The 80,765-nt window shown below is 39.1% G+C and carries 106 protein-coding genes, 1 tRNA gene, 1 rRNA gene, 1 other RNA gene and 2 pseudogenes; 18 read left to right on the top strand and 93 right to left on the bottom strand.

Annotation, left to right across the window (positions count from 1 at the left end; translation table 11 throughout):
* A 16S ribosomal RNA gene (locus ACEQ1T_RS25280) occupies nucleotides 1–64 on the bottom strand; the annotation flags it as partial.
* A 676-nt stretch (nucleotides 65–740) separates the two neighbouring features.
* Here ACEQ1T_RS25280 and ACEQ1T_RS25275 point away from each other — a divergent pair.
* Nucleotides 741–920, top strand: coding sequence for a hypothetical protein (locus ACEQ1T_RS25275; protein ID WP_206846148.1), 180 nt, complete (start codon nucleotides 741–743; stop codon nucleotides 918–920).
* Nucleotides 921–985: 65 nt separating this feature from the next.
* Here the strand turns inward: ACEQ1T_RS25275 and ACEQ1T_RS25270 are convergent, their stop codons facing one another.
* Nucleotides 986–1,900 (bottom strand): DMT family transporter, encoded by a 915-nt coding sequence (locus tag ACEQ1T_RS25270; RefSeq protein ID WP_370225316.1) that lies wholly within the window; start codon nucleotides 1,898–1,900, stop codon nucleotides 986–988.
* Between the two features lie 147 nt (nucleotides 1,901–2,047).
* On the opposite strand from ACEQ1T_RS25270, the gene ACEQ1T_RS25265 reads away from it, so the two are divergent.
* Together ACEQ1T_RS25265 and ACEQ1T_RS25260 are read left to right on the top strand one after the other, a co-directional pair.
* Nucleotides 2,048–2,746 carry an MgtC/SapB family protein gene (locus ACEQ1T_RS25265; RefSeq protein ID WP_206846152.1) on the top strand — a complete coding sequence of 233 codons (699 nt, stop codon included), beginning with the start codon at nucleotides 2,048–2,050 and terminating at the stop codon, nucleotides 2,744–2,746.
* A gap of 67 nt (nucleotides 2,747–2,813) precedes the next feature.
* Nucleotides 2,814–2,886 (top strand) — tRNA-Ala (locus ACEQ1T_RS25260).
* 109 nt (nucleotides 2,887–2,995) lie between these two features.
* Here ACEQ1T_RS25260 and ACEQ1T_RS25255 read toward each other — a convergent pair.
* From ACEQ1T_RS25255 to ACEQ1T_RS25245, 3 genes are read right to left on the bottom strand one after another with little or no spacing between them, the layout of a single operon-like run.
* Complete coding sequence (locus ACEQ1T_RS25255; protein WP_370225315.1) at nucleotides 2,996–3,487, bottom strand: hypothetical protein; 492 nt, start codon at nucleotides 3,485–3,487, stop codon at nucleotides 2,996–2,998.
* A complete protein-coding gene (locus ACEQ1T_RS25250; protein ID WP_370225314.1) occupies nucleotides 3,484–4,020 on the bottom strand; it encodes a replication-relaxation family protein in 537 nt (178 codons plus the stop codon). Before ACEQ1T_RS25250 ends, ACEQ1T_RS25255 begins: the two co-directional genes overlap by 4 nt.
* Complete coding sequence (locus tag ACEQ1T_RS25245; RefSeq protein ID WP_370225313.1) at nucleotides 4,001–5,299, bottom strand: FtsK/SpoIIIE domain-containing protein; 1,299 nt, start codon at nucleotides 5,297–5,299, stop codon at nucleotides 4,001–4,003. The genes ACEQ1T_RS25250 and ACEQ1T_RS25245 overlap by 20 nt, the downstream gene beginning before the upstream one ends.
* Nucleotides 5,300–5,564: 265 nt before the next feature.
* Between ACEQ1T_RS25245 and ACEQ1T_RS25240 the strand changes: the two genes are divergently transcribed.
* Complete coding sequence (locus ACEQ1T_RS25240) at nucleotides 5,565–5,762, top strand: helix-turn-helix transcriptional regulator (RefSeq protein ID WP_071158461.1); 198 nt, start codon at nucleotides 5,565–5,567, stop codon at nucleotides 5,760–5,762.
* Nucleotides 5,763–5,796: 34 nt separating this feature from the next.
* Here ACEQ1T_RS25240 and ACEQ1T_RS25235 read toward each other — a convergent pair whose 3' ends face one another.
* Nucleotides 5,797–6,036 carry a YolD-like family protein gene (locus ACEQ1T_RS25235; protein WP_370225312.1) on the bottom strand — a complete coding sequence of 80 codons (240 nt, stop codon included), beginning with the start codon at nucleotides 6,034–6,036 and terminating at the stop codon, nucleotides 5,797–5,799.
* Nucleotides 6,037–6,363: 327 nt separating this feature from the next.
* Between ACEQ1T_RS25235 and ACEQ1T_RS25230 the strand changes: the two genes are divergently transcribed.
* The 4 genes from ACEQ1T_RS25230 (at nucleotide 6,364) to ACEQ1T_RS25215 (ending at nucleotide 8,697) form a co-directional block, all read left to right on the top strand.
* The gene (locus ACEQ1T_RS25230; protein WP_370225311.1) at nucleotides 6,364–6,630 is read left to right on the top strand and encodes a hypothetical protein; all 267 of its coding nucleotides are present in this window, start codon (nucleotides 6,364–6,366) and stop codon (nucleotides 6,628–6,630) included.
* 73 nt (nucleotides 6,631–6,703) lie between these two features.
* On the top strand, nucleotides 6,704–7,804 hold the full coding sequence (locus ACEQ1T_RS25225; RefSeq protein ID WP_370225310.1) for a hypothetical protein: 1,101 nt from the start codon (nucleotides 6,704–6,706) through the stop codon (nucleotides 7,802–7,804).
* Nucleotides 7,805–7,849: 45 nt separating this feature from the next.
* Complete coding sequence (locus ACEQ1T_RS25220; protein WP_370225309.1) at nucleotides 7,850–8,275, top strand: hypothetical protein; 426 nt, start codon at nucleotides 7,850–7,852, stop codon at nucleotides 8,273–8,275.
* Between the two features lie 98 nt (nucleotides 8,276–8,373).
* A complete protein-coding gene (locus ACEQ1T_RS25215; protein ID WP_370225308.1) occupies nucleotides 8,374–8,697 on the top strand; it encodes a hypothetical protein in 324 nt (107 codons plus the stop codon).
* 37 nt (nucleotides 8,698–8,734) lie between these two features.
* Here ACEQ1T_RS25215 and ACEQ1T_RS25210 read toward each other — a convergent pair whose 3' ends face one another.
* The 41 genes from ACEQ1T_RS25210 to ACEQ1T_RS25010 all read right to left on the bottom strand — a co-directional run bounded on the left by ACEQ1T_RS25210 (nucleotide 8,735) and on the right by ACEQ1T_RS25010 (nucleotide 32,296).
* Nucleotides 8,735–9,424 carry an N-acetylmuramoyl-L-alanine amidase gene (locus tag ACEQ1T_RS25210; protein ID WP_071158448.1) on the bottom strand — a complete coding sequence of 230 codons (690 nt, stop codon included), beginning with the start codon at nucleotides 9,422–9,424 and terminating at the stop codon, nucleotides 8,735–8,737.
* A 123-nt stretch (nucleotides 9,425–9,547) separates the two neighbouring features.
* A complete protein-coding gene (locus tag ACEQ1T_RS25205) occupies nucleotides 9,548–9,799 on the bottom strand; it encodes a phage holin (RefSeq protein WP_370225306.1) in 252 nt (83 codons plus the stop codon).
* A 1-nt stretch (nucleotide 9,800) separates the two neighbouring features.
* Nucleotides 9,801–10,061, bottom strand: a complete 261-nt coding sequence (locus ACEQ1T_RS25200) for a hemolysin XhlA family protein (protein WP_157380291.1) — start codon at nucleotides 10,059–10,061, stop codon at nucleotides 9,801–9,803.
* A 149-nt stretch (nucleotides 10,062–10,210) separates the two neighbouring features.
* The gene (locus tag ACEQ1T_RS25195; protein ID WP_370225305.1) at nucleotides 10,211–10,516 is read right to left on the bottom strand and encodes a hypothetical protein; all 306 of its coding nucleotides are present in this window, start codon (nucleotides 10,514–10,516) and stop codon (nucleotides 10,211–10,213) included.
* 67 nt (nucleotides 10,517–10,583) lie between these two features.
* Entirely contained in the window at nucleotides 10,584–10,724 is a 141-nt protein-coding gene (locus ACEQ1T_RS25190; protein ID WP_370225304.1) for an XkdX family protein, read from the bottom strand.
* Between the two features lie 6 nt (nucleotides 10,725–10,730).
* Nucleotides 10,731–11,000, bottom strand: a complete 270-nt coding sequence (locus ACEQ1T_RS25185; protein ID WP_370225303.1) for a hypothetical protein — start codon at nucleotides 10,998–11,000, stop codon at nucleotides 10,731–10,733.
* A gap of 10 nt (nucleotides 11,001–11,010) precedes the next feature.
* Nucleotides 11,011–11,589, bottom strand: a complete 579-nt coding sequence (locus tag ACEQ1T_RS25180) for a hypothetical protein (protein ID WP_370225302.1) — start codon at nucleotides 11,587–11,589, stop codon at nucleotides 11,011–11,013.
* On the bottom strand, nucleotides 11,589–11,924 hold the full coding sequence (locus tag ACEQ1T_RS25175; protein WP_370225301.1) for a hypothetical protein: 336 nt from the start codon (nucleotides 11,922–11,924) through the stop codon (nucleotides 11,589–11,591). Before ACEQ1T_RS25175 ends, ACEQ1T_RS25180 begins: the two co-directional genes overlap by 1 nt.
* 11 nt (nucleotides 11,925–11,935) lie before the next feature.
* Entirely contained in the window at nucleotides 11,936–12,577 is a 642-nt protein-coding gene (locus tag ACEQ1T_RS25170; protein WP_370225300.1) for a hypothetical protein, read from the bottom strand.
* Complete coding sequence (locus ACEQ1T_RS25165) at nucleotides 12,570–13,751, bottom strand: baseplate J/gp47 family protein (RefSeq protein WP_370225299.1); 1,182 nt, start codon at nucleotides 13,749–13,751, stop codon at nucleotides 12,570–12,572. The genes ACEQ1T_RS25170 and ACEQ1T_RS25165 overlap by 8 nt, the downstream gene beginning before the upstream one ends.
* Nucleotides 13,744–14,097 carry a DUF2634 domain-containing protein gene (locus tag ACEQ1T_RS25160; RefSeq protein WP_370225297.1) on the bottom strand — a complete coding sequence of 118 codons (354 nt, stop codon included), beginning with the start codon at nucleotides 14,095–14,097 and terminating at the stop codon, nucleotides 13,744–13,746. Before ACEQ1T_RS25160 ends, ACEQ1T_RS25165 begins: the two co-directional genes overlap by 8 nt.
* Nucleotides 14,094–14,474, bottom strand: coding sequence for a Gp138 family membrane-puncturing spike protein (locus ACEQ1T_RS25155; RefSeq protein ID WP_370225296.1), 381 nt, complete (start codon nucleotides 14,472–14,474; stop codon nucleotides 14,094–14,096). The genes ACEQ1T_RS25160 and ACEQ1T_RS25155 overlap by 4 nt, the downstream gene beginning before the upstream one ends.
* Complete coding sequence (locus ACEQ1T_RS25150; RefSeq protein ID WP_370225294.1) at nucleotides 14,471–15,271, bottom strand: hypothetical protein; 801 nt, start codon at nucleotides 15,269–15,271, stop codon at nucleotides 14,471–14,473. The genes ACEQ1T_RS25155 and ACEQ1T_RS25150 overlap by 4 nt, the downstream gene beginning before the upstream one ends.
* The gene (locus ACEQ1T_RS25145) at nucleotides 15,268–15,582 is read right to left on the bottom strand and encodes a hypothetical protein (protein WP_370225292.1); all 315 of its coding nucleotides are present in this window, start codon (nucleotides 15,580–15,582) and stop codon (nucleotides 15,268–15,270) included. Before ACEQ1T_RS25145 ends, ACEQ1T_RS25150 begins: the two co-directional genes overlap by 4 nt.
* Nucleotides 15,583–15,586: 4 nt before the next feature.
* Entirely contained in the window at nucleotides 15,587–16,180 is a 594-nt protein-coding gene (locus ACEQ1T_RS25140; protein ID WP_370225290.1) for a phage baseplate protein, read from the bottom strand.
* Nucleotides 16,181–16,182: 2 nt separating this feature from the next.
* Nucleotides 16,183–18,225 carry a hypothetical protein gene (locus ACEQ1T_RS25135; protein WP_370225289.1) on the bottom strand — a complete coding sequence of 681 codons (2,043 nt, stop codon included), beginning with the start codon at nucleotides 18,223–18,225 and terminating at the stop codon, nucleotides 16,183–16,185.
* A gap of 178 nt (nucleotides 18,226–18,403) precedes the next feature.
* The gene (locus ACEQ1T_RS25130; RefSeq protein ID WP_370225287.1) at nucleotides 18,404–18,676 is read right to left on the bottom strand and encodes a hypothetical protein; all 273 of its coding nucleotides are present in this window, start codon (nucleotides 18,674–18,676) and stop codon (nucleotides 18,404–18,406) included.
* Between the two features lie 96 nt (nucleotides 18,677–18,772).
* Nucleotides 18,773–19,174: a hypothetical protein gene (locus ACEQ1T_RS25125; protein ID WP_009336245.1), complete on the bottom strand. Its 402-nt coding sequence runs from the start codon at nucleotides 19,172–19,174 to the stop codon at nucleotides 18,773–18,775.
* A 16-nt stretch (nucleotides 19,175–19,190) separates the two neighbouring features.
* The gene (locus tag ACEQ1T_RS25120; RefSeq protein ID WP_370225286.1) at nucleotides 19,191–20,201 is read right to left on the bottom strand and encodes a DUF3383 family protein; all 1,011 of its coding nucleotides are present in this window, start codon (nucleotides 20,199–20,201) and stop codon (nucleotides 19,191–19,193) included.
* 11 nt (nucleotides 20,202–20,212) lie between these two features.
* Nucleotides 20,213–20,683 (bottom strand): hypothetical protein, encoded by a 471-nt coding sequence (locus ACEQ1T_RS25115; RefSeq protein WP_370225285.1) that lies wholly within the window; start codon nucleotides 20,681–20,683, stop codon nucleotides 20,213–20,215.
* A complete protein-coding gene (locus ACEQ1T_RS25110) occupies nucleotides 20,676–21,023 on the bottom strand; it encodes a hypothetical protein (RefSeq protein ID WP_071159583.1) in 348 nt (115 codons plus the stop codon). The genes ACEQ1T_RS25115 and ACEQ1T_RS25110 overlap by 8 nt, the downstream gene beginning before the upstream one ends.
* On the bottom strand, nucleotides 21,020–21,523 hold the full coding sequence (locus ACEQ1T_RS25105; protein WP_370225284.1) for a hypothetical protein: 504 nt from the start codon (nucleotides 21,521–21,523) through the stop codon (nucleotides 21,020–21,022). The genes ACEQ1T_RS25110 and ACEQ1T_RS25105 overlap by 4 nt, the downstream gene beginning before the upstream one ends.
* A 4-nt stretch (nucleotides 21,524–21,527) precedes the next feature.
* The gene (locus ACEQ1T_RS25100; protein ID WP_370225282.1) at nucleotides 21,528–21,803 is read right to left on the bottom strand and encodes a hypothetical protein; all 276 of its coding nucleotides are present in this window, start codon (nucleotides 21,801–21,803) and stop codon (nucleotides 21,528–21,530) included.
* Between the two features lie 49 nt (nucleotides 21,804–21,852).
* Nucleotides 21,853–22,005 carry a hypothetical protein gene (locus tag ACEQ1T_RS25095; protein WP_370225281.1) on the bottom strand — a complete coding sequence of 51 codons (153 nt, stop codon included), beginning with the start codon at nucleotides 22,003–22,005 and terminating at the stop codon, nucleotides 21,853–21,855.
* A gap of 45 nt (nucleotides 22,006–22,050) precedes the next feature.
* Nucleotides 22,051–23,001, bottom strand: coding sequence for a phage major capsid protein (locus ACEQ1T_RS25090; RefSeq protein WP_370225280.1), 951 nt, complete (start codon nucleotides 22,999–23,001; stop codon nucleotides 22,051–22,053).
* Between the two features lie 13 nt (nucleotides 23,002–23,014).
* Nucleotides 23,015–23,647, bottom strand: coding sequence for a DUF4355 domain-containing protein (locus ACEQ1T_RS25085; protein WP_370225279.1), 633 nt, complete (start codon nucleotides 23,645–23,647; stop codon nucleotides 23,015–23,017).
* Between the two features lie 73 nt (nucleotides 23,648–23,720).
* Entirely contained in the window at nucleotides 23,721–23,909 is a 189-nt protein-coding gene (locus tag ACEQ1T_RS25080) for a ribosomal-processing cysteine protease Prp (RefSeq protein ID WP_370225278.1), read from the bottom strand.
* A 112-nt stretch (nucleotides 23,910–24,021) separates the two neighbouring features.
* Nucleotides 24,022–24,933, bottom strand: a complete 912-nt coding sequence (locus tag ACEQ1T_RS25075; RefSeq protein ID WP_370225276.1) for a phage minor head protein — start codon at nucleotides 24,931–24,933, stop codon at nucleotides 24,022–24,024.
* Complete coding sequence (locus ACEQ1T_RS25070; protein WP_370225275.1) at nucleotides 24,923–26,293, bottom strand: phage portal protein; 1,371 nt, start codon at nucleotides 26,291–26,293, stop codon at nucleotides 24,923–24,925. The genes ACEQ1T_RS25075 and ACEQ1T_RS25070 overlap by 11 nt, the downstream gene beginning before the upstream one ends.
* 4 nt (nucleotides 26,294–26,297) lie before the next feature.
* Nucleotides 26,298–27,500 carry a PBSX family phage terminase large subunit gene (locus ACEQ1T_RS25065; protein ID WP_370225274.1) on the bottom strand — a complete coding sequence of 401 codons (1,203 nt, stop codon included), beginning with the start codon at nucleotides 27,498–27,500 and terminating at the stop codon, nucleotides 26,298–26,300.
* Nucleotides 27,500–28,309 carry a terminase small subunit gene (locus ACEQ1T_RS25060; RefSeq protein ID WP_370225272.1) on the bottom strand — a complete coding sequence of 270 codons (810 nt, stop codon included), beginning with the start codon at nucleotides 28,307–28,309 and terminating at the stop codon, nucleotides 27,500–27,502. The genes ACEQ1T_RS25065 and ACEQ1T_RS25060 overlap by 1 nt, the downstream gene beginning before the upstream one ends.
* Before the next feature lie 69 nt (nucleotides 28,310–28,378).
* Nucleotides 28,379–28,687 (bottom strand): hypothetical protein, encoded by a 309-nt coding sequence (locus ACEQ1T_RS25055; RefSeq protein WP_370225271.1) that lies wholly within the window; start codon nucleotides 28,685–28,687, stop codon nucleotides 28,379–28,381.
* A gap of 133 nt (nucleotides 28,688–28,820) precedes the next feature.
* Entirely contained in the window at nucleotides 28,821–29,285 is a 465-nt protein-coding gene (locus ACEQ1T_RS25050) for a DNA-binding response regulator (protein WP_197205748.1), read from the bottom strand.
* Nucleotides 29,286–29,342: 57 nt separating this feature from the next.
* Nucleotides 29,343–29,519 (bottom strand): hypothetical protein, encoded by a 177-nt coding sequence (locus ACEQ1T_RS25045; protein WP_370225270.1) that lies wholly within the window; start codon nucleotides 29,517–29,519, stop codon nucleotides 29,343–29,345.
* A 24-nt stretch (nucleotides 29,520–29,543) separates the two neighbouring features.
* Nucleotides 29,544–30,065 (bottom strand): tyrosine-type recombinase/integrase, encoded by a 522-nt coding sequence (locus ACEQ1T_RS25040; RefSeq protein WP_370225319.1) that lies wholly within the window; start codon nucleotides 30,063–30,065, stop codon nucleotides 29,544–29,546.
* Nucleotides 30,066–30,347: 282 nt separating this feature from the next.
* Nucleotides 30,348–30,578 (bottom strand): hypothetical protein, encoded by a 231-nt coding sequence (locus ACEQ1T_RS25035; protein ID WP_370225269.1) that lies wholly within the window; start codon nucleotides 30,576–30,578, stop codon nucleotides 30,348–30,350.
* Between the two features lie 16 nt (nucleotides 30,579–30,594).
* On the bottom strand, nucleotides 30,595–30,816 hold the full coding sequence (locus ACEQ1T_RS25030; protein ID WP_370225267.1) for a hypothetical protein: 222 nt from the start codon (nucleotides 30,814–30,816) through the stop codon (nucleotides 30,595–30,597).
* A gap of 58 nt (nucleotides 30,817–30,874) precedes the next feature.
* Entirely contained in the window at nucleotides 30,875–31,153 is a 279-nt protein-coding gene (locus ACEQ1T_RS25025) for a hypothetical protein (protein ID WP_370225266.1), read from the bottom strand.
* Between the two features lie 365 nt (nucleotides 31,154–31,518).
* Complete coding sequence (locus tag ACEQ1T_RS25020; RefSeq protein WP_370225265.1) at nucleotides 31,519–31,671, bottom strand: hypothetical protein; 153 nt, start codon at nucleotides 31,669–31,671, stop codon at nucleotides 31,519–31,521.
* Between the two features lie 144 nt (nucleotides 31,672–31,815).
* Complete coding sequence (locus ACEQ1T_RS25015; protein ID WP_370225264.1) at nucleotides 31,816–32,001, bottom strand: hypothetical protein; 186 nt, start codon at nucleotides 31,999–32,001, stop codon at nucleotides 31,816–31,818.
* Between the two features lie 25 nt (nucleotides 32,002–32,026).
* On the bottom strand, nucleotides 32,027–32,296 hold the full coding sequence (locus tag ACEQ1T_RS25010; RefSeq protein WP_370225263.1) for a hypothetical protein: 270 nt from the start codon (nucleotides 32,294–32,296) through the stop codon (nucleotides 32,027–32,029).
* A gap of 101 nt (nucleotides 32,297–32,397) precedes the next feature.
* Between ACEQ1T_RS25010 and ACEQ1T_RS25005 the strand changes: the two genes are divergently transcribed.
* Nucleotides 32,398–32,667, top strand: coding sequence for a CRISPR-associated protein Cas2 (locus ACEQ1T_RS25005; RefSeq protein WP_370225261.1), 270 nt, complete (start codon nucleotides 32,398–32,400; stop codon nucleotides 32,665–32,667).
* Between the two features lie 69 nt (nucleotides 32,668–32,736).
* Here the strand turns inward: ACEQ1T_RS25005 and ACEQ1T_RS25000 are convergent, their stop codons facing one another.
* The 18 genes and pseudogenes from ACEQ1T_RS25000 to ACEQ1T_RS24915 all read right to left on the bottom strand — a co-directional run bounded on the left by ACEQ1T_RS25000 (nucleotide 32,737) and on the right by ACEQ1T_RS24915 (nucleotide 40,630).
* Nucleotides 32,737–33,216: a hypothetical protein gene (locus ACEQ1T_RS25000; RefSeq protein ID WP_370225260.1), complete on the bottom strand. Its 480-nt coding sequence runs from the start codon at nucleotides 33,214–33,216 to the stop codon at nucleotides 32,737–32,739.
* Nucleotides 33,217–33,361: 145 nt separating this feature from the next.
* Nucleotides 33,362–33,814, bottom strand: a complete 453-nt coding sequence (locus tag ACEQ1T_RS24995) for a DUF1064 domain-containing protein (protein WP_370225259.1) — start codon at nucleotides 33,812–33,814, stop codon at nucleotides 33,362–33,364.
* Entirely contained in the window at nucleotides 33,811–33,975 is a 165-nt protein-coding gene (locus ACEQ1T_RS24990; RefSeq protein ID WP_370225317.1) for a DUF6011 domain-containing protein, read from the bottom strand. Before ACEQ1T_RS24990 ends, ACEQ1T_RS24995 begins: the two co-directional genes overlap by 4 nt.
* Before the next feature lie 338 nt (nucleotides 33,976–34,313).
* Entirely contained in the window at nucleotides 34,314–34,526 is a 213-nt protein-coding gene (locus tag ACEQ1T_RS24985) for a hypothetical protein (protein ID WP_370225258.1), read from the bottom strand.
* 4 nt (nucleotides 34,527–34,530) lie between these two features.
* Entirely contained in the window at nucleotides 34,531–35,484 is a 954-nt protein-coding gene (locus ACEQ1T_RS24980; protein ID WP_252245396.1) for an HTH domain-containing protein, read from the bottom strand.
* An 8-nt stretch (nucleotides 35,485–35,492) separates the two neighbouring features.
* On the bottom strand, nucleotides 35,493–35,654 hold the full coding sequence (locus tag ACEQ1T_RS24975; RefSeq protein ID WP_370225256.1) for a hypothetical protein: 162 nt from the start codon (nucleotides 35,652–35,654) through the stop codon (nucleotides 35,493–35,495).
* A pseudogene (locus tag ACEQ1T_RS24970) lies at nucleotides 35,647–36,342 on the bottom strand (PD-(D/E)XK nuclease-like domain-containing protein); the annotation flags it as partial. The gene ACEQ1T_RS24975 and the pseudogene ACEQ1T_RS24970, both read right to left, overlap by 8 nt.
* A gap of 55 nt (nucleotides 36,343–36,397) precedes the next feature.
* Nucleotides 36,398–37,327 carry a hypothetical protein gene (locus ACEQ1T_RS24965; RefSeq protein WP_370225255.1) on the bottom strand — a complete coding sequence of 310 codons (930 nt, stop codon included), beginning with the start codon at nucleotides 37,325–37,327 and terminating at the stop codon, nucleotides 36,398–36,400.
* Nucleotides 37,302–37,499: a hypothetical protein gene (locus tag ACEQ1T_RS24960; protein WP_370225254.1), complete on the bottom strand. Its 198-nt coding sequence runs from the start codon at nucleotides 37,497–37,499 to the stop codon at nucleotides 37,302–37,304. Before ACEQ1T_RS24960 ends, ACEQ1T_RS24965 begins: the two co-directional genes overlap by 26 nt.
* Before the next feature lie 97 nt (nucleotides 37,500–37,596).
* Nucleotides 37,597–37,800 carry a hypothetical protein gene (locus ACEQ1T_RS24955; protein WP_197199321.1) on the bottom strand — a complete coding sequence of 68 codons (204 nt, stop codon included), beginning with the start codon at nucleotides 37,798–37,800 and terminating at the stop codon, nucleotides 37,597–37,599.
* A gap of 24 nt (nucleotides 37,801–37,824) precedes the next feature.
* Nucleotides 37,825–37,888, bottom strand: an RNA gene (locus tag ACEQ1T_RS24950) — hammerhead ribozyme type II.
* Complete coding sequence (locus ACEQ1T_RS24945; protein ID WP_370225253.1) at nucleotides 37,888–38,352, bottom strand: HNH endonuclease; 465 nt, start codon at nucleotides 38,350–38,352, stop codon at nucleotides 37,888–37,890. The genes ACEQ1T_RS24950 and ACEQ1T_RS24945 overlap by 1 nt, the downstream gene beginning before the upstream one ends.
* Nucleotides 38,353–38,518: 166 nt before the next feature.
* A complete protein-coding gene (locus tag ACEQ1T_RS24940) occupies nucleotides 38,519–38,686 on the bottom strand; it encodes a hypothetical protein (protein ID WP_197199322.1) in 168 nt (55 codons plus the stop codon).
* A gap of 204 nt (nucleotides 38,687–38,890) precedes the next feature.
* The gene (locus ACEQ1T_RS24935; RefSeq protein ID WP_370225251.1) at nucleotides 38,891–39,154 is read right to left on the bottom strand and encodes a helix-turn-helix domain-containing protein; all 264 of its coding nucleotides are present in this window, start codon (nucleotides 39,152–39,154) and stop codon (nucleotides 38,891–38,893) included.
* 142 nt (nucleotides 39,155–39,296) lie between these two features.
* Nucleotides 39,297–39,998 carry an ORF6N domain-containing protein gene (locus ACEQ1T_RS24930; RefSeq protein WP_370225250.1) on the bottom strand — a complete coding sequence of 234 codons (702 nt, stop codon included), beginning with the start codon at nucleotides 39,996–39,998 and terminating at the stop codon, nucleotides 39,297–39,299.
* Complete coding sequence (locus ACEQ1T_RS24925; protein ID WP_026041684.1) at nucleotides 39,999–40,187, bottom strand: helix-turn-helix domain-containing protein; 189 nt, start codon at nucleotides 40,185–40,187, stop codon at nucleotides 39,999–40,001.
* 20 nt (nucleotides 40,188–40,207) lie between these two features.
* Nucleotides 40,208–40,384 carry a hypothetical protein gene (locus tag ACEQ1T_RS24920; protein WP_370225249.1) on the bottom strand — a complete coding sequence of 59 codons (177 nt, stop codon included), beginning with the start codon at nucleotides 40,382–40,384 and terminating at the stop codon, nucleotides 40,208–40,210.
* A 12-nt stretch (nucleotides 40,385–40,396) separates the two neighbouring features.
* A complete protein-coding gene (locus tag ACEQ1T_RS24915) occupies nucleotides 40,397–40,630 on the bottom strand; it encodes a helix-turn-helix domain-containing protein (RefSeq protein WP_370225248.1) in 234 nt (77 codons plus the stop codon).
* A 169-nt stretch (nucleotides 40,631–40,799) separates the two neighbouring features.
* Here ACEQ1T_RS24915 and ACEQ1T_RS24910 point away from each other — a divergent pair, with 169 nt between their 5' ends.
* From ACEQ1T_RS24910 to xerC, 5 genes are all read left to right on the top strand, one after another.
* On the top strand, nucleotides 40,800–41,222 hold the full coding sequence (locus ACEQ1T_RS24910; RefSeq protein ID WP_370225247.1) for a helix-turn-helix domain-containing protein: 423 nt from the start codon (nucleotides 40,800–40,802) through the stop codon (nucleotides 41,220–41,222).
* Nucleotides 41,223–41,247: 25 nt separating this feature from the next.
* Nucleotides 41,248–41,670 (top strand): ImmA/IrrE family metallo-endopeptidase, encoded by a 423-nt coding sequence (locus tag ACEQ1T_RS24905; protein ID WP_370225245.1) that lies wholly within the window; start codon nucleotides 41,248–41,250, stop codon nucleotides 41,668–41,670.
* A 108-nt stretch (nucleotides 41,671–41,778) separates the two neighbouring features.
* Nucleotides 41,779–42,363 (top strand): DUF4352 domain-containing protein, encoded by a 585-nt coding sequence (locus ACEQ1T_RS24900; RefSeq protein WP_370225244.1) that lies wholly within the window; start codon nucleotides 41,779–41,781, stop codon nucleotides 42,361–42,363.
* Nucleotides 42,364–42,472: 109 nt separating this feature from the next.
* Nucleotides 42,473–42,742, top strand: coding sequence for a hypothetical protein (locus ACEQ1T_RS24895; protein ID WP_370225243.1), 270 nt, complete (start codon nucleotides 42,473–42,475; stop codon nucleotides 42,740–42,742).
* Nucleotides 42,743–42,815: 73 nt separating this feature from the next.
* Complete coding sequence (gene xerC / locus ACEQ1T_RS24890) at nucleotides 42,816–44,018, top strand: tyrosine recombinase XerC (RefSeq protein WP_370225241.1); 1,203 nt, start codon at nucleotides 42,816–42,818, stop codon at nucleotides 44,016–44,018.
* 237 nt (nucleotides 44,019–44,255) lie between these two features.
* On the opposite strand, the gene ACEQ1T_RS24885 is transcribed toward xerC, so the two are convergent.
* From ACEQ1T_RS24885 to ACEQ1T_RS24770, 24 genes and pseudogenes are all read right to left on the bottom strand, one after another.
* Nucleotides 44,256–44,717 (bottom strand): IS3 family transposase, encoded by a 462-nt coding sequence (locus ACEQ1T_RS24885; RefSeq protein WP_370225240.1) that lies wholly within the window; start codon nucleotides 44,715–44,717, stop codon nucleotides 44,256–44,258.
* A gap of 102 nt (nucleotides 44,718–44,819) precedes the next feature.
* Nucleotides 44,820–45,113, bottom strand: a pseudogene (locus ACEQ1T_RS24880) (hypothetical protein); the annotation flags it as partial.
* Nucleotides 45,114–45,472: 359 nt separating this feature from the next.
* Complete coding sequence (locus tag ACEQ1T_RS24875; RefSeq protein ID WP_370225239.1) at nucleotides 45,473–46,555, bottom strand: NAD/NADP octopine/nopaline dehydrogenase family protein; 1,083 nt, start codon at nucleotides 46,553–46,555, stop codon at nucleotides 45,473–45,475.
* 4 nt (nucleotides 46,556–46,559) lie between these two features.
* Complete coding sequence (locus ACEQ1T_RS24870; RefSeq protein ID WP_370225238.1) at nucleotides 46,560–48,509, bottom strand: TRAP transporter permease; 1,950 nt, start codon at nucleotides 48,507–48,509, stop codon at nucleotides 46,560–46,562.
* A 193-nt stretch (nucleotides 48,510–48,702) separates the two neighbouring features.
* Nucleotides 48,703–49,728 (bottom strand): TAXI family TRAP transporter solute-binding subunit, encoded by a 1,026-nt coding sequence (locus ACEQ1T_RS24865; RefSeq protein WP_370225237.1) that lies wholly within the window; start codon nucleotides 49,726–49,728, stop codon nucleotides 48,703–48,705.
* A 102-nt stretch (nucleotides 49,729–49,830) separates the two neighbouring features.
* Nucleotides 49,831–51,303 (bottom strand): argininosuccinate lyase, encoded by a 1,473-nt coding sequence (gene argH / locus ACEQ1T_RS24860; protein ID WP_370225235.1) that lies wholly within the window; start codon nucleotides 51,301–51,303, stop codon nucleotides 49,831–49,833.
* A 45-nt stretch (nucleotides 51,304–51,348) separates the two neighbouring features.
* Nucleotides 51,349–52,068 (bottom strand): GntR family transcriptional regulator, encoded by a 720-nt coding sequence (locus ACEQ1T_RS24855; RefSeq protein WP_370225234.1) that lies wholly within the window; start codon nucleotides 52,066–52,068, stop codon nucleotides 51,349–51,351.
* Between the two features lie 782 nt (nucleotides 52,069–52,850).
* Nucleotides 52,851–53,738, bottom strand: coding sequence for a UTP--glucose-1-phosphate uridylyltransferase GalU (gene galU, locus ACEQ1T_RS24850; RefSeq protein ID WP_370225233.1), 888 nt, complete (start codon nucleotides 53,736–53,738; stop codon nucleotides 52,851–52,853).
* Between the two features lie 196 nt (nucleotides 53,739–53,934).
* Nucleotides 53,935–54,792, bottom strand: coding sequence for a hypothetical protein (locus ACEQ1T_RS24845; protein ID WP_370225232.1), 858 nt, complete (start codon nucleotides 54,790–54,792; stop codon nucleotides 53,935–53,937).
* Between the two features lie 199 nt (nucleotides 54,793–54,991).
* Nucleotides 54,992–55,765, bottom strand: coding sequence for a glycosyltransferase family 2 protein (locus ACEQ1T_RS24840; RefSeq protein ID WP_370225230.1), 774 nt, complete (start codon nucleotides 55,763–55,765; stop codon nucleotides 54,992–54,994).
* Nucleotides 55,766–55,837: 72 nt separating this feature from the next.
* Nucleotides 55,838–57,193, bottom strand: a complete 1,356-nt coding sequence (locus ACEQ1T_RS24835) for a sugar transferase (RefSeq protein ID WP_370225229.1) — start codon at nucleotides 57,191–57,193, stop codon at nucleotides 55,838–55,840.
* Nucleotides 57,194–57,290: 97 nt separating this feature from the next.
* Nucleotides 57,291–58,343 (bottom strand): glycosyltransferase family 4 protein, encoded by a 1,053-nt coding sequence (locus tag ACEQ1T_RS24830; RefSeq protein ID WP_370225228.1) that lies wholly within the window; start codon nucleotides 58,341–58,343, stop codon nucleotides 57,291–57,293.
* Between the two features lie 24 nt (nucleotides 58,344–58,367).
* Nucleotides 58,368–59,615 carry an O-antigen ligase family protein gene (locus ACEQ1T_RS24825; RefSeq protein ID WP_370225227.1) on the bottom strand — a complete coding sequence of 416 codons (1,248 nt, stop codon included), beginning with the start codon at nucleotides 59,613–59,615 and terminating at the stop codon, nucleotides 58,368–58,370.
* 1 nt (nucleotide 59,616) lies between these two features.
* Nucleotides 59,617–61,068: an oligosaccharide flippase family protein gene (locus ACEQ1T_RS24820; protein ID WP_370225226.1), complete on the bottom strand. Its 1,452-nt coding sequence runs from the start codon at nucleotides 61,066–61,068 to the stop codon at nucleotides 59,617–59,619.
* A gap of 31 nt (nucleotides 61,069–61,099) precedes the next feature.
* On the bottom strand, nucleotides 61,100–61,741 hold the full coding sequence (locus ACEQ1T_RS24815; protein WP_370225225.1) for a CpsD/CapB family tyrosine-protein kinase: 642 nt from the start codon (nucleotides 61,739–61,741) through the stop codon (nucleotides 61,100–61,102).
* Nucleotides 61,734–62,477 carry a YveK family protein gene (locus tag ACEQ1T_RS24810; RefSeq protein WP_370225224.1) on the bottom strand — a complete coding sequence of 248 codons (744 nt, stop codon included), beginning with the start codon at nucleotides 62,475–62,477 and terminating at the stop codon, nucleotides 61,734–61,736. Before ACEQ1T_RS24810 ends, ACEQ1T_RS24815 begins: the two co-directional genes overlap by 8 nt.
* A 17-nt stretch (nucleotides 62,478–62,494) precedes the next feature.
* Complete coding sequence (locus tag ACEQ1T_RS24805; RefSeq protein ID WP_370225223.1) at nucleotides 62,495–63,418, bottom strand: NAD-dependent epimerase/dehydratase family protein; 924 nt, start codon at nucleotides 63,416–63,418, stop codon at nucleotides 62,495–62,497.
* Nucleotides 63,419–64,011: 593 nt separating this feature from the next.
* Nucleotides 64,012–64,113, bottom strand: a complete 102-nt coding sequence (locus ACEQ1T_RS24800; protein WP_372530258.1) for a hypothetical protein — start codon at nucleotides 64,111–64,113, stop codon at nucleotides 64,012–64,014.
* A 12-nt stretch (nucleotides 64,114–64,125) separates the two neighbouring features.
* Nucleotides 64,126–65,151, bottom strand: a complete 1,026-nt coding sequence (locus ACEQ1T_RS24795) for a cytochrome d ubiquinol oxidase subunit II (protein WP_370225221.1) — start codon at nucleotides 65,149–65,151, stop codon at nucleotides 64,126–64,128.
* Nucleotides 65,148–66,494: a cytochrome ubiquinol oxidase subunit I gene (locus ACEQ1T_RS24790; RefSeq protein WP_206846163.1), complete on the bottom strand. Its 1,347-nt coding sequence runs from the start codon at nucleotides 66,492–66,494 to the stop codon at nucleotides 65,148–65,150. Before ACEQ1T_RS24790 ends, ACEQ1T_RS24795 begins: the two co-directional genes overlap by 4 nt.
* Before the next feature lie 490 nt (nucleotides 66,495–66,984).
* A complete protein-coding gene (locus ACEQ1T_RS24785; RefSeq protein ID WP_370225219.1) occupies nucleotides 66,985–67,629 on the bottom strand; it encodes an SDR family oxidoreductase in 645 nt (214 codons plus the stop codon).
* Nucleotides 67,630–67,701: 72 nt separating this feature from the next.
* Nucleotides 67,702–68,316 carry a protein kinase family protein gene (locus ACEQ1T_RS24780; RefSeq protein WP_370225218.1) on the bottom strand — a complete coding sequence of 205 codons (615 nt, stop codon included), beginning with the start codon at nucleotides 68,314–68,316 and terminating at the stop codon, nucleotides 67,702–67,704.
* Between the two features lie 295 nt (nucleotides 68,317–68,611).
* Entirely contained in the window at nucleotides 68,612–70,987 is a 2,376-nt protein-coding gene (locus ACEQ1T_RS24775; RefSeq protein WP_370225217.1) for a M14 family zinc carboxypeptidase, read from the bottom strand.
* A 144-nt stretch (nucleotides 70,988–71,131) separates the two neighbouring features.
* Entirely contained in the window at nucleotides 71,132–72,949 is a 1,818-nt protein-coding gene (locus tag ACEQ1T_RS24770; RefSeq protein ID WP_370225216.1) for a Xaa-Pro dipeptidyl-peptidase, read from the bottom strand.
* Nucleotides 72,950–73,278: 329 nt separating this feature from the next.
* Here ACEQ1T_RS24770 and ACEQ1T_RS24765 point away from each other — a divergent pair, with 329 nt between their 5' ends.
* The 3 genes from ACEQ1T_RS24765 (at nucleotide 73,279) to ACEQ1T_RS24755 (ending at nucleotide 76,130) form a co-directional block, all read left to right on the top strand.
* Entirely contained in the window at nucleotides 73,279–74,637 is a 1,359-nt protein-coding gene (locus ACEQ1T_RS24765; RefSeq protein ID WP_370225214.1) for a DUF4910 domain-containing protein, read from the top strand.
* 254 nt (nucleotides 74,638–74,891) lie between these two features.
* Nucleotides 74,892–75,041 (top strand): hypothetical protein, encoded by a 150-nt coding sequence (locus ACEQ1T_RS24760; RefSeq protein ID WP_206846168.1) that lies wholly within the window; start codon nucleotides 74,892–74,894, stop codon nucleotides 75,039–75,041.
* Nucleotides 75,042–75,137: 96 nt separating this feature from the next.
* The gene (locus ACEQ1T_RS24755) at nucleotides 75,138–76,130 is read left to right on the top strand and encodes a TrkA family potassium uptake protein (RefSeq protein ID WP_206846169.1); all 993 of its coding nucleotides are present in this window, start codon (nucleotides 75,138–75,140) and stop codon (nucleotides 76,128–76,130) included.
* On the opposite strand, the gene ACEQ1T_RS24750 is transcribed toward ACEQ1T_RS24755, so the two are convergent.
* From ACEQ1T_RS24750 to ACEQ1T_RS24740, 3 genes are all read right to left on the bottom strand, one after another.
* Nucleotides 76,127–76,534, bottom strand: coding sequence for a YugN-like family protein (locus tag ACEQ1T_RS24750; protein WP_370225213.1), 408 nt, complete (start codon nucleotides 76,532–76,534; stop codon nucleotides 76,127–76,129). The two genes, ACEQ1T_RS24755 and ACEQ1T_RS24750, sit on opposite strands and share 4 nt — an antisense overlap.
* A 128-nt stretch (nucleotides 76,535–76,662) precedes the next feature.
* On the bottom strand, nucleotides 76,663–78,012 hold the full coding sequence (locus tag ACEQ1T_RS24745) for a glucose-6-phosphate isomerase (protein WP_370225212.1): 1,350 nt from the start codon (nucleotides 78,010–78,012) through the stop codon (nucleotides 76,663–76,665).
* A 214-nt stretch (nucleotides 78,013–78,226) separates the two neighbouring features.
* A complete protein-coding gene (locus ACEQ1T_RS24740; protein ID WP_370225211.1) occupies nucleotides 78,227–79,390 on the bottom strand; it encodes an iron-containing alcohol dehydrogenase in 1,164 nt (387 codons plus the stop codon).
* A gap of 198 nt (nucleotides 79,391–79,588) precedes the next feature.
* Here ACEQ1T_RS24740 and ACEQ1T_RS24735 point away from each other — a divergent pair, with 198 nt between their 5' ends.
* A complete protein-coding gene (locus ACEQ1T_RS24735) occupies nucleotides 79,589–79,822 on the top strand; it encodes a DUF378 domain-containing protein (RefSeq protein WP_009331627.1) in 234 nt (77 codons plus the stop codon).
* A 76-nt stretch (nucleotides 79,823–79,898) separates the two neighbouring features.
* Here the strand turns inward: ACEQ1T_RS24735 and ACEQ1T_RS24730 are convergent.
* Nucleotides 79,899–80,765: Glu/Leu/Phe/Val dehydrogenase (locus ACEQ1T_RS24730; RefSeq protein WP_372530257.1), on the bottom strand; the 867-nt coding region annotated here is incomplete at its 5' end.

The raw sequence follows: 80,765 nt of genomic DNA, 5'->3' as shown, positions 1-80,765 counted from the left end.
CGACTTGCATGTATTAGGCACGCCGCCAGCGTTCGTCCTGAGCCAGGATCAAACTCTCCATATAAGAGTTGATTAAGCTCATAAGTTGTCTTTTCAAAAAAGACTAAAGAATTAACGTTGACGTTTTTGTTCGTTCAGTTTTCAAAGATCAATTTCTTTTTGTTATATTTTACCTTATCGCTCAGAAGCGACTTTATCAATATAACATGTTATCCCTTAGCAAGTCAACATTTTTTTAAAATCTTTTTTCTTTGTTTAACATGCCTTGTTGAGGACAAGAATTAATATACCATGACTTATTAAATGTTTGCAATATAATTTTTAAAAATGTTTAAGACGGTACCTTTACGAAAACTTTATTCATTGTAGCCAGATCTCATAAAATGTGCATTTTCTTAACATCAAATTTATACGCATTTCACCTGAACTCTAGAAAATTCATTATATCATTAACATATTTTTCGAAACCTTCATTTCATATACCCACAAACTTATCCACCACTAAACACTTATTAATTCAGTTGTCAACAAAGTTATCCACATCATGTGAATAACTTTGTTCAGTTTTCCACACTTTTATAAGCTTCTTTTAACAATAATTAAATTTATACCATAATTTATTGATTAGCCGTCACGGGAGTGAGAAAACAAGTTTTAAATAATAACAATATAAAGATATAGTAATAGTTTTGGTTATTTTTCATAAAATCTATTAACGCTACTTTAAACGGAAGGTGTGAATGACACTGGAAACCGCTGCCCTATATCTATCTGTAATCATGGCCATATTTTTGTTTGCCTATGCCTATGCAGAGGGGATTAAAATTGCAAATTCAGATGAAGAGGTCTATGGAGGCACCTTCATCTTTTCTGTTACAGCTGCATTTATTTTTTCTGCTCTGACCTATGTATTTAGATAAAAAAAATCTCCCCATTCCCAGGGAGATTTTTCTCTTATATACTTCAAAATATATTACTCATCTATTTATCCGGAAGCCGTTGTTTTTTTCTTTAATTCTTTCATTCGAATCCTTCTCTCATCTAATAAGAAGAGAGTTATTCCTCCAATTACAATTGTTCCCCCAAGAACTTGCGTCCATAAAATAGACTCATGAAGTAAATAATATGCTAAAACAGCAGCACCAACTGGCTCAAATAAGATGGCCATAGAAATGGTTGAAGTGCTTAGCCACTTTATTGACCAATTGAATAATGTATGTCCGAGCAGAGTGGGAACAAGAGCAAGCAAGATAAAATATACCCAATCACTGGTTCCATATGGGAGTAAAGGTTCTTCGACGATTAACACGTAAAAAAACAATGTAATAGTGCTTATACTATAAACAACAAAGGTGTAAGTAACGAGCGATAGTCTTTTTCTGACTGTTTGGCCAAACATTAAGTAAGCCGTTACCAGGGCGCAGGCAATGATTGCAAGTATATCCCCGAACAAAGCAGTCCCGCTGATTTGAAAATCTCCCCAGCTGATAATAACACTGCCCGCAATTGCCAGAAACCCGCTTAAAATGGCTTTCCAGGTAAACTTTTCTTTAAAAAAGAGATATGTGCCTGCAAATGCAAACAAGGGCTGGAGAGTCACAAGGACTGTGGAACTGGCTACAGAGGTGTAGTTAAGTGACTCAAACCAGAGAATAAAATGGAATGCAAGAAACACACCGGCAATGATGGAATAGATCCAATCCCGCCGTGTAATAAGACGAAGTTCCGGAACATACTTTATAAGAAATACAGGCAGCATGAAAAGAACAGAAAATAATAATCTGTAAAAAGCAATGACTCCCGATGGGGCGCTGGATACCTTCACCAATATGGCTGATGTAGAGACAGAAATGACGCCAATTGCCAGGACAACATAGGGGTTTATTTTTTTATCTGACATTTTTTTATACTCCTTGTTTCTGTTTCCTAATAATTAGGGTATATTTCATTTTACAACGTTTAGTCAAACTTTTACTACGGTTTTATTTTAGCAGGATTTTAAAGATCATATTTTGGATATATAATACTTAAAAAAGCGGGAGATATTATGAGCAGTTTAGAGATAGAAATATTAATGAAGCTGGGTATTTCAGCAGTCCTGGGTCTTGTAATCGGCCTGGAGAGAGAATTAAAAAGAAAGCCTGTCGGCCTAAAGACCAGTTTAGTTATTTCCATAGTAAGCTGCCTGCTGACTATTGTGTCTATAGAATCGGCTTATATGTTTCCCGGTAATGATGACATCAACATAACGATGGATCCTCTCCGTTTAGCTGCCCAGATTGTATCAGGAATCGGCTTTTTGGGTGCAGGCGTTATTTTAAGGCGGGGAAATGACAGTATTTCGGGTCTTACAACAGCAGCTTTAATTTGGGGGGCAGCAGGAATTGGAATTGCTGTAGGAGCAGGCTTTTATATTGAAGCAATGGCAGGAGTGGCGCTGCTTATTATTTCAGTAGAGGTAATTCCTCTTATCATGGGCATAATTGGCCCCAAACGCTTAAGAGAAAAAGAAATCAATCTGCAGCTGAAAGTAAGGGATAAAGAAAATATCGCTGACATCATCCCAGCGGTAAAAGACCTTGATATCTCTATAAAACATATTCGCATAAAAGATTTAGAAGATGAACATCTGCATCTTGTACAGCTGATTGTTGCCGTCGACTATAAAAGAAGAACTACTGATGTTTATTACAGCGTTTCAAGTATCCCTGGAGTGCAGTGCATGGAAATCGATAGCATGCAGTAAAATTTTTTAATAATTCCTCTTGCAAGATAACTCCGATGTGGTTATAATTTTTCTTGTACCACTTCTCGGGGGATTAGCTCAGCTGGGAGAGCGCAACGCTGGCAGCGTTGAGGTCAGGGGTTCGAGCCCCCTATTCTCCATAGAAAAAAGCCTTGTATATCAAGGCTTTTTTTATTTTCTCCTATTTAGTTTCTCTCCTAATTTCTTAATTGTCGCCGAACTGTCGCCGGAATTTATTTTTTGCTGTTTTTAAACCGCATTTCCGACTTGTTTTAGTACATTTAATATTAATGGAGATACCTGAATCAAAACATATCCTAACCCTGCATTTTGAATCATGGTCCATCCCCTTTCAGAGTTACCCATCATAAACAAGAAACAGGCTCCTACTATAATAACAGATGCCACTGGAAAGCTAAGTGCAACCAGAATATCCACAACTGGATCTAGGACATGTGCCAGGGCTGACAATGTTTGTTCCCCCATCCATTCTTTTGCTGTAGCTGGTACAGCGACTGATGTAGCACTAGGAACGGTTGTGGAGGCAAATGCTTTTGACGCTCCCAATACTGCTCCGATGGGTGAACCAAGAGCAAGTGGGATGGATAACCCTGCTGCAACACGAGCAATTCTCTCCATTGATTGTTGTGATTTCTTTATTTTTTCATTTCTTTGTTTCTTTTCCTTTACTTTATAATCCCCAACCATAAACTCACGTATGGACATAGTTTGAGTTTTCATCTCAGTTCCTCCCATAAGTAGACTTTCACCTTAAGCCCTTCACACAACTTTTCGATTTTCTTCTTCCTAAAAGGCGTCGTGGTTACCCAGACTAATTTAAACTGTGGATTAATTGTTGATAACTTTTTGTATTTTTCAATTTTTTGAGAGTTCTTTGCCATGGATTGTTTGTAATCAATCTCGACAAAATGATGAAGTTTATTAGAGGTATAGGATGCGTCTGCTATGAGGGATATGTTGTTTAAAGCAATTTTCACTTCATTCTCCCAGCTGACCGGTCTTCCTAAGGAAATGAACAAATCATTTCTCATTAAATAATGATTAACTTGAGGAGTTTTCTTTCTGATCTTGGTTGCCTGCACCATTTCCCTGCCAGCTGCGTTTAAATAGTAAATTTTCTTTCTGCCTTCCTGAAAATATGACATATATTCCGATAAATCATAAAGGACCCTTTGTGCATTGCGCTCCTTCCCTAAACGATGCATTCTCTGCAGCTGTTCTCTCGATAAATAATCACATCGGCGTAAGCTCAAAAGAATTGTCTCCGTCCTTTTTAACCTCTTCAACGGTAGGATCCTCCTTCCGAGATTTAATAACGATATGTGGTCTAATTAGCTCTTCAATTTGGTCATTATTAATAAATGGAGTCTGTACCTGCTGCACTCCATCTGGCGTTTTATATATAGCCCTGCCGGCCAAGGCGAGTTTCTCTGCGCCAGATTCATCCAGAACTACACGAGAGGCAACAGCATCCCTTAATTTGTACGTAATAACCGTATCGCAGTTTTGCTTAATCTGCTTATTCATCACGTCTGCTGTTGGATATTGGCTGCAGTAGATGAGCCGGTAACCTAACCCAGCACCAATCCTCGCTATTTCCGAGAGCGCTTCTTCGCACTTACGGGCTTTTTCCCTCTCTTCTTTCCCCGTGAGGATTTGCGGCGAGATTTGTGCTGCTTCATCAACAATGATGAAATGTCTAGTATCAATTCCAGCTTCTTTAATGTCTTCGCATCCATTCTTATCAAACCACCCTTTCACTTGTTCCATTTCTTTTTTTACAGACTGTAAGGCCATCAGAGATTCATCCAAATTCGTTGCTACTGTTTCAACTTGCTTTGCATTTTTAAACCTGGTGAAGGCAAGGCCACCCTTTAGATCGATTAAGGTTAATTTGGCATTATCAGGCTGATTATTGATTAAGGCGGTGATAATAAGTTTGATTAACACTGTTTTTCCCTTTCTTGTTGCTCCAGCTATCGTAATATGTCCGCGCTCCATATCATGATGGATAAAACCGTACCTTGATTCACCCAATGGGATTTCCCAATCGATGCACTTCCCGAGCATGCTTTTCTCAAAATCAACATTGGCTGGCATTTCCCTCTCAAGTACTTTGATATGCAGGGTCCCATCATAGCTCATATCAATTTCTTTCTCCGATACAAAACGTTTTTGTAGGATTTCTTTGATCTGTGAAATGAAATTGCTTCTAAAGTCGATCTTCGTAAAGGCCATTAAATCAACGCCCCCTTTTCTATTATTCAATCCATCTCTTAAATTGTCCGTTTTCTTCTCAATATCACTAAATGACAATCCTAATGGGATCCGAAAAACATATTCTGTCCCCCACTCATACCCCGCCTTGCGAAGCAGCTGCATGCTTTTGACTTCCTTCCCCTCCTTTACATATAGTCCACAGTTCAATGCGATTTTTTTAATCTTTTCACCATCATCCATTTCAGAACGTTTCCAATAACTCAAACCAACCAGAGAGACAGCAGCAGAAACTGAGATAATTTCAAACAGCATTTCTTCACCCCAAATTTATTATTTAGTAATAAATAGTTGCACTGAAACCGCAGGGATAAAAGAGACTGGAAACCATTGATACACCTAAGTTTTGAAATGTCGGATTCATATGCAGGTACCGCATTTTAAAACGAATATACAGCCGAATACTAATGCGAAGGATTTGCTGAATGGTAAAGGATATGTGGGTCAATGTTTGTCCTATAACATAGAAATTAACAGGACAAACAGAATTTTTATCGAATATTAACACTGGGTGATAATAATGGAGACAAAATTGCAAAGGATTATTAAAGAACGAGGATTAAAACAAAGTTTTATAGCAGAAAAAGCCGAGATAACCCCTGGTACACTTAGTAAGATAGTTAGAGGAGAATCAATACCTACTTTAATAGTTGGAATCAAGATAGCCAGAGTAGTTAATGAAACAGTGGAGGATTTATGGGGAGATTTAGTGAAATGAAAAAGCTCTTCTCAAAAGAGAGGAGCTTCAAGCGTTAATGTATAGAAACTTTCATGATATCCATAAATGGAACTTTAGTAATCACAGTGTTCTTTTCAACGTGAATCAATCTAGTCCGGCTATCCATCTTTACTATATTCCCTTGAACAGGTTCTCTTTCCCAGACAATCAGATTCACTTCTGATTTTTCATCATAGGCTTCTACAAGAGTATTACCAATCTCCTCTAACTCAAACTCGTCCCTTGTTGGTCTTTTTCGCTTAACTTTAGCCATTATTATGCTCCTCTCCCCATCTTTCGTGCTGGTCCGACCGATAAAATGTTTCTTATTAAAAAGTTCCTCTGCTGTCTCCTGGAATAACAATACCCGCGAAATGATTCATCATTCACGCTCAATACCTTTACTCTTCGTTGGCTTATGTTACCTTTGTTGTCTTGATAAATCATTTCGAGCAGTTCTCCATTTGATGAAGCTCTTAAGAATATACCTTTCATCGATCGAACCTCCTTTTTAATTATTTTATGCGAACTATTGTTCGATTTCAAGTTGAAAACAGAACTTTTGTTCGTGTATAATTGACACAAAAAAGAAGGTGCGAAAATGAGAGTAGTAATCCAAACAATCCTTAATTTTGAAGGAAACAGAGGATTTAGAAACGGTGAATTCCATGTGAGGGATAGCGAATTTAAAAAGGACCCTAACTTTGCAGTCGCAGTTGTTGCGTATGAATGGATCCAGCAGCAGAAACGGGAATCTGGGTATAGAGAGACAATTATTGAGAAAGTAACCTGGAACGAACAAAACGATATAACGCAGATAGTCAGAGAAATCGAGCCGGTATTGCCGGAAGATGATTTACCATTTTGAAAAATAAGGAATTCATTACAAATATACCTATTTTTGTGTTAAGTTATTTTTATAGAACAAAGGGGGTATATTTATGCACGAAATTGGAGATATTGTCTTTCTAAATGATATTAGCAAACTCCCTAAGGAGACCTTGCAAGACATTTGTACTGACTTGACAATTGATACAAGTGGTACAAGTGCGGATTTGGCCAATAGAGTTTGGGAATATGTTCAAAAAAACAGAAGGAAACAAGATAGCCCTATTAAGGCATCTTTTAACAAACTCCTAGCTGGCAAAACATCTGTTTCATGGTTCGAACTTGAAAACGAAACCTCTTTGGTTGGTTTAAAGGATAAGATTATTAAAGGCAGCAAATTTAATCCATTTACTGAGATCAAATTACCTCAAACACATGAACTTACTACTGAACCTGTGTTATTTGCTGCAGCAAATGGGGAAAAAGAGAACCAATACTTTTTAAGATACGCTTATAGAAATGGGGTAAGACGGCATACGGACTTTACTGAAGTAAACTTTGTCCCTAGAAGTGATGTAGCCACAGTCTATATTGATGAAGAATCCGGACTGATTGAAGTTAGGACTGACTCAAAGAACTCTCAAAAAGTTGCATCGAGTCTAGCAAAGTTAGTCCAACAGCAAATTACTCTTGAGCAAAAAAAAGTTTTAGCGCCATTCGGAAATAAGGTTGGCCTAATTGCTGACCGTCTTAAAGGTGAGATGATTGATACAACTTCAACACCGGAACTAATCTTTGATGACTTAGAAGAAGAACATACAAAGTCTATAATAGAAATACTAAATGCGCTAAACACTTTTTTTGATGAAGATGATGAGACTGAATTAGTAAATCGTTTAAGACAAGCCAGTGATATCTTCGGTGAGCATCTTTTAACGGTTCCATTCACTGCATTAATCCTTTGTGGTATGGAAAAAGTGGGCATGAGGACAACTGTGGGAGATCTAAGAAATCAACCACTCTATGTAAACCTGGCACCTCATTTACAAAATCAAGGCGGCTTTATTAAATTTGACTTTCCAATTTCAGGGGTTGAAAGAAGCTTTACAATTAGGGTAGGCAAGACTACAAATAGTGTTTCTTTTACCACACCTGCAACAGAAGAGGTAATTAAATTTGTCCGCGAACGGATTATTTTGAACCAAACATCATAAAATATGATATATTATAATTAATTTTTGGAAAAGGAGGTGCAGAGCATGGTAAGTGATTGGGCAGCAAAGAGAAAGGTAAATGAATTCGTTGATTTATTAGCCGTTACTCCTGTTAAACAATTTTACCCTACCTCTGTACCAAAATATTCCGAAAACCTTACTTTAGAATCTGCATTTGAACAGTTAATAGAGCTTTGTAAAACGGGTGAGATTCATCTTTTATGGGAAGTTAAATGCCCTGGTGAAAGTGATTTTTGTATTCGCACCTTAGATAAAGTAAGCGATTACCAGTCTATTATTGATCACAACTATCGATGTGATGTTTGCGGAAAAGAAACTTGTGTAACAAATGACGATGTTTTTCCACTATTTGAAATTGATGAAGGTTATCGTCACTTTATGAGGGAAGAATTTAAAAAAAAAACAAATCAAACAAGTCGCGTGAGGTTAAAGATAAAGTCAAGAGTATAATTGAAGTTACAAAAGAGGCAGAAGAAAAACCTGTCTCAGAGCTACCGCACCAAACTATTGTTTATTGTCAAAATTATATCGCTGGAGGTGCAGATTCTGTGTCTAGTCGTTCGATAAAAGGGAGCTTTAACAATTCAAATTTCGATGGTAATACAAATATCCAGTCTGATAATAATACCCAAATTCAAAATATTACAAAAGATGAATCTGAAAAGGCTTTTCAAGAACTATTTGCAGAAATAAAAGCTATTTCAAATGAAGATTCGAGAGAGCAAGCTGAAATGAACGCTGAGTCTTTACAGGAAGCCCTTGATACTGGGGATACTAAAAAAGGACAAAGGCTTATAAAATTGTTAAAAGGCACTATCGGTACCACAGCTTCGCTTGTTACTATAGCGAGATTTTTCGGAATTACAATATAAATAAAAAGCCCCTCTCATTGAGAAGGGCTTTTTATTATTATTTCACACGAAGTACTTGTCCCACATAAATAGTGTAGTTATCATCAAGGTTGTTCCAATCTTTGATTTGCTGCACAGTGCTTCCGTAAGTTCTGCTTAGTGAATAAACTGTATCTCCAGAGACAACGGTGTGATAGACAGCTGAGCTCTTTCTTGGAAGATTAAAGCTTTTCACAATTCCATTTACATGGCCACGGGCAAGATTTTCGATAAAGGTAGCTGATTTTAATTTAGCAGCATCATTAGCATTATCAATAAATCCATTTTCAGTTAACAACGCCGGCATTGCTGATTCACGCAGCATGTGGAAGTTAGCTTGTTTCTTTCCTCTATCATAGAAATCCACCAGCTTAATTACCTCAGCATGGATATTGTTTTGATAAGTGGTGGTAGGTGCCCCTACTCCCGGGTAAACATAATCTTCATATCCTGTACCTCCGCCTGCATTAATATGAACTGACAATAAGAAGTCAGCTCCCCAAGCATTAGCTGCATTTGTACGTTCTGATAAGGACACAGTTTGATCACCAGTCCGGCTCATCCGGATTAAAACATTATCATATTCAAGGGTCAAAATATCTTTAATACGTGTGGCAATTTGAAGTGTTAAATTCTTTTCCTGAAGTCCGTTTCCAACTGCACCTGGATCTGTTCCGCCGTGTCCTGGATCAATAAATACTTTTACCATGTTTAATCACCTCTAATATTATTTTTATTCCCATTTAAATGTAACGGCTTGTACTCTTGTCCTCCCCTTTTACATGACAATCACCCCTTTCAAGGCATAAGAAAAGCCACCCATTTGGGCAGCTTATTTTTTGATTAATCCTTGTGCCTGTAATGCTTTTTTCTGTAGTTGTGCTTTTTTACTGACATGTGTGTTCTTCCATACAGTCCAGGCATTAACTGCAATGAAGATAGTAAGCAAAGTAAAATTAGCAATGTCATCGGCAAAAGGAGTAATGTCTACATTAAATACCGCCTTCAATCCTAAAGCCAATAAAGAAAGCCACCCGCTTAAAAGGATGGCCCAATCTTTCCATGTTTTCGGTTGTTCGTACATTTTAGTTTCCTCCCATCTTAATTGCTGCATAAAAAATAGCTACAGCTCCACTGATTATCGCAACAATAAGTGCGTTGGTAATCGATCGCCGTAACCATTTGGTATCATCCTTTATTTCCCGGAGTGTTTCCTTGATATCCTTAATATCTCGTTCATGAAAATCTGTGATTTGCTTCAATTTTGTAATTTCCTCTTGTTGTTTTTCGTCATTTTTCTTTAATTCTTCTAAATCTCTTTGTATTGTTTGTTTCCAGATATCCACTGTTTCCGCCTCCTGTGTCACTCACAATCCCCCCTTGAAGGCAAAATAAAAAGAGCTTCAGAGAGCTCCATATCTGTGTCGATTTTTCTTCCGAATGTGACATAAAAAAGAGTCAACAATTTAATGTTGACCCTGTTTATATAAAAATCCTAAATAAACCATTCAAATGTAATAGATTGGTTTTCTTCGTCAATACGTTTAACGAAATACTTTCTAAATGATTCCACCATCGATGGTTCACTTGTTTTAATAGTGTAGTATGAAGTCGTGCTTGTGTTTTGATCTATCCTATACCACATTTTTATGGTTTCAAAGAAATCAGATTCTTTTCCACTTATGTTTTCAATCCATAGTTTTGTAGCTCTGGTAATATTAACGTGTTCACCTTCAAATATGTGTTCTGACTTCTCTTTTCCATTTTCCACAACAACGGTTATATCAAGTTTGTATTCCATATAGACCACCTCCATTTGTCTACTTATTTCGACAAACAGAAGGATAATCCTGCATAAAAAAATACCTTTACGCTGCGTAAGGTACTCCTGTAATTTCTGTATATTGATCAGACGTAATCATACTTGCCTTTACAAAAGTTTTTAGGCTTTCATCATTATACGATGGATGTCCATTATCATAATAACGTTTAATAGCTGAATACCACATTACGCATTACCTCCCATTTTTTAGAATTGCAATTTCTATAAGAAGATCGCCCTGAGTAGTTTCTAATTCGGAAATTTTAGCTTTGTCAGCTGCGCTTTCAAAAAGAACATTTCCTAAATCTTGCTCTAATATTGTTATCTTTTTCTGTGCTTCAAGTAATGGATTTGGAGGAAGTTCAATTACTTCTCCACTTGTATCTTGTGAAATCTTTGTTTTTACAATGGAACCGCTTGGATACTCTCTTATAATATAATTTCCTTCAATGCGTTCTAACATTTTAGCCCTCCTATTTCATTCTTAAATACCAACCAGCACTAAATGAACCTGTTGAAGTAGCAGATGTAATCTTTAGACGAACTACTAAACTCGATTTAAAATAAAACGGAAGGTCTATTCCTTCAATACTGAGTCCATAATCTGCGGAGTTCGGATTAATATATGGGAGAGCACTCTCTCCATAACCCTTAACACTTGTGGAATAGGTACTGGGACTATATTGAAGTTTATCAACTTGTAATCCACTTTTATAATATCCTGATGAATATCTGACAGGAGCCTCAAAAACAATAACTCCATCAATCTCAATCTGAACTAATCCTGACGCTTGAGAACTAGAGCGTCCATTACATTCGAGAATGGCTCCCTCGCCAGTGAATCTAGCTACTTCAACCCATGTATTGAATGGGTCAGTTCCATTAGTAACGGCAGCACCTCCTCGAATAATATTTGGGTAAGGGTCCAACGTATTGCCACCTGAAGGCTTTTCAAGTAGTGCCTCTATCTTATCTGTCTCTGGTTTTATAAGATCTAATTGGGTCTTTATTAAATCCTGCGTAGCCTTTGTAGGTAAATTAATTTCTGGCATTATAAGACCTCCTCATAAACAAAGACTAACCCATCTTTAGCAGTATTCGTTTTAAATCCATACCGATAGGTTTTTAAGTCTATGGCATCGGTAAATTTATGTGGCATACTTTCCGCCTGATGTTCAGCAACTAGTGCCTGAAGGGCAGCTAACTCTTGCTGGATTTCCTCTGTGCCACCATTTGTTTGAATTTCCTCGAGACATTTATAAATTCGATTAAAGAGCCAATTCATGTGCTGGGCCGAAGGCTTCATACCTGGTTGCCAGCCATCGGTTTTTAATACGGTAGGTGGCTCAACTCCAACCGCATCCCACTTTGGCAATTGTTCTGCCATTCAAATCCCTCCTAAATTGGCAATTCATTATCGGTACCTGGTGTATAAACTGCCCCCAGATAGCCTCCGATGTCTTCATCGTTAACATCACCCAGGCCTTTGGCATAATTAATTGAATTTGATAAATCACCAAATTCGAAGGTACCTGATAATTCAATGGCCCCGACTTTAACGCCAGCCGCCACGGTTTTTTGAACTATGCGAACGAAATTCAAAGGATCCAGACCAGCCTCATTAATCTTTTTTAATGGCAGTTCGATTAGTTTAATTGCTGCAGGTTCCGGTTCCAGTGGATCATCCCACTTTTCTTGAATCTTTATTTCTTTTTGTGGAACTGAAAGGGCCACCGAGAGGACACGGATAATTGTATTGATGCTCCCGTCAGACAAATTTCTGGCGATTTTAGACTTAAGCAAAATTCGATACACTTCATCAGTGGCAACACCACGAGGTTGATTAATATTTGTCCCGATATCATCGAGCGCTGAGCCTTCTGCGTTATCAATATCTCGCCAGTCTCCAACTCTATTAACTGTCTGATGAAGAGACTGCAGTTCATCGCTAAAAATGCGCATGAGCTTGCTTATATTGCTGTCTGGCTGCTTATTGAAGTAGTCGGAAAATCTACTAACAATGGACTTTAAATCAAACATTAATAACCACCTCAATATTACCAGCGCTAATCTGGGCCACCTCAAATACATCAATCAGCACGTTTTCTTCAAGAAAGACTTCCCCTCCATCAGTACTGAAAGAAAGTTCAACATCTGTAACTCCCTCCACTGACATAATGTGTGCCATGGCTTTTGCTAAAATCACTTTTTCTCCCATATTCAAGCCAGTAAATAATTGAGAGGTAGTATCTGATCCGCCGATATATCTCACAACGGCATTTTTCACTTTGTCCACTCCGTCATTAGTAAACCTGGAATCCTTGGAAATTACGGCCCGCGCATGTAAATTCACTTCCGATGCTCTTGTGAAACCAACAGATTGAAGATTTCCACTTAGGTCGGCCACGTCAATATAGGTAGTTCCATACGGTTGGATGCCTCCGGCCTTTGATTCTAAGATGGCATGTGCAATTTCTCCGTCATCTCCACCCAGCACAAAAGCCTGCAGGGCTCTTGAAGGAGTACCATAAGCATCTGTGACATCTGAATAGTTATCAATTACATGCGCTGCCCTTACATTTGGTAAATTCATTAAGGCCCGCCGTATAGCCGCAGGGGTGCCGGACCCCATGCCTTCGACAGTGATGTCAGCTCGGGCACGTGCCTCAGCATCAGTTTCCTTTTCTCTGCCGCCACTTGTCCTTTCCGGATTATTAACACTAATAACATTTGCATCTGGGTTAACGATCTGGGTAATACTATTTGCTTCAACATTTCCAATCGAACCGATTTCGGTACATACTATTTCCACAATGCCTACACCGTTTACATCTAAGGTGATGCCAGCAATAGTTTCGAAGGTGATATCGCTTTCTGTAGAAACTAAAAAACCACTTTCTACGGTATGGTTTGCTGTACCATTGATAGTGATTTTTCCATAGGCGTATTCTTCTAGAATCCTAGTTATCCCAGCGTAAGGAAGTAATTTATCGAGTTGCACGCCTTCAGCCGACTTTCGATATGCAGCATGGTAAACTTGTTCAATTGCCATCCAGGCAAGGGATAAGAACCATGCCATAATCCGAATCAAGATACCTAAAAATGCTTTTTCTGAGACATTAGCATCCGCTCCGAATAATTCTTTGGTTTTCGAAGACATATCATTTAGAAGGTCATCGTAAGTTTTTCTTTTAAAGCCATTTGCATCAAGCACCTAATATCACCTCATCACTAAGAGTGCTGCCGTCTATTAAGGTAACAGAATATCGAATTGTTCTTATCCTGTTGGTGAAATCATTAGAAATGATAAGGTTATCGATAGATGCCACTCTTTCTTCTTGTGACAGAACACGGAAAACCTCTGCTCTTGCCTCTTCATCATTAGATTTTCCCAAGATAAGTGTAAAATCGATACCGAAACGTTCATCCAAGAACCATTCTTTCAGGTTGGTTCCTAGTGGGATGTTCAAGCATTGAGCTATTTCGTCTTCTCCCTCAATCATCTTGAAATCACCATTTTCATAAACTAAATCACCATTGACCAGCTCTAGTGCTTTCAATTTAACACCCCCACAATGACAGCATCCTGAATGCTGAACATTCGTGATGTGCCTGGGAACACATTATGACCGCTTTGGGCATCGTCAATTGCTCTTTGGCAGAACACCACTAAAACCGTATCGCCAGGACTATAAACAGGCAAATACGTCTGAACCGCACCGCCATTTACACGATATTTCTGTTTAAGTGTAGGGACGTTCTCTATAGGTGGAAGTGACTGAGGCACCTGGCCGACTTCTTTAACCTTGAATAGTGGCTGAATCTTGGCTTTCCCAGATGATTCATCAAACGAAAGGATCTTTGCCGGCATAGAAGTATTGATGCTCGTAAATATCGTTCTTTTTAAATTGTCGAAAAAGACACCGGCATTGCTCAAAGAATCGCCTCCACTTCCGTATAGTAGCTGTCACCTTTAAAAATATGTTTTCCTTTTCTAATACGCACCTTGGCTTTAACCCCAACTGCATGAAGTTCAACAATAGATCCTGTATTCATTCGGTACTGGAGCAAAGACTTTATTTTGTATCCTTTAACTGTTACGCCATCCTTTTCTTCCTCAAAGTACTCAGGCGAACCAATTAATCCAGTCTTGCTACTTAGAACAAAACGATGGTCATCTCCTTGCTTCAAAGAACGAATATACAGTTTAGAACGGGAGATATAACAAGCAGCACCGCAGTCTTTTGATATATCTTGCATGGTTTTTACAATCTCTCCATCAACTGCATACCCTTTTGAATACACCTTGTTCTTTGGTAATTTCAAGACAGCTATTGATAATCCAAGAGATTTAGCTAAATCCCTTAAAATTTGCTCAGCTTTTATTCCTGGCTTAAATGATTTTTGGAGAGTCTTCTTCTTGTCGAGTGGCTGGCTATCCAAGACTTTGATTACGGTCTCCCTGTCGGCTCCCGCTAATTTTGAAGTTGTATTGTCAATGTATCCGGATAAAATCAATCCTTTGTCTTCGATGTATCCTGCGTTTATTGTCAACACCTTTCCTCTTTTTAGCTGGTTACGGGTGGTTGCTGAGAGATTATAGACAGAAACAACACTTAAATTTGGATCTAAATCATCGTCAAACGGTATTTCAAATTCAATGTCCAGGTCTGTATTGTTCATTTTCACATTGGTGGTAATGACCTCAACAACTCTCTTAAAAAGCTTACTCATTCATTTATCACCACCAGGAAGACGGTAACATTTAGATTTTCATATCCAACCCGGGTTTCTTGGCCGGATTCATCAATTGGAATGATGAGTGGCCCGGGGAAACGTGTATCGAATATCTCACTAAAAAGAGGTTCACCGTACACGATTTTTTCACCGTATACAAGAACCTCCCCATCCTTTATTAAATCGATAGTAAAATAATCTCCTATTTCGTTGTACCTTATTTCAAGCTCGAAAATTTCGGCCCCCAATTCGATTTCAAAGCGATAAGGGATAAGAGGCTTTTCTATATTAATATATTCTTTATCCATTGCCTCACCCCACTCTCAACTTTACACCAATTGGAATTTTACGAGGATCATATTTGTTCCATGTCTGTAGTTGCTGCCATCTTATATTATATTTTTTACCTAAGGCATAATAGGTATCACCTTTTTTTACAACATGGTATATCGGCGATTGTTTCTTGTTTTCAGTTTGTTTTCGGCCTGCTTGAGCAACTGGAGCAGTGACGGCTTTTCTTTTAGGAGGAACATAAGAGGATTCAGCAATCCGAACCTCTGTAAGTGTGCAGCTAAATCGATAACCATTAATCGTTTTAGAATCAGCCTGAATTGTTAGGCCGCTCATAAGCATGTTTTTGTAAATGCGCCTGCCTTCATAAGTGATAAGCTGTCCTTCGATTTCCATTTTCTCCAGATTAGCAACCATGATTTCTACACGTTCAGGGGTTGTCCTAATTATTAAGCCTGAAATCTTCACAATCACAGGCTTTCTTTCCACATGATCTGAAAGATTAATGCCCTTCTCTACTTTATGAGTAGGGATATCAACATCAATATCAGCATCTTCTTTTTCAACGTGAACTAAATAGCCATTGATTTTTGTTGTGCCGGCTAATTCCGCCAATGCTATCCCTCCCTTACCTGAGGAATGATGACATTCAAATCACTGAAAAACTCCTCCATTGCTTCCTTGATGTTAAATACAGTCTCATCGTTGGTATTGCCGCCTTGTACAAATATTTGAACAGGTGCATGCACTTTGGAAGTTGTAGTGCTTGTTGTAACTGTAGCAGCAGTGTTATATTTGCCTGCATTTCCAAAGTCTAAAGATGGGTTTGTTCCATCTCCCTTTAAAATACCTGCCGACCTTAACGCGTCTGCTTCTTCTGCTGGAAGAACCGCTTCATCCTTATGCAATAGTGCAGGCATTTCATCATAAGGAACCCGCCCAAGACCAACTTCAAAGCCCGGTAACAAGTTAGAAACGTTCGAAACCACTCCGCTAATCTTACTGCCGATATCCAACTTCTTGAGGGCCTTTCCTACAGCCCCAATCTTTTCAATTACCCATTCAACAGCATCAGCTATGGCATCAAAGGCAGACTTCATCCCATCCAAAATAGGTTTCATGACAATCCAGGCTATTTTTATCGTGGTTGTTGCCAGAGGTAGCAAAGGAACGATAATTTCCTCTACTAAAAATCGTATAACTCCGGATATACCAGAAAATAAACTGCTTACAATTCGTAGAATAGGAGAGATAACATTCATTGATGTCTCAATCACAGAACGCGCCACCGGGAACAGAGGAACGATAACCCCCTCTATTACACCTTGAACAATGCTTTTTAAAGTACTGAAAATATTTATTCCTGTGGAGACTACATTTGCAATTACTCCCATTGAATTGCCTATAAATTCTTGTGCTACCGGCATAAGTGGAATAATGACGTCATTCACAAATTGCATAATGACATCTTTACCATAGTTGAAACCGTCGGCGACCTTTTGAGCGAAACTAGCAATTCCATCTGCTATCTCAGGAGGAACACCTAAGTTCTGCCATATATCTGATATCTCTCCTGTATTGTAAACAAGAGACATAATCGTGTTATAGACTGCATCGATGATATCCTTAACTTTTGATAACTGATCAAATCCTGCAGATACAAACTCCATAAATGGTCCAGGATCAACATTTGAGATGACATCACTAAGCTTGGATAATACTCCAACGGCCTGTTCTAATATTGGCGCCCCGGCTTTCGCTAAAAAATCCTGCCACGCCTGTTTTAGGTTACCAAGTTGGTTTTCATAGGATTCCGATTCTCGAAGAGCTTGTCCAGTGGCACCGGCTGACTCCATCATCTTTTCAGCGAATGTTAGACGGGCCAGCTGCTTATCAGCTTCACCAAGGTTCTTCCAGTCCAATCCGAGTTCTTTTGTTGCAAATCCGGCCAATTGTGTTTCATTTGCGAAAAGACCAATTGCCTCCCCGCCCTCATAGTTCCCTTTGATAAATGAGTTAAGGGCACTGTTTGCATCTTCAAAGGATTTATCATAGAAGGCCGCAGCGTCCGCTACAGCTGACACAGCACGTTGTGAGGCATCCATTGCGTCGCCTGTTTCCAAGCCCAGACCTTTAAACAAGCTTGTCATTTGGGTATAGGCAGGCTTGATCCGATTAGGGAGCATTCCGAATGATTCACCCAGATTCTCGACAACTCCCTGCGCTTCCCCTGCATCTGCTCCAAAAACCTGGTCAAACTGGGCTTGTAAGGCTTGGGCACCCGCTGCGGCTTCGATGGCTCCCTGGGTGAACTCCTTTACGGCTGCACCAATGCCTAAAGCCATAAGTGCTGAACCGAGACCTATTACTGTCTTCTTGAAGATATTCATACTGCCATCAGTATTTTGAACTTCCCTGTCAAGATTGCTCAAGTTACTGTTGTCTAAATCCTCAACCTGATCTGCCGCATCTTCAATTGAGTTTTCTAAATCCTCGAATTCATCATTCAGATCCTCAACTTCATCAACAGCATTATCTATAGAATTAAGATTAAAGCCATTTATGGATCTAATCACATCATCAATTCGTCTATCTAATTCTGCGAGAGGGCCATCGTCGATGTCCATTCCAATTGCTACAAACACATCACGCAAGGACATTTAATTACCTCCTCTCGCATTTTTGACTCGCTCAATTTGGCTGTCTAATGCCGCATTGATGTACATGATTTCATCCAATGTCATTGTGCAAGCTTCGGTGTAGGAAATTTTCCCTTCCATGATCGGTCTCCAAAAATACCATTCAGAATCAACCTTCTCGCGATATTGGTGAAGTGGTTTAGCTTTCCTGAAAGGTAAACTTCACTGCAGCCGACATGACTTCAGTGAATCCACCAACTTCTTCAAAATGTTCGAATGTTACCTTGCTGCCATCTTCCTGGAAAATAACGTGCTCCATTAGGGATTCATATAATTTCTCCCCCTGCTGAACACCGTGCTCGTTTTTTGCAGTGTCTCGCATGCGAATAGCTTCACGAAGCCCAGGGTGCTGGAAAATGTACTTGTTACCGTTTTTAGTTCCGAATTTTTGTTGTTCACCTTTTTTAGCCATTTGTTTTCTCTCCCATTCTCTTCTTTTTAATTGATTGGTAATATGTCGTTTGTTCATAACAAATAAAAAGAGTGAGCCGAAGCCCACTCATCCTTTCTATTTCACTGTGTAATCAAAGACTTTTATGGTATAGACACGGCTCGCTACTGCTTTTCCATGTTCAATATCCGGTACCTTCGTAACCATCGCTTTTGTTCCGCCTGTAACCTCTTTAATTTCATTATTTGAGTTCACCCAAATCGGGAACATAGTCCGATCATTCGCTAATGTATTTAAATAAGGAATGGACGGAGATGTTTGGCTCAATGTGATCTCAATCGTGCCAAGAGAATCACCGTTAATGGAAACAACCGCATCTCCCTGGGCTGATGAACTTGCTTCGAAGTTATCGTTATCTTTCGAGCATTTAACCATGGTACCGTCAGCATATCCAGTGACGAATACACCATTTACTGTTGTTGTAACTTTTCGAGCATCATATGTTCCAACATGACCCATGCTCAAGACCTCCTTTTTACACTAAAATTTCACCTTTAATCTTCGCTTCATGAATGGCCCCAGCAAGTTCAAAGTCAAAATAGAGTCCGCTATACCTACGTTCTGCACGATCAGTTGCAGGGGATTCATTTCGTCCCTGGCTGGAAATGGTATATAAATACTTTCCTGAATCATCAACAGCGATAATGCCATTCTGGCCTGCCACTTCTAAGACTGTACGGACAGCTCCCTCGATTTGAGCGATTCCGCTATCGGTATAAGGGATTTTGGGATTTGATGCAAACAAAAGTTGCACTTGCTGTTCAATGTTAAGCTTCACCCAGTCCTTGCCGTGAATGACATCAATATATTCGCCACTCACAAGTTTGCCTTCACTTGTCTGGTCAATCCCGGCTTTCCTTACATATGCCATTCCTCCGTTTAAGTGGATTTCACTCAATTTTGGAGGAGTAAGGTCTTGAGGGGTAACGGACTTTAATGTTTTGAACTTCCATGTCACTGATCCAACTGGAAGAGAGCCGATCCGGCCAATTAATGCAGCATGTGGCAATTCATCTTTCTGATCATGCTGAAAGGCAAATGTGCGATCATAGTCCTCAACTTTTAATAAGGCCAAATCTTCTACACTATCAACAACATGAGCAGCCATCTTCAGCCCGTGACCTTCAACTACATCACTAATAGCTTTGTAATCATCCACAGTTCCTGAATCCAGCATGACAAAATACCAATCATTGTAGAAATATTCTTCAAGCACAGAAGCTGCTGTAACAGGTTCAACTGCAGTTGTATCATAAGTGGCAATAGCTATTTTTTCAGGACGAGTATCGCCTTGATCAAATACCTTCTTTGCTATTTCATAACCTTCAGACTGTTCACCAAAGGCTACTTTGATAGCCTCTAAGTCTCTGTATTCTTTATAAGGACTTCCTCCAGCCTTATTAACCAGGATTAACGGAGTTCCTAAGCCAATGAGCGCCGATGGGTTCTTTATGTCAATCGTGACAGTAACATCTTGTAATGGCATTTCACTCACTCCTACATCTCAATATTTTCAATAACTTCAGCATCAAACGACTCTTGGCCGCGCATCCGCAGCCGGACATCAAAGCCATATCTGCGTTCATATTCAATGTTTAAAAAAACATCACGATTCGTGATTGCTAATGCATCCACTACCGTGATGTTCTGATCGGATAACTCTATATGGCCTTTTCCTAGAAAGTATGAACGGGCCTTATAAGCCAAATCATGGGCTTCTTCGATATCTGCTGCATGGCAAGTAATTGATAGAATCATTTCCGTATCTTGCTCGATACTGGAAAGGCCCATTTCTACATCCATCTCCTCTGCGATTTGTCCGATTCCTTGCCCGGTTAGAGTAACCTTAAGGGTATAAAACGGATAGGCAGGCTGATTCCCTGTTGAATCTGCCATAATGACAGTATGGGTGGTATAACCTTTCAGACCTGCTATAACCGGGCGACGAACGTTTGCAAGATTAATCAAAAGAACTCACCCCTTTAGCAACATAGCGATAGAAATCAGCGAACGGGGTGAAATTAATCGATGTATCGATCTTGTACTTCATACCCTGATGCTCAATCTCATCTCCGTGTTTAAAAGGTGTAAGGGAATATATTTGACGGTCAGATTGAGTAACAGCTCCTCCTAATTGAGCAACCGTCTTCATATCAAATGGGATAACAGCACATTCCCTAACCTCCGGGACCACATCACCTGGTACGTATTCTCCATCTTCATTCCAACTGCCGTCACCTTTGCCGACAATTACGTTTACATTTGAACTGTACTTGCTTATTAAGCGACGGAAGGAGTATAAATTCATTCCACATCAACCTCCATCGAGCCAATAAGGCCACCGCTGTCCACCAAAGGATTCGAAGAGCCTTTCATTTCAACTGTGAATGGATGGTTGACCGGGTTATTTAGATCAATTGCAAATTCTTGAATTTTCCCTTTCAATTCAAGTCCCAGCATTTGAAAGAACAACTCAGGCGATACATTTCCCTCAATAACGTCAGTAATAAGCTCCTGGGCTTTATTTTCGATGGCCACTATGTTCTCATCGGTCCCAGTTCTAAGAAAAGAACGTTCAGGAATGACGATATGTGTAGTTGATTTCTTCAGGTGAAGCCCCTGTGATGCCAAGTATCTGCGCATTTTATCAGTAACCTGGATTCTTGCTCCAAACTCATGGACGCCTGCAATCATAGCCATTTGGCTGTTTTGGATATAACCCACTTTGGCCTTTTTGGCCTTAGCCCTTGATAGATCTGCCAAAACCTCAGGAATTCGGTTATTATCTGTGACTCTAATCCTTGCCATCTCATCACCCGCCAAATGATTTGAATCGGATTCTTCTTAGTCCAGCGCTAGTCAATTGAGCCAGCAATGCACTATCTCTTTCTTCACCAGATTCAAAAGTTTGTGACATACCTGCAATGGATTCACTCTTAATACCCGGATTGACAACCATTTCGTATGAGACATACAATGCAGCTACGCTTTTTGCCGCGGGTGGCAATTTCAGTTCTCCGTCAATCAAAAAGTCACGGTTGCAGGTGCGCTGAACGAAATCGATTGCATCTTCCAAGGCTAACTTCAAAAACTCATCCTGGGTATTATCCGATATTCTCAACCTGACCTTAAGTTCATCAAGATTCATCCTGAACAGCCTTTTTGGTTGTCCTTTTCGCTTTTTCATCTGATACAGGCTTGAATCCTAATCCTTGATAAACTACGTTAAAGGCCTTTTCAGTGACAATTAACTCTTTACCGTCTTTAGAAATCTTAATAGTTTTACCCATTGTATCCCTCCTAAAATAAAAAGCGACCCGGTTAGGCCGCCTTGATTATGGTGTGACTACCTCTGGCGTAAGTGCAGCAAAAGCATCATCTTTCAACGTCATAAACCCAATATGCATCGTTGCTCTCAGAGCGAACATATCTCGTTCAAATAAGTTAACTGGTCCGCCATCAGAGGTGATAGTTGTCAGGGTAGCATCTTCACTAATGGCATATTCAATACCTTGCAGAATACCGTATCGGGCATATCTCCAATCGCCAGTTAATAATTCAGCTTTTGTATAATCCCAAGCTTTACCGTCGACATATCCTACCGGCAACCCTAACACCTGATTAGGAGCTCCTGTGCTAGTCTCGTTAAAAATTGGTTTATTCTGAGCATCTACAGCACCACGTAATTTTTGACGGAATTTTCTTGTAGTCGTAAATCCGATTGGATCATTATCTCCATCTTCTACTAAAGAAAGTAGACCATTTAAATCTGAATAAAGATTCGCAGTAGATCCCCTTTCAATGGAATTACCACTTGCAGTGATTCGTTCCCACACAGAAGTTCCAGCAGTATAAGGGGACTCGTTACCAAACAATGCAGCTTGGTCAAATTTTGTATAAAATGCTTCTGAAATCATTGGTTTAACTTCATTAAAGAAATCTGAAACAGAAAACTTCAAGAATTCTTTTGAAACAGGAATAATTACCCCTAATTTTTTGGCTTCCATTGTAGCTTTTAACCATTCGGCCTTGCTCGTTTGGATACGTTCACCTTCCCCAACCCAGTATGCACCAGGACCGCCTGCTAGATAAGTGAACTCCTTTTTGGGTTTGGTCATTGCTTCATAGGTTGCTAGTTGTGCTATCACTGAGTTTTGCATAAACTCCTTTAATACTAACGTGCCTTGTTCTGTTGGTATTGTTCCTGTTTTTGCATCCTGTAATAATACGTTTGCAGGATTAAAATCAAATTGCTTTATGTTTACTTTTAATAGATTTGTTTTCATGAATAATTTCCTCCTAGTTTCGAATACTTGCTTCTCCAGCTAATTTGGCAATGTCGGTACCACCAGCATTATTTGTGTTCATGCCGTGATCAATTATTCTTCCGCTTTCCTTAAATTTCGTTGCAACAGCTGATTGCACAGCCTTGTTGTATTCCTCTTCAAACTTCGAAAGATTGGAAAGTGTATTTTCCTCATCTTCGGCAATAAAAAAGTCAATAATCCCATCAGGCAGGCTTTTCTCTTTCGCTACCTTTAGGGCTTTATTGACTAAAGATTCCCGATTCCGGGCTTTTTTCTCATCTTCAATTTCCTTCCGGAGCTTTTCGAGTTCCAATTGTTCCGGAGTTTTAGATGGGTTTCTCTTATTAACCTCTTCTTCGATAAGCTTTTCGAGATTGTTTTGCTTCCATGTTTCAAGCCCTTTGGTAAAGTGACTATCTAACCTTGGCTGCATCAGCTTCTTCCCCTCTTCGCTTTCCAAGAATCCTTTCACCTTATCAGCCGATACGGCAGAAAGTTCTCCTAGATAAGCTTTAACGCCTTCATCTTCCTTGTTATCTGCAAGAAACTTTTTTACAGCCTCTAAATTAATGGTCCCTTTATCAAACTGCTTAATATTTACCTTTAGGAAATCATACTTTTTCATTTGAATACCTCCTACGCCCTTATAGTGCGAGCCTACAAGTGCAAAATAAATAAGCCTTTTTAACGTCTATTGCTTAAAGACAAGGTTTATCCTTAACGATTACTTGCAAGGCTTCTGGATATTGTTCTGATAATTCTTGAAGGTAGCGAACAGACGATTGCAGAAGAGTTGAAACCGAGGCACATACAACACTTTCTGTGTGCCCTTCTGCTTTAATGCTCATATATCCGTCTTCCCCTAAAACAACCTCAATTTTTGTCATTGCCATCATCTCCCTTATGACCTAAGAAGGACTCTTCCCAATCGTCAATCTCATCTTCCTCTACATCAGTTCTTACCCGATCACTGAAAGGCTTTCGGATTCGCAATTAGAATCATCCTCCTATAGCTTTTTGGAAATCCTTAAAGGTTTGTTGTGAGAGGTCCTCATTTGATTTTCCCTCGATGCGATCAATTTCATAAACAAGTATGCAGCGACAATTTATATCGTGATGAGCGTAACCGGTATTACCTGGAGCAATGCCCTTTTCACCTCTTCCAAGGTCAAACATATCGTCAACTGGTATTTTCACATGCCCCATCTTTTCATGGTTTGCTTTTGATGTTCTGCGGACACGGCTATCTTTCATGTTCCGCCATTTTTTCATCATGATGACACCTTTAGAATTTGCATATCTTGCACTGTCCAATGTGCCTGCTTCACGAACACGATGGGTTTCAGTCCTTGCTACACGAATAGATTTGACGTAATCGCCTTCGAATGTGGTTGTCAGGGTACTTGCCATATCTTTGTAAGTAGAACCCCGCACAAGGCCTTGTGTGACCTCTCGCTGGATTGTGTAAATTATCTCTTTCCGGTTTTTTTCAAGAGTTTCCGATAATGTTAGGCCTGTAATTGGATTATTTAGAGCACGCTGGATCTGATCAGCTTTCAAAGATGTATATTTCAGGCTTTTTCTTGCCTCGTTTTCTATGGCCCAACCCATCCAGGCATAAGAATAGACATAAGCTTCAGCTAAATGAGTGGAAATGCTTTTCTGAGTCTCCAGAGACAATGTATCAACATGCTCGTTCAACGAATCTATGAATTTCTTAAGTCGATTGTACTTAATCATATTTTGATAAGTTAATTGACCATCTTCTTCAAAGTCAGAATAGATTTTCCCCAGTTCACCTAAAGCCAAGGTGACTAATTGACGGTAAAACCCACGGATGGAACGCTCGATTTTATCCAGCTGCTTATCTGACCATTCTTCAAGCTTCCTGGAGTATTCCTCAAGATCCATTATCGTCACCATCCTTTAAAGGAGGGATTTTATCCATCTCTCTTTCCCGCTGTTCGATTTCATAATCCACATCATCAACAATCGAAAGAGAAGCAAGTGCAGTCTTTTCAGAGGTAGTGGCTTTTAATGTTACTGCTGTTTGTGCTTCTTCCAGTAAGTTAACCGGGATATTCCTCTTGAAAGAAGTGAAGATCTTTAAATAGTCCTCTTTACTGCAAATCCCCTTTTTATCCCATGCGCTACAGAGGACCTTGTATTGATAACGCAAGGCAGCAGTCATCTTTCTTTCCATGGTGATGCATTTGTTTTCAAGGGCCATTAACTTATATTTCATGGCGACACCAGAAACATTGTTTCCGAAAGCCTCATCGCTAAAATTCACACTCTTTGCAAAGCGCAGGATATTTTGCTCCAGGCGATTCAAATGGTTTTCAATCATCGTGTCATTGATATCTTTTGTGAGATAGCTGACACTGTCGTCTTTCCCCATAAGCTCGAAAACGCCCGTTTTCTTTAACGTGTTAATATCATCATCATCCAGACCTAACCCACGCAACACCAAGTACGCCAGGCGATACTGCTCAATCTCATTATTGGCATCAGAAAGAGTCCGATCATAGGCATCGATTAGCTTGAAAACCTTTTCTGCATCGGCCATCAACTCTTCGTTGTTAGGCAACCCAAAAAGAGGACAATAATCAAAGGTATGAGGATTCTTTTCTTTCAACATCAATCCACTTGTTCCTGTTTCCAGAACATAAAAATGACTGCCGTCATAAAATTCAGCCTGTAGCTTATTGCCTTCCAGATCAAAGAACCTAATTGAAAACTCTGGTTCAGTAAAATCTGTGCCGGAAATGATGATTGTTTCCCACGGATCCACATTCACAATTCGTTCTTTGCCGTCTTTATCGATATAGCATAGTCTTGCTGCATACCCACAAATCGCGGCCTTTTTACCCCACTCTGAGTCTTTATCCTCTACATTATTCCGGATGATAAAGTTTTCAAGCTCGGCTTTCAACTTCACATTTTCGTTTTCCTCCTTACTATCAACATCATAAGAAATGGGGTGACCAAACATATAACCCACTTTGGTATCAACGATTTCAGCATCGAAAGCGTTATTAAGATGATTATTCACTTTGCTGTCGATTCGCATTACTTTCCCTGTCTCAAAATCTTCATAATCAACAGGCTGCCGAGTCAATATGGGTACACCTTGAACAGATGCTTTATAACGCTCATAAAAGGTTCTTCGCTTAGCCAAATCGCCTTTAAACTCTTCTATTGCTTCCTGTATAGTTTTTGGGTCAGCTCCTCTTTCACGAAAAAGACGGAGAAATTTGTAGGTGTTCATTTCTTCACCTCTTTCCTTTTAAGATTTGCTTCTGATAATGGGTATAAATCGCATAGCGAATTGCATCCAGAACATCGTCCCACTGCTTCACCGGCTCGCCTGTATTGGCATTCCAGACATATTGGAAAATCTCTTTCTTAAAGCGATCAACGTTCTCCTGGACTATAAAGAATTTATCTAACTTAAACAGCCGGGCAACTTCCTCGATGCCAGCAACAACTTTCTTTACTGCTTCAATAGCTCTTAACCCTTCTCTTCTAAAACGCTGAACATGTTCTGGGCGGGCGCTGTCACAATAGAAATTAATGTTGCCATAACGGCCTTTAATTTCTTTAGCAACACCGACCCAGTAATCGATTTCCATATGCTGCTTGGCATGCTCTTCAATTAAGAAAAGATCACCCATGTCATCCTCTGCAAGAACACAAATGGAGCCATGATGTTCATAGCCCCAGTCAACTCCAGCAAAATATTTAACTATGTTTTTCTTTTCGAATTTTGCACGAGAAATATAGTGTTTATCCCTGTTAAAGTCCTTATAGATGACTCCTTCAGCAGCTACCCACAGACCATTAATATCTCGATCTGTAAACATTCCGGTTGGCGTAGCCGCAACAATAGATTGCACATACTCTTCATCCAAAAAGATGTTGTCAAACAAGGTGAAATGAAATGCAACGATATTTAATCGGCCGTTATCAAGCCTCTGACCATCTTTATCGATGATATCTGTTTTAACCGGATGGGCAGGATTCTCGGGGTTCGTATCAAGTAAGATCTGCGCACCTGGATAGGAGCAACGGGAAATGACTTCCTTGACGAACATGTCATGTAAGGCTGTACCTTCATTCAAAAGCGCTCCTGCAGCTGTAAAACCCCTTGCCTTTTTCCAGGCATCAGCATTGGCGCCATCAAAGCAATAAACTTTATTGCCAAATACACTAATGGCATTTGTCTTATCAAGCTTCAGTTCTTTGCCCAGAATCGCTTCCATATCGTTTAAGATATTTCTTCGAATCGATGCCTGAGTTGAACCGCCAACTATAAACGACAATCCCTTGCCTTCAAATCGAGCGATGAGCATTAAAAAAAGCAGTATGAGGACAAACGTCTTTCCAGCACGTTTTGCTCCACTAGCTGCTAGGATTTTAGGCTTTTCTTTTATAAAACAATCCCATACTTCGCGCTGTTTCGGCGTTAAATCCATTACTCATCACCTGCCAACTTACGAAGCATTTTAGCCACCTGGCTTTCCTGTGACGTTTCTTCATTGTTTTGAAGTTTGCTGATTTCCATGCGAAGCTTCTCTTCCTGCAGGCGCTTCTTATCATTCTCAGAAAGGAGATCAGTGTACTTCGATAGGAACTCCAGGGCCTTCATCTTGTCAGCAAGCTTAACGGATACGCCATCTTTGCCTTTCTTGACCTCAGTGATCAGGGTGCCATCCACTTCATCATTGTTCTTAAGATTAACGAAACTGTATGAGTAAGTAATCTCATCTCCATTTTCATCAATCATCGGCTCACCATTATGATCAAGCTCTGGCATTTCCCTTTGACCGAAATCAACAAAGTCTGTAATGTCAGCAAAAGCAATATCGATGTACTTCTGGAGAACAGCTTGGGCATCTAGAAACAATCCATGTTGCTGTTCTGCTTTTAACCTTTCGATTTCCTTTTTTACGCAAGGTTTTGCAAGGGTCTTATATCCTTCCGCCTTGGCTGATAGATAGCTACATTCATAAGCCTTCTGATAAGCCTTTGTAGCATTGAAATACTTGATGTAATAAAGACAGAACATCTTTTGCTTATCAGTTAAATCATCGGATTCAATCACCGGTTCCAGGGTTGCAACCTTTTTCTTTTTGGTTGCATCCTTTTTCGTTGGATCCCTTGACCATCCTTCACGACTTTTTCTGCTTTTTAGAGTTCCGATTTTGACATCGTGTTTTTCAGCAAGTGCCTTTAATGTGATCTTGGAGGTCTCAAATTCCTTTCTTATTTCATCCCAGCTCATTACATGGCACCTACCTCCTGTCTAATTTTTTGCAATAGAAAAAGCACCCCTAAGGATGCCTTGCCTTGTTTATAACATTTGTTCTATTTTTTGTTTAACAAATTTCATATCTTCTTCAAACTGTTTGAGTTGAGCCAAATCGCGATCATATGTGTTAATTTCATCTCTTAAGAATTCGAGATCCTTGCCTAAATTTTGTCTCAATTTTGGATTAAGGGTGTCGTCTTGTAGCCATTCTTCAATACAGGCAATTTGAATCTTCTTTAATTCCATAAAATAATCACGTTTTTCTTCCTTCTTGGCTAGGTCTTTTTCGTTTTCTATTAAAGTCTTGTTAACACCACTTAGCCAGCCTTTTAGGTATTCTGTTTTTTCCATATTGCTCACTCCCTTCGCCTTAAAGTTTCGACAAAAGGAGATATTTTCCTGCAAATTATTCACCGCAAGGTGGATCATCAAACAAAAATAGAGGAAGCAGCTTGGTAACCGCCTCCCCGTCCTGCCTTTAAGTTTAGCAAGCTGATTTATGTTTTAGCAATTTTGTATCTTTTGTGCCATTTGTGCCATTTGTTTCCTGAGAAAGCTGATTTACTATTGATTCACGTATTCTCCTAATATGTGAAAAGGATAACCCCATATGGGCGCCAATCCATCGATAGCTCTTTCCTTCAAGTAACCAATGAAGAATTTCTATTTCTCTATCATCAGTTATAAGATGCATCCGATCCTGAATAACAGAAATCTTAGCCTCGTACTTATGAATAACCGAATATCTTCTTTCCCTGCGGACATTCTCTCTATATACAGGGTCACTTGTGGTGCCTTGTGCCTTTGGCATCCCAGCTGCATCTCCATATTGAGCTGTGAGCCCTTCCCCTGCATCTTTCATTGAGTCCCTGAGTATCTTTATAGAGTTCATCATCCAATGATAATCTTTAAGAATGGATTCTATTTGTTTGCTGGCAGCTTCTTTCATCCAGGACCCTCCCATGGTAAAATTAATTTGGGTAGGCCGGGAGAAATCCTGGCTTTTTTATTTTCCGTAACGAGCTTCTGTACCTTTCTTGCTCCTCCATCTATAATCCGTACCGAGGTTAGCGAAAGTCGTATCGGACTTCTTAACATTCTTTGCTGGCCGAATCGGATGCTTTTCGATATATGCTTGGCGCTCTTCTTCCGTCATGTACCAAACATCAACTTTTCCAATCATGACTTATCTCCTTCCGATTTAGAATTACATTACTAAATATTTCTTATGGGCATCTCTTTTCTTTTCTTCAGTTAATTGTGCATAAATTTGAGTAGTGGCCGGATCCTCATGTCCCAACAAAGCTTGTACAGCTGCAATATCAGCACCATTATTCAATGTGAGGGTGGCAAATGTATGCCGCATTGTATGTGGGCTGATTTTCTTATCGAGACCTGCCTGCTTTGCGATAATGCCAATCTCTCTTTGGATTCCCCTTTGAGACAGCCTGCGATATGGCTTCCTCTCTGTAACCATTAATGCTTCTGAATCATCAGTCCGGTTCATTAGATATTTCCGAAGATGATACATGGCTTTCGGGCTAAAATACACTTCCCTTTCCTTATTGCCTTTTCCGATAACCCGGCAACTGGCTGTGCGATAATTGATATCTAATTTATTAAGTGCATGCACTTCCGATAACCTGCAGCCAGTCGCATATAAAATTTCAAGAAAAGCTCTCTGGCGATTTGTTTTACATGACTCCCGGAGCAATTCCAGCTCTTCAATTGTCAGGGCTTTCGGGAGCCTTTTCTCTTTCTTAGGTGGCTTAATCTTGGTTGTTGGATCACGCTGCAGAAATTCTTCTGCCGTTAACCAGCCAAAGAAGCTTTTTAAGACAGATAGTTTCCTGGATACTGAACTTAACTTCAGATGTTCTTAACCTTCTCAATATTCACCGGTACCAACTCAGAAATGTATGCAGCAACATCGGACATCAATTGTTCTCCAGCATTCATTTTTGCTCCTCCTTCTGTGATAAGCTAATTAACTCCTCCTACCTTTTGTTTCTTAACCCCAATGCCCGTGAGACTTCATAATTGCTATAATTTCATTTGCATAAGGTTCATCTGTATTGATGACTAAATAGGTGTTTTCTTTCTTACCTTCTATTGCTCTTAATTGTTGAATAGCAGCAGTTGAAGCACTTAATTCAATCTTTGCCTTTTCATCTAAATATCGATTTATGTCATCGTTTTTCAAAACAGTAAACTTCATTTTCATTCCTTCTAAATTAGCCAACCTCTTACCCTCCTAATTAATTCAATTCTTTTATCTGCATCCCCCAACAACCGGCTATAAACTCAGCATCTTTCCATTCAAATTCATCAAATATATAGGCTTGTTCACGATCAGCAGTGAGCGAATAATGCCAACCTATATTTGAATCATTTGCAATATAGTTGTAAAAGATTTCGGGGAAGTCACCTTTGGTTTTCGATGCTTTCATATGACTGGAGCAAACAATATAGCGTGCCATGGTTCCCTCCTAATCAACTGAACTATCATTTTGTTTCGCTAAATGTTCGGAATGCGCATTAAACGGTTTCTAACTCAACTTCCACAAATTCAAAATGTTTCATTATGTTTGTGTAGCCGAAATTACAAATGGCATCCTTGCCATACCTTTCGTGAATCAACTGTTCATGTATCTTCAAATTTTCTATATGTGATTCTTTATTCTCAATTATTAAAGCTTTGCTTAAATCTTGAGTAAGCCAGTCAAGTTCCTCGCCATCTGCTTCAAGGTAGTAATCACCTTTCATATCTTCTTCCTTTGATTCTTCTCGCAATCTTAAAACCCATGCATCTTTCATAATTTTTCCCATCCTCCTATGTTTGGCACTTTGCATTTATAACCTAAGTTAATCCCATAATGTTGAATGTAATAAACTCCACATTTATCACATTCCCATAAGTTTGATTGTGTTGATTTATGTTGAGCGATAGTAACGTAATTATGTTTACAAAAATACTGCTTTAGCTTCAGCATTAACTACCTCCTATGTCGCTTTATGGTTTCGGAAATTGACATTACTTAATCCACTTATGACCACATCTAATACAGTTGAACTCGACACTATTCCATAACCAAGACTTTGATATATTAGACTTTTTATGCCCAAGCATTTTACATTTCCAATTCTTAAACATCATCTTTTCTCCTTCGGATTGTTCGCTACTACTTAGGCTTTTTAGCATAGAATTTATTAGGGTTATTCTTTAAAATTTCCTCCCAAATATAAACCCTAAAAACCTTTTGCCAACGCTTATTTTCGTTATCCCATAGTTTCATACCGCTATAAATATCATCGAATTTTACAGGTTTCATCATCTCAACCCCTTATTGCACTATATTTGTCGAGAATGCATAAGCCAATTCATCCTGGACAAACTACCTTCACGAGCAAGGTCAGTCCTCCACAAACCACATCCAACTAGATTAGGTCCTTGCTCGCAACACAATGCTTATCGTGTTTCATACTTTCTCTATATAAGCTTTAATTGCATTTAAAGCTTTTTCCATTTCTGGAATAGCCTTTTTAACACCATTAATGTAATTATCATTATCTAAATGAATTTCATTTCTACCTTCTCTGTCGCTTAAAGCATTTGAAAGATTTTGTAGTAAATCAGCTAATTCACTTTTTTGTTTAGTTATCATATTCAGTCCTCCTTAATTAACGTTTTTACTCTTTTGTTTCCCTCCAACCCCGGCCATCCAGCCACCGTTCAATACTTGCTACAAAGATATCTAATCCACCCGATATACCTTTTTTATCAATGTGAAGGGCATAACCAGAGAAGTCTGGCCCCTGATAATGACAAACGCCTTTGTGCTTGTTATGTTTCTGAATCAGCAGCCGTTCTTTTCCTCGGATAAACTCCATCTCCTCGCCCTGTTTTAAATCTATTATTTGATCTTCCAGGGCGAAGGAGAATAAATCTAATTGTTCCATGCTTGCCCCTTCCCTATCGATTTTTTGTTACATAATTACTATATTACTTGTAGGATTTTCCACCTTCTTGTCGAATGATGCTATATAAGGGGGTGGAAAAATTGAAATCATATCTTATTTCTTACGATTTAATAGGCCCTAATAGGGACTATGATTCCGTAACAGAAAAAATTAAATCTTATGGTACATGGGCTCGTCCCCTAGAATCAGTTTGGATAATTAAGACTGATGATACTGCCACAACAATTCGAGATAATATTGCTTCAGTAATGGATTCAAATGATAAATTAATTGTTGTTCAGTTATCTGGCACAGCAGCTTGGCGAAATTTATCTGATGAAATGGGTAAATGGTTAAAAGAAAATCTCTAGAATAATTTGAGAGTAGGAACTATTAGCAGTAGTTCCTCTTTCTTGGTAACATAATAAAAATAGTGATTTTTAATGGAAATCAACTGCTCCATTGTCCGCTGCCAATTCAAAGGCTTCTTGCCATTTTTTATATAATTTGAACCAATACCCAGCTTCCTCACCAAGCGTTAAGGCAAAAAATCTTGCCCTTTCAGCATTCTTATTAAAATCATTTGCTAATTTTCTAGAAACAGCAGGGCCAATCACACCCTCATTGTCCGCAAAGTTAATTAATTCTTGAAAGTCATCACCTTCAGCAAACTTTTCAAGGCTTGCTCTCCACCAGTTATAACCAGAATAGCTACCTGCACGAAACTCCAAACTGTCTTCCCATGTATAGACCTTTTGTGGATCAACACCTTCACCACGGCCAGGGAAGTGTTTCTCTGACCACTCCATACTTCCACCTGGCGTCCACTCTTCGGTCCAATTTACAAGGCCACCGTACTGATCAAATTGTGGATTCTCTACTATTTTTAATTTTCTATAAGCCGTAATATCTAAGCCCATGGTTACTCCTCCTAATTTAATAATCTATAAAAACTCCTACTTACGAATTTTAGGGATTTCGGAACCTCCGAACTTCTTGCAATCCGTTCCCATCCGGGAGGAGCATTTCCTGTATTGTTTACAGCGAGTAAAGCAAACCATTAATCTATCTTCTTGCCGTACCCAGGCTGGCCGATCGTCTGCGATTAGTACGCTTGGCACTTTTCTTCACAGCCTTTCTTTTCAGCTTTTTTAATTTATCCAGCTCGATGAATCCAAGATCTTCGTCATAGGCTATGACAGAAAGCCGGTAGAGATAAAGTCTGTCAAACCACTTTCGCTTTAAATTAAAGACCTCTGTCGCTACACCTTTTACATCGATCACCTCAATAGATCCATCCAAGTGCTTTACTTCAAAATCTGCCACGTATTCAACTTTCCTGATTGTCCTGCCGTTCTTTTTAAATCCTTCCTGGAGCAAGTATCTGGGCTGCAGTTTGAAGGATTTTATCTGTTTGGCATGCTTGAGCCATTTCAGCTGTTCGTAATATTTCGCCTCAGCCTGACTATCAAACTGATGGCCGTCACACATTGTTTTCTTGTTGCCATACTTGCTCATTTCTTTTCCTTCAACTCCATTTTCAGCTGGTCCTCATCCGGCTCATTTTCGAGTTTCTCGAGCTTTCTTTCACAAACGGGGCCTATCCCCTTCGCGATGCTCTTCTTGCTCCTCAATGGCCGATTGCAACCCGGACAAGTTATCATTTTCGGTTGGTTCATAGCTTCCAAGGGCTATCCTCCTTTTCAGTTCTCTATGGGCCGCGTCCCTATCCTCGAATCTCGCTATGTAAAGTAGTTGGCTCAAGGTTGCAGATTTAAGATTCATATAGCGTTGTGTTTTAGGGAATAGCATTTTACACATGGACCCTCCACGTAGTAATAATTAGGCTTTCCGCAATCCCTGCAGGTTTTAGAGTAAGTATTCCAGCGACGATTGCAGTCTCTACATTCAAGAATTAAGATGTCGTTGCGATGGCTTATCACCGTTCCCTTGGCCCGACATTTAGGGCAACGTGTAGCTGGTTTAACATTCGTGATGCTCATATTCATTTCTCCTTTCAGAACCATTTGTTGCTGTCATGATCGATATTGGTTTTCCTAAAATGAGCTAGAGTCAATTCCCTATTCAAAGCTTTATTGTCTAGTGAATAGATGGAGATGCCATCTCTCGATTCTGTGATGCCTAACTTTTCAAGTTTTTCGAGGTAATTTTTACACATCATTTGCTTAATAAGGCTTGGATTTTCCACAGAATCAAACAGGATCCCCATGGTTTCAGCTCCCCGATTTCAATTTTTTAAGTTTTTCCTGTAATTCAGCCTTTTTCTTAGCTTTGTCATCCTCGTTAATCTGCGGTGTTTGCTGTTTAGGCTGGTTAGATTCATCAAACCAATCTGGCAGCATTTCCGTACGTATCGGCTTTGAACGCCTACCTTTTGGCTGATAAGAATTGTTCGGTTTAAATGGCTTAACGTTTTTAGCTGCTTCCTTTGCCTGATCTCTGGCGATTAAGGCTTTGTATTGATCTGTAATGTATTTCTCACAATAACCAAAGGCTTTAATTGCTCCATCAGGCTGACGCTCCCTGTATTCTTCAAAACATTGTTCAAGCAATTTGATTGTTTGTGGCAACGGCATACCACGGGCGACAATCCGGGCGATTGCTTCATAGTCTTTAGTTGAAGGATAGGCAGTGCGTCCCTCTAGCATCGTTCGTAACTCTATGAATCTTTCAGCGATTATATCAACAGGGTCATTTTCTTTAGTAATAGTAATAGTAGTATTATTTATCTTTGTAATATCTTTATTAGAGTGGACACTTTTGTCCACATGACTGGACATTTCTGTCCACTCTGGACTGGACGTTTTTGTCCGGTCTCCCTCAGACTGGACATTTTTGTCCAGTCTCTCTTTGTTGTATTTTTTGGAGTTTTTCACAGTTAAAATGTAGCCATAAGGAGCTCGGGTAATCTTTATGTAACCATGAGCTTCCAGATCATCCAGCCACCTCTGTACAGTCCTTTCACTAACTCCAAATGGTTCGGCAAGCTCAGCACGTTTTAATGGCTTATTTCCTAACACGATGCCCCAGGTTACTCCATCACGTTCAATCTCTTTGGTTGTGGAGCTGACGCACCAGAGAAATAGCCACAATGCTGATCCTATCTTTTTGTAATGTTCCGGCTCTAATAATCCTGAATAAGTTGGAAATGGATAACTTTCGGGCACCGTATCACCTAATTTCTATTGCATCTTGCCATTCCGTTTTTTATCATTTTTACCGAATAATCCGGGTATCGTTTCATATAATCAAGTACAAGCTGCTTAAAATGTTCTTTGTTTTCTGCACGTTCGAATAATTTTTTGGGAAGAACGATCCATGTTTGGTTATCATTCATAAATTAAGGCACCTATTTCTATGGTATCCCTTAAAACTTTACTCCCTCTGCAGTAATTACACTTATTGCATCTGGCAGGTTCAAGCTTACCCGCCTTGACGTCTTTCATCCGTTCCACTTTCATTTCAACATACTCATATTCAAAATCGTATCGAGACTCATCAAGATGAAGAACTGCTTTATTAGGTGGAGTTTCCTTCGTAACTGCAACTATATATGGCGTATATGTCTGCCCTAAACTCTCCTGTAATACTCGGCGATATACAGCCATTTGAAGGACATAATCCCACGCTTCTACAAATGACACCCATCCGTTATATTTATCGCTCCAGTACCTTTTGTAGAGATCCTGTGTGGTCTTCAAATCACTGAAAGACTTTCTTTCGTGGTGGATACTATCCACTTTGATTTTCCATTCCACTCCCCAAAGATTAGCTGTATATATCTGCTCCTTTTCACCTTCTAAGGCAAACATGGCAAAAGGGTCAGATTTTACGGTTTCTATCATACGGTCCGCACATTCAAAGTCTGCATATTTCCCGCCGCGAGCTTTAAAAATGACATTACTATTTTGTTCAGTAAATGTATTAAATGTTTCCTCGGATTCAAATGCAGCATGTGTATATGATCCTACAATCAAGGCTGTTGAAGGGGGCTCTTGATAGGCCCCTTTTAACTTTGCCATTGTCTTTGCTTCACACTAAACAAAGCTTTTAATCTGTGATACAGAGAAGTATTCAAGGTCAGCTTCCTTCGAATGATAATTCAAGCTCGTCAGCGCTAATTTTTCCTTCTGCATCTGGCTCGTCATTTATATCACCCTTTTTGCTTTTGACTTCTTTTGATTTCCCTTCGGATTTAGACCCCTTCTCTTCTTGAAAAGCTTCGCCCAATCCACTGCCTGACTTTTTATTTGCGTTTTTATCGAACCAGTCCTCTGGTTTACTCATCCCGTCTTTAAGTGAGTTAAAGATTTTTATCAGATCCACATAATCTATTTCCGTAAAAGCATCAGCATTGTATCCAAATCTATCCTCAATCATCGCCTGAGTGACTTTGTACTGATTCTTGAAAGCGTTAAGGGCGTTGGCAATTCTCTCTTTAAGAGGCCCTTTATTAGCTCCTGAAAGTGTTTTGTTGCATTCTTCAACTGCCTGCTCGACAATATCACCAGGAATAATTCCTAATATGCAAGACCTGAGACGCCTGGCCCCGTTATTTGCAACCAATTCGTAAATGTCGCGAGGATCGTCATACTTTTTAATGGTGCCGCCAGCTTTTTTAGAATGTTTGACGGTAAACACTTTTTCTTGGCGTACATTTGTTTCTAAGTCCCAAGCATATGCCAGAGCTACTGACTCACCTTCGCGTTGCTCAAGTTCTTTCACTCCAAAGGCTAGGTTTCCCCAGTTTTGAGCCAATACCTCTGCTAGCCTAATGGAAGGGCCTTCAACCATTGCGCCTCCCCGTGGGTACCTGTAGACAGCCGTTTTAGCTAACGACTGACGCTTACAGGCATCTAAAATTCTCTGCTCGGACTGAAAGACGTTCCGAGGGAATTGCCTTGCCATAAATATTTGACCTTTCACTTCTTCCATTTCTCGACTGCTAGAAGCGTGCGCCAATGTGCTTGGTTGCTGCTGTTGGTTAAACTGCTCGGATAGTTGGTTCATTTGTCTTTTCCTCCTTCAGATCCAATTCGAGTGATTCATAAACCTCAACCATTTCTTCATAAAATTCACATCCATCTAATGACTTTTGATACTTTTCTAACAAGTTATAAAACGGCAGCAACTTTTCGTCTTCTGGAGAAAAAATTGCTCCTTTCTTTCGATTAAAGTACATTCAATAGTCCTCCCTTTACCGTCATCAGGCAATATGCTATGATGACGGTACTATAATGTTTCAAATATCGGACTCCTGCTCCCAACAGGAGTCTTTTTCATGCCGTTTTAAATTCAAATTCCATGACTTCTGTTAAGTACCGCTCCAGGTTATCCCTCAAGATGATTTCACCGTCATATTCCACAATGTCATCCCCTTCAAGGATTTCGGTTCCAAAATAATCGATTCCCGTATGTTCTGGCTGGGCAACCATGTTCGGATAGCCTGTCCGCTGAATCCTTTCGATCATTGGATGATCCACTTTGCGTCCTCCTCTCTATGTATTTTTGACCTATCTCATCAGTGTCAGGAGGTCATCCCTGACAGACCGGGAAAACCCGGTTTCGAACTAATTTGCATTTCTTGCTTCTTTGCTAAAAGGGAAGTATATCGCTCTGGCTTTTTCCACTTCTCTTATTGCATCCTCAAGCTTTTCAAATGTTCCTGTCCAAACGTATTTTTTATTGGAGTACACTCTCGCTCGCCATCTTTTACAGCTTTTATCCCAATGAACTCCTCGAACACCTGACTTGCTATTTTTACGAGCACCTTTGTTTTGTTCATTTTCTGATCGAGTCGCTAACCTAATTTGTGATCTTCTGTTATCCAGAGTATTGTGATTAATGTGATCTACCTCTAAATGAGGTGGAGCATCTAAAATAAATCGATGTAATTGGATGGTGTGATGTTTTCCAGCACGTTTCATATAGCCTTGTGCATAAAACGAGTCAATTTCTTTTTTGTAACGAATTCCCCATTTGTACGGAAAACGCTTCATTTTCTCTAGATCAGAGGTGTCAATGAGTGTTTCCATCCGGCCGTATTTTGGACTATCAAGAAAAATAGCTGTTACTTCTCCTCGGATTTCATATTCATTTTTAATGGAATTCGCCTCCTCATGAAGGTTCTTGCCGCCCTATCCTATTGGTGGTAGAATAGATTTATATCCTGGTGTTGAGTGGCAGTGAGCTGTGCAAAGCTTACTGCTTTTCTTTTTGGTCTAAATCAAATTGAAGTTCTTCATACCGATTAAATAAGCGATCAACAATTAGCTTTGGGTTAAATGTTTGCGGAGCTTCTAAGCTCAAATCCAGCAAGGCTTTAGCATGAACCCCTAGCTCATAATATTTTCTTTCGCTTTCACTCACTTTTCTCTCTCCTTTCAGCAGCCGTAAAATCCCCAATCATAATTCCAAGGATGAAAACTAGCCAAGTAGCGCCAATCATCGCGAATACATATCCTAAATCCACTGGTTATCCCTCCTTAGTAGCACTGAACCTTACAGCCCAGCCGATTTTAATCCCCTGACCTTTAAGAGTTTCGATTAACCTTTCCAATCTTTCTCTCCGGGTTAAATCCATATGAGCAAACCTCCTATTAATGGCATAAACTGTTGCAGTATCATTACCGGGTCCACACCAGTCACGATGGCACAGGCAACATCTTTAGCCGCTGTAACATCTGTCCATCTGATTAACGTGGTTACATCCAGTGTTTTTTTGTCTGATTCGAATTTTGAAATACAACTCCGTGAACGATGTAGTTTCACTGCAATTTCCTCTTGTGTAAGTCCTGCTCGCTCCCGACATGCTTTCAAGACTGCGCCGAAAGTCACTTCTCTTACCCTCCCTTCATGTTCTAACTTGGAACCGTTCCACTATGGAACCCATTTTTTACTAGTTTGCTATTAAAATATATTTATGAAGGAAGTGCACCGAATCTTTTGAGCCTGGCAGCTTCGTTCGGTGCCTTCGCTCTCATGAAACTTTTCTAGGGATCCAATTCTCTATGTAGCGTAGAGCTGACTGCAGCTCCTTACGCTTGACGTCTTTGTAGCTGGCAACACCAAAACGATCTTTAATTTCACGGTGGAGTTCCCTGAATAGCCTTGGCCGGACTTTAGGGTCACTCTCAACCTCGTAAACTTTCTGAGCAATTCCTTTTTGCAATCGGCGCTGTTCGCCGCTAGTAAGAGTGATTTGCTCTTCAACTTTGTGATCAATTTCATGCATGAGCTTTCTGATTTCTTGCTGTTCGGCTTTTATTGTTTGGGTATCTTCCACGAGATCGGCAGTTGTTCTAAGAACTGTAACAAGTGCTTGATCTTTAGATAAAGGAACAACATTTTCTTTTATGGTGTAATATTCATCGACAAGCATTTCGTACGCATCCCACGCCTGGTCAGTATTTAAAGATTTGGCATGAAGCCAAGCTCCTTTTTCCGTCCATAGATAGAGGATCGATGTGAATTTCAGGCTGTCGTCAAATTGACGTGACCCTTTAAACTCTCTTAAGTCTTCACCTGATAAAGCAAAGTAGTGCTTACCTTGTTCGTACCGATCTGCATTTCTTTGGAAATTACGATTAATAATCTTCGCATCAGTACCGAAGGATTCTGCCAGCTGGATAGTGGTTAACACTCTCTGTCCTTCCTGGCTAATTGGTTGTAATTGATTCATTTACATCGCCTCCAGACTTTTCTGTTCTTGATCGCGCATCCAAGCATTAATAGTTTCAAGCGAAAAGAAAATACGCCGTCTTACACGGAAATGAGGTATTTGTTTTTCGCGAACCATTGTGTAAATGGTGTCAGGATGAACACCGATATAATCAGCGACTTCCTGGGCAGTTAAAGTCTTGCGTTGCATTTTAAAATGATCTTGCGAAATTAACTTTTTAATATCCAATTCGGCACCTCCCGGGGTTGAGTGTTTTCAAGTATTTCAACAGCTTCCAATAGATGAGCGATGACTTCTTCATCTGAGTAACCATCGTTGATCATCATGGCTGATTGCAGGATTTTGAGTTTGATCTCAGCCCAGACAACCTTGTCGGTGAGATTCATCGTGCCAGCTCCTTATGCTGATTTTTCGATATCTCTAATAACGGATTCCGTTAATTCATTATCAAAAAAAATAGCAGGACTAACTCCTAATACACCAGCAATAATTTTCAGTCTCTCAACATCGAGTCTTACTTCACCGGAAGTAATGTGGCGATACCCTTGCAGTGACATGTTTAGTTTGTTTGCAATATGAGTTTTAGTAATACCTTTTGCAACTCGAATTTTTTCAACATTTTCATGAATCAAATTAACCACCTCCAAAACTAACGTTATCCGTTACTAACAATATACTAACAAATTCCGTTAGTGTCAACAAAATATTTTATGTTTCTCTCAAATACCGTTAGTTTTGTATCTTTATCCGTTAGTTGTTGGTATTATTCTGGTAGAAGAGGTTAGTAAAGGGAGAATTTCAATGGGCATTGGTGAACGAATAAAAAATAAACGAAAACAAATGAGATTAACACAAGCTGAATTAGCCAAACTTGTAAATGTCTCAGCACAAGTTATCTCTAACTGGGAAAGAGGATATACAAATCCGAATCATGATGATGTTGCTAGGTTAGCTGAAGCATTGGAGTGCTCAACTGAAGAGTTACACGGTCGGGAACCAGTTAAGAAAAAATATACCGAACTTACTGAAAAAGATGAAAAAGACATTGCGAAACGTGTGGAAAAGATCCGGGAAGACCTATCAGAAGATGAGGGGTATATGTTAATGGGAGAACCAATCAGCGAGGAAGCCAAAGAAGCTATTTTGGATGCGATGGAATTTGCGATAAGGCAAGCTACTAAGATTAACAAAAAATACATCCCCAAAAAATACCGCGATAAATAGGACTGATTTCATGAAGGACATTGTCGTGTTAGAAGTTGAAAAGCTCATAAAAAAGTACAAAACAAGAGATCCATTTGAGATTGCCAAAAGGTTAGGCATCCATGTTATCCCATGGCACTTTCCTGATGAAGTTCAGGGTATGTATAAGTATGAAAGACAACAGAAATTTATCTTTTTGAATGCGAATCTCGGCGGCGATCGTCCGTTTGTCATGGGTCACGAAGTTGGTCATGCTGTGATTCATCCCAAACACAACGCATCCTTTTTAAGAAAAAATACACTCTTCCCAGAGAGTAAATTTGAGAGGCAAGCTTCGCAATTTGCTGTAGAGTTACTTCTCCCAGATGAATACATACAAGAATATAAAAACACTAGTTTATCAATCTATGAAATCGCTGAAATACATGGCGTGCCGAGAGAAGTTGTGCACCTAAAAAAAATTAAGTAATAAGTGCTCAAAAATCACGAAAACTTGTTTCGTGTATTTATTTTAGGTATCACTGGGTTTTGAACCCATTTATACAATATATTCACATATACATAGGGGGAAAGTTTCATGAAAAAGTTTTTCAAAATGGGCTGTTTTGGATTCATTGGCCTAATCGTTCTATCAGTAATTATCAGTATGGCTACTGGTGGAGATGAGGAAAAAGCCACTACAGAACCTAAGAAAGAAGAGAAAGCTGAAGACACTGCCTCTAAGCCAAAGGAAAAGAAAGAAGCACCTAAGGTAAGTGGACTGAATGAACCTACAAAAGTAGGAGATGTGGTATTTACAGCTGCCGGAACTTCGACTGCTGCCTCTGTTGGTCCTGAGGGATTTGGTCAAACTGCTCAAGGAACTTACCTTATTGTTGATGTAGCAGTAAAAAATGAATCTAAAGAAGCTATCACAACTGATTCTACATTCTTCAAGCTAAAAGTTGGAGATGTTGAGTATGAAGCCGACGCGACTGCAGATATTTATGCTAATGAAGCCGGTGGAGGTTTCTTCTTACAAAAGATTAATCCAGGATTAGAATTCAAAGGAAAAATCGTATTTGATGTTCCTGCTGATGTAGTTTCTAGCAAAGATTTATTGTTGAATGTACAAACAGGATTCTTCGGCACAGAGCAAGGACAAATTAAACTAGCTAAATAATAGGAAGCCCTTTCTAGGGCTTTTCTTTTCAGCCAAAAACAGAGGATTTGAAGGATGAATTGAAAGCTTAGAAAAAATTTTAATAGGATATTACTCGAGGAGAAAACTGATGAATAAGGGTCAAGAAGTAATTCATTGTAAAAAGTGTGGAAGTAATCGTATTACTAGAGTACCAGTTATTCTTATATTATTTTTAAGTGGTAGTTGCTTTCTATGGATACCAATTATCGGCTGGATTGCAGCGCCAATTCTTTTTTTACTAGCACTTTTAATGGCTTTCCTTCCATCTGGAAAAAGGATAGTGAAATGCGAAGATTGTAAACATTCGTTTCCAGTGGATAATAAAGTTTATAAAGAATTTAAGGAGGCCATTAAGTGAAGGTGTACTTAACTTGTACACCTTTTTTTAGGAGCAATAACGGAACATATATTCGAATTGGGAGGGGATAAAATTGGCGAGCATCCGAAAAAGGGGAGATAACTCATTCGTTTTGACTGTTGAAACCGGATACGACTCAAAGGGGAAACGAAAGAGACGCTATAAAACAATTAAGATTGAAGATAAGTCTTTGCTTAAGACCACAAAGAAGCTTCGTGATTTCCTGGAAGCTGAATATCATAAATTTAAGACAGAAGTTCAAGCTGGTGAATACATCTCTCCTGAAAAATTAACATTAGAAACCTTCATTGTAGATTGGGAAAATAAATACGCTGCTAGAGAATTAGCTGAAACCACCCTGGCAAATTATCTTTCCCACATAAGAAATCATATCCTCCCGTCAATCGGCCATATGCGGCTTGATCAGGTTAAACCCTTACACATCATTAACCTTTTAAATGATTTAAAGAGAAAAGACAAGGATGAGATAGTCCCTTTATCTGAAAGAACAAAGCAGGATACTTACCTTACTGTCAGGAACATCTTTGAGCGCGCTGTTGAGTGGCAAATCATAAAAGAGAATCCAGTGAAAAACGTAAAAAAACCCCGGATTACAACTGATAAAGAAGTAACTGTTTATGATGAGGATGAAGTAGCAGCATTGTTCAAAGCTGTAGAAAATGAACCTTTCCATTGGAGAATGTTTTTGACCTTGATACTTGCTGCTGGATTGAGAAGAAGTGAAAACTTAGGTTTAGAATGGTCCAAAGTCGATTTAGAACAAGGAACCATCGATGTTACCCAGGTCATAACCAAAGGTAGGAATGGAGCTGTAATTAAAGGGCCAAAATCCAAGAAATCAAAGAGGTTACTTTCACTTCCCGCTTCAGTTGTGGAGGAATTAAAGATTTTTCATTTACATTGGAAAAAGGAAAGAATGAGGATGCGAGACTTGTGGATAGAGAATGAAAGGGAGTGGGTATTTTGCAATGAGGATGGTACACACTTCCATCCTGACACCCCAACTACCTGGTGGACCCGCTTTACTAAAAGAGCAGGGGTCCGTTATATTAAGCTCCATGATCTTCGGCATACCTCTGCTACTCTTCTAATTAACCAGGGAGTTCATGCTAAGATCATTTCTGAGCGATTAGGTCACTCCGATATTCGAGTAACGATGAATACCTATGGTCACGTTCTAAGAAAAGCTGATAAAGAGGCAGCAAACAAATTGGATGGCCTTTTCTCTAAAACACAGAAACTATCAAATTCATAATTTGTCGCCGGACTGTCGCCGAACACCGGCGACAACCTTCCTAAACCGTCATGTTCAAACCGGAAACCATCAGTTAGACCCCTTATAACAAAAGGTTTTAAACGAGAACGTCTGTTTCGTTCAGGTGGTATCGTGTGCACTGGCAGCGTTGAGGTCAGGGGTTCGAGCCCCCTATTCTCCATATTGAAAAAACCTTGCAAAGTGGTCTTGTCCCTGTCAAGTAGACAACTTAAAAAGCTAAGCAGTGAACGCGTGTCGATATTCAATCGGCGCGCGTTTCTTTAGTTTCTTTTGTCTTCGTTTGTAATTGTAATGATAGATGTAATCCTCAAGAGCTTGTTCTAGTTCTTCTTCTGACTTACACTTATTTATATACAGCTTCTCGGTTTTGAGGTGAGAGAAGAACGATTCTACACAGGCATTGTCCAGGCAGTTTCCTTTTCGAGAGTGGCTGCCCTTGATGCCATAATCCTCTAATCGGCTGCTGTATAGCTTTGACGTATACTGGAAGCCTGAATCTGAATGGAGAACAGCTCCAGCTATGAGCCTGTAGACCTTCTTGTGGTTGATTAAATACCCGTTTTCATTTAATTCATCTGTAATACGAGGCCGACCAAATTCAGGATGCATGAAATGAATTCCCCAAAATATGCTCTCGAATGTCTTGTTCATCCTTAGCCTTCTCTTCCCGTTTAACATTCGTTTTTCTCCATTTGTAATAGCTAGCCGGTTTGATATAGGCAATCTCCAGCAGCCAAGAGACCGGATAGGTACCCCTTAACTCATCAACTAGTTCATATTTTATTCTTCTGTGTTTGGTTCCTCCTCCTTTACCAGATTTGGATACTGCTTTTTTAGAAACTCAACCTGTGCTTTTAAGTAATCTCTTTCCTCTTCAACCGATTTGAATTTAGTCCTAGGCCTGCCGTTTAAAGGGGTAGAGACACCTTTACGCTCATCAAACGGTACTCCATCTTTCCATTTCTTAACCCACACTTTAAGCTGGCTGCAGTGACGGATTCCCAATTCTTCTGCCAACACTTTATAACTTTTTGACCCATTTACGTATCTCTTGACGGCATTATGTTTAAACTCCTCTGAATAGCTATTAAAAGTTTATCCTTTCTTTGCCATTGAAAAATCCCCTCCAAGTAGCATTCTTTCCTCCATGGTAACATGAAGGTTTTTTTGAATGTCTACTTAAAGGGGACATTCACACCTTTCTGATGTTTTAATTGGTGGACTTCTGGCAGGGTGTGGATCTTCGGAGGAATCAAAGCAGCAATGGCAGTGGAAGCCAGGAAAAAGGGCTAAACCGGCAAAGCAGGAATCAAAGATACCAGAACCTAAAAAAAGACTTTTGCAATAATAAACGACCAAATCTAGCAATGATTTGGCCGTTTATTTGTAACCTACCTAAGTTATTTGGATTTATTTACAAAATATTCAGTAATTTAATTGTATGCTTTCTTATTTCCTTTCAGATATTCAACAATTTCATCCGGCGTTTTATTGTTTAAACCTAAATCAGTTAATTGTAAGGCATTCGCTCGTAAATCCTCTTTTCTAATTAAGGATGCCAAATCAATGAGTAAATTGGATGCGGGAGTTTCTACACCTAATTTTTCACCCAGCTTTACAAATGGATGTAACCCATATGGAATATCTTCATAAATATACCTATAATTTATCGTGGTCGGTGCTTTACCAGTCTTATAAGCTGGATTGTTTTGAATTGCATCGTATATATTATCTTCATCAACATCATAGAATCTGTTAAGAAGCTCTGGACAAGTAGATAGATTTATATTTAATTTTTTGCCGATTTCTAATCGTTCATTTTCAATTGCTTCAATTACATTTACAACAGACGGGGTGGCACCATCTGGGTAAAAGAAGAAATCTCCCTCTGATTCTATTCTGCCAGTATTTAATAACAATATAGGTACATGAAATTGAGGATTCAAGTTGTTTAAGGTAGTAGTTAGTACACTGTCCGTAATAACTAATTGCGGATAAACTTCTTTTAGTCTTTCCTTTACGATTGAAGCGTCATTTGCCGGGAGAGTGGCAAACTCTAAATTATCCTTTATCTTTCTGATACGAACATGTCCTGGTTCAATATAGCGGCAAGTATAAATAAGGGATTCCGTTTCAGCAACATAAACTTTTTTATTCATACCGACTTCGTTAAATATATTTCTAAACTCAAGAGCTCCCCAATAGCCTGGGAATATCATGATAATCTGATTGTCTTTAAGATACGGTGCAATAGAACGAGCAACACTTTTATGTGCAGTTCCAGTAGTTGTCACCATTATTATCTCGGAGTCACTCATTGCAAATTCCAAATCTGTTGTTGCAGTTACAGAAGCAAACCCTTCAAATACGCCCTCTGCCTTAATACCACCATTTTCTTTAATTTTAGCAATTAAATCTGTTTGAATATCATATAATACAACTTCATGATTTAGATGGGTAAGATGCGCAGCCATACTTTGACCGCCATTTCCTGCTCCAATAATGGTAAATTTCATTTTTTTATCCCTCTATTTCGTTTATTTTTTTTGATACTTTTTGATCTTTTTTTGAACTAAAATACAATTGAACTATTATACCAACTAAAATTAATCCTACACCTACTGTATCCGTTATTAACCCTGGAACAATAAGTGTTAAGGAGGCTGCAATGAGCAAAATTCTAACGAAAATATTTGCAGACTTACCTATAAACCAACCCTCTACACCGGAGGCTAATACAAATGCCCCAATTAATGCAGTTAAAGTAGAAACAAGAATTTGAATCGGTGTACCTTGTAATAAAATAGCTGGCCCATAGACGAAGACAAAAGGAATAATAAATGCTACAATTCCAATTTTCATAGCTGTAAATGCAACTTGCATTGGTTTAGCATCCGCTATACCTGCAGCCGCATATGCTGCCAGTGCTACAGGAGGTGTAAATGCTGACAAACAAGCAAAATAGAATACAAACATATGTGCACTTAATGGAGATACGCCCATCTGAATTAATGCTGGGGCAACAACTGCAGCTGTAATTAAATATGCGGCTGTAGTAGGAAGTCCCATTCCCAATATAATCGTTGCACACATGGTCATAACCAAGGCTAATGCTAAATTATCTCCAGCTATTGATAAAATCAGTGAGGCAAATTTTAGCCCAGCACCTGTTAAATTTAATACTCCGATGACGAGCCCTGCTGTTGCACATGCCGCAATCATTCCAAGAGCAGACTGGGCACCATCAACTAAACAGTTAATGAGTTTTGAAAAAGTCATTCTTGTATGTTTTTTTACAAAAGATACAATAATTGTCGATGCAATTGCCCAAATTGCTGCTTTAATCGGACTTGTCTTTAAAACAGTCATTGTAAAAATTAGAACCAACAATGGAATAAATAAATGACCTTCTTTTATTAGAACATTTTTTATGTTAGGAAGTTCATTTTTAGGTAAACCCTTTAAGCCTAATTTTGCCGCCTGTAAATCAATCATAATCATGACTGTGAAAAAGTATAATAATGCGGGTACTATAGAAGCATAAACGATATTAAGATAGGAAGTTCCTAACAATTGAGCCATAATAAAAGCGGCCGATCCTAATATAGGAGGCATAATTTGGCCGCCAGTTGACGCTACAGATTCAACCGCACCTGCGTAACGTGATGGATAGCCTATTTTCTTCATCAATGGGATAGTAAAAACCCCTGTTGAAACTACATTGGCCACTGAGTTTCCAGATACCGAACCAAATAAAGCACTCGAAACAACAGCTGCTTTGGCTGGTCCTCCCCTTTTTCCACCAGTTGCACCAATTGCAAAGTCTATAAAAAACCTACTTCCCCCCGTCACTCCTAAAAAAGATCCAAATAGTATAAATAAGAATACAAAGGTCGCGGATGCACCGATTGGCACACTAAAGATTGCATCCATACTATTTAAATAACTTAATATACGATCCCAGCTATACCCCCTGTGTCCAAGATCACCAGGAATATACTTTCCATAATGTGCATACAGGATAAAAATTAAAGCTAGGATCGGGAGTATTAATCCCGTTGTTCTTCTGGTTATTTCCAAAACGGCACCGATTAAAATTATGCTAACTAACAAGTCCAATGCCGTAGGGGCGACACCTATTCTATAAATTAATTCATCCATTTCAATAATGAGGTAAGAACCTGCAAATAAAACTAGCAATATTAAAATATAATCAATAATGGTTGCTAATAAATTTTTATAGGCTGACCTCTTCATTGGGTATATCATTAAAATCAATATGGTCCCTAGTCCTAAGTGGACCGTGTATAAAACCCATGGTGTAATTGGATAAAATCCTAATACAAAAAGGTGAAATAACGACATAAATACTGCTATAAGGGTGAAAAGCTTTAACTCTATCCCACTAAGGGCTTTCCTTAACCCAGAATTCTCTTGAATCTCCAAATCAGTTATTTTTTCTTCAGACACGGCGAACCTCCCGATACCAGATTCCTTTAGATTGGAATTTTATCCGCATATTTTGTAGAAACATATTATTTGTTAGAAAATTAATAATTATATATAATTATTATGGGGACTTCTAGGCGATTTTTATTAACCAAGAAGTCTCCTTATGGAAAATTCATGAAATTCCTTAACTTCTCTCTAAAGTAAGGAATTTCTATTGTGCTTCAGGAGGCATAAGGTGATCAGGAATTTCTATCCCAACTTCCTTGTAGTATTTAACTGCACCTGGATGATACGGGATAGTACTATACTTAACATTTTCAACCAGCGTTTCTTTTGCACTTGGGTCCACTGCTAATAAGTCTTCATGTTTTTCAAATGTTGTTTTTACCAGGTTATACACTAAATCCTCTGGCAATTCTGATGATGCAATTGCTATGTTCCAAAAGCCTGGCAGTAAAATATCTTCTTCTTGGTGCTTATAAGTGCCATTCGGAATAGTTGCCTCAGACCAATAAGGATACTTTTCTAGTGCCTTTTTCATTTCATCTTCAGTTAAACCAATGTGCTGAACTTTGTGCGTAGTTTCAAGATCAAGCATAAAAGGCCCCGGTACTCCTGTGACCGCAAAACCAGCATCGATTGTTCCATCACGTAAACCATCAACTGCAGCATTAGTTGGTATAGCACTAACCCTCGCCGGCTCTGATCCTAATACTTCTAAGAGTCCACTTCCTGCTTCAGCACTAGTACTTCCTGGACCTCCTGTACTGACATTTTTACCATCAAAGTCGCTAATACTTGTAATACCACTATCTTTTAAACTGTACATATGCATGACACTGGCATACATCGGGAAAATCGAACGAATTTTAGTATATTTTTTATCTGCCCAACCTTCTCCGTTATAGGCTTCGCCTCCAAGCCAAGCGGTAACAAATCCTAAATCCATCTCTCCATTTTCAATTAATTGAATATTTGCATTTGGCCCACCTGTAACTTCTACTGCAATGTCAGTACCTGGGACATTCTTTCCGATAATATCGGCCCAGCCGCCGCCCCATACATAGTAAGTACCACCTTGGCTTGACGTGCCTAAGAGTAATCTATGTTCTTCTGTTTTTTTATTATCATTATTTCCGCTATTATTAGTTTCTGAAGTGCTATTTTGAGAACAACCTACAATAGCAAGAGTTAAAGCAGCAATTATAATAAATAACTTTGACAATGTGCTTTTCATTTAATGTTCTCCCCCTATCAATTTTTTATTAACTCAATCCTTTCCTTATTAATCTACTAAACATGTTAAATCCTGCACTCCCCCTTTACCTAGGTAATATTTTCACACCTGAACTTTTGACAATTGCTGCTTTTTATATTGAAAAATACATTGATGCTCATTTAACCATTCTTTATCTTGTTTAAATACTTCATTTAATTTTTGCAGCTGTTTTTTTACTTCCTCTGGCGCTGGGCCACCACTTGTATTCTTCGATTCGACATTATTTAACGGATCTAAAGCCTTTTGAATTCCTTCTTTAGATAAAATTATTTCTCTACCTAATACTAATTTTGATATATCCTTAACGATCTCTGAATTAATTTTAGAAACCGGTATTTTTTTATCTATCATTTCACTTACTAAGTACCCTACAACCTGATGTGCTTCTCTAAATGAAATATTTGCCTCACGAACGATTGTATTAGCAAGCTCAGTAACTGTTGAAAAGTTTTCTAATGAGCGAATAAACATTTTTTCTTCATTAAATTTTATTGTCTTAATTGTCGCTGTCATTAGGTGAAGACAAGAATCTACCTCATAGAAAGCATCCCACAGATATTTAAAACTTTCAGTGGCATCACGACTATGTCCATAAGAAGTGTTCTTTAAACAACTAGTTGCTGATACTAAGGCAGCAATTATATGTCCTGACTTTGCCTTGATATGCTCTAATGTAATTGGATTTTTCTTCTGTGGCATGATGCTGCTGCTGGCAGCTACCGAATCCCCTACTTCCACAATTCCAAATTCATCAGTAGACCATATGTATAGGTCATGACTAAAACGACTTAAGTTGTTCATAAATATATTCATAGCTGAAAGCGCTTCTAAAACGTAATCTCTAGAAGCCACACCATCAATTGAGTTAGCCATTGCATTGTTAAATCCTAGTAGTTGTGAAGTTTCTCTGCGGTCAATATTAAAAGATGTTGATGCCATTGCTCCGGCACCTAATGGGGAGATGTTGGTCTGGTTGAAGGATTGTATAAATCGTTTAAAGTCTCTTTCTAATGCAGAAAGAATAGCCGACAGATAATGAGCAAGTGTTACTGGCTCTGCAGGTTGCATATGAGTATAACCTGTCAAAACAGTATAAAGCGTGTTTTCGGCTATTTTAATAATTTCTTCTCGAAGCTTAATTATTTGTTCACAAATGCTCAAAAGATTATCTCTGCTGTTCATCCTTGCCAAGGTGGCATATAAATCATTTCTACTTCGGCCGGTATGAAGTTGACCTCCAGCCTGGACACCTACTATCTTTATGAGAGCAGCTTCTATATTAAAATATAACTCCTCTAATTTAGGGTCTAATTCTAAACTAGAGGCACCCTTTTGATTTATCTCATCAAGCGCCTCCATAATTTTCTGCCCATCCTCACGCGTAACAATTCCATTGGAAATTAACATTACTAAATGTCCTTTATTAATATCCATAATATTAGTAAAGGATCTCTTCTGCTCAGCCTCTAAAGCTGGCAAAAGAAGATAATTTATTACCTCTTCTGAAAGATCCGCTTTTAATCTTTCTCTCAAAAAAATCACTCCTTTTGATTTAAATATCTAAGAAACAATTTAATCTCAGAGTTGAATTTCTGAACTAAATTGGACTTTACATCTGTCTCCCCTAATAATACTAGTAAATAAAATAACTGGGCTTCCTTGTGGAGTCATTAATAACTTTGTTATCTTTAAAGCAGGTTGATTTTGTTCCACTTCCAAAACTTTTGCCTCAAAAGAATCTAGCAGCACAGGCTCAATAGAGTTCTGATATTTTGTCATTATAATTCCATATTTTTCAGTTATTAGATCAATAAGCTTTCCTTCTAGATTATTATCAAGCAAGTCCGGAATAAGCCCTACAGGGATATAAGATTTCTCAATTGCAGCAGGCTCATCATTAAAAAATCTTAAGCGAATAATTTCAAATACTTTTTCTTGATCTTTTAAATTAAGCACTTTTAATTTCCCCGCTGTACCTTCTATAGCCTTTATACTAATAGGAGTATGCTTTGTTCCTAGTTCTTCGGGAAAAGTAAAGCTAATAAAGTTCCCCTCAAATTTAGGCTTAGAAACAAAGGTGCCCACACCTTTCTTTCTTGTTAAAATTCCTTCATTAACTAACTCCAATATAGCCTGCCTCATTGTAGATCTACTAACAGAAAAGTTTTTTGCTAAATCTACCTCATTCGGAATTTTATCGCCACTTTTCCATTCACCATTTTCAATTTTTTCCCTTATTAGCTCCTTTATTTGGTAATACAATGGAATGCCACTATGTTCGTTAATTAAATCCTTCATCTTAATTCCTCTTTATTCAAATTTTGTTTTTATTTCTCCGTTTATTACCTTTTTAACATATCAAAACCAATTGCACTAATAAAAATATTTGAATGAATTGAAATATAGGTTTAAAGTTAGATCCTTATTAAGTCTTTTATGTACGTATGTTCATATGTCTGTACATATTGATATTATAAATTATGATTTTTCAAAAAACAATAAAAATTTTAAATTTTTATTGTTTAGTTTTCTCAATGTCTGGCAACTCTAAATTACTAACTCCATATAATAAGCAAAATACAGAAAAAAACCTTACAATAGTAAAAATTGTAAGGCTCAAACTCCTTTTATTAACTTTTATTGATCCATATCCATACCTCACTATAGAAGCATTAGAGGTTCGTAACGGTTAGAGTTTTTTATCAGGAAATAAGAGAATCCAAGCTTTGCGGTTGCTGTAGCCGCTCAAACATAAGCTAGAAATACCACGTAAGATATACTATGGCTCTATTTCTGCAGCTTAAGTAATTCCTAAACACCCTCCGTTAAATTCCATTTTTTACACTTAAATTATTATGGCAATGAATTAGAAAAGCATTGTAAAAAGAGTGCGCAAAGAAATAATAAAAAACCGTTAATCTTTTTAAATTTATATTTTTATAAATTGATTTTATGTAAAATAATATTACCTCTGTAATAGGGTAAATTACTGAATTTCCCCACTTTTTATAGGGTATGGGATAGTGCCGGATATACACGGTTGAAAATGCATCGGTTAGAAGAATATAAAATTAAAGAACTTATTTTATAAGTATTTCTTTTTCTTTCTTCAAAATTTCAAATAGATAGCTAAGGAAATCTTCTCTTAGCTCTTCTCTTCTTAGCGCAAAATCAATTGTAGCCTGTAAAAAACCCAGTTTATCCCCAACATCATACCTTATTCCTTCGAAAGCAATCGCAAATATTGATTCTTCCGTTGATAATTCCTTTAGTGCATCTGTTAACTGAATCTCACCGCCTAATCCTGGACGGATATTTTCGAGGATATCAAATATCGAGGGAGTAATAATATATCTGCCCAGAATTGCTATATTAGATGGAGCGTTTTTTATAGAAGGTTTTTCTACAAGACTGTTTACCTTGTATATGCTTTCTTTAATATATTCACCCTGGATTATGCCGTATTTACTGATATCATTTGTATTTACTGTTTGGACTCCGAGAATCGATGTTCTATATACTTCATAGGCTTCTATTAATTGCTTTAAACACGGTTTTTTTCCATATACAATATCGTCACCTAACAGAACAGCAAATGGCTCATTTCCAATAAAGCTTTTTGCACAATAAACCGCATGCCCCAACCCCTTTGGCTCCTTTTGCCGAATATAATGAATATTTATCATCTCTGAGATACATCGCACTTCATTTAGTAATTCATATTTTTTCTTTGCTTCGAGCTCAAGTTCGAGTTCTATTGATTTATCAAAGTGATCTTCAATCGAACTTTTATTTCTTCCTGTTATTATTAGAATCTCCTCTATCCCAGATTCGACTGCTTCCTCAACAATATATTGAAGTGCTGGCTTATCGACAATTGGCATCATTTCTTTTGGCTGAGATTTAGTTGCTGGTAAAAATCTAGTTCCCAAACCCGCAGCCGGAATGATTGCTTTTCGAATTTTCACGTAACACCCCTCCCAAAAAACCTTTTTCTCCATTTAGCAGTATCTGCATTCCCCTTGTCTTGTAATACTATTAATATGCACAAATACATACAATCAGAAGAAAAACTACAAATGAGATGCTAGAAATGCAGTAAGTAGGTTTTTTAAAAGATTTTTTTAAACCTTATATCCAAACCATACACTTTATTAAATGTTTTTAAAGTGTTTCGAAGCGGTTGCCTTGCTTTCCACTATTTAAGATTCGATTTGCAGGTATTGATCTCATGTCTAAATAATTATAGTTACTTTCTGTTTTAAATATAAAAATAGGGTCCGAATGCTGTATTTGATGCAGATCCCAGCAAATCCCGTCAACTTTATTAATTTGCCCCTGAATGGTCATAATACGTTTAGTGTTGGATGTTGGCTGTATCTGTAAATTCGTGAAGGAATTGCCGCTGCATTCATTTGGAATGGTTTCGCTCCCCTCTAAGATAATATTATCAATGCAATCATCCAAAGAAATCTTATCAAAACGATTTGCATTCACGTATGCAAATCCGCTTGCAGGTTTAACTGCTTTTAAATAAAGCCCTCTCGCAAATCCTACAATTTTGATATCCATAAAATTCACAAAAGAGATTTCATGTCCACTCCCGCCTGAATACAAGTGAATTCCAGTGCCTGATACTGTTCCGGACCAATTTACTATCACAATGTTATTTAGTGAAGCATTATGCCATGTGTTATAGTACTTATGCTTTCCGTCCAAATAAATAACCTCTTTGGTGTAGCCTTTATAATCAACCATAATTCTGGTGTTCCACAGCGAAGCATCCCTCTCTAATTCAAATCCTCTAACGTTTGCTCCAATGACAAATCTTGTCCCATAACTGCCTTGCAGTTTCACACCCTGTTTGATAATAACGTTACCTGTCATGTAATAATCTTTATTTGCTGCAATAACGGTTTTTTTATTATTTTGAAAGGCGAAATTAATTGCCGCCTGAATTTTCGATTGTGCTGTACTGCCGGCGAAGTCTTCAACGTAAACAATATTTGGATTTTCTGCCATCGTCATTCACTCCTTCTAATTTATTACTATATTGTATGTATTTTTAAATTCAGGGAATAAACGAATAACCTATGCATCCAAATTTAATATTTAAATTGGAAGAATTCGAATGATTATTTCAATTATTCTTTAGTAAACAAAAAGTAAAAGAAAAGAACCAGCCCCTATTTTTTCTTGAGAGCCGGTTAACGGTTTTCTATTAACTGATTATTGAATGCTTCTTTAAGGCATTTACTGAGTAATTTGCAAAATACCATAGTGCGGAAGCGAAATTAATTTTCTCTACTTTCCTATAGGTATTCCATGTTTTTTGAGCGGATCTGAGTTTATTGGCTGATAGAGAATGCTCTCTCTTTCTATAAATAGCCAACTCTTCATTTAGACCATATGCATGGATCCCTTTAGATAAAATGGAAAGCCAAAGTCCAAAATCCTCTGAACAATCTCTATATAAAGGCATTTGCACAAACCCTAATTGTCTTATATCAAGCATTACAGTAAGTGTTCCTATCGCAGTATTTTTTAGTAAGCTATGATAAGTCGTTCTTGGCGGGACATTAATAACTTCTTTTGCTTTTTTCCCGCTTTCATTAATTATTCTGTAACTTGTATATGAAAAAGCTATGTGATTACTTTTCATGAACATTAACTGTCTTTCCAATTTCTGCGGAAGCCAAATATCATCACTGTCAAGAAAGGATAGGTAGTTCCCTTTTGCTGCTGCAATACCTAAATTTCTGGCATAGGCAGGACCCTTGTTTTCTTTCAGTTGTATTACTTTAATCCTGGATTCATCAAGCATCTCTTTTTTTACTTTCTCTAATGTGTCGTCATAAGAACAATCATCAATAATAATCAATTCCCAGTTCTGAAAAGTTTGTGCTTTAACGGATTGGATTGCAGAGCAAATATAGTTTGAAGAATTATATGACGGAGTAATGATCGAAACAAGATCCTGAACTGAAGTTCCCATTATTGGCATCTCCTCAATATTCATTTCTCATGTGGAGTATATCTTCATAAACAATTGATTAGAAAGTAATCTCTAAATTACCTTATCTTGTTTCAGACTTTTTATTAGATTCTGATGTCCATAATTGTTATTCTTCAATAATCCTTGAGCTCTATCTCGCTGAAGGACTACTTGTAATGTTTGAAACAAAATTTTCAGATCCAATGAAAAGGAATAATTTCGCACATATAATAAATCAAAGCGCAGCTTATCCTCAGCGGTCGTAGAATAGTAGGCTAATACTTGAGCAAGCCCTGTGATGCCCGGCTTGACTGATAATCTATAAGGATAATCGGGAAGTTTTTCTTTAAATTGGCTAATGAAGAATTCTCTTTCCGGTCTTGGACCAATTAAGCTCATTTCCCCTTTCACTACATTAAGGAGCTGGGGGAGCTCATCTAAACGAATAGCCCTTATGAATCTTCCAATTATTGTTATCCTTGTATCCTTACTTGCAGCCAATACTGGACCGGTTATTTTTTCAGCATCCTGTATCATACTTCTGAATTTATATATCCGATATGGTTTTCCATTTAGCCCTATCCGTTCTTGTTTATATATAGCTGCACCACTAGAGGTCAGTGGGATTATAATTAGCAAAATTAAAAAAATCGGACTTGTAATTATAAGCAGAATTACTGACGCGACTACATCAAACCCCCGCTTAATTATCCTCTGCCAAATGTTTAATCCAGGAGCATTAATTGGAATTACCAGCATGTCACCAACCTGTTGAGATTTAGCAGATTGTACAAACAAGTCCGAAACATGTGGAACGATCAGGACCTCCTTCCCGTTCTTGATGCATAAGTTGAGGATGTCGCTTTTTAACTGTCCGATTACTGTAGGAGCAAGGAGAAATACATCGAATTTATTTACATAGTTTTCTAAATGCGCTATTTGATCTAATGGTAAATATCCTGATATTTTAAACCACTTATGACTATGGAATTTTTGGGCCAAAGACTGGCCAGTATTCTCATCCTCACAAATAATAATTACTCTTTTACGGCCATGCAATTTATTAGCCATTAGCCAGATTAAGGCATGAACGGCCGCCAGCAAAATAATTTGAATAATGAGTGCCTCAATAAAGAAGGTTTTCCGATAAAACAATAAGGATCCTAAGAAGGATGAAGCGGAAACGAAGATTGAAAATAATATCATTGGTAAAACACGGGAATAAAGCTGAGTTTTTAAAGAGCTTCCGCGCAAATTCTTATATAAATCAAAGAAATAGAAAAAGATGAAAGCTACTGCTGAGGGTGCCAATAACCAGAGTAAATTTAAGGATTCTAATTCTGCAGGTATTGAAAATACATGGTAAAACCAAATAGTCACTATATACCCTAAAAAAACCAACCCGATATCCAAAATGGCCAAAATCAATTTACACTACTCCTTTTCACAGTATCCTTGGGGGAAGTATGGCTCAAATCCAGAATAGGAATTTCCAACTTAGAGAGCAGATTTGTAATAGCACATATTAATAACACTTCCGATACTCCCCGAGAGTATTTTCCACCATCCTATCTAATGAGAATTCATCCTCCACTTTTCTTCTGGCACTTTCAATTAGTTTATATTTAAGTAACTCATCAGATTCCATTTCTAGTATTATTCGGCAAAACTCTTCTGCTGAATGGCTGCTTATTAAAAAGCCAGTCTCTTTATCAATAATGGCCTCCCTTATTCCGCCCCGATCTATAGAAATAACGTTGGTTCCCACAGCCATAGCCTCTAAAATAACCATTGGGAATACCTCACGATTAGAAGTTAAGAGCAGAATGTCCATATTTTTTATAAATTCCTCCGGCCTGTTCACAGAACCAATCAATTTAACCTTATGAGACATATTGCAGGCTTCAATCATGTTTTTGATTTTTTGCTTCCTCGGACCATCACCCGCAATATAAAATATAATTTGCGGTTTATTTCTTAACTGATCTGCAATTCTAATAAATAATTCATGGTTCTTTTCCTCTGATAATCTTGCTAATATACCAACTTTTAAAAAATCACCTTTTTCCTTTTGATTAAAGCCAAATTGGTTCAGATCTACTCCGTTGTACACAGTCGTAATTTTGCTTGCCTTTACCCCAGCCTCAATAAGGTTGTTTTTTTCAAAGTCACTTACTGTAATCACTCTTTCAACATACTTATTTATTAAATAGGTAAAGACCCTGCGGCTTCTATTTTCAAGGATTGTTACATTATGCTTTGTATACATTATTTTAAATTTAATGCAAGATATTATTCTGATACATATACAGTATAGAACCATCCTTAAACTATTCGCGTGAACCAGGTCAATTTTTTCATCAGAAACAATCTTTAACAGTTTCTTTATATTCTGGATATGGCTCGTTCTGCTTAGTTCGTGAAAACGGTGTTTATTTTTGATTCTTCCGTACAGTTGGCCGTGCCCTGCTGCAAAGTGAAAAGTAATATTTGTATCACGCATGAGGTTCTCTAATTTGCAAAAATACATTTCAGCTCCACCGAAATCTAATTTATCCGTGATAACCAGGATTTTCATACTTTACCATCACCTCCTATTCATTTACATTTCTACTGAATGGACAGGATAAAACCCAGGGCTTCTCTGATTTATTTGATTTTTGTTCCGTTCATTATGCAAATAGGTTGATAGGATAGCTAGGTATAAAAAAAACATATCGTTAATAATGATCGAGAGGAATCCCATTTGAAGTATTATTCCAAAAAAAGCAAGTAAGAGATATGGATTGTTTCTATATAACTTACTTTGGATTAATTGCATAAACACTGTAAGGATAAACACACAGAAACAGGATATGCCGATTAATCCTGATTCTGATAAAATCTCCAAAAAGGTGTTATGGACCTGAAGCGAATCACCATATTGAAATGAATTATATTCGGGAAAATTATAAGCTCCAATTCCTAAATACTTATTGGAAACAAAGAAATCCCAGGCTCTTCCCCATAATTTCAATCTTCCGCTTCCGCCATCCTCTGCAAGATCTTCTATTCTGGATCCTAAGATACTTAAAAGATCTAATTTCATATAGAAGACAGCAAGGTAAACAGAAGCTGATAGAGAAACAACCATCCCAGCTAGAAGCTTTATTCTTTTTAAAGGCTTATCTTTCAAAATATAAAGGCATAGAATAATCAATAATACTAATAGTCCTCCCCTTGAAAAGGTTAATAAATTTGTAAGAATACAAAGAAGCAATCCCACTTTATTTTTCATGGATTTTGAATGGCATAAAAAATAACAGAAAAAGAGAGTATTATAAAAGACAAAATAATTTGGATCCTGCAGTACTCCGATTAACCTTGGGTAATTACGGTCAAGCATCACACCCAATTCATAGATTCTGTCACCCTCAAAGTCAAAGCCGAGTCTCTGCAGCCCTATCAAATATAAAATAAGGCTTAGGGTATTAAAAAAAACACCTGCATCGGCAATTGCTTTTTCGATAGTCCAATTATTTGTACGGCCGATTATTGATTTAATAATGAAATAACAAGCAATATAAAGAATAATCCCCAGTAAAATTCTTATACTTGCAGAAGGATATAATGCAAATGCTCCTGTAAAGCTATACATTAAGTAAAAAATCAGCATTGCCACTTCAAATCCATGCAGGCGCTGGAAGTAAAATGAACTTATATTGACTACTAAATATAAAAAAGAAAAGATCAAGTATGGCTTTATGGCAAAACCTATGTAAATATAATAATTTGCCATAGTTACGAGCAAAAAAAGGAAGAATACCGTAAAACTGGCTTTCTGCTTTCTAATCATGATACCGTGGTCCATCTTATCCTCCCTGCGTTTCCTTGAACCTCCATTTATTGAGTACTCTTGTCATGACATCAAGGATCATATTCTTCATCTCTTTATCTATAAAAATGACAAGCACCAATAGAAGAAAATGAAATAAAAAACCGATGAAAAAGTAAGAATCAATAAACAGGTTTATACTGCAGATGCAGATAGCAGAAAATAATAAATAGGGAAATAATGCTTTTTTTGCTATTATCCAGCGATTGGGATTACAGATCCAAAACCCCAAAAGTGCAATTCCTTCAATTGCCGCTCCTGCAAATGCAGCACCAGCTATGCCGTATGAATTACTGAACTGTATATATAAAAGGATGCCTGTCATAATGGCTATAGCCTGTATAGCAGTTCGGTAAGCTTGCAGCCCTTTAGTAGTTAGACCGTCCGCTAATGCAATATTTATAGCCTGGAGTGTAACCATTAAAGATAAAATCTTTAGCGGAAATGAAGCAGCAATCCACATTTCACCAAATAATAAATAGATAACTGCATCCGATTTAGCATACAGGGGAACAGTTATCGTTATACCAGCCAAAGCCATTAGTTTAATAAGAGTAATGTTCTTATGCAAGTGCTCCTCTAGTTGGTTATTATTAAATGACCTGAATAACACAGGGTAGTAAGCTCCGGCTATAATAAACGGGATTTGCTGCAGTGCCTGGGGGATCCGGTATGCAACTGCAAATATGCCTACTTCACTTAGGGTCAAAGTTTTTTCTATAATAAGAGGGCCTAAATGAGGGAGAATGACAAAAAGCAGGCCTCCAAGCGAAAATGATCCAATATTTCGCAATAGTCCCTTATGAAAAGAACTATTTATTTGTATTTGCACGTATTGGCGTACTTTATATATTCCAAATGCTCCGGCTGCCAGGTAAGACAGGCCGTATAAAGTGCAGATGATTAAATGGTTTAGATTAAATATTAATCCAGCAGACAATGTGGCAACTAAAAAAACAGAGGCAATAATCCGAATTAAGCCGCAATAGTGCATTCTCTCAATCATTTGAAAGAATATGGTTCCAATACTTTGCAGAGTAAGCCCCAACACCATAGGAATAATTAAAAAATAGGATGTTAAAATGAACTCTTTATTCCACGAATTTGAAAAATGAATTATGGCAAATCCACATAGGAAGGAAACAGCAAGTAAAATGATTCTAACCTTCAAATAAGAGGAAATTAGAATCGATAGGTCTACATCTTTCTTAGATCCTTCTCTTAACACAATGCTGTTCAGCCCGGCATCTGTTAAATATCCCATAATCATTGCAAAAGCTAACGCTACACTAAACATGCCATAATAATAGGATTGCAGATAATTGGCTAAAATAATTAAGGCAGCAGCATTTAAACCACTCGATAAGGCTGTACTATAAAATAAGTGTAAAATATTTTTTCCTATGGTATGTTTCTGTAATTTTTTCAATGGCATAGCCACCCGCGTGTTAGTTAGGCGATTAGCCTGTTTGATAAATAACCCCTAATATTTTGCTGTTTTTCCGTTCTAAATTGATTTTTGCTTTGAAGGCATCGTCTTTTTTTGTCTTGTTTTCCTTAAGTACTAATATGGTTCCATCACAATAACTCGCTAATACTTGAGAATCGGATGCAGATAAAATAGGCGGTGCCTCAAAAATAACAACATCATATTCTGTCCTGCAGCAGCTTGCCATATCCTTTATTTTGCTGGCTATCCATATTTCTGATGGATTTAAAGGAATTGGACCTGAAGTCATTACGAATAAGTTTGGAATAAGCGTCTCTTTACTATTCAAATGGATGCTTTCCGCATACCTAACTGCATTTGTAAATCCCTTTTCATTCTTCAGCTGAAACCAATGATGGAGTGATGGGCTGCGAATATTCGCATCTACCAAAAGCACCTTTTTTCCCTGTTCGACAAAAGAAATCGCCAATTTAGAAGAAATAATAGATTTCTGGCCTTCTTCACTGGGTGAAGTTACCATTAATAATTGGGATTCACTATCATATAAATGATCTATATAAGTGCTAATCATACGAATTTGCTCTGAACAAATGGATTGGCCACTTTGTTGGACCATCTTGGTATAATTTTTTAATTTCTTTTTTTTAAACACCGATTTGTCTCCCTTTTTCATTATTTACTAAGGATGCCTGATGTGTAACTCCAGCTTTATTCTTATACATTCTTTTGCCTTTGTTCAAGTTAACCTGCCCCAGGACAGGAAGTCCCAAAGTTATTTCTACTTCGTTTACATGTTTTATTGATTCATCCCAATACTCTCTGCACATGGCAAGTCCTATTCCAAGAAAAAGGCCTATTACCAAACCAATTGCGATATTCAATGACAAACTTCCGACAACTTTAATCGATGGATCTGTATCATTGTCACTTAATAGCTTTATATCCTGCACATCAAACTGAGCATTCATTTTATTAACAGTTGTTTTAGCAATCGTATTGGCAATTTCCTTGGTTTTATCCAAATCATGCCCTCTTACCACTACGTTAACTATTTGCGAGTCTCGATTGTTTTGGACGGCTAACTCTTTCTCTAGGTCATCATCTTCCAAATTAAACTGTTTTTTAACGGAATTCAGGACAATTGGACTCTTTATAAGATCAATTGTTGAAGCAAGTAGCATATTCAGTTCCTGCGAATCTCCATATTGGCCATCCTTTTTTGTCAGCTTGCCGATAAGTATATTCTCAGTTGCTTCATAAGTAGGCTTTATAACATAAATGGACAGACCCAAAGTCAAAAGAAAAATACAAATTATAGTAGAAATAATGGCCAGCCATCTTTTTTTCATTATCCTAAAAAGTGTTTTTAGATCTATATGTTCGTTCATGAAAACCTCCAAAACTTTTATGCCTTTAACTGAATTTGGTCCATAAAGGCAACCGTTTCTCTTAAACCATCTATAAAAGTATACCGGGGCTCCCATTTCAGCAATTTAAGAGCTTTCTTATTTGATAAACAGCTATGCCTTATATCTCCTTCCCTTTCCTGATGGTAAATTGGCATAACTTCAGACTCTAATAGATAATTCAGCTCGTTTACAATATCTTTAATGGAAGTCTGTGTGTTATTACTTATGTTAATTATTTCATTATCGCCATAAAGAATAGCTGATGCATTTGCTTTGGCAACATCCTTTACAAATACAAAATCTCTTGTCTGAAAACCATCTCCATTGATATTCAAGGATTGCCCTGTTATAGCCCTCTCAATGAAAATAGCAACTACTCCGGCTTCACCATTTGTACCTTGCCTCATGCCGTAAACATTCGAGTACCGTAAGATTGTGTAAGACAGTCCGTACAAATCTGAAAAAAGCTTAATATAGGATTCAGCATTTAGTTTCGATAAACCATAAAAGGATATAGGTGATACAGGATGTTCTTCATCAATCGATAAATATTTTGGATTTCCATATAATGCTGCTGTGGATGCGAATATAAATTTCTTCGTTTGATGCCTTACACATGCATTCAAAAGATTGATTGTTCCAATAATATTTGATTCTCCATCTAATTTTGGATGAATAAATGAATTAGAAACTGACACTTGTGCAGCTTGATGAATTACATAATCCGGTTTTTCAGCCAGGAAAATTGGGTCTAAATTTCCGCATATGTTAATATGGTAAAACCTAGCTCCGGCAGGAATATTGTGTTCTTGTCCAGTTACTAAACTGTCCAAAATAACGACTTCATAATCTTCTTTAATAAGCTCTTCGGCAATGTGGGAACCAATAAATCCTGCTCCGCCTGTTAATAAAACCTTCATAGTATTCACCTTTCCATTTAAAGAATTTCTTTCCTCGAAATGATAGTTCATTTTTCACTCTTGCTTCGAGAAAGCCTGACTCTTTAAACAAATATATGAAGTCCCAGCCATTATATAACCATACTTTTTTACTATTATTTTTCATAATATCCAGCATTAAGAAAGACTATTAGTCCATTTATATTAACCATTAATTCTATTATTTTTTGCAGACTAAAGACTAAACAGGAAAAGCTGTCCCTAATTTCTGGGACAGCTTTTCTTCGTCTGAAATCATTTCTCTATGGTATTGTGATAGAAATCGACAATCAGTTATTCGTTTAAGAAGTTTCATCTTATGTTCAACACTGCTATATGGTAGTTTAGATAAAAGTAAACTACCACCCATTGTTTCCTTCCGGAATGAAGACCCATGATATTTTAAATGTAATACTATCCATTATTGAATTTACAGCCGTATGCTTTAACAAGTCACTAAAGGCTTAGCTCACTTTAACACCTCTCCCGAATGCTTGTTTCTACTTTAAGCATGCATATTCACCTTTAATAGATCCAAAAAAATTGCAAGGTCTGCTTCAGACCTTGCAATTTTTTTATTCCTCCACTCTTTCGTCCTTCCCCGCCAGCCAGAAAGCCGCTGCAATGGAAGCAATGATCACAATAAACGGTGCATAAAACATCACAAATTCTGCCATGGTTTTTCCCTCCTATGCATGATCGTCCCGCTTTCCCTGGACATAGTCTTTATTGAAAAGGAATAGCCTGAGAAGCAGATAAAGGGACGGCAGGAGCAATCCCAGTCCTGCTATGAAGGCAATGATGAGAGCGATGGCCATAGCTTCGTTTGTAAAACCATCATAAATAGTCAGGTATGGATAAAGCAGGTATGGATAATGCGAGATTCCATAGGCAAAGAACGCCACTAAGAATTGTCCTGCCAAGAGCCCAAATGCGAGTCCGTATAATTTACGCTTCCATATTAGATAAACAGTCCCTGCAAACAGGATGAATGAGATGCCAAACAGCCACCATAGGTCCATTAATCTGCTGAAATGCTCAGGATTATGATCCCGCAGTTCGACAATAATGCCTGTCGCTGTTACAATAGCAGGCACCGCCCATATTAGAGCGTATTTTCTAAGCAGCTCTGTGGCCGGTTCATCGGTTGCTTTATTGGCATACCACGTCAGGAATACTGCCGATATATATAAAACTGCTGATATACTCAGTACGACGATGCTCCATGTCAGCGGACTGGTGAACAATGCCCAGTAGTCAAGCTCCAGGCCTGATGATGTTTCACTAACGAATCCGCCTTCTGAAATGGTCAGGACAATGGACAGAGATGCAGGAATGAAAAGACCTGAAAGTCCATACAGATAGGTCCATTTTTTTTGTCTTAGCCCGCCGTAGGTGGTAAAAGCGTAATAAGATCCGCGGATGGCCAGCAGGACTACTGCAATGCTTGCCGGCACCAGCAGGACTGTTCCATAATAATAGGCTGTTTTTGGAAAGAATCCGACAATGCCTACGAAGAAAAACACCAGGAACACATTCGTAACTTCCCAAACCGGTGATAAATAACGCTGAATAATACGGGTTAAAATATGCTGTTTTCCGCGGAATAGACTGTATGCGTTGAAAAATCCTGCACCAAAGTCAATAGAGGCAACGATGACGTATCCAAATAGAAACAGCCATAAGACGGAAATTCCGATGATTTCAAGCGTCATCGCAGCTCACCTTCTTTCTCCAGCTCACGGTCGGACAATTCCTGTTCGACCGGATTTTTGCGGAACATTCTGGTGAGGACAATAATGCTTCCAATTGCCAGCACCAGATATAATCCTGCAAACAGCAGAAGCATAAGGTCTACTTGACCGCTTGAGGTTGCGGCATCTTCAGTACGCATGATGCCCCTCAGAATCCACGGCTGCCGTCCAACCTCAGCAAACCACCATCCCGCTTCAATTGCGATTATGGATAAAGGGCCACCCAAAACGATCAGCCAGCGAAACCACTTCGACGAAACAAAACGCATTTTAAACCAGGTGCCTAAGACGTAGAAAAGCGAAAGTGCCGTCATCCACATGCCAATCGTCACCATAAGGTCAAACAGGTAATGGATATATAGCGGCGGAATTTCATCCTCTGCAAATTGGTCAAGTCCGATCACTTCGGCATTCGGATTGCTGTGCGCAAGGATGCTGAGTGCATATGGAATCTTAATGGCATATTTCACTTCGCCGTCATCAAGAACCCCATAGAGCATTAATGGTGCCCCTTCTTCTGTTTCAAAATGCCACTCGGCGGCAGCCAATTTTTCAGGCTGGTATTCCGCAAGGTATTTTCCGGAGAAGTCACCAATTACCGCTGTAGCGATCGAGAAAATCAATCCGATTTTCATTGTGAGCAGCAATGCCTTCTTATGGTAGATATGATTCGATCCTTTTAGAAGGCGAAAAGCTCCTATTGATGCAAGGACAAACGCTGATGTCATATAGGCTGTTGAAAGCACATGCGTAACCTTCGTTGGCATGGCGGGTGTGAACATTGCCAGTATCGGGTTAATATTTACCAGCTGGCCATTCACAATGTCAAAGCCCTGCGGTGCATTCATAAATGCATTTACAATGGTAATGAAAATAGCAGAAAACGAAGCCCCTATTGCAACTGGGATTAATAAAAGCATATGCTTTTTCTGGTTCTCAAACCGATCCCATGTATACAGATAAATCCCAAGGAAAATCGCTTCAAAGAAAAAGGCAAAAGTCTCCATAAACAAAGGCAGCGCAATGACATTGCCTGCTAGTTCCATAAAGTTAGGCCACAGCAATGATAGCTGCAGGCCGATGGCTGTCCCCGTAACAACACCGACAGCCACCGTAATGACAAAACCGCGCGTCCATCTTCGGGCGAGCAAAATATAATGTTCATCCTGTTTTTTTATCCCCACCCATTGTGCAATCATAATCATGAGCGGGATGCCGACACCAATGGTGGCATAAATGATGTGGAAGGATAATGTCAGCTCAGTTAAGACACGGCTGAAAAAGACAGATTCTTCATTTCCCATTTAACATTCTCCTTTTCCTATCCTGCAAAAATACGTCCAATAAAAGAAAGCCCCATAATGATAGCCACTGTAAAAGCAAGCCACATTAATATGCGTTCCTGTTTTTTATACATTCACTCACTCCTCTTGAATGCTCATTACATCACATTATTCCACAGTTTTGAAGAAAAAGCTGTGACACTAAAACAACATTTGTATGAGGAAAATATGAAATCTTATGTATTTCCTTTTACAATTCCTTATTCCCTTTTGAGAAGCAATTAAAACGAAAAGGACATTGGAATTTGCCAATGCCTGGTTCAATTAATCTTCAAACTTATATGTGTTATGCGTATAAGCAGCCCATAAGGCAAACTCTCTGCTTTTGTTAATTCTACTCTTTTCCTCCATTGGGCAGACTCCTGTTTTTTAAATTTAATTTTCTCCAAGCGGTATAATTTATACTTGAATTTGACGAAAAAAATCCCGGTGCATACACACCGGGCAAGAGTTATATATTTTTCAATGCTGTTTCTGCAACCTCTTCACCTGAAACCAGGTCAAATGCGCGTTTATAAGTGTTCTCATTATCCAGGACAGCATAAAGAGTTTTAGCTACATCCTCACGGGGAATGAAGCCACGCTCCAAATTTTCTGCTGCTTTGATTTTGCCGGTTCCCGCTTCATTTGTCAGGCCGCCTGGACGAACGATTGTGTAATTCAAGCTGCTGTTTTCCAGAATCCTGTCGGCATAATGCTTTGCAGCGTAATAAGGCTTGATCGTTCCACTCCACTTATCGCGATTATTCGCCTGTATGGCGCTGACCATTACAAACCGGTCCACACCAGCCTTCTCCGCCGCTTCTATTGTTTTTACCGCACCATCCAGGTCAATCAGCAGAGTTTTGTCATAGCCGGTATTTCCGCCTGAACCTGCAGTAAACACAATTGCATCGCAGCCATTGGCTGCTTCAGCCAATTCTTCAACTGTTCCTTCAAGGCTTGCGACTGCCGTCTCAACACCCATATCCTCAAACTGCCGGGCCTGCTCTTCTTTCCTGATCATTGCTCTTGCTGTATATTTATCGCCTTCTTTAATAAGCTTTACCAGCTGCTTTCCGATTTGTCCGTTTGCTCCAACGATAAGAACTTTCATGAATACCTGCCCCTTTTCTGTTTTTGTGGTCTTAATTATTTCAAAAGAAAATAGCGATATCAAATGAACTGTTTAGGACCCCATACGGACAATCCGCTTTTTATAAAGAGCCGCAATTGTGTTCATGATTAATACAGGGATCTTCTTTGGAAAATATCTTTTTCTGTAAAATTTATAAAATGCATGCTTCAAGTCGTCCCACTGTGTACAATTCTTCGTTTGTTTAAATCGTGCAACATCAATGATTTTAATATGGCCACCCTCTGTAAGAATAATGTTGCGCAGGTGGATATCCGAAGGGTTAAGCCCTCTTTCCCTCGCAAGCTTTAAAGCCTCATCTATTTGCCTGATTTTCTCCTCTTCTATCGGGACTCCTTTTGCTAGACATTCAAACAAAGTCAGTCCCTGCACATAATCAATGACAATATAGTTATCTCCAGAGCCATATAATGAGGGATAGTACGGATGGTCGGGCAACGCCCTGTATATCTCCGCTTCTTCCCTGGCGGTTCTTTTAAACTCCGGAAAAAATACCTTTAATACAAGATTGGTTTCTTTTAACCTAAAAGCAAATGCACTTCTCCCTGCTCCTATAAATTCCAAACTGTCGTCCTTCTCGAGAAGTCTGGTCCAATTAAGGCTTCTGGAAAACTTTACACTGTCTGCAAGCTGCTGATATGATTTCATCTCTAAACCTCCCTGTTCCAGACTCTTCCCTAAAAATAAAAGGCACTGAACCATTTATTGGTCTCAGCGCCTTAAAAACAAAAGAGACCTTACCAAAATAAATGGTAAAGGTCTCGCAAGCAACGTTGTTGCCAGTAAAGCCGGAGATTCATCATCCCGTATTGACGACTCTACTTAACAGCTACTCCCCTTCAGGAAGAATCCGAACTATTTTGTTAACTTAATTATATGATTTAATAATCCATTAGTCAAACGATACGTTCCTGGAAACTGAGTGGATACTCCCTTAACGGCTTTACTTTTCAAAAATAGAATTTGAAAGCAATCGGAAAAGGTAATCAGTATGATCACGGAAGCCGGCTTCAATGCCAATTAGTGTAACATCTTTATCCTGCTCTTTCACCATGATGGCCTGGCCCTGTGCAGCACTGCGATTTTTCCAGTGTCCTGCTACGAAGAAGTCTTCCTCATCCGCAATGGCTGCAAGCACTTCATCATTCTCTGTACCTGTATACCAGACTGGACGGTAGACAAATCCAAGATCATCCTCACTGTATCCTGCTGATGCACCGGTTCCTTTATAATCTACCTTAATGATTCCGTTGCTGTTGGATCCGCCAGTATTGATCATATCATCTGTCAGGCCCAGAGTCTTTGTTGCACGGGAAGCACCGGCACCAACAGCTATATATTTTCCGCCTTCAGAAACAAACCTTTCCACATTTGCTTTAAATGCAGCCAGTTCTTCCTGACTTTCAAGGCCGAATTCTTTGTTGGCATTACTCAGATTCAGAGAAATTAAATTTTCCGTTCCGCTGTAAACAAAGACATCATGGGAAGCAAGGCCATTATCAGCCACTTCTGATGGAGACAATTCAGTCACACTAAATCCTAGCCTCTTAAGAGCCAGTTTGGTGCCAGAGTGTGATTGCGCTTTGTTCATCCCTCCATCCTTTAATATGGCTACACTTACTTTGTTAATTGCCTTTGCGTCTGCAGGCACTTTTCCTGACAATATATTTAGGCCGGAATCCTTAACGGCTGATGAAATAACATTGGCTGATCCTTCAGCATAGAAGCTTCCTTCACCGTCGCGTTTAACCATAACCCCCAGCCCAAGAAGTTCGTTCACAAGCTGAACAGCTTTCACTGAGCTGTTCGGTATGATAAATGGCCCGTTTCCGCTTAGTGAACCCTGTTCTTTTACATTATTTATCTTGGTTACTGCTGCCTTTACATCATTTTGAACAGCGATTGCTTCAAAGCCCCAAAGCTCCGGAAGACTCCAGGCGGAAATATCATACATGGCCGGTGTATCATCTGTTATATCCTCGCCATCCCACAGCATCGTGTTTGCCAGACCTGCCTTTGCCTGATCCATTGGAACGATGTAAGTGCCCTTTGGATATGACTTGCCATCAGCTGCAAATGCTTTTGATGCCTGAACAACCTCGATATCATTCTTAATTAAATGATTAACTGCCTTATTTACTGCGGTTGGATCTTCCTCATTCACCGGAAGAATAAATGCTTTCGGGAAATGGCCTTCTTCATGAAAAGGATGATCAAAATTAATGCCGCGCTTGAACATTTCAATTTGATCTGTAATCATTGCTTCCTTGTTATCGGTTGAATATTTCAATGCTCCCATAATGGCATTGTACATCCAGCGGACGCCGTCCTCGTCATTTGTCGGAGCTTCAAGTGTATGGCCATAAGCACCATGGTACATGGCATACATCGGTGTGAAAATTGGCGGATAATCATCCCATCCAGCGGAATCATCCCGCTGCGGAATATATGCGCCATTCATTTCTTTATACAGGGTGGCTGTGTAAAGAGCCTTGTCCTCCATAATTTCAGCTTCCATCGCTTCTGCCTGATGATTAGCCCATTTTTGATATAAATCATATTCATAGTTAGGATTATGCGGAGGTGTACAAGGTTCAATCAAACCCTGTTTGTTTGGTGCATAATTTTTCACATATCCGTGAGTATCCAGGAAAACCATCGGATTCCACTCTTTAATAAGAGAGACGGTTTCCTGCGTTTCAGGCTGTGATTGTGTGACAAAATCACGGTTCAAATCAATTCCTTCCCCATTAAAACGGGTTGCATCCACCCGGCCATCAGGGTTTTGGACCACATTGAAAATAAGGATGTTATTGTCCAGAATCTCCTTTGTTTCTTTGTCATTCTGTGTGGCAAAACGTTCTATCAGCTGCATTACTGCATCGCTTCCCACAAACTCCGTTCCATGAATCGATCCATTGATCATAATTGGCACTTTAAAATCCGGGTTATTCGCAATCCAATTCTGGGCTTTCTCCGGATTTTTGAACATTTGTTTTCTTAAGGCCTGAATCTTACCGAACTTGCCATGTGCACCAGGATCTGCAATAGTCACGACATATAGAGGATATCCATCCGCGGAAGTACCTTTTACCTCCACCTTCACTCTATTAGATTGTTTTTCAATTTCTGTAAGTTTGGTCCCTATTACTGAGAATTTCATAAAATCATAGTTTTCGCTATTGAATAAACTTCCGTCCATTTCCTCTGACACATTAACATTGATCCACTTGGGGCTGATCGCATGAGCAGCACTTAAAGGAACAGATGCCAAAATGCCTGCTGCCAAAATGCCTGATAAAGCTTTCTTTTTATTCATTATGTACCTCCAGATGCATTGATTTGTATATTTATAAGATAGGATTTATTTTAATTCAAGTCATTCAATCGTGGCAATGCTACTATTTTCCTAAAATAGTCTATTTAAAAAGAAAAGAGGGACCAAGAAATGATCCCTTTTAACCTACTTAAATGCTTTAACTCCACCTTGCAGAGGAAGCACTATATGGCTTCTTTCCGGATCAATGGTTATCTTCGTGCCCGACTTTGGTCTAATAGTATAGTTATAATCACTAGATAGTATGACTACCCCCAGACGATCACCTTCTTTAAATACATAATCATCAGGCTGCATATCCCATGTAAAAGTATATTCACGGTCCGGTGTAAGCCCTGAAGATCTATTTTCACTGTGAATGTTTTGCGGATCCATCCACCCTCTAGTAACAATTTCCGGCTTTCCTTCCCCATATTTAACAAGGAGGGCTGTTAAGTTGGCTGTTTTCCGGTCAATGCTAGCCCGAATTTGAATTTCCGGGGTTCCGCTCATGCGAATATCTTTTTCTAAAGGCGTAGTCAAATAAACGAGCCTATTAGCTAATGAAGCATCAGGATCCATAGCCAATTCTTCAGCCTTGATTGTGGCATCATCCACAAAATGCTGATCCCCCTTATTCTTGTTCGGTACAGGCTGCAGTTCTAAGCTGCCGCCTCCATCGGAAGCCGGCTTAAAATGCAATTTTGCGTCAGAGGTTCCCTTCGCCGGCCAGTTTGCCTCTGTATGCCATGTCTTATCCTCCCTCTGGATGTCAACCATTGGTTCATCCATGACATCATTTTTAATATCATATAGCCAGTAATCAAACCATTTATTTAAAGTAGGGAGCCATACATCGCGTCTGAAGCTGTAGGGGCTGGAATGGCCCCCTTGATGAAGCCACATTTTTCTGGGCACATCATTCTCGCCAAGCGCTTGCCACCAATCTGAAAAATGCTTTGTTTTAACATTCCAGTCATTTAACCCATGGACAATAAAGACACTTGCTTCAACCTGATCAGCATCCTTTGTATAATCTCTTTTACTCCAGAATTCATTGTAATCCCCGGTTTCCCTGTCCTGGCCTTCCGTTAATCCTTTTATGACCTTGCTGCACGCTTCAGGGTTTTGCCTAGTTAAAATGGCTTCGGCCATATTATCCGCATCTTCCCCCTGGTATCCGCCTGGCGCTATCACAGCACCATTCGAACGATAATAGTCATACCAGCTGCTAATTGCAGCAATTGGCACAATCGTTTTCAGGCCTTCAACTCCTGTTGCAGCCACTGCATTAGGAAGTGTTCCATTATAAGATACTCCTGTCATTCCCACATTCCCTGTTGACCAATCAGCTTGTATTTCCTGTCCCTCTGCATTAAAAGCTTTCGCTCTGCCATTCAGCCAATCGATTACAGCACGTGTTCCAAGTATTTCATGCTCATCGCCGGTTGTAGGACATCCATCCGACAAACCTGTCCCTACACTTTCTGCAAGAACAACCGCGTAGCCTCTTGGTACAAAATAGTCATCATAATAACCTGGGATATTTGCCTGCGGGTTACCTTTTTCACCTTTACTTTTCCCTTTCTTCGGCACAGAGTTCAGTTCTGTATCCACGTCATAAACCGGGACACCTTTAATTCCTGAACGGTAAGGACTCATTTCATAAATAACAGGAACCTTTAAACCTTCCTCTGTTTCCTTTGGCCTGATAATATCAGCACGTATTCGATCCAGCTTTCCATCTCCATCACTGTCAGTTGCTGTTTCAACAAATACTCTTTCGACAATGGCATCATCCAGAGAAAAAATGGGCTGTGTCATGCCATTTTCGACTTTAATCCGAGATTCAGCCGATGCCATGCTGCTTTGACTGTCTTTACCTGCTGCAGGCAATACCCCTCCGGCAATTAGCGGGAAAGCGATAACTGAGGCTACGAACACTTTTAATGCAGCTTTTTTCATAAAAATCCCCCTATATAAAATGATATTATAATTTTCAGAATAAATTAAAAATACGTTAGTTTCGATAGCCGAAAGACCTGTATTTTTCAAGTTGCATTTGATAATAAACTATTTGCCTCCGTCAAAGGTCATGATTTTACATGGCTGCTCTCCTGATTTGGTACTTTAAATCTACCATTTTTTACAATTTAGAAAGTTAAAGTCTTTCTTTTCTCACACATCTTAAAAATCTGCTAGTCTAATAGAATCGTTTTAACTCTTTATTAAAGGAAGCGGAGTTATGTAAGCGAATACATATAGCTGGATTACTAGTCGAGGAGGAATAAAAGATGAAAGTTGGAAAGAAAGCTTCTTCAATTATGCTTGCAGCCGTTCTGACAGCTTCAAGCGTGTATGCAGTGCCTGGTCAATTTGTGCAGACTGCCGAAGCAGCACAAAGCAAAGCTGCAGATCCTGGCTCCAAAGCATTTGATCAGAAGGTAATTGCAAGGGTAGATGCAGCTCGCATGATGGAGGATGTCAGCTATTTATCAGAAACCATAGGGCCGCGGGTTGCCGGAACAGAAGCAGAAAAGCAGTCAGCAGATTTTATCCGCAAACGCCTTGAGTCCTATGGCTACACAGTAGAAACACAAGAGTTCAGCATACCGGATAAAATGGCTGGAGATTTGCACACTAGTGATCTGAAGGAGGTCCTTATAACCATTCCTTCCGGATCAGGAACAACGCCTGAAGAAGGAATTACTTCTGAATTATATGATGCTGGATTAGGCAGGGCAGCTGATTTTACAGAGGAAGCATCAGGGAAAATAGCACTCATTTCACGCGGAGAAATTCCTTTCTCGGAAAAAGTTACAAACGCAGTGAATGCCGGTGCTGCGGGGGTTTTAATTTACAACAATGCGGATCAGCCAGCACCAATGAATCCCTCAATTGGAGGCCCATATGATATTCCGGTGGGAAGCATTACGAAGGCAAGCGGAGAAGCACTCCTTCAAGATGTTGAAGCACAAAACAAAACAGTTACGCTTACTGTAAAGAGTTTTAAAAACATAAAATCGCAAAATATTATTGCCACCAAGCACCCTAAGCCCAATAAAGGCGGGGAAACTGACATAGTCCACATTTCTGCACATTTTGATAGTGTGCCATTTGCTCCGGGAGCAAGCGATAATGCATCCGGAACTGCTGTTGCCTTAGAGCTGGCCAGAGTCCTGAAAAGCTATCCTTCTGACAAAGAATTGCGGTTCGCATTTGTAGGTGCAGAAGAAATTGGTCTTCTTGGTTCTGGGTATTATGTCAGCAAGCTGAGCGGCAATGAAATAGAGCGAAGCATTGCAAACTTCAATATGGATATGGTAGGCACAGCATGGGAAAATGCAACTTCGATTTACATGAATACCCTTGATGGCCAGGCAAATATCGTAACAGAGACTGCCCTTGCCACAGCCGGGCGGATTGGCACCCCATCTGAGCTGGTTCTTTATCAGCGCGGAGCTTCCGACCATGTCTCTTTTCATGATGCAGGCATCCCGGCTGTTAACTTTATCAGACGAGAACCTGCCACTGCCAATCTTGAACCGTATTACCATACACCACTGGATTCCATCGAGCACATTAGTCCGGATCGGATGAAAGAAGCCGGGGATCTGATAGGCGCTTCGGTTTACAGCTTAATTCGAAAATAGGATTGACTTGAATCCCCGGATTTTCCCCGGGGATATTTTTTTCTTCGGTTATTTACTTTCCAGCTATTTAGCATAAACGATGTGTTTACGTGCAAAATATGAGGGTAAACTATATTCGTTCTAAATTTCATGTGCAAATTATTAAGGGATTTACCGTTTAAATGGAAAAGAAATCGGGTAACATAATTGTAACATTATAAAGGAATTTACTATCTGCCCGATAGTCCTATATATCCCTAAAGGAGGGAGTCATCATGGATTTTGAACACGAGGCTGTCATACTAAAAAGAGAACTCTCCCTTCTCATGGATGAATATGAAAGGTGCGAGATTGACGACGTGAGAAATGAAATATCAAAGGATATTCAACTGCTGAGCCGTGCAATAGACGATATACTTAACTAAAGTATATGCTGGCATGGCTTTTTTTATATTCTATACGGCTGGCATTTTTTAGCAGTCAGCTGCTGAAACCTTTTGTAAATTAGGAGGGGTATTTTTATGCCTCAGCACATCTATTACAGTTTTATACGTCTCCCTTTAGTAATCAGAATTCTGCTGATTGCCCTGATGGTGATCTTTCTTTTTGGGGGGTTAATACATATTATTGAGCCGACCTCCTTTCCGACTTTTTTTGATGGAATCTGGTGGGCGGTTGTAACTGCTTCAACTGTCGGTTTTGGAGATTTTTATCCCAAAAGCACTGCAGGGCGTATTGTGGGCATTGCGCTTATTTTTACTGGTGCGGGTTTTCTGTCTACCTATTTTATTTCACTTGCAACAGCAGCAGTTACCCGGCAGAATGACTTCCTGGAGGGGAAAATCGAATATCGGGGTCAAAACCATATTGTTGTAATTGGCTGGAATGAACGTTCAAGGGAGATCGTTAATACTCTCGGAGGCGATGGGATGAACCATTCCATTGCTTTAATTGATGAAACACTGAGGTCAAATCCTGTTCCCCATAATAATGTACATTTTATTCAGGGACGCGCTAACAGAGATGATGTCCTCATGAAGGCAAATATATTTGATGCCAAAAAAGTAATTATCACAGCTGATCAGAACAAAGATGAACTGCATGCTGACATGAATTCAATTTTAACCTTATTGGCCATCAAAGGATTAAATCGCGATGTTCAATGCATCGTTGAAATATTAACTTCAGAACAGGCAGCCAACGCTAAAAGAGCGGGGGCTGATGAAATCGTTCAGACGAATGTTCTAACGAGCTTTGTCATGATCAACAGCATTTCTTCCCAGGAGCTCGTTACTTCTTTTCTTGATTTGCTGGGACAGCTCGATAAACGAAAATTAACTTTTCAGCCTGCATCAGAAGATATAGAAAATAAGACTTTTGCTGAACTTAGTGCCGAACTTATGAAAGAAGGCATCCTGCTTTTGGGTGTTAAAAGAGGGGAAGAAACCCTTGTTAATCCTCCCCAGCCTTTTATAATTCTTCAGCAGGATCAGCTGATTGTTATACTCGGTTAATCTCTTAATAAAATAGACTCCAGCTCTTCGACAAGCGCTTTGCCGAGATCAATAAATTCTTCCGGAAAACGGGCGTCCTTATCTACAGGCTCCGAGAATTGATCAAAGGAGGCGCTGAAATTCCCTGTATAAGCGTGGTCATCCAGGCCGCGCTTATACTTATGTGAAAGCAGAAACGGCCTGCCAATTTCCACCGTACAGCTTGGATCATCAAGCTGCCCATCAATTGCCTTAAATGGGACCCTTAAAAACTGGTACCCCACCTCATCATCAATTTTATAATCAAAAGACCCGTGATCATAATCCCAGTTCCCGCCAACCGAATAGCCAATCGGCTTTAGAGCCTGCTCCAGCTTATATAAATCAAAATGCTTCCCTTCCACTTTTGAAGGTATCTCAATCACTGAATCCATCCCCTTTTACGCTTTTGGCTTAGTTTCTCCAAAGTAAGGGATATCATGAATGCGATTTAGCAGCGGCATCTTTTTCGCCAATAAAAAAACGCCCGCCCGCAGGCAGACGCTTCTCGCTATTACTTCAATCTCTTTTCAAGTTCAGCTTTTTTCTCTTCAAATCCTGGTTTTCCTAATAGGGCGAACATGTTCACTTTGTATGCTTCAACACCAGGCTGGTCGAACGGATTCACTCCCAGCAAGTAGCCGCTCATTGCACATGCTTTTTCAAAGAAGTAAACCAGGTAGCCAAATGTGTAGGCGTCCATTTTTGGAATGGAAACAATCAGGTTTGGCACTCCGCCGTCTGTATGTGCAAGCATTGTCCCTTCAAAAGCTTTGTTATTAACAAAGTCGACAGTCTCACCCGCAAGATAGTTCAGGCCATCAAGATCATTCTCTGCTTCTTCAATGGTAAGCTCATGGCGTGATTCTTCCACCTTGATAACCGTTTCAAAAAGGTCCCTGCGGCCTTCCTGTACATACTGGCCTAATGAATGAAGATCAGTGGAGAAATTTGCTGAAGAAGGGAAAATTCCTTTTTGGTCTTTTCCTTCACTTTCACCGAACAGCTGCTTCCACCACTCTGCAAAATATTGAAGTCCTGGTTCATAGTTGATCAGCATTTCAATCGTTTTGCCTTTGTTATAGAGAACATTTCGTACAGCAGCGTACTGGTATGCTGCGTTCTCCTGAAGCTCAGATTTGCTGAAGTCTTCGCGTGCCTGTGCAGCACCGCTCATCATATCTTCAATGCTTGCACCGCTGACGGCAATTGGCAAAAGACCTACTGCTGTAAGGACAGAATAGCGGCCGCCGACATCATCCGGAATAATAAATGACTCGTAGCCTTCTTCTGTCGCAAGAGTCTTCAAAGCACCTCTTGCTTTGTCGGTTGTAGCATAGATTCGTTTACGTGCTTCTTCCACACCATATTTTTCTTCCAGCATTTTGCGGAAAATACGGAAAGCCAATGCAGGCTCAGTCGTTGTGCCTGATTTGGAGATAACATTGATGGACCAATCTTTGCCGTCAAGAAGGTCCATTAAATCCTTCATATAAGCGGAACTAATATTGTTGCCTGCAAATAAAACCTGCGGAGTGCCGCGTTTTTCTTTTGGAAGTGCATTATAGAAGCTGTGCTTTAGCATTTCAATAGCCGCACGCGCTCCAAGATAGGAGCCTCCAATTCCAATGACGATAAGAACATCGGAATCGCTTTTAATTTTCTCAGCCGCTTTTTGAATGCGGGAGAACTCTTCTTTGTCGTAATTAGCAGGCAGATCGATCCAGCCTAAAAAGTCACTGCCAGCTCCAGTTTGTTCATGAAGGGAGTGATGTGCTACCTTCACGGCATCCTGCAGATATGTAATTTCATGTTCGCCAAAAAAAGGAAGTGCTTTTGCGTAATCAAAACGAACGTGTGTCATGAATGTCCTCCAATTTTTCTCAAATTTAAACAGCCTGCAGTAATTCTGGCTGTCATCCTTATACCACTTTAACGAAAGCCTCAAAGTTAATCAAGAATCATCCCCTAATGTAAGCGTGTCCAATTTTGACATATTTTTTACGCGCTAATGGTGATTGTCATTTTTCGGCGGAAAATGTAAAAGGACTCTGCTTTAGGCAGAGTCCAGCATGGTATTATAAAGAAGCGCGGTAGATTGAAACCACGTCATCATGATTTAATTTCGCGAAATTGCCGAATTCTCCGTTGACAGTCGCTTTGTCTGCCATCAATTCGATCTTGCTGTCATCGATATCAAAATCAGCCAGGCGTGAAGGTGCACCAATGCTGTTCCAGAATTCACGAAGTTTTTCAATGCCTTCAAGCGCAGTCTCCTCATCTGTTTTTCCCGCCGGATCCACGTTAAATACACGGATAGCAAGCTGCTTGAATCGCTCAGGCTTTACGTTCAGATTATGCTTCATCCAGTTTGGGAACAGAATGGCCAGACCTCCGCCATGAGGAATATCATAAACGGCCGATACAGCATGCTCGATATTATGCGTAGCCCAGTCTCCCCGGTAGCCCATATTCAGAATACCGTTCAATGCCATTGTGCCGGAATAAAGAATGGTCGCACGATGCTCATAGCTTTCAAGGTCTTCAAGGAGCTTAGGAGCTGCTTCCATAATGGTAATCAGCAGCGATTCACACATTCGATCCTGAAAATCGGTATTTTCTTCAAGATGGAAATAATGCTCAAGTACATGGGACATCATGTCCACAATTCCATATACCGTCTGATTCCTTGGCACGGTGAATGTATTAACAGGGTCAAGGATTGAAAATTTAGGGAAAGTCACAGGACTGCCCCATCCATATTTTTCATTTGTTTCCCAATTTGTAATAACAGATCCTGCATTCATTTCAGAACCGGTGGCCGCTAATGTAAGAACGGTTCCAAACGGCAGAGCTTTTGCAGCAAATGCTTTCTTGATGACCAGATCCCAGGCATCGCCATCATATTTAGCACCAGCTGCAATTGCCTTAGTGCAGTCAATTACACTCCCGCCGCCAACAGCCAGCAGGAAATCGATGCCTTCAGTTTTACAGATTTCAACGCCTTTGCGGACAGTGGAAACTCTTGGATTAGGCTCAACACCTGATAGTTCAAACACTTCAGCACCAATTTCATTTAGCTGTGCCATCACTTTATCATATAAACCATTGCGCTTAATGCTTCCGCCGCCATACACTACAAGAACCTTCTTGCCATACTGCGGAATTTCAGTCTGCAATTGGGATAGCTGATCTTTCCCAAAGATTAATTTAGTCGGATTATAAAAGGTAAAATTTTGCATATCACCATCTCCTTTTCCACATTATTATCTTTCAAATTTTCAGCTATTGCAAAAAGTACGATTCGAAAGGTGAGCATTAGATATCCCGGGTTCTCAGATCATCTTTTTCATTATGGCTATTAACGATTATTACAATGAATATTTTTTATTTCCCTGCAGCAACATAATATTGAACCTATACTACAAGGAGGAAACATCATGAGTGGCATTCAGCGTATTGCACTGGTTCTAACAATTATTGGCGCTATTAACTGGGGTTTAATCGGATTCTTCCAATTTGATCTTGTCGCAGCTATCTTTGGCGGTCAGGATTCAGCCCTTTCACGAATTATATACGGTCTTGTGGGCATCGCGGGCTTAATCAATCTGGGGCTTCTTTTCAAACCAAATGAAGAACTGGAAAGAGAACCTGAAGCAAGGCCAACCCGTTAAAAGAATGAAAAAAATCCTTGCACATTGTGTGCAAGGATTTTTTTATTGAATCAGTATTTATATACCGTTTACTGAATTAAACCCAGCCTCTGAAGCGGGATGCTTCAGACATTTTCCTCGCGCCGACCATATAAGCAGCAAGACGCATATTTACTTTTCTTTGCTGTGAAGTCTGATAAACATTATCGAAAGCTTGTACAAGCACTTTTTTCAGCTTTTCTGTAACTTCCTCTTCAGTCCAATAGTACCCCTGATTGTTCTGTACCCATTCGAAATAGGATACCGTCACACCGCCAGAACTGGCTAACACATCAGGAACAAGCAGGATTCCCCGGTCTGAAAGAATTTTTGTAGCTTCAAGAGTGGTTGGGCCATTTGCAGCCTCTACTATGATGGAAGCTTTAATATTATGGGCGTTTGCAGCGGTAATCTGATTGGACACAGCCGCAGGAACCAGGATATCGCAATCCAGTTCAAGCAATTCTTCGTTTGTCAAAGTGTTATCGAAAAGGGTCGTTACCGTTCCAAAGCTATCGCGCCTATCAAGAAGGTAATCAATATCCAGGCCATTTGGATCATATAGAGCACCATAAGCATCTGAAATGGCGACCACTTTAGCGCCTGCATCATGCATGAATTTCGCCAGGAAGCTTCCTGCATTTCCAAATCCCTGAACAGCCACACGTGCTCCTTCAATGGAAATGCCGCGCTTTTTCGCAGCTTCCTCAATGCAGATCACTACACCCTGTGCAGTTGCCTTTTCCCTTCCTTGAGACCCGCCGAGAACAAGCGGCTTGCCTGTGATAAATCCGGGAGAATCATACTCACGGAGTCGACTGTATTCATCCATCATCCAGGCCATGATCTGTGAATTCGTATAAACATCCGGAGCCGGTATATCTTTTGTAGGGCCAACGATAGATCGGAAGAGCGTCGTGTAGGG

The sequence above is a fragment of the Cytobacillus sp. genome, assembly GCF_964223445.1.
In the GTDB taxonomy this organism is placed as follows: domain Bacteria; phylum Bacillota; class Bacilli; order Bacillales; family Cytobacillaceae; genus Cytobacillus.
This window is presented reverse-complemented; position numbering and strand designations above follow the sequence as displayed.

Coding starts and splice junctions, on each gene's coding strand:
- ACEQ1T_RS25135 (WP_370225289.1), bottom strand. CDS start 18,225: ATGTCCTTGCGTGATGTGTTTGTAGCAATTGGAATGGACATCGACGAT.
- ACEQ1T_RS24740 (WP_370225211.1), bottom strand. CDS start 79,390: ATGCAAAATTTTACCTTTTATAATCCGACTAAATTAATCTTTGGGAAA.
- ACEQ1T_RS25090 (WP_370225280.1), bottom strand. CDS start 23,001: ATGAAAACAAATCTATTAAAAGTAAACATAAAGCAATTTGATTTTAAT.
- ACEQ1T_RS24755 (WP_206846169.1), top strand. CDS start 75,138: ATGCCTCAGCACATCTATTACAGTTTTATACGTCTCCCTTTAGTAATC.
- ACEQ1T_RS24995 (WP_370225259.1), bottom strand. CDS start 33,814: ATGAGCAAGTATGGCAACAAGAAAACAATGTGTGACGGCCATCAGTTT.
- ACEQ1T_RS24925 (WP_026041684.1), bottom strand. CDS start 40,187: ATGCAACGCAAGACTTTAACTGCCCAGGAAGTCGCTGATTATATCGGT.
- ACEQ1T_RS25015 (WP_370225264.1), bottom strand. CDS start 32,001: ATGATAACTAAACAAAAAAGTGAATTAGCTGATTTACTACAAAATCTT.
- ACEQ1T_RS25150 (WP_370225294.1), bottom strand. CDS start 15,271: ATGAGTAAGCTTTTTAAGAGAGTTGTTGAGGTCATTACCACCAATGTG.
- ACEQ1T_RS24855 (WP_370225234.1), bottom strand. CDS start 52,068: ATGAAGGATTTAATTAACGAACATAGTGGCATTCCATTGTATTACCAA.
- ACEQ1T_RS24735 (WP_009331627.1), top strand. CDS start 79,589: ATGAGTGGCATTCAGCGTATTGCACTGGTTCTAACAATTATTGGCGCT.
- ACEQ1T_RS24810 (WP_370225224.1), bottom strand. CDS start 62,477: ATGAACGAACATATAGATCTAAAAACACTTTTTAGGATAATGAAAAAA.
- ACEQ1T_RS25120 (WP_370225286.1), bottom strand. CDS start 20,201: ATGCCATTACAAGATGTTACTGTCACGATTGACATAAAGAACCCATCG.
- ACEQ1T_RS25145 (WP_370225292.1), bottom strand. CDS start 15,582: ATGGATAAAGAATATATTAATATAGAAAAGCCTCTTATCCCTTATCGC.
- ACEQ1T_RS25105 (WP_370225284.1), bottom strand. CDS start 21,523: ATGGCAAGGATTAGAGTCACAGATAATAACCGAATTCCTGAGGTTTTG.
- ACEQ1T_RS24985 (WP_370225258.1), bottom strand. CDS start 34,526: ATGGGGATCCTGTTTGATTCTGTGGAAAATCCAAGCCTTATTAAGCAA.
- ACEQ1T_RS25085 (WP_370225279.1), bottom strand. CDS start 23,647: ATGAAAAAGTATGATTTCCTAAAGGTAAATATTAAGCAGTTTGATAAA.
- ACEQ1T_RS25030 (WP_370225267.1), bottom strand. CDS start 30,816: ATGGCACGCTATATTGTTTGCTCCAGTCATATGAAAGCATCGAAAACC.
- ACEQ1T_RS25265 (WP_206846152.1), top strand. CDS start 2,048: ATGAGCAGTTTAGAGATAGAAATATTAATGAAGCTGGGTATTTCAGCA.
- ACEQ1T_RS24965 (WP_370225255.1), bottom strand. CDS start 37,327: ATGAACCAACTATCCGAGCAGTTTAACCAACAGCAGCAACCAAGCACA.
- ACEQ1T_RS24920 (WP_370225249.1), bottom strand. CDS start 40,384: ATGAATCTCACCGACAAGGTTGTCTGGGCTGAGATCAAACTCAAAATC.
- ACEQ1T_RS25230 (WP_370225311.1), top strand. CDS start 6,364: ATGAGAGTAGTAATCCAAACAATCCTTAATTTTGAAGGAAACAGAGGA.
- ACEQ1T_RS25195 (WP_370225305.1), bottom strand. CDS start 10,516: ATGGAATACAAACTTGATATAACCGTTGTTGTGGAAAATGGAAAAGAG.
- ACEQ1T_RS25170 (WP_370225300.1), bottom strand. CDS start 12,577: ATGTTTGATTTAAAGTCCATTGTTAGTAGATTTTCCGACTACTTCAAT.
- ACEQ1T_RS25220 (WP_370225309.1), top strand. CDS start 7,850: ATGGTAAGTGATTGGGCAGCAAAGAGAAAGGTAAATGAATTCGTTGAT.
- ACEQ1T_RS25095 (WP_370225281.1), bottom strand. CDS start 22,005: ATGGGTAAAACTATTAAGATTTCTAAAGACGGTAAAGAGTTAATTGTC.
- ACEQ1T_RS24800 (WP_372530258.1), bottom strand. CDS start 64,113: ATGGCAGAATTTGTGATGTTTTATGCACCGTTTATTGTGATCATTGCT.
- ACEQ1T_RS24930 (WP_370225250.1), bottom strand. CDS start 39,998: ATGAATCAATTACAACCAATTAGCCAGGAAGGACAGAGAGTGTTAACC.
- ACEQ1T_RS25210 (WP_071158448.1), bottom strand. CDS start 9,424: ATGGTAAAAGTATTTATTGATCCAGGACACGGCGGAACAGATCCAGGT.
- ACEQ1T_RS25125 (WP_009336245.1), bottom strand. CDS start 19,174: ATGGGTCATGTTGGAACATATGATGCTCGAAAAGTTACAACAACAGTA.
- ACEQ1T_RS25190 (WP_370225304.1), bottom strand. CDS start 10,724: ATGTGGTATTCAGCTATTAAACGTTATTATGATAATGGACATCCATCG.
- ACEQ1T_RS24845 (WP_370225232.1), bottom strand. CDS start 54,792: ATGGCAGAAAATCCAAATATTGTTTACGTTGAAGACTTCGCCGGCAGT.
- ACEQ1T_RS24840 (WP_370225230.1), bottom strand. CDS start 55,765: ATGGGAACTTCAGTTCAGGATCTTGTTTCGATCATTACTCCGTCATAT.
- ACEQ1T_RS24910 (WP_370225247.1), top strand. CDS start 40,800: ATGGGCATTGGTGAACGAATAAAAAATAAACGAAAACAAATGAGATTA.
- ACEQ1T_RS25050 (WP_197205748.1), bottom strand. CDS start 29,285: ATGAAAGAAGCTGCCAGCAAACAAATAGAATCCATTCTTAAAGATTAT.
- ACEQ1T_RS25025 (WP_370225266.1), bottom strand. CDS start 31,153: ATGAAAGATGCATGGGTTTTAAGATTGCGAGAAGAATCAAAGGAAGAA.
- ACEQ1T_RS24990 (WP_370225317.1), bottom strand. CDS start 33,975: ATGAACCAACCGAAAATGATAACTTGTCCGGGTTGCAATCGGCCATTG.
- ACEQ1T_RS24875 (WP_370225239.1), bottom strand. CDS start 46,555: ATGAAATTTACCATTATTGGAGCAGGAAATGGCGGTCAAAGTATGGCT.
- ACEQ1T_RS25205 (WP_370225306.1), bottom strand. CDS start 9,799: ATGTACGAACAACCGAAAACATGGAAAGATTGGGCCATCCTTTTAAGC.
- ACEQ1T_RS24885 (WP_370225240.1), bottom strand. CDS start 44,717: ATGTTAAACGGGAAGAGAAGGCTAAGGATGAACAAGACATTCGAGAGC.
- ACEQ1T_RS24770 (WP_370225216.1), bottom strand. CDS start 72,949: ATGAAAAAAGCTGCATTAAAAGTGTTCGTAGCCTCAGTTATCGCTTTC.
- ACEQ1T_RS25055 (WP_370225271.1), bottom strand. CDS start 28,687: ATGGAAAAAACAGAATACCTAAAAGGCTGGCTAAGTGGTGTTAACAAG.
- ACEQ1T_RS24960 (WP_370225254.1), bottom strand. CDS start 37,499: ATGTACTTTAATCGAAAGAAAGGAGCAATTTTTTCTCCAGAAGACGAA.
- ACEQ1T_RS25240 (WP_071158461.1), top strand. CDS start 5,565: ATGGAGACAAAATTGCAAAGGATTATTAAAGAACGAGGATTAAAACAA.
- ACEQ1T_RS24805 (WP_370225223.1), bottom strand. CDS start 63,418: ATGAAGGTTTTATTAACAGGCGGAGCAGGATTTATTGGTTCCCACATT.
- ACEQ1T_RS25065 (WP_370225274.1), bottom strand. CDS start 27,500: ATGGATTTAACGCCGAAACAGCGCGAAGTATGGGATTGTTTTATAAAA.
- ACEQ1T_RS24765 (WP_370225214.1), top strand. CDS start 73,279: ATGAAAGTTGGAAAGAAAGCTTCTTCAATTATGCTTGCAGCCGTTCTG.
- ACEQ1T_RS25060 (WP_370225272.1), bottom strand. CDS start 28,309: ATGAGCTGGGATGAAATAAGAAAGGAATTTGAGACCTCCAAGATCACA.
- ACEQ1T_RS24775 (WP_370225217.1), bottom strand. CDS start 70,987: ATGAATAAAAAGAAAGCTTTATCAGGCATTTTGGCAGCAGGCATTTTG.
- ACEQ1T_RS24760 (WP_206846168.1), top strand. CDS start 74,892: ATGGATTTTGAACACGAGGCTGTCATACTAAAAAGAGAACTCTCCCTT.
- ACEQ1T_RS25080 (WP_370225278.1), bottom strand. CDS start 23,909: ATGACAAAAATTGAGGTTGTTTTAGGGGAAGACGGATATATGAGCATT.
- ACEQ1T_RS25110 (WP_071159583.1), bottom strand. CDS start 21,023: ATGAATTTATACTCCTTCCGTCGCTTAATAAGCAAGTACAGTTCAAAT.
- ACEQ1T_RS25175 (WP_370225301.1), bottom strand. CDS start 11,924: ATGGCAGAACAATTGCCAAAGTGGGATGCGGTTGGAGTTGAGCCACCT.
- ACEQ1T_RS25130 (WP_370225287.1), bottom strand. CDS start 18,676: ATGGCTAAAAAAGGTGAACAACAAAAATTCGGAACTAAAAACGGTAAC.
- ACEQ1T_RS25270 (WP_370225316.1), bottom strand. CDS start 1,900: ATGTCAGATAAAAAAATAAACCCCTATGTTGTCCTGGCAATTGGCGTC.
- ACEQ1T_RS25245 (WP_370225313.1), bottom strand. CDS start 5,299: ATGCTGTTTGAAATTATCTCAGTTTCTGCTGCTGTCTCTCTGGTTGGT.
- ACEQ1T_RS25275 (WP_206846148.1), top strand. CDS start 741: ATGACACTGGAAACCGCTGCCCTATATCTATCTGTAATCATGGCCATA.
- ACEQ1T_RS24945 (WP_370225253.1), bottom strand. CDS start 38,352: ATGGAAACACTCATTGACACCTCTGATCTAGAGAAAATGAAGCGTTTT.
- ACEQ1T_RS25180 (WP_370225302.1), bottom strand. CDS start 11,589: ATGCCAGAAATTAATTTACCTACAAAGGCTACGCAGGATTTAATAAAG.
- ACEQ1T_RS25235 (WP_370225312.1), bottom strand. CDS start 6,036: ATGGCTAAAGTTAAGCGAAAAAGACCAACAAGGGACGAGTTTGAGTTA.
- ACEQ1T_RS25070 (WP_370225275.1), bottom strand. CDS start 26,293: ATGAACACCTACAAATTTCTCCGTCTTTTTCGTGAAAGAGGAGCTGAC.
- ACEQ1T_RS25255 (WP_370225315.1), bottom strand. CDS start 3,487: ATGAAAACTCAAACTATGTCCATACGTGAGTTTATGGTTGGGGATTAT.
- ACEQ1T_RS25185 (WP_370225303.1), bottom strand. CDS start 11,000: ATGTTAGAACGCATTGAAGGAAATTATATTATAAGAGAGTATCCAAGC.
- ACEQ1T_RS24900 (WP_370225244.1), top strand. CDS start 41,779: ATGAAAAAGTTTTTCAAAATGGGCTGTTTTGGATTCATTGGCCTAATC.
- ACEQ1T_RS25045 (WP_370225270.1), bottom strand. CDS start 29,519: ATGATTGGAAAAGTTGATGTTTGGTACATGACGGAAGAAGAGCGCCAA.
- ACEQ1T_RS24825 (WP_370225227.1), bottom strand. CDS start 59,615: ATGGACCACGGTATCATGATTAGAAAGCAGAAAGCCAGTTTTACGGTA.
- ACEQ1T_RS25075 (WP_370225276.1), bottom strand. CDS start 24,933: ATGGATCTTGAGGAATACTCCAGGAAGCTTGAAGAATGGTCAGATAAG.
- ACEQ1T_RS25000 (WP_370225260.1), bottom strand. CDS start 33,216: ATGGGCTTAGATATTACGGCTTATAGAAAATTAAAAATAGTAGAGAAT.
- ACEQ1T_RS24745 (WP_370225212.1), bottom strand. CDS start 78,012: ATGACACACGTTCGTTTTGATTACGCAAAAGCACTTCCTTTTTTTGGC.
- ACEQ1T_RS24895 (WP_370225243.1), top strand. CDS start 42,473: ATGAATAAGGGTCAAGAAGTAATTCATTGTAAAAAGTGTGGAAGTAAT.
- ACEQ1T_RS25225 (WP_370225310.1), top strand. CDS start 6,704: ATGCACGAAATTGGAGATATTGTCTTTCTAAATGATATTAGCAAACTC.
- ACEQ1T_RS24790 (WP_206846163.1), bottom strand. CDS start 66,494: ATGGGAAATGAAGAATCTGTCTTTTTCAGCCGTGTCTTAACTGAGCTG.
- ACEQ1T_RS24785 (WP_370225219.1), bottom strand. CDS start 67,629: ATGAAAGTTCTTATCGTTGGAGCAAACGGACAAATCGGAAAGCAGCTG.
- ACEQ1T_RS24795 (WP_370225221.1), bottom strand. CDS start 65,151: ATGACGCTTGAAATCATCGGAATTTCCGTCTTATGGCTGTTTCTATTT.
- ACEQ1T_RS24780 (WP_370225218.1), bottom strand. CDS start 68,316: ATGAAATCATATCAGCAGCTTGCAGACAGTGTAAAGTTTTCCAGAAGC.
- ACEQ1T_RS24830 (WP_370225228.1), bottom strand. CDS start 58,343: ATGAAAATCCTGGTTATCACGGATAAATTAGATTTCGGTGGAGCTGAA.
- ACEQ1T_RS25020 (WP_370225265.1), bottom strand. CDS start 31,671: ATGATGAAACCTGTAAAATTCGATGATATTTATAGCGGTATGAAACTA.
- ACEQ1T_RS24975 (WP_370225256.1), bottom strand. CDS start 35,654: ATGAATGATAACCAAACATGGATCGTTCTTCCCAAAAAATTATTCGAA.
- ACEQ1T_RS24865 (WP_370225237.1), bottom strand. CDS start 49,728: ATGAAAAGCACATTGTCAAAGTTATTTATTATAATTGCTGCTTTAACT.
- ACEQ1T_RS25010 (WP_370225263.1), bottom strand. CDS start 32,296: ATGGAACAATTAGATTTATTCTCCTTCGCCCTGGAAGATCAAATAATA.